80 protein-coding genes, 5 tRNA genes, 1 other RNA gene and 2 pseudogenes are annotated in these 86,726 nt (G+C 49.0%); 53 read left to right on the top strand and 35 right to left on the bottom strand.

The annotated features are described in order from the left end of the window. The 8 genes from MJ769_RS03540 to MJ769_RS03505 all read left to right on the top strand — a co-directional run. A partial coding sequence (locus MJ769_RS03540) for a hypothetical protein (RefSeq protein WP_239234457.1) occupies positions 1-209 on the top strand: 209 nt, incomplete at its 5' end. Between the two features lie 364 nt (positions 210-573). Continuing rightward, positions 574-671: signal recognition particle sRNA small type (gene ffs / locus MJ769_RS03535), an RNA gene on the top strand. A gap of 21 nt (positions 672-692) precedes the next feature. Beyond that, a complete protein-coding gene (locus tag MJ769_RS03530; RefSeq protein WP_239234456.1) occupies positions 693-1,223 on the top strand; it encodes an acyloxyacyl hydrolase in 531 nt (176 codons plus the stop codon). A gap of 13 nt (positions 1,224-1,236) precedes the next feature. After that, complete coding sequence (gene dnaX / locus MJ769_RS03525; RefSeq protein WP_239234455.1) at positions 1,237-2,856, top strand: DNA polymerase III subunit gamma/tau; 1,620 nt, start codon at positions 1,237-1,239, stop codon at positions 2,854-2,856. 18 nt (positions 2,857-2,874) lie between these two features. Further along, on the top strand, positions 2,875-3,201 hold the full coding sequence (locus tag MJ769_RS03520) for a YbaB/EbfC family nucleoid-associated protein (protein WP_239234454.1): 327 nt from the start codon (positions 2,875-2,877) through the stop codon (positions 3,199-3,201). A 25-nt stretch (positions 3,202-3,226) separates the two neighbouring features. After that, complete coding sequence (gene recR, locus MJ769_RS03515) at positions 3,227-3,826, top strand: recombination mediator RecR (RefSeq protein WP_239234453.1); 600 nt, start codon at positions 3,227-3,229, stop codon at positions 3,824-3,826. Beyond that, positions 3,823-4,776 carry a pseudouridine synthase gene (locus MJ769_RS03510; protein ID WP_239234452.1) on the top strand — a complete coding sequence of 318 codons (954 nt, stop codon included), beginning with the start codon at positions 3,823-3,825 and terminating at the stop codon, positions 4,774-4,776. The genes recR and MJ769_RS03510 overlap by 4 nt, the downstream gene beginning before the upstream one ends. 61 nt (positions 4,777-4,837) lie before the next feature. Then, positions 4,838-5,254 carry a protein YgfX gene (locus MJ769_RS03505; RefSeq protein ID WP_239234451.1) on the top strand — a complete coding sequence of 139 codons (417 nt, stop codon included), beginning with the start codon at positions 4,838-4,840 and terminating at the stop codon, positions 5,252-5,254. Between the two features lie 377 nt (positions 5,255-5,631). Here MJ769_RS03505 and MJ769_RS03500 read toward each other — a convergent pair whose 3' ends face one another. Next, positions 5,632-6,306: a tetratricopeptide repeat protein gene (locus MJ769_RS03500; RefSeq protein ID WP_239234450.1), complete on the bottom strand. Its 675-nt coding sequence runs from the start codon at positions 6,304-6,306 to the stop codon at positions 5,632-5,634. Between the two features lie 559 nt (positions 6,307-6,865). On the opposite strand from MJ769_RS03500, the gene MJ769_RS03495 reads away from it, so the two are divergent. Both MJ769_RS03495 and MJ769_RS03490 read left to right on the top strand, forming a co-directional pair. Then, positions 6,866-6,958 (top strand) — tRNA-Ser (locus MJ769_RS03495). A gap of 24 nt (positions 6,959-6,982) precedes the next feature. Beyond that, a tRNA-Arg gene (locus MJ769_RS03490) sits at positions 6,983-7,059 on the top strand. Between the two features lie 180 nt (positions 7,060-7,239). Here the strand turns inward: MJ769_RS03490 and MJ769_RS03485 are convergent. Together MJ769_RS03485 and MJ769_RS03480 are read right to left on the bottom strand one after the other, a co-directional pair. Next, positions 7,240-7,443, bottom strand: coding sequence for a hypothetical protein (locus MJ769_RS03485; RefSeq protein WP_239234449.1), 204 nt, complete (start codon positions 7,441-7,443; stop codon positions 7,240-7,242). A 66-nt stretch (positions 7,444-7,509) separates the two neighbouring features. Continuing rightward, the gene (locus MJ769_RS03480; RefSeq protein ID WP_239234448.1) at positions 7,510-8,184 is read right to left on the bottom strand and encodes a hypothetical protein; all 675 of its coding nucleotides are present in this window, start codon (positions 8,182-8,184) and stop codon (positions 7,510-7,512) included. 361 nt (positions 8,185-8,545) lie between these two features. Here MJ769_RS03480 and MJ769_RS03475 point away from each other — a divergent pair, with 361 nt between their 5' ends. The 10 genes from MJ769_RS03475 (at position 8,546) to MJ769_RS03430 (ending at position 21,000) form a co-directional block, all read left to right on the top strand. Next, a complete protein-coding gene (locus tag MJ769_RS03475) occupies positions 8,546-11,503 on the top strand; it encodes a DUF3293 domain-containing protein (RefSeq protein WP_239234447.1) in 2,958 nt (985 codons plus the stop codon). Positions 11,504-11,573: 70 nt separating this feature from the next. Further along, positions 11,574-11,741 carry a hypothetical protein gene (locus tag MJ769_RS03470; protein ID WP_239234446.1) on the top strand — a complete coding sequence of 56 codons (168 nt, stop codon included), beginning with the start codon at positions 11,574-11,576 and terminating at the stop codon, positions 11,739-11,741. A gap of 308 nt (positions 11,742-12,049) precedes the next feature. Next, the gene (locus tag MJ769_RS03465; RefSeq protein ID WP_256445676.1) at positions 12,050-13,336 is read left to right on the top strand and encodes a restriction endonuclease subunit S; all 1,287 of its coding nucleotides are present in this window, start codon (positions 12,050-12,052) and stop codon (positions 13,334-13,336) included. Continuing rightward, positions 13,333-13,770 carry a GxxExxY protein gene (locus MJ769_RS03460; protein WP_239234445.1) on the top strand — a complete coding sequence of 146 codons (438 nt, stop codon included), beginning with the start codon at positions 13,333-13,335 and terminating at the stop codon, positions 13,768-13,770. The genes MJ769_RS03465 and MJ769_RS03460 overlap by 4 nt, the downstream gene beginning before the upstream one ends. Further along, positions 13,763-16,909 (top strand): type I restriction endonuclease subunit R, encoded by a 3,147-nt coding sequence (locus tag MJ769_RS03455; RefSeq protein WP_239234444.1) that lies wholly within the window; start codon positions 13,763-13,765, stop codon positions 16,907-16,909. The genes MJ769_RS03460 and MJ769_RS03455 overlap by 8 nt, the downstream gene beginning before the upstream one ends. Further along, positions 16,909-17,625: a M48 family metallopeptidase gene (locus tag MJ769_RS03450; RefSeq protein ID WP_256445675.1), complete on the top strand. Its 717-nt coding sequence runs from the start codon at positions 16,909-16,911 to the stop codon at positions 17,623-17,625. Before MJ769_RS03455 ends, MJ769_RS03450 begins: the two co-directional genes overlap by 1 nt. A 188-nt stretch (positions 17,626-17,813) precedes the next feature. Further along, on the top strand, positions 17,814-19,205 hold the full coding sequence (gltX, locus tag MJ769_RS03445) for a glutamate--tRNA ligase (RefSeq protein ID WP_239234442.1): 1,392 nt from the start codon (positions 17,814-17,816) through the stop codon (positions 19,203-19,205). Positions 19,206-19,266: 61 nt separating this feature from the next. Beyond that, a tRNA-Ala gene (locus tag MJ769_RS03440) sits at positions 19,267-19,342 on the top strand. A gap of 23 nt (positions 19,343-19,365) precedes the next feature. Beyond that, positions 19,366-19,441, top strand: a tRNA-Glu gene (locus MJ769_RS03435). A 416-nt stretch (positions 19,442-19,857) separates the two neighbouring features. Further along, the gene (locus tag MJ769_RS03430) at positions 19,858-21,000 is read left to right on the top strand and encodes a S1C family serine protease (RefSeq protein WP_239234441.1); all 1,143 of its coding nucleotides are present in this window, start codon (positions 19,858-19,860) and stop codon (positions 20,998-21,000) included. Between the two features lie 402 nt (positions 21,001-21,402). On the opposite strand, the gene MJ769_RS03425 is transcribed toward MJ769_RS03430, so the two are convergent. After that, positions 21,403-21,696, bottom strand: a complete 294-nt coding sequence (locus MJ769_RS03425) for an HU family DNA-binding protein (RefSeq protein WP_239234440.1) — start codon at positions 21,694-21,696, stop codon at positions 21,403-21,405. A gap of 698 nt (positions 21,697-22,394) precedes the next feature. Between MJ769_RS03425 and MJ769_RS03420 the strand changes: the two genes are divergently transcribed. Together MJ769_RS03420 and MJ769_RS03415 are read left to right on the top strand one after the other, a co-directional pair. Further along, positions 22,395-22,721 carry a hypothetical protein gene (locus MJ769_RS03420; RefSeq protein ID WP_239234439.1) on the top strand — a complete coding sequence of 109 codons (327 nt, stop codon included), beginning with the start codon at positions 22,395-22,397 and terminating at the stop codon, positions 22,719-22,721. Between the two features lie 209 nt (positions 22,722-22,930). Continuing rightward, positions 22,931-23,140, top strand: a complete 210-nt coding sequence (locus tag MJ769_RS03415; RefSeq protein WP_239234438.1) for a serine hydrolase family protein — start codon at positions 22,931-22,933, stop codon at positions 23,138-23,140. 289 nt (positions 23,141-23,429) lie between these two features. On the opposite strand, the gene tilS is transcribed toward MJ769_RS03415, so the two are convergent. The 3 genes from tilS to MJ769_RS03400 all read right to left on the bottom strand — a co-directional run bounded on the left by tilS (position 23,430) and on the right by MJ769_RS03400 (position 26,892). Beyond that, positions 23,430-24,803, bottom strand: coding sequence for a tRNA lysidine(34) synthetase TilS (gene tilS / locus MJ769_RS03410; RefSeq protein WP_239234437.1), 1,374 nt, complete (start codon positions 24,801-24,803; stop codon positions 23,430-23,432). Continuing rightward, positions 24,775-25,740, bottom strand: a complete 966-nt coding sequence (locus MJ769_RS03405; RefSeq protein WP_239234436.1) for an acetyl-CoA carboxylase carboxyltransferase subunit alpha — start codon at positions 25,738-25,740, stop codon at positions 24,775-24,777. The genes tilS and MJ769_RS03405 overlap by 29 nt, the downstream gene beginning before the upstream one ends. Positions 25,741-25,851: 111 nt before the next feature. After that, positions 25,852-26,892, bottom strand: coding sequence for a hypothetical protein (locus MJ769_RS03400; protein ID WP_239234435.1), 1,041 nt, complete (start codon positions 26,890-26,892; stop codon positions 25,852-25,854). Positions 26,893-27,224: 332 nt separating this feature from the next. On the opposite strand from MJ769_RS03400, the gene MJ769_RS03395 reads away from it, so the two are divergent. The 12 genes from MJ769_RS03395 to MJ769_RS03335 all read left to right on the top strand — a co-directional run bounded on the left by MJ769_RS03395 (position 27,225) and on the right by MJ769_RS03335 (position 41,552). Beyond that, entirely contained in the window at positions 27,225-27,467 is a 243-nt protein-coding gene (locus MJ769_RS03395) for an accessory factor UbiK family protein (protein WP_239234434.1), read from the top strand. Next, on the top strand, positions 27,468-28,964 hold the full coding sequence (locus MJ769_RS03390) for a YifB family Mg chelatase-like AAA ATPase (RefSeq protein ID WP_239234433.1): 1,497 nt from the start codon (positions 27,468-27,470) through the stop codon (positions 28,962-28,964). Positions 28,965-29,172: 208 nt separating this feature from the next. Next, positions 29,173-30,141 carry an octaprenyl diphosphate synthase gene (ispB, locus tag MJ769_RS03385; RefSeq protein ID WP_239234432.1) on the top strand — a complete coding sequence of 323 codons (969 nt, stop codon included), beginning with the start codon at positions 29,173-29,175 and terminating at the stop codon, positions 30,139-30,141. A 555-nt stretch (positions 30,142-30,696) separates the two neighbouring features. Then, the gene (locus MJ769_RS03380) at positions 30,697-32,379 is read left to right on the top strand and encodes a GGDEF domain-containing protein (RefSeq protein WP_239234431.1); all 1,683 of its coding nucleotides are present in this window, start codon (positions 30,697-30,699) and stop codon (positions 32,377-32,379) included. Between the two features lie 422 nt (positions 32,380-32,801). Continuing rightward, entirely contained in the window at positions 32,802-35,645 is a 2,844-nt protein-coding gene (locus MJ769_RS14490) for a flagellin N-terminal helical domain-containing protein (protein ID WP_305854680.1), read from the top strand. Between the two features lie 66 nt (positions 35,646-35,711). Next, positions 35,712-36,125, top strand: coding sequence for a flagellar protein FlaG (locus tag MJ769_RS03365; RefSeq protein ID WP_239234430.1), 414 nt, complete (start codon positions 35,712-35,714; stop codon positions 36,123-36,125). 11 nt (positions 36,126-36,136) lie between these two features. Next, on the top strand, positions 36,137-38,128 hold the full coding sequence (gene fliD, locus MJ769_RS03360) for a flagellar filament capping protein FliD (RefSeq protein ID WP_239234429.1): 1,992 nt from the start codon (positions 36,137-36,139) through the stop codon (positions 38,126-38,128). Positions 38,129-38,143: 15 nt separating this feature from the next. After that, a complete protein-coding gene (gene fliS, locus MJ769_RS03355) occupies positions 38,144-38,677 on the top strand; it encodes a flagellar export chaperone FliS (protein WP_320412143.1) in 534 nt (177 codons plus the stop codon). A 203-nt stretch (positions 38,678-38,880) separates the two neighbouring features. Further along, positions 38,881-39,204 carry a flagellar protein FliT gene (locus tag MJ769_RS03350; protein ID WP_239234428.1) on the top strand — a complete coding sequence of 108 codons (324 nt, stop codon included), beginning with the start codon at positions 38,881-38,883 and terminating at the stop codon, positions 39,202-39,204. Positions 39,205-39,274: 70 nt separating this feature from the next. Then, positions 39,275-40,318 carry a flagellar hook-length control protein FliK gene (gene fliK / locus MJ769_RS03345; protein WP_239234427.1) on the top strand — a complete coding sequence of 348 codons (1,044 nt, stop codon included), beginning with the start codon at positions 39,275-39,277 and terminating at the stop codon, positions 40,316-40,318. Next, the gene (locus MJ769_RS03340; RefSeq protein ID WP_239234426.1) at positions 40,302-40,601 is read left to right on the top strand and encodes an EscU/YscU/HrcU family type III secretion system export apparatus switch protein; all 300 of its coding nucleotides are present in this window, start codon (positions 40,302-40,304) and stop codon (positions 40,599-40,601) included. Before fliK ends, MJ769_RS03340 begins: the two co-directional genes overlap by 17 nt. A gap of 189 nt (positions 40,602-40,790) precedes the next feature. Next, positions 40,791-41,552 carry a flagellar brake protein gene (locus tag MJ769_RS03335; RefSeq protein ID WP_239234425.1) on the top strand — a complete coding sequence of 254 codons (762 nt, stop codon included), beginning with the start codon at positions 40,791-40,793 and terminating at the stop codon, positions 41,550-41,552. Between the two features lie 69 nt (positions 41,553-41,621). On the opposite strand, the gene fliE is transcribed toward MJ769_RS03335, so the two are convergent. Further along, positions 41,622-41,942: a flagellar hook-basal body complex protein FliE gene (gene fliE / locus MJ769_RS03330; protein ID WP_239234424.1), complete on the bottom strand. Its 321-nt coding sequence runs from the start codon at positions 41,940-41,942 to the stop codon at positions 41,622-41,624. 390 nt (positions 41,943-42,332) lie between these two features. On the opposite strand from fliE, the gene fliF reads away from it, so the two are divergent. From fliF to fliR, 13 genes are all read left to right on the top strand, one after another. Continuing rightward, a complete protein-coding gene (fliF, locus tag MJ769_RS03325) occupies positions 42,333-43,970 on the top strand; it encodes a flagellar basal-body MS-ring/collar protein FliF (protein WP_239234423.1) in 1,638 nt (545 codons plus the stop codon). Beyond that, positions 43,963-44,961: a flagellar motor switch protein FliG gene (fliG, locus tag MJ769_RS03320; protein ID WP_239234422.1), complete on the top strand. Its 999-nt coding sequence runs from the start codon at positions 43,963-43,965 to the stop codon at positions 44,959-44,961. Before fliF ends, fliG begins: the two co-directional genes overlap by 8 nt. Continuing rightward, a complete protein-coding gene (locus MJ769_RS03315; protein ID WP_239234421.1) occupies positions 44,954-45,580 on the top strand; it encodes a flagellar assembly protein FliH in 627 nt (208 codons plus the stop codon). Before fliG ends, MJ769_RS03315 begins: the two co-directional genes overlap by 8 nt. A 41-nt stretch (positions 45,581-45,621) precedes the next feature. Next, positions 45,622-47,022, top strand: a complete 1,401-nt coding sequence (fliI, locus tag MJ769_RS03310; protein WP_239234460.1) for a flagellar protein export ATPase FliI — start codon at positions 45,622-45,624, stop codon at positions 47,020-47,022. A gap of 12 nt (positions 47,023-47,034) precedes the next feature. Further along, positions 47,035-47,505, top strand: a complete 471-nt coding sequence (fliJ, locus tag MJ769_RS03305; protein WP_239234420.1) for a flagellar export protein FliJ — start codon at positions 47,035-47,037, stop codon at positions 47,503-47,505. Between the two features lie 14 nt (positions 47,506-47,519). After that, on the top strand, positions 47,520-48,542 hold the full coding sequence (locus tag MJ769_RS03300; protein ID WP_239234419.1) for a flagellar hook-length control protein FliK: 1,023 nt from the start codon (positions 47,520-47,522) through the stop codon (positions 48,540-48,542). Positions 48,543-48,753: 211 nt separating this feature from the next. Next, positions 48,754-49,434 carry a flagellar basal body-associated protein FliL gene (gene fliL, locus MJ769_RS03295; RefSeq protein WP_239234418.1) on the top strand — a complete coding sequence of 227 codons (681 nt, stop codon included), beginning with the start codon at positions 48,754-48,756 and terminating at the stop codon, positions 49,432-49,434. Between the two features lie 7 nt (positions 49,435-49,441). Next, positions 49,442-50,443, top strand: a complete 1,002-nt coding sequence (fliM, locus tag MJ769_RS03290; RefSeq protein WP_239234417.1) for a flagellar motor switch protein FliM — start codon at positions 49,442-49,444, stop codon at positions 50,441-50,443. Continuing rightward, positions 50,436-50,891 (top strand): flagellar motor switch protein FliN, encoded by a 456-nt coding sequence (gene fliN / locus MJ769_RS03285; RefSeq protein WP_239234459.1) that lies wholly within the window; start codon positions 50,436-50,438, stop codon positions 50,889-50,891. The genes fliM and fliN overlap by 8 nt, the downstream gene beginning before the upstream one ends. Before the next feature lies 1 nt (position 50,892). Next, positions 50,893-51,381 carry a flagellar biosynthetic protein FliO gene (gene fliO, locus MJ769_RS03280; protein WP_239234416.1) on the top strand — a complete coding sequence of 163 codons (489 nt, stop codon included), beginning with the start codon at positions 50,893-50,895 and terminating at the stop codon, positions 51,379-51,381. Next, positions 51,365-52,264 carry a flagellar type III secretion system pore protein FliP gene (fliP, locus tag MJ769_RS03275; protein ID WP_239234415.1) on the top strand — a complete coding sequence of 300 codons (900 nt, stop codon included), beginning with the start codon at positions 51,365-51,367 and terminating at the stop codon, positions 52,262-52,264. The genes fliO and fliP overlap by 17 nt, the downstream gene beginning before the upstream one ends. An 11-nt stretch (positions 52,265-52,275) precedes the next feature. Continuing rightward, positions 52,276-52,545 carry a flagellar biosynthesis protein FliQ gene (gene fliQ / locus MJ769_RS03270; RefSeq protein WP_239234414.1) on the top strand — a complete coding sequence of 90 codons (270 nt, stop codon included), beginning with the start codon at positions 52,276-52,278 and terminating at the stop codon, positions 52,543-52,545. Between the two features lie 201 nt (positions 52,546-52,746). Then, complete coding sequence (fliR, locus tag MJ769_RS03265) at positions 52,747-53,535, top strand: flagellar biosynthetic protein FliR (RefSeq protein ID WP_239234413.1); 789 nt, start codon at positions 52,747-52,749, stop codon at positions 53,533-53,535. A gap of 515 nt (positions 53,536-54,050) precedes the next feature. On the opposite strand, the pseudogene MJ769_RS03260 reads toward fliR, so the two are convergent. Next, positions 54,051-54,800: pseudogene (locus MJ769_RS03260) on the bottom strand (transposase); the annotation flags it as partial. 392 nt (positions 54,801-55,192) lie between these two features. On the opposite strand from MJ769_RS03260, the gene MJ769_RS03255 reads away from it, so the two are divergent. The 3 genes and pseudogenes from MJ769_RS03255 to MJ769_RS03245 all read left to right on the top strand — a co-directional run bounded on the left by MJ769_RS03255 (position 55,193) and on the right by MJ769_RS03245 (position 59,747). Then, positions 55,193-56,812, top strand: a complete 1,620-nt coding sequence (locus tag MJ769_RS03255; RefSeq protein WP_239234412.1) for a methyl-accepting chemotaxis protein — start codon at positions 55,193-55,195, stop codon at positions 56,810-56,812. 384 nt (positions 56,813-57,196) lie between these two features. Beyond that, the gene (locus MJ769_RS03250; protein WP_239234411.1) at positions 57,197-58,459 is read left to right on the top strand and encodes a porin; all 1,263 of its coding nucleotides are present in this window, start codon (positions 57,197-57,199) and stop codon (positions 58,457-58,459) included. Positions 58,460-58,580: 121 nt separating this feature from the next. Beyond that, positions 58,581-59,747 (top strand): annotated as a pseudogene (locus MJ769_RS03245) (IS3 family transposase). A 140-nt stretch (positions 59,748-59,887) separates the two neighbouring features. Here MJ769_RS03245 and MJ769_RS03240 read toward each other — a convergent pair. The 25 genes from MJ769_RS03240 to MJ769_RS03120 all read right to left on the bottom strand — a co-directional run bounded on the left by MJ769_RS03240 (position 59,888) and on the right by MJ769_RS03120 (position 85,104). After that, complete coding sequence (locus MJ769_RS03240; protein ID WP_239234410.1) at positions 59,888-60,604, bottom strand: DUF2490 domain-containing protein; 717 nt, start codon at positions 60,602-60,604, stop codon at positions 59,888-59,890. Between the two features lie 148 nt (positions 60,605-60,752). Continuing rightward, the gene (locus MJ769_RS03235; RefSeq protein ID WP_239234409.1) at positions 60,753-61,826 is read right to left on the bottom strand and encodes a protein-glutamate methylesterase/protein-glutamine glutaminase; all 1,074 of its coding nucleotides are present in this window, start codon (positions 61,824-61,826) and stop codon (positions 60,753-60,755) included. A gap of 6 nt (positions 61,827-61,832) precedes the next feature. Next, the gene (locus tag MJ769_RS03230) at positions 61,833-62,360 is read right to left on the bottom strand and encodes a chemotaxis protein CheD (RefSeq protein ID WP_239234408.1); all 528 of its coding nucleotides are present in this window, start codon (positions 62,358-62,360) and stop codon (positions 61,833-61,835) included. After that, positions 62,357-63,163: a CheR family methyltransferase gene (locus MJ769_RS03225; RefSeq protein WP_239234407.1), complete on the bottom strand. Its 807-nt coding sequence runs from the start codon at positions 63,161-63,163 to the stop codon at positions 62,357-62,359. Before MJ769_RS03225 ends, MJ769_RS03230 begins: the two co-directional genes overlap by 4 nt. Before the next feature lie 144 nt (positions 63,164-63,307). Continuing rightward, positions 63,308-63,847 carry a chemotaxis protein CheW gene (locus MJ769_RS03220; RefSeq protein ID WP_239234406.1) on the bottom strand — a complete coding sequence of 180 codons (540 nt, stop codon included), beginning with the start codon at positions 63,845-63,847 and terminating at the stop codon, positions 63,308-63,310. A gap of 12 nt (positions 63,848-63,859) precedes the next feature. Next, positions 63,860-65,500 carry a methyl-accepting chemotaxis protein gene (locus tag MJ769_RS03215; RefSeq protein ID WP_239234405.1) on the bottom strand — a complete coding sequence of 547 codons (1,641 nt, stop codon included), beginning with the start codon at positions 65,498-65,500 and terminating at the stop codon, positions 63,860-63,862. A gap of 45 nt (positions 65,501-65,545) precedes the next feature. Next, complete coding sequence (locus tag MJ769_RS03210; protein ID WP_239234404.1) at positions 65,546-67,756, bottom strand: chemotaxis protein CheA; 2,211 nt, start codon at positions 67,754-67,756, stop codon at positions 65,546-65,548. A gap of 2 nt (positions 67,757-67,758) precedes the next feature. Next, on the bottom strand, positions 67,759-68,091 hold the full coding sequence (locus tag MJ769_RS03205) for an STAS domain-containing protein (protein ID WP_239234403.1): 333 nt from the start codon (positions 68,089-68,091) through the stop codon (positions 67,759-67,761). A gap of 33 nt (positions 68,092-68,124) precedes the next feature. Then, positions 68,125-68,493, bottom strand: coding sequence for a response regulator (locus MJ769_RS03200; protein WP_239234402.1), 369 nt, complete (start codon positions 68,491-68,493; stop codon positions 68,125-68,127). A 9-nt stretch (positions 68,494-68,502) separates the two neighbouring features. Continuing rightward, a complete protein-coding gene (locus tag MJ769_RS03195; protein ID WP_239234401.1) occupies positions 68,503-69,741 on the bottom strand; it encodes a methyl-accepting chemotaxis protein in 1,239 nt (412 codons plus the stop codon). A 937-nt stretch (positions 69,742-70,678) separates the two neighbouring features. Then, a complete protein-coding gene (gene flgL / locus MJ769_RS03190) occupies positions 70,679-71,908 on the bottom strand; it encodes a flagellar hook-associated protein FlgL (RefSeq protein ID WP_239234400.1) in 1,230 nt (409 codons plus the stop codon). A gap of 6 nt (positions 71,909-71,914) precedes the next feature. After that, positions 71,915-73,828, bottom strand: a complete 1,914-nt coding sequence (gene flgK / locus MJ769_RS03185; protein WP_239234399.1) for a flagellar hook-associated protein FlgK — start codon at positions 73,826-73,828, stop codon at positions 71,915-71,917. 184 nt (positions 73,829-74,012) lie between these two features. Further along, positions 74,013-74,930 carry a flagellar assembly peptidoglycan hydrolase FlgJ gene (gene flgJ / locus MJ769_RS03180; protein WP_239234398.1) on the bottom strand — a complete coding sequence of 306 codons (918 nt, stop codon included), beginning with the start codon at positions 74,928-74,930 and terminating at the stop codon, positions 74,013-74,015. A gap of 89 nt (positions 74,931-75,019) precedes the next feature. After that, a complete protein-coding gene (locus MJ769_RS03175; protein ID WP_445083057.1) occupies positions 75,020-76,144 on the bottom strand; it encodes a flagellar basal body P-ring protein FlgI in 1,125 nt (374 codons plus the stop codon). 14 nt (positions 76,145-76,158) lie between these two features. Then, positions 76,159-76,833 carry a flagellar basal body L-ring protein FlgH gene (locus tag MJ769_RS03170; protein ID WP_239234397.1) on the bottom strand — a complete coding sequence of 225 codons (675 nt, stop codon included), beginning with the start codon at positions 76,831-76,833 and terminating at the stop codon, positions 76,159-76,161. A gap of 17 nt (positions 76,834-76,850) precedes the next feature. Continuing rightward, the gene (gene flgG, locus MJ769_RS03165; protein ID WP_239234396.1) at positions 76,851-77,633 is read right to left on the bottom strand and encodes a flagellar basal-body rod protein FlgG; all 783 of its coding nucleotides are present in this window, start codon (positions 77,631-77,633) and stop codon (positions 76,851-76,853) included. Positions 77,634-77,683: 50 nt separating this feature from the next. Next, positions 77,684-78,427: a flagellar basal-body rod protein FlgF gene (gene flgF, locus MJ769_RS03160; protein WP_239234395.1), complete on the bottom strand. Its 744-nt coding sequence runs from the start codon at positions 78,425-78,427 to the stop codon at positions 77,684-77,686. Between the two features lie 37 nt (positions 78,428-78,464). Continuing rightward, the gene (flgE, locus tag MJ769_RS03155; protein ID WP_239234394.1) at positions 78,465-79,727 is read right to left on the bottom strand and encodes a flagellar hook protein FlgE; all 1,263 of its coding nucleotides are present in this window, start codon (positions 79,725-79,727) and stop codon (positions 78,465-78,467) included. A gap of 15 nt (positions 79,728-79,742) precedes the next feature. After that, positions 79,743-80,426 (bottom strand): flagellar hook assembly protein FlgD, encoded by a 684-nt coding sequence (locus MJ769_RS03150; protein ID WP_239234393.1) that lies wholly within the window; start codon positions 80,424-80,426, stop codon positions 79,743-79,745. A gap of 14 nt (positions 80,427-80,440) precedes the next feature. Continuing rightward, positions 80,441-80,839, bottom strand: coding sequence for a flagellar basal body rod protein FlgC (gene flgC, locus MJ769_RS03145; RefSeq protein WP_239234392.1), 399 nt, complete (start codon positions 80,837-80,839; stop codon positions 80,441-80,443). A gap of 5 nt (positions 80,840-80,844) precedes the next feature. Continuing rightward, on the bottom strand, positions 80,845-81,249 hold the full coding sequence (gene flgB, locus MJ769_RS03140) for a flagellar basal body rod protein FlgB (protein WP_239234391.1): 405 nt from the start codon (positions 81,247-81,249) through the stop codon (positions 80,845-80,847). A 614-nt stretch (positions 81,250-81,863) separates the two neighbouring features. Next, complete coding sequence (locus MJ769_RS03135; protein ID WP_239234390.1) at positions 81,864-83,114, bottom strand: NAD(P)/FAD-dependent oxidoreductase; 1,251 nt, start codon at positions 83,112-83,114, stop codon at positions 81,864-81,866. Between the two features lie 63 nt (positions 83,115-83,177). After that, positions 83,178-83,897, bottom strand: a complete 720-nt coding sequence (gene dnaQ, locus MJ769_RS03130; protein ID WP_239234389.1) for a DNA polymerase III subunit epsilon — start codon at positions 83,895-83,897, stop codon at positions 83,178-83,180. Beyond that, positions 83,894-84,367, bottom strand: a complete 474-nt coding sequence (rnhA, locus tag MJ769_RS03125) for a ribonuclease HI (RefSeq protein ID WP_239234388.1) — start codon at positions 84,365-84,367, stop codon at positions 83,894-83,896. Before rnhA ends, dnaQ begins: the two co-directional genes overlap by 4 nt. Beyond that, a complete protein-coding gene (locus MJ769_RS03120) occupies positions 84,364-85,104 on the bottom strand; it encodes a class I SAM-dependent methyltransferase (protein ID WP_239234387.1) in 741 nt (246 codons plus the stop codon). The genes rnhA and MJ769_RS03120 overlap by 4 nt, the downstream gene beginning before the upstream one ends. Positions 85,105-85,152: 48 nt before the next feature. Between MJ769_RS03120 and gloB the strand changes: the two genes are divergently transcribed. The 3 genes from gloB to MJ769_RS03105 all read left to right on the top strand — a co-directional run bounded on the left by gloB (position 85,153) and on the right by MJ769_RS03105 (position 86,454). Then, a complete protein-coding gene (gene gloB, locus MJ769_RS03115; protein WP_239234386.1) occupies positions 85,153-85,917 on the top strand; it encodes a hydroxyacylglutathione hydrolase in 765 nt (254 codons plus the stop codon). Between the two features lie 52 nt (positions 85,918-85,969). Beyond that, positions 85,970-86,060, top strand: a tRNA-Ser gene (locus tag MJ769_RS03110). 217 nt (positions 86,061-86,277) lie between these two features. Continuing rightward, on the top strand, positions 86,278-86,454 hold the full coding sequence (locus MJ769_RS03105; protein ID WP_239234385.1) for a hypothetical protein: 177 nt from the start codon (positions 86,278-86,280) through the stop codon (positions 86,452-86,454). A 144-nt stretch (positions 86,455-86,598) separates the two neighbouring features. Here the strand turns inward: MJ769_RS03105 and MJ769_RS14645 are convergent, their stop codons facing one another. Next, positions 86,599-86,721 (bottom strand): IPTL-CTERM sorting domain-containing protein, encoded by a 123-nt coding sequence (locus tag MJ769_RS14645; RefSeq protein WP_445083058.1) that lies wholly within the window; start codon positions 86,719-86,721, stop codon positions 86,599-86,601. Positions 86,722-86,726: the final 5 nt, after the last annotated feature.

Raw genomic sequence — 86,726 nt, 5'->3', positions numbered from 1 at the left:
TCAACCTCAACTCGTGGATCATAGCGCCACTACCGCGAAGCGGTTTAGTCCATGGCTGGTTAACAGACCGCGTTGTCGATGTAAATGACGATACACTCTTAAAGGCACAGGTCACTTCAAGACTTTATCCTAATGGATTCTCGGGCGGTCATTTTATTGATGTCATTTTGCGGCAGACAGTCTGGGCGACTTCATTCGAGCATGGTTAGCGTGGATCAAAGGCTCATTGCAGCAATTAGCTTGCATTGTAAAATGCAGCATATAACTCAGTCGCATTAGCAAATTTCTGCGATATTACGGCCAAAGGCCGATTACTACACTCATAACTCGTTGTAAATTCAGCGCTCGTTCAGGCTCATACTACATTGGCTAAGGCTCAATTTTGCCAGCCGATTCATTTGATAGTATGATCGCGCACTATAAGCAGTTCAATAGCCGTAATATGTATCCTCAGCACAAGACGCATTCAGCATGAAACCAACAAGCGGGCTGTATAAAAACATAGGTTTTTCATAGCGTTAGTGACGCCGTCTTGGTGAGAAGTAGCAGGCTATTGAGTAACTTGAAAGAATTGGCGGGCCTCCCCGCATTGCAAGGTGGTGAACCTGGTCAGATCCGGAAGGAAGCAGCCATAACTATTACTGCAAGTGCCGGGGGCAAGGCTCGCCTCCTTATTCGAAGCTGGAGTGACAATGAAAAAGATCTGTGCACTGATCGGTTTGATATTGTTAAATGGAAATGTGTGGGCCATAGATGGTGTTTCCGCAGAGATTGGAAGTGGCGATAAAACCAATATGGCGCGTGTCGGCGCCCAATGGGATTGGGAAAAGAAGTGGTTTACCGATGGCAACTGGTTGGTGACTGGCTATTGGGAAGCTTCAGCTGGACGTTGGAATGGCCGAAACAATGCGGGCAATGACTACAACATTACTGATGTCGGTTTTACTCCAGTGTTTCGCCTGCAACAAAAAAATCTTTCCGGCATAGCGCCATATCTGGAAGCAGGGATTGGAGTTCATCTAATTTCGGATATTCATATCAATGCCGACCGTAGATTTAGTACTGCTTTTCAATTCGGTGATCATTTCGGTGCAGGCTTGCGTTTCGGTGATCGGCAACAGTTCGATCTGGGCTATCGTTTTCAGCATCTATCTAATGGTTCCATTAAGCAACCGAACCCAGGCATTAATTTTAGCCAAATCCGCCTTGCCTACCATTTTTGAGATAACATAAATTTTGTCAGTAACTTCCGTTCTTGCGCGCAAATGGCGACCTAAGATCTTCGCGCAGTTGGCGGGGCAGGAGCATGTCGTGCAGGCACTAAGCAATGCGCTGACACAAAACCGTTTACATCACGCCTATTTGTTCACTGGCACGCGCGGCGTGGGCAAAACCACAATCGCGCGCATTTTTGCAAAATCCCTGAATTGTGTCAGCGGCATTACCGCCACACCGTGTGGAATTTGTAACGCTTGCATGGAAATCGACAGTGGACGTTTTGTTGATCTTATTGAATTGGATGCGGCGTCTAATACAGGCATTGATAATATGCGCGAAGTACTAGATAACGCGCAATATCTGCCAACTTTGGGACGCTACAAAGTTTATTTGATTGACGAAGTACATATGCTTTCCAAAGCAGCTTTTAACTCGATGTTAAAAACACTGGAAGAGCCACCCGAGCACGTCAAATTTATTCTTGCCACCACTGATCCGCAAAAAATCCCCATCACTGTATTGTCGCGCTGCTTGCAGTTCAATCTGAAACAACTGCCGCCCGCGTTAATTGTTACTCACCTAGAGTATGTGTTGGGGCAAGAGAACATCACGTTTGAAATCGCTGCGCTAGCATTGTTGGCGCGTGCGGCACAAGGCAGTATGCGCGATGCACTAAGCCTGTTAGATCAAGCTATTGCCTACTCCGATTCCAGCATCGATGAGGCGACGGTCCGTAATATGTTAGGCGCAATTGACCAGAGTTATCTATATGACGTGTTGCAAGCTTTGCTGTTGCGGGACGGAGTCAGTTTACTGCGTATTGCTGACGATATGCAGAGTCGCAGCTTGGCCTTTGATGTTGCCTTGCAGGATTTGGCGACTCTGTTGCACCGTGTTGCTCTGGCGCAGACAGTGCCGCAAGCCATCGCGGAAGATGAGCCGGAGCGAGTACGCTTACTGGAACTGGCACAAAGCTTTAGCGCAGAGGAAATTCAGTTGTATTATCAGATTGCCATACACGGGCGTAATGAAATTGATCTTGCGCCCGATGAATATGCTGGTTTCACCATGACGTTGTTGCGCATGTTGGCATTTAGACCAGCTGGCGCTAAGACGCCGTCTGAACAGCGCACGGCTGAAGTAATGGCGCCACCGGTAGCTCAGGCTGCTACGGTACCTGCGCCACAGCCGCAGCAGAAAGTGCAACCTGTTCAGCCTGTTCCACAGCCAGCCAACCCAGTAACAAGCACTTCTTCGACTCTTGATTGGGGTACATTATTGTCGCAACTGAATGTACAAGGTATGGCGCGCGAATTGGCGAAGCATTGCACACTGGAAAATTTTGTTGATGGGCGGTTAACTTTAGTTTTAGCGTCGCAACACAAACATTTGTTGACCAATAAAATGGCCCAGGAAAAATTACAGACTGCCCTTGCCGACTATTTCGTCCAGCCAGTGCGGCTGGTGGTTATGTTAGGTGAGAACACTATGGCCACTCCAGCCGCAGTCGAACAGAAAGTGAAGCAAACACGAAAGCAACAGGCGATTGAGGCCATTACGCAAGACCCATTCGTGCGTGAGACGCAGACACAGTTGGACGCACAGATACTTGAAGAAACCATTAAATCAATACAATAAGCCAAGGAGGATAGATACATGATGAAGGGCGGATTAGCTGGGATGATGAAACAAGCCCAGCAAATGCAACAGAACATGAAAAAGGCGCAGGACGAGCTGGCTACAGTCGAAGTGGAAGGTCAAGCCGGTTCCGGCATGGTGAAAGTAGTTATGACTTGTGCACATGATGTGCGCCGCGTGATGTTGGATAGCAGCCTGTTATCAGACGATAAGGAAATGCTGGAAGATTTGATCGTGGCGGCAATGAATGATGCTATGAAACAAGCGGCAGCAGTATCGCAGCAAAAAATGAGTGGTTTCTCAGCGGGAATGAATTTGCCGCCTGGCATGAGTTTACCGTTCTGAAAACCATTATGTTTATAGTACTGGGATGAACTCGCTTTCCAGTTTGGAAGAAATGATAGCAGCCTTGCGCTGTCTGCCAGGTGTTGGACCGAAATCTGCCCAACGAATGGCATATCACTTGTTGCAACGCGACAAGCCAGGCGCATTGAGGCTATCACGAGCGCTTGGCCATGCTGTGGAAAGCATCCATCATTGTGTCAAGTGTAATAATTTTTCTGAAGAAGAAATTTGCGCCTTATGCCGTTCGCCCAAACGAGACGCTAGCCTGCTGTGCGTGGTGGAAATGCCAGCAGACTTGCTAATGATGGAGCAGGCGCAGTGCTATCGCGGCATGTATTTTGTACTAATGGGGCGGCTTTCTCCATTGGATGGCATCGGCCCACGTGAACTGCACCTTGAGCGGCTAGTAAAGCGGGCACAGGAAAAAACATGTGAAGTGATACTCGCCACAAATTTCACCGTAGAAGGTGATGCCACTGCACACTACATTACGATCTTGCTATGTGCGCAGGGCATCAAAGTGTCGCGCATCGCGCGCGGGCTGCCAGTGGGTGGCGAACTGGAACATGTGGATAGCGGCACACTGGCGCAAGCCGTGCTTGAAAGGCGAGAGGTTACGGGATGAACGAGCAGACAACGCAACAAGAAACACAACAAGGCGAGCGCTTGCAGAAGGTATTGGCTCAAATTGGCTTGGGCTCCCGTCGTACTATGGAAGAATGGATTTCCGCTGGGCGCATAACGGTGAACGGAGAAGTAGCGACGCTGGGTATGCGTGTGACCGAGGACGATGTGGTACGTGCCGATAAGCGCATTGTTCACTTTAAAAAAAATAGCGACAGTCTGCCGCGTGTATTGCTGTATCACAAGCTAGAAGGTGAGATTGTTAGTCGCGATGATCCAAAGAAACGTGCAAACGTGTTCGACAAATTACCTAAGTTGCGTAGCATGAAATGGATTGCCATTGGACGACTCGATTTTAATACCAGTGGACTCTTGATATTTACCACCTCTGGTGATCTGGCTAACCGTCTAATGCACCCACGCTTTGAGGTGGAGCGCGAATACGCTGCGCGCGTGCAGGGCAGCATGACCGATGAGCAAATGCAGCAGATGGTAAAGGAAGGAATCACCTTGGAGGACGGTCCGGTGAAGTTCGAGAGGCTTATCGATGAAGGAGGTGAGGGTTACAACCACTGGTATCGCCTGATGTTGAAGGAAGGACGCAATCGCATTGTGCGTCGTACCTTCGATGCGTTAGGTTTGCCGATTAGCCGTTTAATACGTGTGCGCTTTGGAATTGTTAACCTGCCGCCTCGCTTGAAACGAGGCGAACTGGCTGAGCTTGGTACAGGAGAGGTGAGTCAAATTCTTGACTGGGTGAGCATGGAATCCAAACCTGTCACGGAAAATGTCTCTGAATCGACTGGAAGCAAGGCTGGAAAATTTGATAATGGGATTATGGACACAGGACATAAAAACCGAAAATCAGGCACTGGCATGAGTACCGCTCCTCGTGGCAAGGCAGACGCACGTCGTAGCGTAACACAGTTTAAAAATAGAGTGCGTACCTGAAGAAATAGACGCCGAGTTCCAATTCTTCATTGCATATATTTGGAGTTGACAGGAAGTATCCATGCAACGGCAATTCAATCTTCAACCTTCTGTTTATTTGACGATCGTATTGGTTGCTTCACACAGCACTGCGCTCGCAGTTCTGGCTCCATTGGCTTTACCTATATGGACGAGGACACTACTGGCCTTGCTTGTGATGGCCAGCCTGTTGTATCACTTATGGCATGATGCCTGGTTATTAGCGCGATCCTCTAACAAAACTTTGCTACTGGACGGAGACGTAATCCAGTTGGTTGCGCGCAATGGGGATCAAATCACCGCACAGGTATTGACCGACAGCCTGGTTACTCCTTTTATCACCATACTGAATGTGTTGCCGCAAGGGGCGTACTTTGCGCGGAGCGTAATCATCCTGCCGGACAGCCAGGATACTGATTCTTTCCGGCAGTTACGCGTGTGGCTCAGGTGGGGAAGTTAATTTTTTACCCAAGTATCCAATGGCTTACTTTTACCTAGTCGCCAGTCGAACTAAAAAAATCGTAGTGAAAATTTAGTTGAGCAAGGGTAAGTTTTAACGATTTTGCAGGTAACAGTTTTGTATTGCCCAAAAGAAAGAGGCAAAATATCCACTGCCCAGCTAAATTTGCAGCGTATTTTCTTTAATACCCAACAGGCTGCAAACGCAGTAACTCACCCCAACAGATGGAAGGTTGGTCAGGACTCCCTGACACAAGCTACTACAAGCACCTTCCAGTTTCAGTTCCATTATTTATGGCAAGTCATCAATACGTGCATAACAGGGATGCACCATTTAAGAAATTGCCATAATTAAATAATGAGTTCTTATTCAAGATTTCATTTTTTATGATTCGCTATCCACTCATTTGCTCGTCGCTGCGCTTCTTCAACTGCGGATGGTGTCAAGTACGATTCCGCAACCTCTAGCCCATCTTTTGCATTCTCGTCACCATCTACAGCAGCAATGCTAAACCATTTATATGCCTCAATAAAATCCTGTTGAACATCATTGTCTGGTGTATGTACTTCCCCTAAAAGCAATAATGCCACCTTGAATTGTGCCGCCACATCTCCCTGTTCTGCAGCCTTGCTCATCCAAAATATAGCTTGCAGGTAGTCCCGTGGAACACCATCGCCATTTGAGTACATAAATCCTATCGTATATTGCGCTTCCGCATCTCCTTGCTTTGCAGCCATAAGGAACCAGTTTGCAGCCTTCTGGTAGTCCTGTTCAACACCCTGACCCTGTTCATACATAAATCCCAGATTACTTTGAGCTAATACGTTCCCTTGTTCAGCGGACTTGGTCCACCAAGACACAGCCTGCTGCTCATCTTTAGTGACGCCTTGCCCCCCCTCGTACATGAGTCCTAAATAGAACTGTGCCTCCGCGTGTCCTTGCTCAGCGATTTTTTTGAATAATTCTGCCGCTTTGGTGTAATTCTTGTTAGCGACAAACATCATTCCTTCCTTAAAATCTTCAGCTAAATCTGGGTGTGTTAGCGCTACCATATTACGCCTATCACTATAAATATCTGCATAATTTCTCTCTCTATATAATAGGTTACAAATTTAAAAACAAAAATTTAGCTTTTATTAAGCTGTATTATCCATCCACACGCAGCTGCATGACACTGCCCCCACTCTTGCTAAATTTGCCTATTCTTCTTACCGCGCAATCGCAGACCGTCGCATGCTGTCTTGGGATGCTCTAGTTACTTAATAACTAACGCACCTCTGCTATTATAAAACACAAAGTGTTCGAATTAACCATGTCATCAGCTCAGTGTTAGCGCAAAGTAAAAATGTCCGCTGTTTAAAAAGTCGAAATATCCGCTATCTGTCAAAGAAATTTATGCCTTCATGGTTGTAAGCGCGGAAGTGCTGCACTTACAACCACTCGATAGCATATAGCCTTCACACCGAGACAAGGTACGCTCACCATGCTAAAGCCGCAGCCAAGAGGCTTGGAGGAGCGCCTCCCAATACAGAAGTTCCTACTTAGCACTAACCTTGAACAAGGCTGTAGTTTGACCTTTTGTATGGGTTGGGGTATTCTGCGCGGCCTTTAGGAGAGATGGCCGAGTGGTCGAAGGTACTCCCCTGCTAAGGGAGCGTAGGGTTTATAGCCTTACCGAGGGTTCGAATCCCTCTCTCTCCGCCAGGATATCAATTTTAAAACAGTTTTGCGCCCGTAGCTCAGATGGATAGAGTACTTGGCTACGAACCAAGGGGTCGGGCGTTCGAATCGCTCCGGGCGCACCAGTACTGACAACGGGTTAGATCACAAACGATCTAACCCGTTTTCTTTTATGACTTCTATGGCTACCCCCATGTGTACACCAGAAAATTGCTATGCACTTAATACTGCGTCAGCAAGAACCTTTGCCTCACACCTTCATAATGTCGTTTATTGCAAATCCAGAATAATATTCTGTTCGAATTTCAACCCATACAAAACCTGATTATCTCCACACTCGTGTGCATGGTGACATGCGTTGCGCGCAAATCGCGGTAGTGTCCAGTACGGACGCCCTCCCACCAGGTAGACTTGCTTGCTGGAATGACTGCGGGTATCGGCGGTTCTGCTTTTGGGTTACCGATGATTTGAGTCAGGCGAGGAAAGCCTGTTTCGGGTAGACGGTTCATATGATACCGACCTACTTTGGATAGTAAATTCGCTAGTGCCAAGCACCATTTTTAGGGTGCTTCGGGCTACTTAATGTCGGGGGCTGATTTTTTGGCTTCGATGATGGTGTCGCGCCATGTCAAGGGTTCTAGCACTAAGCCAAATTCATCTCCGATCGACTTTAAAATTTGAATGGCTTCGGGTGTATTTTCAGAAGGGGTATCCTCAGTCGCAGGCATCGTTATCCCGCTCCTATTTAAAATGCGTCCTACACGAATCGCCATTTCAACAGCGGCATCATGTCGCGCATCAGCAAGTTTTTTAGCTCTTTGTAATCGGTTAATAGCAGTTTCGGCTGCTTCAATGTAAGGAACTAACTCCCTAATCTTGTCACGGCTATCCAAGACATCGGCATCAACGCCGAACATGATATCCAAATCATGGGACAGCTTGCTGAGGCAATTGTCCGCTTTGTTGAGCGTGTTCAATAAGTCTTTTCGCTCTGCCTTTAACTCCTCATTTGTAAGTCCTTTTCTAAGCCATAACATCATTGAAATTGCACTTTCCGCTTCTGTAATCAAGTTGTATACCCATGAATCGGCAGGGTGGTCGAAAGCCGGATCAGCCACTGCGGTCATATCAGGATAAAATCCCCTAAGCTGCTTACAAAGCCGTTCGTTTAGCGCCTCCCACTCTACTTCATTAAAATGTTGATTCTTGCACTCTCCTCCAGAATCGCGTCGTCGCTTTGCAGTCGGCATACAGCTCCCCTTTTGTTTACCCTTGAATCAGAAGATCGTATCGACCGGACAAGGGAATCCGGCTATCACTTCGTGTTACCTTGCGAAACAACGCATCATGCGTTTGCAGGCAGCATTTATGCACAATGCACATTGTTGCGTTCGTAGAGAGCAAACCATACATCTTGCAACTACCGCAATCAATCCTTGGCGTACAGTGACAGGCCATGTGCTCGCCCTTCGGGCCGAGTAGAATCAATTCATTAGGATGATGCTGGACTTTACCGCACCTTACTGAATATTCACATTACAATTGCAGCCCGAATTTGCAGCGGTTTCATTTTTGTAGCTTTTCTGCACCACAAACAAAAAATATAAACACATGGCCATCAAGAAATCCGACCTCTATTCTTCCCTCTGGGCTTCTTGCGACGAACTACGCGGCGGCATGGATGCCAGCCAATATAAGGACTACGTCCTGTTCATGCTGTTTATCAAATACGTCTCCGATAAATACGGCGACTACGATGGTTTTGAGCCGCCGGTCAATATTCCGAAGGGTGCCAGCTTCAAGGACATGGTCGCCCTCAAGGGCAAGGACGACATCGGCGACAAAATCAACACCCAGGTCATCCAGCCGCTGATCGACGCCAACCAACGCCTCGCGCGCAGCGATTTCCCCGACTTCAACGACTCGAACAAACTCGGCGACGGCGCGCAGAAGGTCGAGAAGCTCGGCAACCTCATCGCCATCTTCGAGAATCCCGCGCTCGATTTCTCGAAGAACCGCGCAGAGAATGACGATATTCTCGGCGACGCCTACGAATATCTCATGCGGCACTTCGCCAGCCAGAGCGGCAAGAGCAAGGGCCAGTTCTACACCCCGTCCGAAGTCAGCCGCATCATGGCCAAGGTCATCGGCATCACGCCGGCCAACTCCATCGCCGCCACCACCGCCTACGACCCCACTTGTGGTTCCGGCTCGCTGCTGTTAAAGGTCGCTGCCGAGGCGGGCAAGCACATCACCCTTGAAGGGCAGGAGAAGGACGTGACCACCGCCGGTCTCGCCCGCATGAACATGATCCTGCACGACTTCCCGACCGCCAACGTGCTCTCCGGCAACACGCTCTACGATCCCAAGTTTAAAGACGGCGAGCAGCTCCGCACCTACGACTACGTCGTCGCCAATCCACCCTTCTCGGACAAGACCTGGTCTACCGGCCTCACGCTGGGAGAAGGCGGCAGTGGTGACAACCACCAGCGCTTCACCTGGGGCGTGCCGCCGAAGAAACAAGGTGACTATGCCTACCTGCTGCACATCATTCGCTCCTTGAAGAATAACGGCAAAGGCGCCTGCATTCTGCCGCACGGCGTCCTGTTTCGGGGCAATGCGGAAGGCATCATCCGCCAGCAACTTGTCCGCTCCGGCACCCTCAAGGCCATCATCGGCTTGCCGGCCAATCTTTTTTTCGGCACCGGCATCCCGGCCTGCATCCTGGTGCTGGACAAGGAAAACGCCACCGCCCGCAAGGGCATCTTTATGATTGATGCCTCCAAGGGCTTCAAGAAGGATGGCCCGAAAAACCGCCTGCGCGAACAGGACATTCACAAAATTGTGGACACCTACACCCGACAGGATGAAAGCGATCCGCGCTACGCCCGCATGGTGTCGATCGCGGAAATCGCCGACCCCAAGAATGACTACAACCTTAACCTCCCGCGCTACATCGACAGCACCGAACCGGAGGACTTGCAGGACATCGACGGCCACCTGCGCGGCGGCATTCCCGAGCGCGACCTCGATGCACTCGGCGACTACTGGAAGATCATGCCGGGACTGCGCACTTCACTCCTTGCGACGTTCATTCCCACTGAAGTAACACTGCCAGCCGGAATGCACGCCGCCTATGCGGAAACCCATTTCTGCAGTTCTGATTCACTCACCGGATGCCCTGGTGAATTTGCCATTATTACGGCCCATGCCACCACAGGCGAGACGTGGACCGACCGGAAAAACGCGGCGGCGGATGACGAACTGGAAAATCTGTTGCGAAAAAAATGCGAATGGGTCCACCGCATCACCGGTTATTCCCCGGCAACGCTCCACGCCGAGCCGGGCTGGACTGCGGCTCTGTCGTTTGAGGAGGCCTGCGATATCGGCACTCACTTCAGTCAGAATGCTATCTACTTCGTGCGCGGCGGGTCGTTATTCGTGAGTCATTGCGACCAACGTAGGAAGCTCCTCGAGATCGGTCCGTTTCATCCACGGCTGCATGTGTCGGCGTGGATGCCATGCGTCCGACCCGGGTACGCCGCGCTGAAGCTCCCTCTGCCTGAGGTAAAGCCCACCATCTTCGGCCATGCCGAGTTCACCGCGTTTAACTCCAAGGCTCAAAAGCTCTTCATCAAATGGCAAGCGGCCGCTATCCCGTTGCTCAAGGGCTTCGCCAAGGACGCCCATCCCAAGCCGCTCATTGCTTCCATCGCCGAGGACCTGCTCGCCACCTTCAAGACCGCGCCGCTGCTCGACGCCTACGATATCTATCAGCACCTCATGGACTACTGGGCCGAGACCATGCAGGACGATTGCTACCTCATCGCCGATGCCGGGTGGAAGGTGGGCGCGTTGCCCCGCGAAATCCGTCAGGTCAAAAACAAGGAGAAAAAACTCGTCTGGCCCGAGAAGGAAGACTTCAAGAAGGGCAAGCGCCGTTTCAAGTCCGACCTCGTCCCCGCCGCTATTCTCATCGCCCGCTACTTCGCCATTGAGCGCGATGCCATCGCCGCCGCCGAAGCTGAACTCGCCGCTTTGGAGCAGCAGCTTGACGAAAAGCGCGACGAACAAAACGACGAAGGAGAATTGTTCCTCGCGGAAGCGAATGAGGCCAACGAGGGCGAGCCGCCGAAAATCACCGCAAAGAGTTTGAAAGCAGCGCTCAAAAAAATTGGCGATGATCCGGAAGAGGCCGAAGCTCGCCAGGCCCTCGAAGAATACACCGTGTTGCTCGACCAACAGGCCGGAGCCAAGGCCAGTCTCAAAGCCGCGCAGGAAGACCTCGAAGCCAAGCTCGACGCCAAATATCCCACGCTTACCGAGGATGACATCCAGACCCTCGTGGTGGACGACAAATGGCTGGCCACCATCGCCTCTGCCGTGCAGGGCGAGCTGGACCGCGTCTCGCAAACCCTCACCGGCCGCATCCGCCAGCTCGCCGAACGCTATGCCACACCGCTGCCCCGGCTTGTGGATGAGGTGGCGGAGTTGGCCAGACGGGTGGAGGGGCACCTCAAGCGGATGGGCTCACGCGGAGACGCGGAGAACGCGGAGGAAAAGCCATGAAAGAATATTTTCCAACGATTTTTCTCCGCGACTCCGCGTCTCCGCGTGAAACTCTGCTCAGGGGGGTGGTATGGAAGTGAAACCACTTCGACAAGGCTCAGTGCAGGCCGGCTATAAAGAGACCGAGGTGAGTGTCATCCCTGACGCGACGCTCGCCAACCGTGGGGACGGACATCTCAAGAAAATGGAAGCGATGGGCTCACGCGGAGACGCGGAGAACGCGGAGGAAAAACCATGAAGGAATATTTTCCAACGATTCTTCTCCGCGACTCCGCGTCTCCGCGTGAAACTCTGCACAGGGGGGCGGTATGGAAGTGAAACCACTTCTACAAGGCTCAGTGCAGGCCGGCTACAAGCAGACAGAGGTGGGCGTCATCCCGGACGCGACGCTCGCCGCCCGTGGGGACGGACATCTCAAGAAAATGGGAGCGATGGGCTCACGCGGAGACGCGGAGAACGCGGAGGTAAAGCCATGAAGGAATATTTTCCAACGGTTCTTCTCCGCGACTCCGCGTCTCCGCGTGAAACTCTGCACAGGGGGGCGGTATGGAAGTGAAACCCGGCTACAAGCAGACCGAGGTGGGCGTCATTCCGGAGGATTGGGACGTATCTTCCGTTGGGTGCGAGTATGAAATCAAACTCGGCAAGATGCTCGACGCGGAAAAGAATGTGGGCGTTTCTAAGCCTTATCTTGGTAACAGGGCGGTCCAATGGGATCGCATCGACATCCGCGATCTCCCAACCGTCCCAATGTCTCGCACTGACCTTGAAAGGTTTCGTCTGCGAAAGGGCGACTTACTCGTGTGCGAAGGTGGAGAAGTTGGGCGCGCTGCGATTTGGGAATCTCCGCTTCAAGAGTGCTACTACCAAAAAGCGCTGCATCGCCTGCGCCCGCTTCGCGGTTTCAATTCACGACTCATGGCTGCATTCCTCCGACGTTGGTCTGATTGCGGTCTGCTCGTCAACTACGTAACCCAGACGAGCATCGCGCACCTTCCCCGGGAAAAGTTCATGGAAGTGCCGATACCAGTTCCTCCACCACCCGAACAACGCGCCATAGCTACAGCGCTGAGCGATGTGGATGGGCTGCTGGACGGGCTGGACCGGCTCATCGCCAAGAAGCGCGACCTCAAACAGGCCGCCATGCAGCAACTCCTCACCGGCCAAACCCGCCTCCCCGGCTTCCACGGCGAGTGGGAGGTGAAGCGGTTGGGGGATGTGCTAATCCGGTTGGCAAACGGTGCATTGTATCAACCGTCAAATTCAACTGGTTTACCAGTAACTCGGATAGAAACCATCGCAGACGGAACGATTGACATGTCTCGTGTGGGTTACGGGGCACGAACCTCTGAACTCGAAGAATACCGGATGCTGTGTGGAGACATCCTATTCAGTCACATCAACAGCGTGGACCATATCGGCAAGGTCGCGATCTACAGTGGAGAACCACCGCTCTATCACGGGATGAATTTGCTACTCTTAAGGGTCGGCAGTTCACTGAATAGCCAATTCTTGTTCTATTGGCTTGGGTCGCGCAAAGGTCGGAATAAGGCGATGTCGCTTGCCAGACAGGCGGTCAGCCAAGCGAGTATCAACACCAGCGATTTGAAGCGTGTTGAAATTCCGCTTCCACCCCTCCCCGAACAAGCCGCCATCGCCGAAGTGCTGACGGAGATGGACGCGGAGTTGGCGGGGCTGGAGCAGCGGCTGGAAAAGACCCGCGCCCTCAAGCAGGCCATGATGCAGGAACTTCTCACCGGCAGGACACGACTGGTTGCACGCGGAGGCGCGGAGTACGCAGAGGGACGGAGTGCACGGAGGCAGAAGACATGAAGGAACTGGATGACATCACGGAGGCGATTGTGGATGCGGCGCTCAAGATTCATATGGGACTGGGGCCGGGACTGCTGGAGTCGGTCTATGAAGTCGTGCTGGCGAGGACCTTGGAGCGACGCGGCTTTCGGGTCGAGCGACAGAAGGTTATCCGCTTTGAATACGATGGAATGGTTTTCGAGGAAGGTTTCCGCACTGACCTGCTCGTCGAGGGCTGCGTGGTCGTAGAACTCAAGTCTGTGGAGAAGCTCGCTGCCGCCCATAGCAAGCAGGTCCTCACCTATCTCCGACTGATGCATCTTCAGGTTGGCCTGCTCATCAACTTTGGAGCCGCAACACTCAAAGAAGGCCTCCACCGCATTGTCAACAATCTCCCCACCTCCGCGTCTCCGCGCCTCCGCGTGAACCATCCGTCCAAGGATTCCAATGCCTGAACAACCCCGCTCCGAACGCAAAACACAGAACCGCGTCATCGCCCTGTTCACGGACAAGACCCGACCCGATTGCCTTGGCTACGATTACCTCGGCGAGTGGCACAAGCGTGTCAACAACCGCTGCATCGAGGTGGAATTGCTCCGTGCGAACCTGAAGCAGCGCGGCTACTCAGAGGCACACATTTCCGCCGCCCTGCAAAAGCTGATGGCCGCTGCGGACGCCACCGGCATCACCCTCTATCAGGCCAACCTGCGCACCTACCAATTGCTGCGCTACGGCGTGTCGGTGCAAATCGCCGCCGGGAAACCTCATGAAACGGTGCATCTGGTTGATTGGGAGCACCCGAAGAACAACGATTTCGCCCTTGCCGAGGAAGTGACCTTGCGCGGCGGCTATGAACGGCGACCTGACCTTGTCCTCTATCTGAACGGCATCGCTGTTGGTGTCATCGAGCTGAAGCGCAGTTCGGTCGAGATCGGGGATGGCGTGCGCCAGCTCATCACCAATCAGGAGGAGATTTTTAACAAGGGATTCTTCAGCACCGTGCAACTACTCTTCGCCGGCAGCGATTCGCAAGGGTTGCGCTATGGCACGGTCACGACCAAAGAGGAGTTCTTCGTCGAATGGAAGCCCCGGGAGAACGCCAACGGTCAAGCAGTGTGCAAGTCATTTATGGTTCAGGAGGCCGGCGCTCACTACAGCGTCGCGGGCGCATTGCTGGACCGGCCACTGGCAGAGTTGTGCGAGAAGTCTCGCCTGCTCGACCTGATTCGTAACTTCATCATTTTCGACAACGGCATCAAGAAGGTGCCGCGACCGCATCAGTTCGCGGGCGTAAAGGCGGCACAGGAACGCATCCGCAAACGCGAGGGCGGCGTGATCTGGCACACCCAGGGCAGCGGCAAAAGCATTCTCATGGTACTGCTCGCCAAGTGGCTGCTGGAACACGACCCCGAGGCCCGCATTCTCGTCGTCACCGACCGCGACGAACTGGATAAGCAGATTGAGGGCGTGATGAAAAACGCCGGGGTTATCGGTGAGAGCTCGCCTTCACCCCGCATCCAGAACCGGGCGGAGTTTGTCGCCAAGCTCGGCGCCACCGCGCCCCGGCTGCTGTGCGCGCTTATCCACAAGTTCGATCCCGCCGACCTCAAAGGCGAGCCGCCCCCTGTGCATGGCCAGTTCTACGTGTTCGTAGATGAATGTCACCGCACCCAGGGCGGCGACATGAACCGGCAGATGAAGCGCTGGCTGGAGAACGCGATCTTCAGCGGCTTCACCGGTACTCCTCTGCTCAAGAAGGACGCAACCAAGCTGAGAACTCAGGATATTTTCGGCACCTACATCCACACCTACAAGTTCCACGAGGCCGTGGCGGACAAGGTGGTGCTCGATTTGAAATATGAGGCCCGCGATGTGCCACAACGCCTGACCTCACCGCAGGACATCGAAGACTATTTCGCACTGAAAACCAAAGCGCTGAACAATTTTCAGAAAGCCATCATTCGCAAACGCTGGGCCACGATGGAAGAGCTGATGAGCGCCGAGGAGCGCAAGGCACGCATTGCAGCCAGCATCATCCACGATTTCGACACCAAGCCGCGCCTGAATGATGACCGGGGCACCGCCATTCTCGTGGCCGCGAGCATCTACGACGCCTGCCACTATTTCCGCATCTTCCAGAACAAACCCTTCGGCGAGTTTTGCGGCATCATCACTTCGTTCGAGCCGAACCACAACGCCATCTCACGCGAACCGGCCAATAGCGACGAACGCTACAAGTTCGACACCTACACGAAGCACGTCCTCAAGAGCGGCCAAACGACTAAAGTCTACGAGGACGAAGCCAAGCGCCGCTTCATCGAGGAACCCGCCAACATGAAGTTGCTGATTGTGGTGAGCAAGCTACTGACCGGCTTCGACGCGCCGAGCTGCACCTACATTTACCTCGATAAAGAGCTGCACGATCACAACCTCTTCCAGGCCATCTGCCGCACCAACCGGCTCGACGGTGACGACAAGGACTACGGCCACATAGTGGATTTCAAGAGGCTGTTTGATGACGTGCAGGAGGCCATCGCAGTTTATAGCTCCGACGAGCTGGACATTGATCAGGGTAACGGTGGCAGCAACAACGTCGAACTGAAAGACTGGCTCAAAGAAGGAAAGAAACAGCTCGATGCCGCCCGCGAGGCGCTCCGCTACCTGTGCGAGCCGGTGCCGCTAGCGCGTGAGATGGAGCAGTTCCTGCACTATTTCTGCGGTGACGCGGCCAATTCTCAGGCGTTGACGGATACGGAGCCATTGCGCATCACGTTCTACAAGTCTGTGGCCACCTTCGTGCGTGCCTATGCCGACATCGCGCAAGACCTCACCGAGGCGGGTTACTCCGATGCCGAGGCAGCCGCGTTGCAGAAGGAGGTGGAGTTTTACGGCGAAATGCGCAAACAAATCAAAATGCACTCGGGCGAGGAGCTGGACATCAAGCCCTACGAGGCCGACATGCGGCGCCTGTTAAACACTTATATCCAGGCCGATCCGGCGGCGGACGTGGGCAATCTCAATTCGCTCTCGCTCACGGAGCTGATCATCGAGACCGGTATCCATGATGCCATTGCCCGCAAGCTGAATGAAAAAGGCAAACTCTCGAAGAATGCCATCGCCGAGGGCATCATCAACAATGTCCGCAAGACCATCATCCGCGACCAGCTGACCGATCCAAGGTTTTATGCGGAGATGTCGAAGCTGCTGGACGACCTCATCAAACAAAGCCGGGAAGATGCCGCTGCCTATGAGGTATTCCTGAAGAATGCCGAAGAACTCGTGAAACGCATGGCGCGGAAAGACCACGGCCCCGGTGTGCCTGCTGTTCTTCACGACAATCCAGAAGCTATCGTGCTCTTTAACAACCTCGCCAGCATTCCTGCGACGAGCTTTCTTTACCCGGCAGCTGTTGACGCGCAAGCGAAACTCGCGCTCGAACTTGACCGAGCCATGCGCGAGCACGCGCCGGCAGGCTGGAAGGGCGATGACACGAGGGAAAAGCAGGTACTCAATGCCTTGTTTCCCATCATGGCGCGTGACCGTGTAGCGACGCAGGCCATCTTTGAAATTATAAAGAATCAACCCGGCTACTGATGAACGAGACGATACAACTTGGCGAAATTTCAATTCTGGTAACGCGGAAGGCCGTCAAGAACGTCCACCTCTCAGTTCATCCACCGGAAGGCCGGGTGACGCTCGTGGCCCCAAGCGGGACACGTCTGGAGGTCGCCCGTGCCTACGCGATCTCAAAACTGAGCTGGATACGGGCGCAGCAGAAAAAACTGGATAACCAAGCGCGGGAAAGCCCTCGTCAGTTTGTCGAGCGAGAAAGTCACAATCTCTGGGGTCGGCGTTACTTGTTGACTGTGAAATACCACGATGCCAAACCGTTTGTTTTGCTCGACCACAAGCGCATCACGCTGACCGTGCGCCCTGGCTGCGATGCCGAAAAACGCGGCGAGGTGATGCACGAATGGCACAAGTCTCTGCTACATGATGTCGTGCGGCCTCTGATCGCCAAATGGGAGCGGAAGCTAAAGGTGAAAGTAAACGGCTATTTTCTGCAACGGATGAAGACCAAGTGGGGAAGTTGTAATCACAGCGCGGGACATATTCGCCTGAACACTGAACTCGTGAAGAAACCCAAGGATTTATTGGAATATGTGATCGTGCATGAAATGGTTCATCTGATTGAGCCGACTCACAGCGACCGCTTTATCGCAATTCTTGATAAGCATTACCCGTCATGGCGTGAGGCACGCGCTGAACTCAACGAGTTGCCGCTGACGGCGGAGATGTGGAAGGAGTGAGCGCTTGGAAAGTCGTCGAGTAAATATACCCGGTCAACTTTTTCTGCTTAAAATTAAATCAAAATCGGACAGTTTCTTTGCTGCAAGACCGGGCAAATCTATTTATTACGAACATTGTTAGTAGCACGAGCGACAAGGTGACGTAAAATATAAACTCCATTTTGTCTAAAAATTACTGATTAAAAATTATGACCATACGTACTCGTTTCGCGCCTAGCCCCACAGGTTATCTGCATATCGGTGGTGCCCGCACTGCATTGTTCTCTTGGGCTTACGCCCGCAAGCATGGTGGCGCCTTTATCCTGCGGATAGAAGATACTGATGTGGAGCGCTCTACACCTGAGGCGGTGCAAGCCATTCTAGATGGCATGGCCTGGCTTAATCTAAGTTATGACGAAGGCCCGTTCTATCAAATGCAGTCTATGGAACGATATAAAGAGGTGATCCAGCTTATGCTGGTGCAGGGCTTAGCCTATTATTGTTACACCTCGCCAAGTGAGCTGGATGCTATGCGCGAAGCCCAACGTGCAAGCGGTGAAAAGCCACGTTACGATGGTCGCTGGCGTCCGGACACCGGCAAAGTTTTGCCGGAACCACCGGCTGAAACGATGCCAGTGGTACGTTTCAAAAATCCGGCTCAAGGAGTGGTAACGTGGAAAGATTTGGTGAAAGGGCAAATTGAATTTGACAATGAGGAGTTAGACGATCTTGTCATTGCCCGTGCCGATGGAACACCTACCTATAATTTTTGCGTAGTAGTAGATGATTGGGATATGGGCATTACGCACGTGCTACGCGGCGATGACCATGTCAATAATACGCCACGTCAGATCAATATACTCAAAGCATTAGGCGCCAATGTGCCACAGTACGCGCATCTGTCGATGATATTAGGCGATGACGGGCAGAAGCTATCCAAGCGACATGGCGCAGTGAGTGTGATGCAATATGATGAAGATGGTTACTTGCCGGAGGCAGTGATTAATTACTTAGCCAGACTGGGATGGTCACACGGGAATGAGGAGGTCTTTTCGGTGGAGCAGTTTTGCACATGGTTCGATCTTGACCATATCACGCCATCTGCGGCCCAATTTAATACCGAGAAATTAAACTGGCTGAATCAGCATTACATAAAGCAGGCCGATAATGCGCGGCTTGTCGCACTAATACGACCACGCTTGGAAGCACGGGGCGTATTAGTGAGCGCCGAACCTGCATTGGAATCTATCATTGCCCTTTATAAAGAAAGAGTCGTAACTCTCAACGAATTGGCGGATGCAGCTGAAATATTTTATATCGATTTGCACCCCAATCAGGAGTTACTGAGTGCCCAACTGTCTGCTGAAGCGATACCTGCTTTGCAGGAGCTAGCGGAGCGTCTAAAAACTGTAACGTGGGAAGCTGGGGCGATTGGGGCGGTGATCAAGGAAATAATAGGCAAGCATGGCTTGAAAATGCCTAAGTTGGCGATGCCGTTGCGTGTAATGCTCACCGGACAAACCCAGACCCCCTCGGTAGATGCAGTATTAATGTTGTTTTCGCGCGCGGTCGTATTGGCGCGTTTGGCACGACATCTTTAGCACATACCAAGTATTCAGCTTTACAAGGATAGGCTCGATCATTATAATGCGCCCTCATTTTGGGGGTATAGCTCAGCTGGGAGAGCGCTTGCATGGCATGCAAGAGGTCAGCGGTTCGATCCCGCTTATCTCCACCAAAATGGCATCACCAAGCCCTTTAGTCCCCATCGTCTAGAGGCCTAGGACACCGCCCTTTCACGGCGGTAACACGAGTTCGAATCTCGTTGGGGACGCCAAATAAAACAATGGCTTGCAATAAATCAAGCCATTATTCTTCGCACTCTGCCTCGTCAATACTTTCCATTTTTTATTTTCAAACCGACAGTTTTCACCTCATCAGCACTTAATGAATATGCAATTCACAGCGATGTGTGTATTTTTTTATCTAATGAGCGTAAATGTCAACTTATAAGTAAATTTAAGCTACTATTCATAAAAATTATAGATCTTAAGTTGCGGTTTGGAGTGCTGCCCGGACTGCTTGGGAAGTAACCCATGCTGTTCGGACAAAGGGTTACTTACTTCCTCAGAGTTGAGCAAAAGTTTAGCCTTGCGTCATACAAAATGATTGCGCACACGACCAAACGAAAGGCTTTGGTCAGGACTGCAGTTAAAACGACAATGATTTCTATTTGCTGACCGATATTGCCCCATGGACATTGAACCCAGTCGAACAACACCCGATTCGTTTTACCGACGCCTAGTGATCATCGTCATTACGCTGTCGGCGTTGATGCTGCTATGGACGCTATTGCCAGCCATCGAATCACTATGGGTTCCCACTGAAGGTCAGCTCCGCACAGTCACTGCCCGAGGTGATCTGGCCGCCGATGAAAAAAATACGATCGAACTATTCGAAAAAGCCCGCGGATCGGTAGTCTTCATTTCCACCGCTGCTCTGGTACGTGATGCGTGGACACGCAACGTCTTTGCCGTGCCCAAAGGGACAGGCTCCGGCTTTATCTGGGACGAAGCCGGCCATGTAGTTACCAACTATCATGTGATTGAGAATGCCTCTGGTGCCACTGTAAAGTTGGCCGATGGCCGAGACTACAAGGCTGCTTTGATCGGCGCTAGCCCGGCGCATGATATTGCAGTAATGCGCATCGGCGTCGGCTTCAAGCGTCCACCGCCTGTGCCAGTGGGCACCAGCAATGACCTGAAGGTGGGCCAGAAAGTTTTTGCAATCGGTAACCCATTCGGCTTGGACTGGACGCTGACCAACGGCATCATCTCAGCGCTCGATCGTTCATTGGCCGGAAATAGCGGCCCGGCCATTGAACATCTGATCCAGACCGATGCAGCCATAAACCCTGGCAACTCGGGCGGTCCGCTGTTGGACTCGGCGGGTCGGCTCATTGGCATCAATACCGCCATATACAGTCCCAGCGGAGCATCCGCAGGAATCGGCTTTGCCGTTCCAGTGGATACCGTCATGCGCGTGGTGCCACAACTAATTAAGAGCGGTAAGTATATTCGTCCAGCATTGGGTATCGAAACTGATGAACAAATCAACGAGAGATTGAATGCCGTCACTGGCACCAAGGGAGTGGTGGTGCTGCGCGTTCAACCTAGGTCAGCCGCCGAAAAGGCGGGCCTTAAAGACATGACCAAGTCCTCCCAAGGTATGAGTCTTGGCGACATCATCGTGGCAGTCAATGGCAAGGATGTCTATTCAGTACCCAAACTGCTGGCGAGCCTAGATGACCACAAAGTCGGCGATGTGATCCAGCTAACCATAATGCGTCAAGGTAAAAAGCAGAATCTGGCCGTGACTCTGCAACCAGGAAATTAAAGATGACCCGCCTGGAGTGTGATCACTAAAGCGCTATCCATCCATTGGGAAAGCTTAACTAACTCTCCAAAAATACGCCTGCCTCTCACATCTTCCCCAACACTCTTAGCTACTCACCTTTAACCGTTTCGGGACGGGTGAGCTGGATAGTGATGCTATGCTTATCCTTGACGCATCTTCTCATCTTTTTTTATTTTCTTTGCGGCCTTTTTCTCTTTAAGCGTTTTAGCGGGTTCCTTCTTGACTGCCTTTTTACTTTCTTGACCCTTACTCATAGTTTAAGTCCTTGATAATTATTAAATCACAAAGAACAACTCTTCTTCAACTCTTTATTTAAGTAACCTACAGCAGGCTAAAATAGCCTGCATTCCGCAGATATTGGTAACTTAAAAATGTATCTACTTATTTTTTCTTGATTTTTGCACCAGCGACAGCATCTTTCAACTTACTGCCAACTTTGAATTTAACAACATTTTTGGCTGATATCTTTAATTCTTTGCCTGTAGCTGGATTGCGACCTACTCGCGCAGCGCGTGCTTCTACAGCAAACGTACCAAAACCTATTAGCTGAACGTTATCACCTTTTGTTAAAGAAGTTTGAATAGCAGCCGTTAAGCCATTCAACATTTCTTCTATACTGGATTTTGTTTGCTTAGTAGATTTAGCTACCGCATCAATCAATTCTGATTTATTCATGGTATTGACTCTCGTGTGGTTGAAAAGACGGTTAACTGTACCAATTCATAGTCTCAATTACAAGAAATTATCAAAACTACTGATCCTGCAATAACAAATTAATTTGTATAGATTTTGTTGAGTTCATAATTTGAAATGTCATTCGCGCAAAAAATAGAACTTATCTAGAACAGTGCCGACATTTGAACCCAAGCAACTTTCGAGGATTAGTGATTAGTTCCCAAGCGTAGGAAACTGATAAAATCACTGACACTGCCCTTGCAAGTACTGACGCAGCAGCAGTTGGAGTCCATTTTTGTTGCCTACTCGCAAGGACTATTTTGGTCGATATAAACGATAGACATCTTAGATGCATATTCAGGTATTCTATAATCGTTCATAGAATCATTCGATCCCCTCGGCTCTAATAAACTGCTGATCATGTCCGATTATCGCCAAGTGGTAATAATTTTGTAAAGAAAACAATTAAATATATTTATACATTCATAATGTTACCTGATTAGTTACATGCCTCAGCTGCCCGAATGACAGATTCAGGGCATGGGGTTGTAATCGCCGCAGCGCGAACGAGGCGCTTGAGTAGGGTGCCAAGATCGAAGCGGCGGTACTCTCTGGTGCATTGCATGCAGTAATTCAAATTATAGATATTTCGCAATTAAGTTAGAACGCAAGCACAAAATTACATGCAAAGAAACTGGATGACAAAATTGTTTAAGAAACCCCAACTGCGTAAACCAAATGAAACTAAAGTTAAATGTGAATTAATAAGCAAACATCTGTCGAGTACGATTTCTGGGTGTAAAGTTAAGCACAAGCAAAATTTCAAGACTAACGTTGTGGTCTTTTACATGGAGATTTCTGGAGTTGCCAAAGAAATTAAAATAAGCAATCAGTATTTACAGGACTACACACCCATTGAAATTTTTGGCTTCATTAGACAAAAAGAAGTTATAAAAATTATTTCTGCTTATGAAAAAGTTCACATATTGATAAGGGAAGGATATCCCGCAATTAACTATAGATAATCTGAAAATTCAAAGAAGTGGTCTACAGGACAACAGCAAGCTAGTCGTTTACGTGTGTCTGCGCAAAGCCTTCAAAACCTCGCAATATATTCCCTACTTGTCAAATCCCACCTATTTATAAACGCGCTTAACAAATAAATCTGGTTCTTCTGTGTACCATTTTTCAAGGGCTGAATGGGTGTCAAGTGATTCAAAGCACGATGCTGACAATGATGGTTATCAACAGTGTCGAAGTCGTCTCAAGACCTAAACTGAGGCAAAGCGAGTTAGCTCCCCACGCCTCTGGTGCGCCCATTAAAACACTTCACTATGTTATTGGTGAGACTGACCAGGTGGTGACAGACGAGCGTTATACCCATCTCGGCGAACCTGACATCAACACATGCTCGCCTGTGGCGCGTTTATCCTTGCTGGTATAGCGATCCGCGAACTGACTCCCGTTGTCTGTTAGAATCTTTACGAACGGTGTTATGGCCCCACGGGCCGGGGCACTCAAGGTGGCCCGTGAGGCGCTGATTTGATGCGCTGCACGGCGAGTTGACCGTCAATCATCGTTTTACCCACGACGAAATCATGCGTCATATTGAAGAATATCGAAGCGACCATCGCCCGCTTTGATGCACAGTTGATATAGGAATTGATTTACAAATTCAGTTTGTTAATCTAAACATCCTTTATACAAAATGTAGAACATCCCCGCCACAATTATCATTCCAACTCAGTAGCGTATTCATCCCGCATTGGATCTACACACCAAATAACCATTACTCCAGCTTCATCCGGTTGAGCTTGATATGTATTGGCTATTGCTATACCCGGGACACACACTAAGTCAGTATCGCAAAAAAGCAAGGGCAATAAATCGCGTTGCCACGGCAGCATTTCATGCTCCTGCAGTAGATTTTTCAAGTTTCGTAGAGGACGAGCAGCATCTACCCGAATGGTTTCGCCACCACGACGCGAATTAATTCTGGCAATTCCGACTTGAAGTTTTGCCAAACTGATACCCTGCCCAGTTGCATGTTTAAAATGAAGTACACCGTGTGACTGAGGCAATAATATCTCTGCTTCACCATGCCACATAATGGTGAAATCAGCTGGGGGCGGTAAAGCAGGCATAGTGTAAGCATGATCGCGATATCGACGTATTTGCCAGCCACGCCAGTCGATGCACACCTGCGCATCTTGGCGAGCATTGCATAGTTGGCGCAGCATTTCTTGTAACCGTGTACTGTCTGGAATGGGTGCCCCTTGAGCCGCCAGAAAATAACGCAATAGATTCTTTCCCCGTACGATGCCCAACACACGTAATTTAATAATATCCAAACGGTTATTCGCTATTACCCCCTCCGCATCCTGCTGTGCCAATTCGTCAAGTAGTTCCGTTGCCTCGGCAAAATGCTGCGCGCTGCGCATTAAAGTCTTTCGGTAGGCTGGAAAGCGTTGTTCCAACAGTGGCAGTATCCGATGACGTAAAAAATTGCGCGGGTAAGTATCATCAGTGTTACTTTCATCTTCCACCCATTGAAGTGCATGATGTTGAGCGTATTTCAGCAATATGGAACGAGGAACATTAAGCAAAGGGCGCAACAGTGTTGGGACATTCGCGTGATGCTTTATGGCTGGCATGGCACTTGCGCCGCGCACGCCAGCCCCGCGCAGCAATTGCAGCAGCAAAGTTTCTGCCTGGTCATCAAGGTGATGCGCCAAAGCTATAAAATCCACCTGCTGTTGTGCAAGCGCGGCGTGACGAAGTTTGCGCGCCGCTGCCTCAATACCTAGCGAGCGTAGCGGCGCGATATTTACATGCTCTATTTGCAGAGAGACATCATAGAGAGCGCACAAATCAGCACAGAATGCCGCCCAAACGTCCGCTTGAGGACTAATTCCATGATGTACATGTAATGCACTTAAACGCCATGAATAACGGAGGGAAAGTTGTTTTAGCAGGTGCAGCAGGACGACCGAATCAACGCCACCGCTAAGTCCAAGCAGGATGTAGCTGCCCGCAGGAAGCTTGGGGGCGAGCGCGTCAGCAACGCGCTCTGTTAAATCAAAGCTCGACTTCCTTGAATTTGCCATAGCCCATTACGCGATTGAAACGGATTTGCAACAGCTTGTCTATGGAGTGAGATTGCACCTGTTTAAGGGTGCTTTGTAAGCTTTTTTTCAAGGTTAACATCATTGCCTGGTAGTCACGGTGAGCTCCGCCCAGCGGTTCGTTAACGATCTCGTCGATCAACCCCAAAGCCTTTAATCGGGTAGCAGTGATCCCCAGGGTTTCCGCCGCATCGGCCGACTTGCCCGCATTTTTCCAAAGGATAGCAGCACAACCTTCTGGCGAGATGACCGAATATGTAGCGTATTGCAGCATCAATAATGCGTCCCCTACCGCAATGGCTAGTGCGCCACCAGAACCACCTTCTCCAATCACCGTACAAATCAATGGCACGCGCAGTTCTGCCATAACATACAAGCTTTTGCCGATAGCTTCAGACTGACCACGTTCTTCGGCACCAATTCCAGGGTAAGCGCCTGGGGTATCAATAAAAGTCATAATGGGAATGTCGAATTTCTCCGCCAGCCGCATCAACCGCATTGCCTTGCGGTAGCCCTCGGGACGAGGCATGCCAAAGTTGCGATATTGTCGCTCCTTGGTATCACGCCCTTTTTGATGTCCAATCACCATCACACTTTGGCCATTAAAACGCGCCAACCCTCCGACTATAGCCGGATCATCGGCATAGGAACGATCTCCATGCAGCTCCTCAAAATCAGTAAACAAATGTTGAATGTAGTCCAGCGTGTAGGGGCGCTGTGGATGGCGTGATACTTGTGATATTTGCCACGGCGTGAGCTTGGCGTAAATATCTTTGGCTAACGCCTGGCTTTTTATTTGCAGACGGTTAATCTCATAGGAAATATCAAGTGCAGAATCATTCTGTACAAAGCGAAGCTGCTCAATTTTGCCTGCCAGTTCTGCAATGGGCTGCTCAAAATCCAAGAAGACGGCTTTCATATATTTCGTATTTATTTGCGGACTCAAATGATACAGTATCTGACTAGCCAGGCCAAAGAGCCTGGATAAAATTTACTGCACTACCGAAAAAATTCAGTCTAACTATTTATGCTATGCCAGCGCATATTGCGTCAAAGATTTGGACAAGCGCCATGGTTTCCACACCGCACTACGCGTCAACACAAATCGATGTGCAACGCCCGCACTAAGTACAATCAAACTAAGCTGCTTAATGCGCCCGTTTCGCAATGCTTTCCACAATGATGTAAGATAACTTTGCTCCAAGCATTGCACTGAATCACGCCAGCCTTGCAGGTCGCCTTGTTGAAATGAACGGCGCAAACCTTCCCAGACGATTAGTACGTCATCTTCATTATCATCAGCACACAAGGTTAAATCATCCGGCAATATTTCGTAGGAAATGCCTGCCGCCTGAGCGAAAGCCCCAGCCAGAAAACTGTCGCCACAAACCTTCGTATATGGCCGCACCAAATGCTCGACTGCTTGCCCTCCTCCCCACAGCCATATACTGTTTATGGGAAATTCACCACGCGCCTCTCGCGCTTGATTAACAGCGTGTTCGAAAAATAACATTTGGATTTCATTGAAAACCTTATGCCAGCGCAAGGCACTGGGTCCTTTCGGCAAATACGTTTGTACATTCCTGCCTGCCACCTGCGACAAAGGACGCGTTACGATACCTGAACTGCTCTCCATCTGGAGATACCAACGCTGCGGATGAGGCGAAAAAAAACGTAAACCTTCATCAGCAAAATGCGTATTTAAACTGCTGCATAACTGAGCCGCTTCATCAGCATTCAATGGCACATCCGGATGCAAAAACAATTGCGTGCGTTGCAGTTGCAGATGCACTGGGTCAGCACATAACCAATGGCCCGAACCTGGCTGTATCCCGTCCGCCATCAAGGTAATCGGTGCGATGGGTTCTTCGTCCAATTGTCGTGTGACACCAAAAGTCTGGCATAGCCACTCTTCCAGCGTACCTGTTGAACAAATTTCTAAAGGCAACAATGCATGCTTGGCACGCGCTAGCAATTTCTCAAGGACAGGTACAGTCAGACCGGCGCAAGCGTCCTTGGCAATCTCTTGCGGCAAAAATAAATCAAGGATAACGATATCTACATTTCTCATGTTAAATTTGTCCAAAACTATTTATGGCTACGCTGCATTAACCCCGCATTTCCAAAATTCCAATAACGAAATAGGCGTGATTACGAAAAAAAGTAAGTTCAAACCATTTTTATTTTCCTTTTCGGGCTGCTTCCTTGGACTTTTTTGCCCACCACTCGCCTGCTATGGGGGCATCTCTGCCATCAATCGATTTCGAGACAAGCAAATGTGCAACCGGCATTCTTGGCGAAACCTAAGGTAAAGCACTTTGGTAAAACTCCTTTTAGACACATCTATAGCTAAAGAAAAGTTTGCTACACTATATGCCTCATGCATAAGTATGGAGATACACGATGTTCAATGCAAAATTCTTCGATGAAATTTCCGCCAAGGTAAGCAAAGCGGTGGCTAACAGCCCGGCAAAAGATGTTGAGAAGAATGCCCGCGCCTTGCTGGCGCAAGGATTTACCAAGCTGGATCTGGTGACGCGCGAAGAATTCGATGTGCAAACCCAACTGCTATCACACACAATTGAGAAAATGACGGCACTGGAAGCGCGGGTTTCCGCCCTCGAAGCACAAGCAACCCCTGAATAAATGAGCCTCGCGGTTTTATATAGCCGCGCCCTCTCCGGCATGGATGCCGCGCTGGTCACTGTCGAAGTGCATCTCGCCAACGGCCTGCCCAGCTTTACTATTGTCGGCCTGCCGGAAACCGAAGTCAAAGAAAGCAAAGATCGTGTCCGTGCGGCTTTGCTGACTTGCCAGTTTGAATTCCCCAGCCGCCGCATCACGGTTAATCTCGCACCAGCCGACCTACCCAAAGAAAGCGGACGTTTTGATTTACCCATTGCGCTAGGTATTCTCGCTGCATCTGGACAAATCCCCACAAACCGCCTTGTCGAATATGAGTTTGCCGGTGAGCTGGCGCTTACCGGTGAGCTACGGCCGATACGCGGCGCGCTTGCAATGACCTATCACGCAGCATCCAACGGGCGGGCATTTATTCTTCCTGAAATAAATGCCGTCGAAGCGGCGCTGGTAGAAGATGCTGCAGTATATCCTGCACTATCCTTGTTGCAGGTGGCGGCTCATTTATCTGGTCGCACTGCACTCACACGTCAAGTCGCCAGTACACAGCCGGTTATGCCCGACTATCCAGACATGCGCGAAGTGAAGGGTCAAGGACAGGCCAAGCGCGCGCTTGAAATTGCCGCTGCTGGTGGTCATAGCGTGCTGATGAGCGGCCCGCCCGGCACCGGTAAATCAATGCTGGCGGCGCGTTTCCCCGGCATTCTGCCGCAAATGACTGAAGTTGAAGCATTGGAAAGCGCAGCCATGCAATCGTTAGGGGGTATGTTTGATGTAAGTCGGTGGAAAACCAGACCATACCGCTCACCACATCACACTGCATCAGCTGTCGCTATGGTCGGCGGCGGCAGCAATCCACGTCCCGGTGAAATATCTATCGCAATGCACGGCGTACTGTTCCTTGATGAATTGCCGGAATTTGAGCGTCATGTACTGGAAGTGCTGCGTGAGCCACTTGAGAGTGGACGCATCACCATCTCGCGCGCTGCGCGCCGAGCAGATTTTCGCGCGCAATTTCAGTTACTTGCTGCAATGAATCCTTGCCCGTGCGGCTATCTTGGCCATTACAACGGCAAGTGCCGTTGCACACCCGATCAAATTGCACGCTATCGCGGCAAAATTTCTGGCCCACTGTTAGATCGCATAGACATTCAGATCGAAGTTCCCGCAGTGCCACAGGAAACCTTGCTTAAACAGGCTGATGGAGAAACAAATAATGATATTCAAGCACGTGTGAATATAGCGCGGCAACGCGCACTAACCCGACAGAATAAACCGAATGCACAACTCACTGTGGGCGAGATTGACGTTCTCTGTGCGCCCGATGCACAAGGTGCAGCGCTGTTGCAACAAGCGATCAGCCATCTGAATTTATCTGCTCGCGCCTATCACCGCATACTGAAAGTAGCGCGCACTGTTGCCGATCTGGAAGGCAGCGAAAACATCCTGGCTGCTCACATCGCCGAGGCTATACAGTATCGCAGGATGGGCAGACAGGGATAATTGAGAACAATTAATCTATGTCCCAAACCTCGCTTCCGGTCGAATTAATAATTTCAAATGACGTTCGCAATGAGTTTTCCATAGTGCTATTTCGGCACGTGATTCCATGCAAAAATGCTACCGCAAAATCATGTTTGCTTGACACGGCTTCTGTACAATCCATACCATCGTAGTATTTCATGTTCATTACCATCATCGGGAGTTTGTTGTGCCGTTCGAAACCATAAAACAATCTCTTGTCTCAGATATGTCCGTTGTGGACAGGATCATCCGTACCCGTTTGCATTCTGATGTGGCACTAGTCAATCAGATGAGCGAGTACATCATCAACAATGGCGGCAAACGGCTACGCCCGGCATTAGTGGTGTTATCCGCCAATGCATTAGGTTACGCTGGTGAATATCATCACAGCCTGGCGGCGGTAGTGGAGTTCATTCATACCGCCACGTTGCTGCACGACGACGTGGTGGATGAATCAGAGCTACGCCGTGGGCAAGCAACTGCCAGCGCCCTATTTGGTAATGCAGCGAGTGTACTAGTTGGCGATTTTTTATATTCGCGAGCTTTTCAAATGATGGTGGAAGTAAATGACATGCGTGTGATGCAAACATTGGCAGACGCTACCAACACTATTGCAGAAGGTGAAGTATTACAATTGCTAAGTTGTCATGACGCGAGTGTGGATACCACCAGTTATTTGCGCGTGATTTATTGCAAAACAGCCAAGCTATTCGAGGCGTCGATGCGTCTGGGTGCTATTCTGGCACAGGTTGATACCGCCACCGAAGAAGCTGTGGCAAAGTATGGTATGCACTTAGGAACAGCATTCCAATTGGTGGACGACATTCTGGATTATTCTGGTGATGAACAAGCAACTGGCAAAAACTTAGGGGACGACCTATCTGAAGGCAAGCCTACACTGCCGCTTATTTATGCCATGCAGCATGGTGACGCCAGTCAGGCTGCTGTAGTTAAGCTAGCCATCGAGCAAGGCAACATCGAAAGTTTTGCCCAAGTATTACAGGTAATAAAACAAACCGGCGCCCTTAAGTTTACTCGGCAACAAGCACAAAGAGAGTCAGATGCGGCATGCGCGGCATTGTCTATTTTGCCCGACACTACTTACAAACACTCTCTACTGCAATTAGCTTATTTCGCCGCAACACGGCAATTTTGATTAGGCTAATTTTAGGTAAGGGCGCCTCTAAAAATTCAAGTATCTAAGCAAGGCAAGGCATGAGCAAAAATTTTAGCACGGCATATAACTGACATGTAATCGCTAATTTTTTCGAGTAATGCCATATTGTGACGAAACGGGGTTAGCAGGCAAGCTGCAAAGTGGTTGCTCGCAAAATTGCGATCTTTAGAGGCACCTGTAAGTCATCCCGAACATAGCAACCAAATTTTTACTGTTACACATTCCTTAGCATTTCCTCTCCCTAGCAGAAAAATGGCCCCTTGAGTTTTCCCCTAAATTAGACTGCTGCAAGATCATCATGCGAAATTATAAAGCAGCCGGGGTGAATTACAATGGAAAACAGCTTTTAATCATAGCTTAAAGCACCCACTGCATACCCTACAATGTGCTCCATTCTAATGATGACCAACAATGTTTTATGACGCCTTCTGATTTAAATTTAATCTCGCACGATAACGCAAACATTCTCTCAAATTCGACAGAGGGAACAGTGAGAAAGCAAAATTTTCGTTTACTTAGTTTTTAACTAAAATCATGACTAATGACACTACTCCATCCCAAATCGCACGAAAAACCCTGAGCACCTTGGCCGAACGCAAGATTGCTCCTACGCCGGACAATTATGCGCGCCTGTATCAGGAAATTTGCGGAAAGCCAGCGGCCGATAGCGCGGACAAAACTGTGGCATTGGATGCGCAACCTCTTCAGGAATCGATTGACGACAAACTAAAACTAGCGTGGCCGAAGCTGATCAATGACCTGCTCACACAAATGGATGCCTCGCATAAAGGCGTCACTCTCACACGCAAAAAACAAGGCGTGGGAACCGTGCTGAACAAATTCAACAATGATGCTGATGTTCTATTTTCTAAGCTACAGCTGTTAATAGCTTCCTGGGGAGTGGCAGCTACGCCCAGTCCTAATGAGCAAATACCGGCAACTATGGAATCAGCAGCAGAGAAAATTTCTATTTCCCCTGCCTCAGAAAACATTCTGGACACGCCTATTGTCGCTACCATAGACATTAAACTGGTAGAGCAGCTGCGTGAGTTGCTAGCGCAATCTCTTGAATCCACACACTGCGAAAATCCCGATCTGAAGATTGAACTTCTGTCATTGCCGCAACAAGCGCGCACCACCAACGATTATGGCCAAGCCATTAAGCTGAATAAGCAATTACGCAAGTTCTGGGCCAATCTGAAATTAAGCTACAAAGACCATTTCTTCATTCAGGAAGGATTGATGCGCCTGTTTCGCCTAGTGGTGGAAAACGTCGGCGAACTGGTGACCGAAGACAGATGGCTGCATGACCAGATTCTTAGCCTACAGGCAATCATCGAGCACCCAGTCAGCAAACACACTATCGCCACGGCAGAACGCAATTTGCGCAGCACGATCATCAAGCAAAGCTTGCTAAAGCAAAACATGATCGAAGCCAAGATCACACTTAAAAGCCTGATGACCAGCTTCATCGATCGTCTGAGCGAAATGACCGATGACACGGGCGCATATCACACTAAAATTGAAGGTTATAGCCTGAAAATCGGGCAGACAGATAACATCACTGAATTAAGCCGTATCCTGGATGACATAATGCAAGATACGCGCATCATCCAAGCTAGTTCAATGCGCTCTCATGAAGAGCTGATCAGCACACGACAACAGGCGCAAATTGCCGAAGAGCGTGTCAAACAATTAGAGCAAGAACTGGAACATGTAAGTGAATTAGTACGCGAAGACAAACTTACCGGCGCACTCAACCGGCGTGGACTTGATGATGTGCTGGATCGCGAAATTAAACGCGCTGAGCGCCAGAAAACGCCCGTTAGTGTTGCACTACTCGACATTGATAATTTCAAACAACTGAACGACTCCTTGGGTCATCAGGGTGGTGACGAGGCTCTCATTCATTTAACTCAAGTAGTTAAGAATGCTCTGCGTCCGACCGATGAAGTGGCACGTTATGGTGGCGAAGAATTCCTAATTATTTTGATAGATACCAGTTTGGAAGAGGCAATGGCGACCATAACCCGCCTACAGCGTGAGCTTACCAAAAGTTATTTCCTGTATAACAATGCACGACAGCTAATTACCTTTAGTGCAGGGGTCGCATTACATGCTAGCGGCGAAGAACCTGAATCAACAATCGGGCGAGCAGATGGCGCCATGTACAAAGCTAAACGGGCTGGTAAAAATCGTGTATTCGCGGCCGATTAATAAAATCCAGGAACACATCTCCAGGAACACCTCAAAAATTCAATTTTCCAGGAGCCTGTCGGACTTATGATTTCGAAGCGAAAATTTGGGAAATTGAGGAAAAATTCTCACCGTTATGAGGCGAAGTTTGGTTTTTTAGAGGTGTCCGCAAGTGCCAATACAATGGCACTTCTGAATGTGCGACTTTAGAAGTGCCATAAAGTTACCAAGCACACACGGATAAAGTCCATCATCAAACAATACGGCCGCCCACTTACCCTAAAACAACTACACTTCATAAAAAAAATCAAGTGTTCCCTAAAGTTTTTTCCGCTCTTTCCGTTAACTGGTGCAACTAAGGTTGATTAGTCAAGCGCAATCTGAAGACAACCGAAGTAATCGGCAACAATGCCGCAAACGAACCAGTTATAAGGAGAACTATCATGGCTGCAGTAATTAACACCAACGTTGCCTCTCTCAATTCGCAACGTAATCTAACAAGATCACAAAGTGCACTGGAAACATCTTTGCAACGTCTGTCTTCTGGCCTGCGTATCAACAGTGCTAAAGACGATGCTGCGGGTCTGGCAATTTCTGAACGGATGACTTCCCAGATTCGTGGTAGCCAACAAGCCTCGCGTAACGCCAATGATGGCATCTCACTGGCACAAACCGCTGAAGGCGGGCTGTCTGAAGTAACCAACAACTTGCAACGTATCCGTGAATTAAGCATTCAGTCAGCCAATGCCACCAACAGCGCTTCCGACCGCGCCGCGTTACAGGTCGAAGTGACCCAGCTGCTTTCCGAAATTGACCGCGTCGGGCAAAACACCACGTTCAACGGCGTGAAGCTGCTCGACGGCTCGTTTATCGCGCAAAACTTCCAAGTCGGCGCGAACAGCACCTCCAACGACAACATCCAGATTTCATCCATCTCCAGCGCCCGCACCTCACAACTGGGAGGCGTAGCGACGGGGGTTTCTGCATCGGTGACTGGTAACTCATCGCTTGTTGCATTGAGTACCGGTGACTTGACCCTGAATGGTCAACAAGTAGGGGCTTCTGTGGCAGGGCCTTTGCCAGGTCAAAGTACCAACAGTGCGTTTTCGATTGCCCAAGCGATCAATGCCGTGTCCACCAGCTCCGGTGTAACTGCAACCTCTAATGCCGCAACCGTCACCGGTACCGCTGCAACTGCGTTCACCGCAATTGCGGCTAACACTTTCAACATTAACGGCGTCAATGTCGGCACAGTCGTTGCCGGCAGCAGTGCAGCCGGTCAGGGCGCCAATCTGGCCGCCGCGATCAATAACGTGTCCACTCAGACCGGTGTGTCCGCCAAGGCCGATGCCACCTCCGGCGCGGTCACCCTGACCGCAGCCGATGGGCGCGATATCGCCATCGGCCTGAACGGCGCCTCAGTTGACACTACAACAGCTGCGGCAGACAAGGCTACGTTCCTGACCAAGACCGGTTTCGCTTCTAACAATGTCGGGACAAAAGCAACTGCCGGTACAGCAGTGATATCAGTGGCAAACGGCACAACAGCCAGCGCAGCCACCGCCGCCACGTCAGGGGCGCTCACGGGCATTGCGCCATCATCTCCAGCTACTGCTTTGACTATCGCTGCGGGTGACTTAAATGTCGTTACGAGTACTGGCACCATTTCTGTCGGTACCATTTCGCTGGGTGGCGCCAACACTGCAGTAGAAGACGGTAATGCAATTGCACTCGCGCTCAATACCGCGCTGACAGCCGCAGCGGGCGGCGCGGCGGTCAACGGCGTTGCGACGGTAAATGGGACAACAGGAGCCGTCACCCTCACAGCGGGATCGTCTCAAGCTCAGCTCAGCATGAGCGCAACCTCTACGGTCAATCAAGCTACCATGAGCAGCAGAACCGGCTTCACTGTGGCTCAATTGGGAACGATAGGTGAAGTGGCAGTAACAAAGGTAGATGGCTCTGTTACCGCCGCAGCAGGAACAAAAGTTGCGGCTGCGGCTGCGGCTGCCAGCGGAGGTACAGAAAAAGTGATCGCCGCCGGTGCGCTGACGATGGTCAATTCAGCTGGTACGATCACCTTCGGACAGATCACCTTGGCCGCTGCGAACACGGCCAAAGAAAACGGCGACGCAATTGCAGCCGCAATGAATCTTGCGTTTGTCGCTGCAGCGGGCGGGGCCGCCGCCAATGGCTCTGCAGTTGCAGACGGTGCTGGCATCATCACGTTCACGGCAGGTACAAATGGCGTCAACACGCTCGCCATGGGTGGTACGGCAGTTGATTCAGCCACTGCCACGACCGACCGAGCCACGCTGTCTACCCTGACCGGATTCACCACTGCTCAACTAGGAACGAAGGCATCGGCATTGGTGACTTCGATAGCAGGCACTATCGCCACTGCCGGTATCGGCGCTACCCCAGGAGGAACTCTGGTGGGTGGCCTTGACGCTGCTGCCAGCGGCGCAGCCACCACCACTATCGCCGCAGGCACTTTGGTTGCGACGTCTGGTACCACGTCGATCAGCATCGGCGCTATTTCGCTGACTGCCGGCAACACAGCTAAACAAAACGGCGATGCGATTGCATTAGCTATCAATTCCGCGCTGGCTGGTGCTGTTGGTGGCGCTGCTGTCAACGGCACGGCGACAGCAGACGTTAACGGGAAACTCACCATCACGGCAGGAACTGCCGCCGGCGGTTTGAATTTACATATCGGTGGTACAGCTGCGGATGCAACTACTGCTGCAGCCAACAAGGCGTTACTGGTCACTCAAACCGGACTTACCGCAGCTCAACTGGGAACGCAGGCGTCAGCGGGACTGGCTGGGGTAGCAGCCGTTGCCACTAATAACCACGGCTCGATTGATTTGAACAGCATCAGCGAAGCCGGTATCGTGATCGGCGGCGCAGCGGTTGGCAATGCTGGACTTACTGCTGGTACCACTACAGCGTCTGTCTCAACATCAATTTCCGCACTCTCGCAAATCGACATCTCCACCGCTGCCTTGGCGACCGCCGCCTTGGCTACGATTGACGGTGCTTTATCCACGGTGAACACCTCACGCGCGAATCTGGGTGCGATTCAGAATCGTTTCAGCTCAGTGGTTGCCAACCTGTCCTCGTCCATCGAGAACCTGTCGGCTTCCCGTAGCCGTATCCAGGACACCGACTTCGCAATGGAAACTGCCTCTCTAACCCGTAATCAGATCCTGCAACAAGCAGGTACGGCGATGCTGGCACAAGCGAATCAGTTGCCAAACACCGTATTATCACTGTTGAGATAAAAGGTTAAACGATAAGTACCGACCAAAGCAATTTGGCCGGTACTTGTAACAAGAAAGGAGAACAAAATGCTTCCCCAAATTTCTAGTAACCTGGCTCAAGCTTCACCGCTTGCCAAAGTTTCAAACGATAGACTCGCTAGTAATAGCCAGTCTGTTGTCGTTTCCGCCCCTCCCTCTAATAGCGCCGCCCAATCTGTTGGACCACCTGCGCCACCTCAGTTATCAGCAGTGCAGGTTGCCGAGCAACCCGTCTCTCTTGCCCAGTTGAAAAACGTGGTCAACGATGCCAACAAAGCGCTGCAGCAGTCAAACCAGAGCTTGGAGTTTAGTGTAGACGCGGACACTCAAAAATCAATAGTTAAATTGATAGATACAGAAACGGGTGATTTGATTCGCCAGTTTCCCTCTGAACAAATGTTGGATATTGCTAGTGCAATAGGCAAATTTCAGCAGGGCTTATTACTGGAACAAAAGGCCTAAGGAGACAGATCATGGTAACCTCAACCACGTCAGCTAGCTCATCAACCAACCTTGATGTAAATAGCATTGTAAGTCAGTTGATGGTGGTCGAGCGGCAACCACTCGACAGACTCGCTGTTACGGAAGCAAGCTACCAAACCAAGCTTACTGCCTACGGTAGCATAAAAGGGGGCATGGCCAGCTTTCAAACTACCATGCAGGATTTGAGCAGCTCGAGCAAGTTTATCCGTCTTAATGCCACTTCTTCCAATGACACTGTTTTGTCTGCTACCGCCAGTAGTATTGCGTTTGCAGGAACATATTCTTTAGAAGTAAACAGCCTGGCTCAGTCACAGCAACTTGCTGCCACGGGTCAAACCAGTAGCACTGCCGCCATCGGCGATGGCACTGAAACTACGGTTACTTTTGATTTCGGCACCATCAACGGTGGGACGCTGGATCCGGAAACCAAAAAATATACCGGTGTTACCTCGTTTAGCTCAAACGGTAATGGCACCAAAAGTATTACCATAGACAGCAGTAATAATTCGCTACAAGGCATACGCGATACCATAAATGCCGCCAAAATTGGAGTCACAGCGACCATCATCAATGACGGCAGTGGCACACCATTTCGACTTGCACTTTCATCAGACACTAAAGGCGTCAGTAACAATCTGAAAATTTCCGTAAGCGGCGATGCAGAAGTAAGTAATCTGTTAGCGCACGATCCTGCGGCTACACAAAATTTGTCCGAGACGGTTACCGCGACAAATGCTAACTTCAAAGTGAATGGCGTATCAGTCAGCAAGACCTCCAATTCTGTCTTCGATGTAATACAGGGCGTTACACTCAATTTAAAAAACACCACCACAACACCGACAACGTTAACCGTGGCTCCTGACACGACCGCTATAAGTAAAGCGGCCTCCAGCTTTGTGCAAGCTTACAACGACTTTAGCAAAACACTGAGTGATCTTTCTGCTTACAACCCAGCAACCGGAGAAGCGGCCATTTTGCAGGGCGATAGCACCGTGCGTTCCCTGCAATCACAGATGCGAAGCGCGCTCGGATCTCCAGTCGTAGGGGCTTCTGGCGCGCTGTCCACGTTGTCACAAATAGGCATTTCATTCCAAAAAGACGGATCCCTCGGGCTGGACAATGACAAACTAAATAGTGCAATAGCCAGCAATATCAAAGACATTGCCAGTTTATTTGCTTCCGTCGGCAAAGGAACGGATAGTTTAGTTACCTTTAACTCCGCCGCCAGCGGCACCAAGCCTGGTAGCTTTCCAGTGAATATTACCCAAATTGCCACACAAGGCTACACTCTCGGAAATAGTGCCGCCAACACGATTATTACAGGCGCAAATAATGCGCTGGATGTGGTTATTAATGGTGTGAGCGCTTCAATTATCCTGGATAGCGGGACTTTTACTTCTCAAACATTGGCTGCCGAATTACAAGCCAAGATCAATGGTGCAACCGCGTTTAGCACCGCAGGCATTTCAGTTGCGGTTGCGCAAAGCAGTGGTGTGTTCTCGATCACTTCGTCTAGCTATGGCTCAAGCTCAAGCGTTGCTATCGGCGGGATAGGTGCCAGCGACTTGCTTGGCGCGAATCCGACACAACTCGCTGGGGTAAACGTTGCGGGATCCATCGGTGGCGTAAGCAGCACTGGCTCCGGTCAAACATTAATCGGCTCGCAAGGCTTGAGTATCACCGTTAACGGGGGGGCATTAGGCGACCGAGGCCAGTTAAATTTTTCAAATGGCTTTGCATTTACACTCGAAAAATTTGCAAGCTCAATATTGAACAACAACGGCGTGCTTGCCAATCAAACGGATGGCATTAACAATTCCATTAAGGATATAGGTAACCGCCGTGATGCTATGGAAACTCGTTTAGTCAGCACCGAAAGGCGTCTTCGCGCTCAATTTACCGCACTGGATGTTTTGTTGAGCAGCATGAACCAAACCAGCATATTTTTAACGCAACAACTCGCACAACTCGCCAATCTATAATTTAGGAGAATTACCATGATGTCCACTACTGCAATCAATGCCTATAACAAAATTGATATCGAATCAGGTGTGAATGCGGCGGATCCACACAAGCTTATCTTGATGCTATATCAAGGCGCATTACTGGCCACAATATCAGCCAAGAACCAAATTTTGCGCAAGGAAACAGCCGCCAAAGGCGCATCTATCTCTAAGGCTATTACGATTATTGACGGAGGACTGAAAGCCAGCCTCGACATGAAAACTGGTGGTGAACTGGCTCAGAATCTTTTTTCCCTGTATGACTATATGAACCAGCGTCTATTACATGCCAACCTGAAAAATGATACTGGCATTCTGGACGAAGTGAACCAATTATTGACCGATCTTAAAGGTGCGTGGGAAAGTATTCGTTCGGAAGTCTCTACTGCCTTGCCTGCCACCACTACCATCGGCCAACGAAACGTTATTCCTGCTGTTAAGTCACAAGCATTCATCGTCCAGGCAACAACAACTGCGCCACAGTCAGCAATCGGCAGACATGCAATGTCAACTTACGGAAGTGTCTAGCACTGAGCAAATATCTATTAGCCCTTCCCCTCAGGTATTATGGAACAAAGATGATAAAAGCAATGGGAACCAAGCTAAAGCAATCAAAACTCTAGCCAATCTTTTGAAAAAATGTGCTTGATTGCATCTACAATATGCAGGTATATCGAAATGATCGCGACACAGTGCCGCGATCAACAAACCAAAATTGAAGGAAATAAGCCATGAATCCAGCCATCGAAAATTACGAATTTCTTTCATCAATCACCACTCAGATGCGCGTAGCTGCCACACACGGCCATTGGGATCAGTTAGTGGAATTAGAGAAAAAGTGTAGTCGGCATGTAGAAATCATGAAAAATCAAGATATTGGCATCTCGCCTGACGAAAATACGCGATTGCGAAAAGTGCAATTGATCCGACAAATCCTTGCGGACGATGCGGAAATCCGCAATCAGACTGAACCATGGATGGCTCAATTACAGCGCATCATGCATAGCACGGGACAAGAAATCCGTTTGCAGCAGTCCTACTCCAGTGAATATTAACAACTGATAATGCGCGCGGCCATGACCGTGCATCAGAAATGCTGCGTAATAGTGCGATATTCTGCATAACATGCCAATAAACGTTTTGCCTGTCAAACTTCAGAACATACTCAAAGAGTTTGCATTCGCACAAAAAACACTCCCGGCTGCTACAGCTGATGTAACGTCCAAAACTGGTCAGCTTGAGCCGGGACAAAAAATTCAGGGCATTGTGCAAACCCAGGTATCCCCCGGAGTGTTTAATGTGCGTATTGGTGACCAGCTTACCAAAATGCCGCTTCCTGCTTTTATCCGCACTGGCGACACAATAAAGCTGCAAGTCATCGCCACCACCCCCCGCCTGACCTTCAGTATGTCCGCTTCAACTAACCCAGTATCCACAAATGAGCAATTAAGTTCGATTGCGCGACTGCTGTCTTCCCTGTCACAGCAACCACGCGAAAAAAACACTATGCACGCGATGCAAAGCACGCCACTATTGATAACACCGCAGACCATGCAAAGCGGGCAATTGGCCGGATTGTTACAGGCGACTTTGGGTAACAGCGGACTTTTCTACGAATCACACCAGGCTCAATGGCTTCAGGGAGCGCGTAGCACTGAACAGCTTTTGCAAGAACCGCAGAATTCCGCAGGATCCAATCCATCAACAAACAAGGAGCCATCATCCATACTAGGCGGCAATATATCCCCTGCAAGTCGAATGGATACGGCAGCTTCAACGGAAGGGAAAATGCCTATTATTCCTGAACATCTACAATCACTTGTACAGCAACAATTTAATGCCCTTGAAGCACGGCAGGTGCTATGGCAAGGTAACATCTGGCCAAACCAGACCATGCAATGGGAAATTCACGAACAAACCTCACAAACGCCTGCTAATGAAAACCAGCAGCAATGGACCACTCAAATCCATCTTGACCTGCCCAATCTAGGCATGGTTTCCGCCACATTAAGTTTCAATAGCTTAGGCCTGAGCCTAACTCTGAATGCAGATACAACGGCGACACGTACTACCCTAGGCAATGCCAGTTCGCAATTGGTCACCATCATGTCTGATCAGGGAATTCCAATTATCAGTACGCTAGTCACGCAACATGAATCCACCCGATAAACGCCAAATGGCTGTCGCACTGGCTTATAACGGGCACGATTCTGCTCCCAAAGTTGTGGCGCAGGGGCGTGGCTTAATCGCGCAAGCTATAATCAAACGCGCCAAAGAAAATGGCGTGTTTGTTCATGAATCGGAGGATTTGGTAGGATTGCTGATGCAGGTTGAACTGGATCAGCACATTCCACCGCAGCTTTATCTGGCTGTGGCGGAACTACTAGCTTGGCTATACCGCTTGGAGCATGGGGAAATTCCAGCAAATGTAAAATCTGATCAAAAAATGTAACGGTTACACCATCGGCGGATTCACCTGAATCCAACTCTTTATCAAACGCCGCAACTTTACTCTGGTCGTAGCGAAACTTTTCACTTGATAATACCGTTTGAAGCGTATAAAACACCCCTTTAATTTAGGCATAGCCGAAAAAAAGTATCGCTATACTTAAAGTGTGTATAAATTTTGATTAGGTGCTGCATGGCCAAAGAAAAAGAAATTCCGTTAAAAATAGAACTGCTTTCCGATGGTGAGGACAGTGAATTCCGCATACACTCGAATATTGAAATTCAGTCTATCCTGCGCGGCATTGCGCGAACCAGATCACTCGCGGCACTTTACTACGATGATGAAAATGATTTCATCATGACCTCACTGCTCGGCGTTGACGAGCAAAATGTGTGGCTTGATGTAAGCCCCAGAGAAACAGACAATCTGCGTATTCTAGCAAGTAATAAAATAATCTTCGTTAGTTCATACCTTCAGGTAAAAGTGCAGTTCGTAGCACACAGCATCGAGAGCACTTGTTTTAAAAATAAAAAAACTTTTTGTTTGCCGATGCCAAATAGCCTGTTGCACATACAGAGACGCGATTATTTCCGATTGCTAGTCCCCGTGAAAAAACCGCTCACTTGTGTCATTCCAACAAAGCCGGGCACTCCCGTTCTCAAGTGTTGCCCAACCATCATGGATATCGGTGGCGGGGGCGTAGCTCTGGTATGCGAAGAACACGACACCGAATTTCAGCCGGGAAAAGTTTATTCAGTCTGCAATATTCAACTGCCGAATGTTGGCTTGCTGACTGCTACTATACTCGTAAAAAATATTTTTATAATTACCATGCACAATGGTGAAGTCAAGAAACGTGCCGGATGTGAATTCATCCACTTGAATGGCACGATGGCTATCCTGCTGCAACGCTACCTTACCCATCTGCAAAGCGAAAGACTGACGCACGGTTAATACGCACGAACCATCTCCATGCAGCTTAGGGTACTGCTTACATCAATCTCATGCTGTGCTCGACGAGTGTTAGACCTGCATATTCATAATATCGTTATAGGCAGCGATCACCTTGTTACGAACCTGAAGAGTAGCTTGAAAGGCAATGTTCGCCTTTTGCCCATCTATCATCACGTCGCTCAAGCTAACCTTATCATCCCCACGCACAAATGCCTTTTGCATGGATATGGCGTGATTTTGCACTTGAGCCACGCCATCCAGTGAAGATTTCAGCACGCTGGCAAAATCTGTCGTTGTACCCGTAGCGGCTTTCGGTGCAGCCCCACCCTGCGCCAAGATCATCGCAGCACGCATTTCAGTCAGTAAACTATCCACTCCAGAGACTTTCATAATTCACCTCTACTATTTGTAACTTGCACGTTATCACCCGCACTCTCAATTTAAGAGTCAGAAAAGCAGCAGAATATTCTCGCTTTTCACAGTATCGCGTTTGATGCGTCTAGCGATAATGCATAGCATGTGTGTACTAGATTAGTCATGTACTTTTAGATCATGAAACAACAGACATTTTGCATGAGAGCTGCTCACACACCACTACAGTAGTAATGATATGTCGAGGTGAGCTTGTCGAACCGCTAGTCCCAGGCCAATACTGGGCTTCGACGAGCTCAATCCGATCAGAATCATTATTAATTGTTTTAATGGAACGCACTACTGGCACAGCTTAGGATATTTACCTTTTGTTCCAAAATAGAATAAATAAAAATTACGGCGAATAAAATGGCAGAAAACAATCTAACCCCTACATTGATGGAATCGCTAGGCGGGTTCAATAGCAAGCAAAGCATAGGCCTAATGGTCGCTGTTGCGGCCATGGCTGCGCTGATATTCGGCATGTGGGTGTGGGGAAAAACCCCTGATTACCGCGTATTATATGGCAATCTTTCCGATCGCGATGGCGGGGCTATTATCGAAGCGCTGCAACAAATGAACGTACCTTATAAATTCACTGAAGGCGGTGGTGCCTTGCTGGTTCCCGCCGATCAGGTACACGAAGTGCGCTTGCGCATGGCTTCACAGGGCTTACCTAAGGGTAGCTTGGTCGGGTTCGAGTCGATGGAAAATCAGAAATTCGGCACCAGCCAATTTCTCGAGCAGATGAATTACCAACGTGCTTTGGAAGGTGAGTTAGCACGTTCGGTGCAAACGTTGGCTTCGGTGCAAAGCGCGCGCGTGCATCTAGCCATACCGAAACCCACTGTATTTGTGAAAGAAAAGCAGCAACCAGGCGCATCCGTGGTGCTAACACTGTACCCTGGACGCACTTTGGATGGCAGCCAGATAAGCGGCATCGTGCACCTGATTTCCAGCAGTGTGCCGGATATGCCCGCCAAAAATGTTACCGTTGTAGACCAAAGCGGGGCGTTGCTAAGCTCTTCCAAAACTGACAAAGCTGGGCAGATGGATGCAACTCAAATTAGTTACGTGCGGCAAATTGAACAGGACTATATTAAGCGTATTGAAGCCATCATCGCACCATTGATCGGCGCTAACAATGTGCGAGCGCAAGTCACAGCAGACATTGATTTCGCGCAAACCGAGCAGACTGCCGAAAGCTACAAACCCAACCAAGATCCGAAAGATTCTACTTTACGCAGCCAGCAAACCACGGATTCGAAGAATGGTGGTGGCCAAAATGCGTCTGGCGTACCAGGCGCATTATCGAATCAGCCACCAATCCCTGCCACTGCACCTATCGTCGCCCCGGCCAGCTCAGTGGCAGCTGCAACAGCTACTGGTGTGACAAGCTCTCTCAAAGAATCCACCGTCAATTATGAAGTGGATCGCACCATCCGCCACACCAAATTGCCTGTAGGCAGCATTAAGCGCTTATCAGTTGCAGTCGTGCTAAACAATCGCACCGTTACAGATAAAAAAGGGAAGGTAAGCTCTAAACCGCTTAACGACAGTGAAAAAGAGCAAATCACCGCGCTGGTGAAAGACGCCATGGGGTTTAACGTTAGTCGCGGTGACAGCCTGAACGTTCTAAACAGCGCCTTCAGTGTTGAGCAGGAAGTTATCGTTCCAGAAGAACCCTTCTGGAAACAGCCAGAGATGATAGCGTTGGCAAAGGATTTACTGAAGTATCTGCTAATCACAGGCATCGGACTGTATCTGCTATTCGGTGTTATTCGTCCAGCTCTCAGAAATTTTTCCGCCGCGTCTACACCAGCAGTGGCGAGCGAAACTGATATTGCCCCGCAAGCTGCGGCTAAGGAAGATGACGCAGCGAAAGACGAAATACAACAAGTTAATAGCATTCATAAAAATAATATTGAGAACGCAAAAATTATAGCAGGACAAGATCCCAAGATCGTGGCATCAGTCGTTCAGGGATGGGTGAATAATAATGAGTGATGCAGGCGTTATTAAAAGTGCAATTCTGCTCATGACACTCGGCGAGAACGAGGCAGCAGAGGTACTTAAATATCTCGAACCGAGAGAAGTGCAAAAGATTAGTTCCGCTATGATAACGCTCAAAAACACGACGCACGAACAGGTTAGCGAGGTTTTCGAAGAGTTTCACGAGATCGCTGCACAAAAAACTACGATCGGCATGGATGCCAGTGATTATATCCGGACCATGCTGACCAAAGCGCTGGGAGACGACAAGGCAGCCGGCTTACTCGATCGCATCTTGCACAATAGCGACACTAGTGGCATAGAAAGTCTGAAATGGATGGATCCGGCATCGGTCGCCGAGCTGGTCGCCAATGAACACCCGCAAATCATAGCTGCCATCCTTGTGCATCTCGAGCCGGATATGGCTGCCGGTGTCCTGGGTTTGTTGACCGAACGTACGCGCAGCGACGTTATATTGCGCATTGCCACGCTGGATGGGGTGCAGCCCACCGCGCTACGTGAACTTAACGATGTATTAACCAAACTATTGACTGGCAACGCGGTTAACAAGAAGCGCATTAAGGGCGGGGTTAAAACCGCAGCGAAAATCCTCAACTTCATGGGCAGTGTGCAAGAAGGTCTCGTCATTGAAATAGTCCGCAGTCATGACGCCGACTTGGCGCAAAATATTCTTGATCAAATGTTCGTCTTTGAAAACCTGCTGGAAGTGGAAGACCGCAGCATTCAACTCATTCTACGGGAGGTTCAATCCGAATCGCTCATTGTGGCACTTAAAGGTGCGAGCGAAGAATTGCGTGAAAAAATCTTCAAAAATATGTCGCAACGCGCCGGTGACGCGCTGCGCGAAGATTTGAGTGGAAAAGGGCCTGTCAAGGTAAGCGAAGTAGAAGCGGAACAAAAAGAAATCCTGAGAACAGTACAACGTCTTGCAGAGGAAGGGCAGATAACTCTAGGCGGGCCAGGGGGAGAAGAATCCTATGCCTGATACTGTCACCCCCAAGGAACACCTCACCGCCTATCAGCGCTGGGAGCTGCCTGCCTTCGATATAGTGAAGGAAACGGCTCCTCCACCCCCACCCGTGATCGAGCTACCCACTGCGGCCGAGATTGAAAATATCCATATACAGGCGCAAAAAGAAGGCTATCAAGCTGGTTATGCCGAAGGCATGAAACAGGCTGGCATTGAAACGCAGCGTATAGCAAAGATGCTGGAATCACTAAGCAAGGAATTGCAGCAAATGGATCAGCAGATCGCACAGGACTTGCTGAACATGTCATTAGAAATTGCTAAACAAATGCTTCAACAATCACTCAAAATCAAACCTGAGCTGCTCTTAAGTGTAGTGCGCACAGCTATTGGTGAACTGCCATATTTCAATCAAAACGCCCATCTTGTATTGCATAGTGACGATGCAACATTACTGCGCACCAGCATGGGTGAGCAACTGCTCCAAACCGGTTGGAAAGTTTTCGAGGATGACCAAATTGAACGTGGGGGTTGCCGTGTAGAAACGGCACATAGCCAGATTGACGCTACTCTGCCCAAACGCTGGCATCGAATAGTCGCCTCTATAGGTCAAGACAACGCATGGCTGGAATCATGACCTCCCCTATCGTCCCGATCCCCTCAGACATTTTGACTCCCATGGGCGAGCACGCCAAGAATTGGCAAGCCTATTTGCAAGACAACCAGGATTTAATCGCGCAGAGCAAACTTTTGTTAATCAGTGGCCGCTTAACCAAGGTCACCGGACTTGTGATGGAAGCAGTCGGATTGAAGATGGCGGTTGGCAGCACCTGTGTGATCGAATTACCCAACAATCGAGTCGAAGCGGAAGTGGTCGGTTTCTCTGGGGAAAAAATATTTCTCATGCCAGAAAACGATGTTCAGGGCCTTATACCCGGCGCGCGCGTAGTGCCACTAGAACCGATGAGCACACCACTGCTGGGCGGCAAACAGCGTACTTTCCGGCGGCGTGCGACTGATCACACACGCCACTTGCCGGTAGGCGACAAATTACTTGGCCGAGTACTGGATGGGGCGGGTCGCCCATTGGATCAGTTAGGGCCGTTAATGGCAGAAACAACCGCACCCTCGCAAAGCCGTCCCATCAATCCACTGAATCGCGCACCGATCCAAGATGTTCTGGATGTCGGCGTTCGAGCGATTAATAATCTACTCACTGTCGGTCGCGGCCAACGTATGGGACTGTTCGCTGGTAGTGGCGTAGGCAAAAGTGTGTTACTCGGCATGATGGCACGGTACACAAGCGCCGATGTCATCGTAGTGGGATTAATCGGCGAGCGCGGGCGCGAGGTGAAGGAATTTATCACTCACATTCTGGGAACTGAAGGCATGGCGCGTTCTGTTGTGGTCGCTGCTCCTGCCGACACCAGCCCACTGATGCGCCTACAAGGTGCCGCCTATGCAACAACTATAGCCGAATATTTTCGTGGTCAAGGCAAGCATGTATTGCTGATTATGGATTCGCTCACCCGATATGCGATGGCGCAACGTGAAATTGCACTGGCAATTGGTGAACCGCCCGCCACCAAGGGGTATCCGCCGTCGGTATTTGCCAAGCTGCCTCAACTGGTGGAGCGTGCCGGTAATGGATCGGAAGGTGGTGGCTCGATCACCGCATTTTATACTGTACTAACTGAAGGTGACGACCAACAAGACCCCATAGCCGATAGCGCACGTGCTATTTTGGATGGCCATATCGTGTTATCGCGCCGCTTGGCTGAACAAGGTCATTACCCGGCCATAGACATAGAAGCCTCTATTAGCCGCGCTATGAGCAGTCTTGTGACAGAACAGCATTTCACTCTGGTAAACCGTTTTAAACATTTGTATGCACATTACCAACGCAACCACGATTTGATCAGCGTCGGCGCATATGTCAGTGGCAGCGATCCACTATTAGACGAAGGGCTTGCGCTCTATCCCTATATGGAACGCTTCCTCAAGCAAGGCATGTTCGAGCGCGAACCCTACGCTAGTGGCGTCGCCGCATTTAGTCATCTATTTGAGAATCTGCACTGAGGCAACTAAACCATGACCAAGATATTTTCCATGCAGCCGCTAGTACATTTAGCACATCAAAAAAACGATGATGCCACCCGAAAATTCGGCCAGATAATCCAGCAGCAGCAGGCCGCACAAACCAAGCTGCATACCTTGGAACAATATCGCAAAGACTATCAGACACAATTGCAACAATCAGTCAAGAACGGTATCACTCAAATTAGTTTGCGCAACTTCCAGGATTTTATCCGTCGATTGGACGAAGCAGTTGCACAACAACGCGATGTCATTGAGCAAATACGCCTCTCGATGAACGCCGGACGGAACGAACTGGCAAATACGCAGCGAAAAATGAAATCCTTCGATACGTTGGCACAACGTCATCTAGAAAGCGAAAAAAAAGTGGAAGAAAAACTGGAACAGCGGCAACAGGACGAGCACACAGGGCGCCACTCAGCACTCAAGGCCATGGAGGCCATGGCCGCAAAAGACATAATCTAACATCAGGAGTAATCATGCAAAACATAGCCATCCCAGTGACCTCGCCAACTGTGCCGACACTTACGCCCAAAGCAGAGGGCAATAACACAGCACCAACAGAGCCTTTCGGCAACGTGCTGGCGCGCCAGCTAGCCGATAGTGCCCCGCTTGACAAATCCAATGCTCCTGGCACCGGTCTGCCTGTCGCTTTCGCCACGGATGACCTACTCACAACTGATGACAGCAATGAGGAGCCTGTCGAACTGCAAGCACTCACACCGGATGATGTCAGCACGTTACCCAACGATATGTTGGCAGCTTTGTTGCCAAATATCGTTGCCGCACAAATTGAAATCAGACGCACGCAGCCTGCTCAACCAGAAGCTGTATCACTCAATCATGCACAATCAATCACCACGAGCAACGTGCCTTTAAAGTACAACGAATCAGCAACAGCACTGGAAATATTTAATGAAGGTAATAGCAGAAAAAGCATGACATTACTGACCGAGGCACAACTCACACCCGAATTCACCACACAGCTCAACGCGCCACAGCCTAATGCAACGGCGTTGGTTGCACTACAAGCTTCGGTGTCAAATGTCACGAACCTGAATTCACCGATACCAGTTTCCATTAACATACCCGTGACAAATCAGGCATGGGCTGATGAATTTAGCCAGAAGATCGTTTGGGTGACTTCCCAGAACGGACAAAGTGCAGAGCTGCATCTGAATCCGCCACAACTTGGCCCGCTGGATGTATTAATAAAAGTAAACGGTGACCAAGCTACTGCGCTCTTCACTTCATCGCATGCCATTGTTCGCGATGCGATAGAACAAGCAATGCCTAAGCTTCGTGAAATGCTGGCCGATAATGGAATCATGCTGGGCAACGCCACTGTAAGTGACCACCCCCCCAGAGAGCAGCAAACGAAACAGACTGATCAACAACACAAAAGAGAAGGCGGGCAAGCAAAAATAGATCAGACTATTTTCGTCGGCGGTACCCAAGTCAGATATGGGCACCACCAGGGATTAGTGGATACGTTTGCCTGATAGGCCACAAAAATAGGGTAATGAGTCGAGTCCCTCTTCTAGAAAAATAGCGATACCTACGACTTTCCGGCCACCTGTCAAAAGAATAGAGCAGCACGCTATCAAACAAAAGCATTACTAAATACCAAGTTGGGGGGAATTTTCCGCCTTATTCCAGTTATCCCAGTAATTGAATTTATCTGATAATTCAGCTCAGCAATAAGGAGTAGTAATGGCAAAGCCAATAGCAGCAAAAGAAAATCCAAGTGCCGTGCCAGCTGAAGGCAAGACACAACCAAAAAGCAAAAAATTATTGCTCATTATCATAGGTAGTGTCTTGATGCTAGGGATAGCAGGCGGCGCAGGATGGTATTTTACCAAGGGCGACAATCACAATGACAAGAGCGCAAAAAAGGCTGCAAAATTATCCGAAAAACCAATATTTGTTCCACTGGAACCTTTTACGGTTAACTTGCAACGTGAGAACGCGGATCAATTTTTACAAATCGGCATTTCACTGAAAATATTTCAGGCAGAGCTAGAAGAACAAATCAAGCAGAATTTGCCCGAAATTCGTAGCCGTCTGTTGGTACTGCTGTCCGGTAAACACCCTTCAGAATTGACTACGTCCCAAGGCAAAAAAAGACTCGTCAATGAAATAATTGCTGAAACCGAATTTGTGCTTGGCCTGCGCACTTCGCCCGCTCTCCCTAAATCGAATTCGGGTGCAAGTGCAAAACCCGACGCCATATCGAGCGTGAACGCAGAAAGTCTCGTGGAAGCTGTTAGCGAAAAAGAATCACCTGCCGCCTTAAGCGATGCAGGTGATTCACAAGATGCACACGCAAAACCCAAAAGCAAGGAAAATGGCAACATCATAGGCGTTCTATTTACCTCTTTCATCATCCAGTAATGAGGTCATGAGCGATTTTCTTTCCCAGGATGAAGTTGACTCGCTACTCAAAGGAGTAACCGGTGAGCCTGATGAGGTCGCTGCGCCACCCGATCCAGAAGGCACTGTACGCCCATATAACATGGGTACACAGGAACGTATCGTACGTGGGCGCATGCCCACGATGGAAATCCTCAATGAACGCTTTGCGCGTCTATTCAGAATTACTTTATACAACTTGATTAGGCGCACTGCGGAAATTTCAGTGGGACCTATACGCGTACTGAAATTCAGCGAATTTCTCCGTAATCTTCCTGTACCGACCAACATCAACATCGTGCAAGCCAAGCCTTTACGTGGTAATGGGCTGTTTATCTTCGATCCTAACCTGATTTTTTTGATAGTCGACAATATGTTCGGCGGTGATGGGCGTTTTCACACCCGAGTGGAGGGACGCGAATTCACCCAGACCGAGCAGCGCATCATCCAACAACTACTGGCTGCTGTATTCGAGGCATATAACAAAGCTTGGCAAGCTGTATATGCGTTGAAATTTGAGTTTGTGCGTTCGGAAATGAATCCGCAGTTCGCCAATATCGCCACACCGAACGAAGTCGTTGTAGTCACCACTTTTGACATTGAGTTTGGCGGCGTTGGCGGTGCATTTCATGTGTTAATTCCCTATTCCATGATAGAGCCCATCCGAGAGCAGCTCTATAGCACCACACAAGGCGACCATACGGTCGTAGACAAGCGCTGGCAGCGCACGCTATCCAAACAGATGCAGTCCGCAGAAATAGAATTGACTGCCGTTCTCGGTCACGCTCAAATTATTTTTGAACAGGTGCTGGGAATGCGCAACGGCGATTTTATCCCATTAGAAATAGCAGACAGCATCACTGTGCTAGTGGATGAAGTGCCTGTAATGCAATGCAAGTACGGCGTTTTCAACAATCAGTACGCCCTTAAAGTGGAAAAAATAATGAGCATCACAAGTAGCGATTTGGCTAATGGAGACAATGATGGCTGACGACGATACGGACCAAATTAGCGCCGATGACTGGGGTGCAGCCATGGCTGAACAGGCTGTCAGCGAACCCTCCCAAACCGATGACTGGGGTGCAGCCATGGCAGAGCAGGCTACCAGTGAATCACAACCTGCTGCTCAACCGCATACATTCGCGCAATTTGCCAGCACAACTGGCACAACTGCAAAAAATGATCTTGATATGATCATGGACATCCCTGTTCAACTAACGGTTGAGCTTGGTCGTACCAAAATGCCAATCAAAAATCTGCTACAACTGGCGCAAGGGTCGGTAGTAGAACTGACCGGCCAGGCGGGCGAACCCCTTGATGTAATGATCAACGGCTTTCTGATCGCGCAAGGTGAGGTTGTCGTAGTGAATGATAAGATCGGTATCCGCCTCACCGATGTTATCACCCCATCTGAACGTCTGCGCCGCCTCAGCCGCTGATATGAAAATTTTCGGCAACCTGTTTACCATACCAGGATTTATCTGTGCGCGTCTCTGCGTCATCACCTGCCTTTACACACCGCTACTCGCAACAGCACAAAACACACGCCCTGCTTACAACCCTCCCCCTCCTGTAGTAATGTCGAGCGGCAGTATGCTGCAGGTCATTTTCAGTTTACTACTAGTATTGGCAGCGGTAGTACTGGTTGCATGGATATTAAAACGCATCAACCTGCCTCAACATGCTGCAGGCAACCTGATTAAAGTACAAGCTTCGGTGGCGATAGGCCAGCGCGAACGCATCGTACTGGTTGAAATCAACGACACCTGGCTGGTAGTAGGTGTTGCTCCCGGACAGGTGCGCACCCTGCATAGCATGCCGAAAGCCGAGTTCCCTGCATCGTCAGTGAGCATGGATCAACGTGCAAATGGAAAATTTCAGACATGGCTTAAACAAATGACGGAAAAACGTAATGCGGCTCAGGGATAAGAAAATAGCTGATATTCCTTTTTTTGGGGGGCTGGCGGGATGCAATGTAACGCATTTCGGGTGCAGCATTGTGGCTTGCCATACTAACGAGAAACGACGACGCAATGCGCCCGTCAGCGCATTCAAAAATAGGATATTGCTTGTTTGTTCGCTTCTACTGGCAACCTTGCTACTTGGCCTGATCCCCGCAGCATTTGCGGCCGATCCTGGCTTGGCCGCATTTACCAGCAAAGCCACCCCTGGGGGCGGGCAGTCCTACTCGCTTAGCTTGCAAACGCTACTTCTGCTCACATCGTTAAGCTTTTTACCGGCCGTAATGCTGCTGATGACCAGTTTCACCCGCATTATCATCGTATTATCGCTGTTACGATCCGCTCTCGGGACGCCCTCCTCTCCGCCCAATCAGGTATTAATCGGGCTAGCTTTGTTTCTCACTTTCTTTGTTATGTCGCCAGTACTGGATAAAATTTATACTGACGCTTACCTACCATTCAGCGAGGATAAACTTACGCTGGCACAAGCATTTGATACCGGCAGTGTACCTCTCAAGGCATTTATGCTGCGACAAACACGTGAAAAAGACCTCGCCCTTTTCGTTCAAATTTCTAATAGCGAGCCGTTGCAAAGTGCAGATCAGGTACCACTAAAAATCCTGGTGCCAGCCTATGTCATCAGTGAGCTAAAAACCGCCTTCCAGATTGGTTTCGTCATATTTATCCCGTTCCTTATTATCGACATGGTAGTGGCCAGCGTATTAATGTCCTTGGGCATGATGATGGTATCACCAGCTTTGATTTCATTGCCATTCAAGATCATGCTATTCGTGCTGGCAGATGGTTGGAATCTGCTCATCGGGTCGCTAGTACATAGTTTTTACACCTGAGGATAACGACAATGACCCCAGAAACCGTAATGACACTTGGTCGCCAAGCGCTGGAGTTGACCCTGATGGTAGCGGCTCCGATGCTGCTGACGGCGCTATTTATCGGACTTCTAATCAGTATTTTCCAGGCTGCTACCCAAATCAACGAAATGACCCTATCGTTTATTCCAAAACTGATCTGCATGTTCGGTATGTTGATCATTACTGGCCCATGGATGGTGAGCATGATGCTGGATTATTTTCAGAGCCTTTACAGTAGCATTCCTTGGTTGGTGGGGTGATGAGGCTCTATGTAAACATGCACAACCATCTATAAACTTAATAAAACAACAAGAAATAAAGTCAACTAAACCATCTGTTTGTCCTGCGCTTGTCGAAGGACAAACGGATTTAATTCTTCGTCGAAAGGTTGAAAATTGATTACCCTCTCTATGTCACATAGAGCCATTTTAAATTACGACCTAATCCGTTAACCAATCTCAATGATTACCGTCACCAGCGCCCAGCTATCCGCCTGGCTCGCCTTGTTTATCTTTCCGTTTGTGCGCATTCTGGCCATGCTCGCCAGTGCACCGATACTGGGCAATAGGCAAGTTCCGGTACGTATAAAGGTCGGCCTGTCCATACTGTTAACCATCGTTATCGCGCCGACCTTGACTACACAGCCCAATGTCGACCCAGCCTCTGCACTTGGTTTTTTAGTTATTATTCAACAGATTCTTGCTGGGCTGGCAATAGGTTTTACTATGCGTTTGATCTTCACCGCAATAGAAATGGCTGGGGACATTATCGGAATTCAAATGGGCCTTGGTTTTGCCATTTTCTTTGACCCAAAGAACGCTACCTATGTACCAGTAATAGCGCAATTTCTAGGCATCCTTGCCGTGCTCATTTTTCTCAGCATAAATGGACATCTTCTCATGCTGGAAGCGTTAATAGACAGCTTCAGTAGCTTTCCCGTTAATAGCACAACCTCTTCGGCAATTGCATTGCATACTTTAGTCTCATGGGGCGGTAGCATTTTCTCTAACGCCCTACAGCTGAGCATGCCAGTGATCGGCACGCTGTTAATGGCCAACACGGCGCTTGGTATCCTAACCCGAAGCGCGCCACAACTTAACATCTTAGCGGTGGGCTTCCCTATTACTTTAACAGTCGGTTTTGCAGCAGTGCTGCTGTCACTGCCTTACATCGTACCGCTACTAGAAAATATCATCCACGCCAGCCTAAATACTATACAGCACGTCATGCAATTACTTGGCAAATCGTAATAACGAGTCATGTAATTCGTAGTGAATAATAATTCGATAAGTGCATGATTAAAATATATTTCTCTAGCATGCTGCTAAAGACAAACTAAGATATCACATACACACAGTTCATTCGCAATAAAGCCCTTTAGGCGCCTCTCAAAATTCAAGTTTCCGGACAAGACAAGACACGATAAAAATTTAAGTACATCATATACTTGATATGTAAGCGATAACTATTCTAATAGCGCCACATTGTGACGAAAGGACACTTCTATAAATCCCGTTAATTTCCACCCACCGTCATCACATTTCATTTTTAGATGATCTTCCGGTGAGACTTACAATATCTACTGCAGTTTGTTCATTTCCCCCAGCCAATGTCGGCTATTTTTAGTGGTCACCTCCTAATGGCACTAAGTTAAGCCTTTTTAGCTAGGTTCAACCATTGTGCAATCCGTGCCAATACTTGATTAACTTGTTGTTTTATCAATACTGAAGCCCCTTAACTTAGTGCCATTCTGGTCACCCCTCTTTTATGCCATTGCCTTCGCGACAGGCGCACCGATCCTGTCGAAGTCAAACACCTTCAAACGAATCAGCCTCTCAATGCGCTTTAGGTTGTACGCCAAGTTCATCAAACCCACCCCCACCTTGGCGCGAGCTGTACCAATACTGCGCAGGAAGTTTTCCATCGCACCAAAGACATGCTCGACCCGTGCACGAACGCGCGATTTCTCTGTGTTGTTCAGCGCTTGTGCTTCGATCAACGGTTTGTTGCGATAGGCACATTCATGAATCTGGCTCTCGTACTGGCTTCCCTTGAGACTTTGCTCCTGTTCGTCTGAGCGGTAGGCGCTATCTGCCCACACTTCTTTGCCGCCTGTCGCCTCGTCGCGCAGCACCCCATCGAGCACCTGACTGTCATGGTTGCTGGCGGCGGGTCAGGCGGCGGCGCTGAGGAGCCTGGTGTCCTTGTCGATGTTGATGGGGTTCTTGTAGCCATAGTGGCTTTGCCCGCCTTTCTTCGTCAAGCGGGCATTGGGTACGTTGCCTGCCAGTTCAAGACCGAGGAAACGCATCAAAGACAGGCGGTCGCTGACCTGGTATTGCAGGCGCTCGTCTGACAGGTTGTGCAGGCGTTGCAGGATGAGCATCTTAAACATGAGTACACGTCAGGTGGGCTTGCGTCCGGCTGCACTTTTGCGCTCCGTGGGGGCGATTCGGGTGAGAAAGCAACGAAATATCTCCCAGTCAATGACGGCGTTGAGCTGCTCCAGCCGGTCGCCTGCTTCAGTAGAGGCTGGCGTAAAGGGTTTGAAGGTAAAGCAGGCTGTTTTGCATGGGGTGGATATCGTCGAATGGCTGTGCCTATTTTAGGCGAAGTGAACTTTCAGCACTTGAGAAAATTGGGGGGATTTATTGAAGTGCTCTGAATTTTTTAGAGATGCCATAAAGAAATCGATAATGTATCCGAAAATGAAAATGTACTCTGTTTCTGCGGGTAGCTATTCTGCCACCGGAGCGTGGCAGTGGTGCAATATCACTTGATGTGCGAATTAGTCCCACACGACTACCCATTCAATTCCACATTGGAACTAGACTAAATTTAAAAAAACAAATGTATGCCAATGCAGTGTGAATGAATATTGAGTAATAACAATAAATGGGAATGATAATGAATAATATGACTATAAAAGCAAAACTCACCTTACTTCTGGCGGTTGCTATTGCCGCTTTGCTTGCTACCGGTATGGCGGGATGGCTCGGCATTTCAAATGTAACCTCATCCATGAAGGAAATCGGCGAGGTACGGCTACCCTCTATTCTCGGCCTTTACATAGTCAATGAAGGACAGACTGCGATACGTTCTGAAAACAGGAGGGTCGCCTTCTTCGAAAACGACTACTCCTCGCAAGACAAATTTGCCGTCTCTTTAAAAGCGAAAGAGGCCATCTGGCAGCGCATTGACAAAGGGTGGAAGCTTTATGAGCCCTTGCCGCAAACCAAGGAAGAGGAGGTATTGTGGAAGCAGTTTCTCTTGGAATGGGATGCCTTTAAGCTAGCCGATAAACGAATTAATGAAACCATCTCAGCCTTGAATCACAGCAATTCCGAGAAGGAGCAGAAGCAATTGTTTGTCGATTACTACCAGCGCATGGAGGCGGCCAGACCTTTCTTTGCGAAAGCCGAAATTACCTTGGGCAAAATCATTGATCTTAATGTTGATGTCGGCAATGTCGCTACCAAGGATGGTATCGTCGCCGCCGCCATTTCCAACAAGCTCATGCTTGCCATCGCACTGATTTCGCTGATACTGCTAGTACTGCTCGGCATTTTTATTATGCGCAGCACGCTCAAACAGCTTGGCGGTGAACCCAATTATGTGACCGAAGTAGTGCGCAAGATGGCGGACGGCGACATGACCGTGGACATCCAAACCGCTACAGGCGACACAACCAGTATGCTGGCCGCAATCAAGGTCATGTCCGCAAAAATTTCTCAGGTCATCGGTGAGGTAAGAAGCGCAGCAGACGCCCTGTCCAGCGCCTCGGAAGAAGTCAACTCCACGGCACAAAGTTTGAGCCAGGCAGCGAGCGAACAAGCGGCGTCTGTAGAAGAAACCAGCGCATCAGTCGAGCAGATGAGCGCCTCGGTCAACCAGAACACCGAGAACGCTAAAGTGACGGACGGCATGGCTTCACAAGCGGCCAAACAGGCCACCGAAGGCGGCGAAGCGGTGCAACAGACCGTGTCAGCCATGAAGGAAATTGCCAAAAAAATCGGCATCATTGATGACATCGCCTATCAGACAAATTTGCTGGCGCTCAATGCTGCCATCGAAGCCGCACGCGCGGGTGATGCCGGGCGCGGCTTTGCCGTGGTGGCGGCGGAAGTTCGCAAGCTTGCTGAACGCAGCCAGGTGGCGGCGCAGGAAATCGGCGGTGTGGCCGGCAGCAGCGTGGAGCTGGCCGAACGCGCCGGAAAATTGCTGGATGCAATGGTGCCAGCGATCAACAAAACTTCCGACCTGGTGCAGGAAATCGCGGCGTCAAGTGCAGAGCAATCAACTGGTGTAGCGCAAATCAATACGGCGATGGGGCAGATGAGCCAGACCACCCAGCAAAATGCTGCAGGCAGTGAAGAACTGGCGGCCACGGCGGAGGAAATGTCCGCCCAGTCCGAACAACTGCAAAACCTGGTTTCTTTTTTCAAGGTAGATGCAGGAAACAATGCGGCTACCACCGTCAAAAAACCTGTTAAAAAAAGAGTCGGTACCAAAGGCCTCGCAGCATAGGCCAGACAGTGATGCTACTGACGTTCCGCAAGTCGATTTTGTCCGCCTTTAACAAGAGCGTGAAAACGGAAGCGCTCGAAACTAAATAAATAGGCAAGCCGCAGAGTGACTGCTCGCAGAATTGCGATTTTTAAAGGTGCCGTCTATTGAGAATGACGAAATCCAAGCACCTGATTGGTGCGACATCTATTTAAAGGCGTATAAAGTTGGTGCATATAAATCTTAAATGTATAAATAAAATATATCAATATATTGTTTTTATTAATTAAATTATAGTGGCATGGAAGATGCTAATGACTGATTGAGCATTCCTTTATTGCGCGCTTAATCATAGAAAGAAACACCATGTACAGGACTAAATTATTCATTATTACTCTAGGTGCTTTGTTTGTACTTCCCGCAGCAGCTGCCGACGAATCCACTTCTCTATTAAAAGAAAATGGCATCGAAGTCGGCGGCTGGATCAATGCGGGAATAACTTACAACACAAATAACCCAGCTAATCGATTCAATGGCCCTGTCACTTTTGCTGATCGCTCCAACGAATTTCAAGTGAATCAGCTTAATGTATTTATGGAGCGCGCCGTGGCGACTGAAGGTAAAGCGTGGGATTTCGGAGGCCGAATCGATTTCATGTTTGGCACAGACGCCATTTTTGCTCAAGCGTACGGCATCCCGGCACTCGATGTGAATACCGGCCAACCTTTGAAAAGGAACAATTGGGATCTGAATTTATGCTGCTCTTCTAGCCGCTTCTACAAAATGGCATTACCACAAACTTATATAGAAACCTTTATTCCCGTCGGAAATGGCCTGAATCTCAAAATTGGTCATTTTTATTCACCAACCGGTTATGAAACAGTTGCAGCCCCCAACAACTTCTTTTATACACGCTCTTATACCTTTAGCAATGGCGAGCCATTTACCCACACCGGCTTGGTGGGTAACTACACAGTCAACAAGAATTGGGCATTTATGGGCGGTGCAATCACCGGTAGCGCAACTGGCGGTTGGGATGGTGGTTTGGATAAAGAGTTGAGTAATTGGGGCGGTTTAGCCGGAACTACCTGGACCAGTGATGACAAGCGAAGCTCAGTCAATCTCTCCGGCTCCTATAGCAGAACTTCCACACGAAGCAATGAGCCTTGGGGTTTCTACAGTCTTGTACTTCAACATAAAATCACTTCAAAAACACTCTTGGTTTTACACCATACAGGGGGAGGCGCGGGAGGGGTTTTGGTGCCTGACGGCACAAAAAATGTGTCATGGCATGGCGTCGACATGCAGTTACATCATGATCTCAGGGAGGATTTATCGGTGGGCGTTCGTAGTGAATGGTTCCGCGATAAAGATGGCTTCCGTGTCTGCTCTCCAGTCCGGGTCGCTCAAGCAACCAATGGCGTACACATCAGCTATGCGGCCGACTTCCTGGCTACATGTCAGCCTGCTGATTATTACGATGTCACCATAGGCATGAACTGGAAACCTGCGAAACAGCTAAAAATTGAGTCAAAAGCCATGCAAAATTTAAATATTCGCCCAAATATACGCTACGACAGAGTGGAAGGCATTGGACAGGCATACAGGCCTTTTGACAATAAAAAGGATCAATTGTTAATTTCAGTCGATGCGACACTCCCGTTCTGACACAGTAACTTTTAGATAGGTGGGAGCAAGTTACAGCTCAAGGTCAATCAACTACAGTGTGCGAGGTAAGCTGAGAGAAATGGACACCAACGTTTTGTTAAACTTGAAACGGAGGTGTGAGATGAAGCAAAGAATACCCAACACAATTTACAGCAAAGAATTTCGTGAACAGGCGGTCAAGCAAGTCACAGAAGAAGGGTTAAGCCCGAAGGAAGCGGCGCGGCGTTTGTCGATGCCTGTTCCACATTGAAGTATTGGTTAAAGGCCGTGCAAATTGGGCGATGTCGGCAAGACACAACGGCCGTTAACCGAGATTGAACTGGGCCTAACCAAGACCCAACGTGAACTGGCGGAAATCAAAATGGAGCGCGACCTGTTAAAAAAAGCGGCAGCGTACTTTGCCAGGGAAGTGCGGTGAAGTACGCGATGATGAAGGAATGTCAGGGGGATGACCCGGTGCCGTTTATGTGCCATATCTACGAAGTTTCGCCGAGCGGTTATACCGCTTGGCTTGGGCGTTCACCATCAAAACGGGTACAGAAGGAGGGACGACTGGAAGTGGAAATCCGAGCTGCCCACCAGCACACCCGCTAGACCTATGGTCTAGAGCGACTCAAGGAAGATTTGGCTGAAAATGGCGTCAATACCAGTGTTCACAGCATCAAATGCATTCGTAGGAAATTGGGGGTACGCTGCAAACAAAAACGCAAGTTCAAGGCGACGACGAACCCGGATCACGTCATGCCGGTTGCGCCAAATTTGCTGGAGCAGACATTCAAGGCGACCGCCCCCAATCAGATCTCGGTGACCGACATCACCTACATCCCGACGGATGAGGGTTGGCTCTATCTGGCAGGCCACAAAGATTTGTTCAGTGGCGATCTGGTGGGCTACGTCATGAGCGAGCGCATGACCAAAACTTGGTCAGCCAATCGTTGTTTCGCGGTATAGCGACAAAACGCCCACCGCGCGGACTGATACACCACTCGGATCGGGGTAGCCAGTATTGCGCTCATAAGTACAGAAAATTGCTCGATCAGTTTGGCATGGTGCCATCGATGTCGCGCCGGGGAAACTGCTACGACAACGCCCCCATGGAAAGCTTCTGGGGATTACTCAAAATGAATTAGTGCACCACCGGCGCTTCAAGACCTGCGCCGAGGCCATTCAGGCCATCACCGAATACATCGAAATATTTTACCGGCGGCAGCGCAAACAGGCACGTTTAGGATATCTGTCTCCTGTCGCATTTGAGCATCAATTCTATGAACACAGGTTGGCGGCATAAACCCGTTGGTGTCCATTATTGACAACCGACCTCACTTATCAAACTGTCTGAATTTGTGAGGCCACCTCTCAATGTTAAAATCGCTGATATAACGCATCTTCCAGATAGCTTCTGGCGAGGACATCCGAATGAAATTGTATTTAATTATTGAAATAAAAGTTAATCGATAAAATATGGTCGTTTCGATTTATTGAGGTAAGTGGCCTATTAATATACTGGTTCATATAACCGATTTCGGTTTTAATTTTGCTGCTTAAATTGTAGCCTACCCCTATAAAAGCTCTATTTTGATCGAAACCTTTACGAGGCCCCCAGTCGACGTTGTTGAGATTTAAGAAATACTCATCGCTTGCCACTATGCTGTAGGATGGAGCTGCAATCAGCGGCACCGATATTTTAAACATTTGACGAAAACGCAGTGCGGTATCATCACCTAAACGAGGCACTAAACGTTCTTCCAGACGACTCCGACTGCTGGCAGTTCCAAACGAAAGCTTATCGTTCCATAATAATTGTTGCCAAACTCTTCGTTCGTTGAATGTAATTTTTGAAAATGGTGCTGCAGTGGGAACAAAAGCATAACCTACCCAGGCACTCGTTGTATTGTTCAGCGCATAACCTATCCCGGAACGAATGATCGCTTGAGAAAAGCGCGACGTGTCATCGCCAAAACGCCCTTGAATTTCTGCCCAGTATTTAAAATTAGTTAATGCTGGATGAAAAGACGCTAGACTACCAGTCGCTGTTGCAGTGCCCCAAGTTTGGGTATCGTTTATATCTTTTGCAGCATTAACTGGGCCCGAGACAAATAAACTTGATATTGTTAATGCCAAAAGCGTATTAATTTTAGTTAACATTTCATTCTCTTCCTCATAAAATACTGGGCAAACACTCTGAACTGATCTCGACTTAACCCATCAGCATAATTTTCAATCTGTTTAAGATGGCGACTCAGGTCAGGCAATACAAAGACCGTATCATCGTGTATCTTCCATCAGCCTATAGTTACGTGGATTTTCCCAAAATAGCCCAGTGCATTTCATGCAAAGGCACCACCTTTTTTGCGGCGCCCATCTTAATGGCTTCCTTGGGCATACCGAACACAACACACGTTGCTTCATCCTGCGCTACCGTGGGAGCACCAGCGTCCAGCATTTCTTTCAGTCCTCGTGCACCATCGTCACCCATACCAGTCATAATGATGCCGGTGGCATTTTTTCCCGCAAACTTGGCTACCGAGCGAAACAGAACATCCACTGACGGACGATGGCGGTTAACCAAAGGGCCATCCACCACTTCAACATGGTAATACGCGCCGCTGCGCTTAAGTAACATATGCTTGCCACCGGGAGCAATCAGGGCGAGACCTGGAATAACGCGATCGTTATTTTTTGCCTCTCTCACTTCAATTTGGCAAAGACCGTTAAGGCGTGAAGCAAATAAGGCAGTAAATTTTTCCGGCATATGTTGCACGATAACTATGCCGGGGCACACTCGCGGCAGTGCTGTCAGCACGGCTTCCAGAGCCTGTGTACCACCGGTCGAGGTACCGATGGCAACAATACGCTCAGTGGTCTGCGCCATAGAATGAGCTGTGCTTGCTGAAAGTATGGCATCGGCATTAAGTTTCTCCGCCACTTGTGGTAACGGGGCGGCAACTCTGACCTGACGCCTGACATTGGCCTGTGCAGCCGCCCTCACCGCACCCACTAGATCGTTGGATGATTCCTGCAAAAAACTTTTCAACCCGACTTTGGGTTTGGTAATAATTTCAACTGCTCCGGCCGCAAGCGCCTGCATAGTAGTTTCCGCGCCCTTTTCCGTAAGCGTAGAACAAATTACCACTGGCGTGGGGTGTTCGGCCATAATCTTCTTTAGGAAGGTAATGCCGTCCATGCGCGGCATCTCCACGTCCAACACGATCACATCCGGCCATTCGCGAGTAAGCTTTTCCATAGCAAAAATTGGATCGGATGCTGCACCAATGACATGAATGTCCGGTTCCTGATCCAATACCGCTTGCAACACCTGTCTCACTACCGCCGAGTCGTCAACCAGTAACACCTTTATTTTTTTCATTTTATTTTACTCCTGGCTTTGATATTCCAACGCCTTGCTCACATGCTTAACCCAGACATGACCGCTCCAGATATCAAAGATCACATTTCTGTGACCGGTTTTACCCACATCGTGCGCAATAACTTTAAAGCCGTGCAGATCGGTGAGTATTTTTGCCATTTGCACATTTTTTTTCCCGACCTCCCCGCTATTCTCTTTTTTAACGATATTAGGAAACATGTTACCGCCTCCAAATATCTTGACTTCATAATCATCAATAATCGTTTTACTGCGCTTTACTTCACGCAAAAACATCAATATCGCCTCGTCTGCATACTTGCCGTTCAGCCTGTCCGGCTCTATACGCCGCCCACCCGGCAGCATGTAGTGACACATGCCACCGATTAGGCGCTTGGGGTGCCACACAGTAATGGCGATGCACGACCCCAGCACAGTGCGGATGCTGGTCTCCGCATCGCCGAAATGGAAATCGCCCGGCTGCAAAAATATATCAAGGACAAAGTCGGGTTTTTTCTTGGCTTGCGGTATTTTCATGGCTTGCGGTATATAGACGGCGTAACTAATTTCAGCCCATCGGTGATCCCGTTAAGGCTTTCAGAATGACTGACAATGAAATAACCATCTTGCTTCAGCAACGGCAACATGCGTGCGACAACCTGACGTTTTGTATCTGTATCAAAATAGATCATGACATTACGCAGAAAAATAACGTCAAATTCCCCCAACTTCGGCAGTGCTGTATTCAGATTAATCTGCATGAATTGCATGCGACTGCGCAGGCTGCGCTCAATCATGAAAGTGCCGTCTTGAGAGCCGGTACCCTTTAGACAATGCTTCGAGAGCAGAGACTGCGGAATATTGTGCGCCCGTTCCATGTCATAGTGGCCAGAGCGGGCTTTTTCAAGAACTCGAACACTGATGTCGGACGCGACGATTTCCCAGGGCGTGCTAGACAAGCCATCGGCAAGTGTCATCGCAAGACTATAAGGTTCCTCGCCGGTCGAGCTGGCTGCGCTCCACAAACGAAATGTTTTTCCTGCTTGTACCTTGGGCAAAACCTGCCCGCGCAGAAAATCGAAATGTTTGGGCTCGCGAAAAAAATAGGTCTCGTTGGTGGTAAGCAGATCTAATGCAACCTGCAATTCTGCTGCTTGTGTACTTTGAGTAATCAGCCGGAAATAATCACCATAGCTGGTCAAATCATGATGCTTCAGCCGCTTCGACAGACGGCCAGCAACCAACGCTTTCTTTGCATCAGAAAGATTAATTCCGGCGGTACGATGTAGCCATGTACGAAACTGATTAAACTCATCATCTCTTAGAGTTTGGGTATTCATTAGCTTTTTTGTTCTACCGTTAATTGTGAATGGTTGATCTGCCAAGGATGTGTGCTACTGCCGTAGCAGAGAACATCAGGTTGGATTTCTGGTTAGTTACACCTGTATTTTCCCATCCGTCGTCCACCGTGAGTGTTATCCCTCTTACACTAGCTCTGCCTGAGTGATCTCCGAACTACTTATCCCTGAAAGCTTGGCCATTTCATCCACCGACAACACGCGGTCAGCATTTAGAATAATGACGAACTTGCCATTCACTTTACCCATACCGTTGATAAAGTCAGCCCGGATCCTGGCACCAAAGCTCGGTGCCGGTTCAATTTCAGCTGCCGGTATTTCCAGAACTTCTGATACCGAATCCACTACTACTCCAACATCCTGTTTTTCTTCATCCGCTTCAACTTCAATTATGACGATACAGCTACGCCGCGTAACTTCGGATGTCGTGCGACCAAAGCGCGCCGACATGTCCACTACCGGCACAACTGCGCCCCGTAAATTAATCACCCCGCGGATAAAATCCGGCATCATCGGTACGGTCGTAAGGTTACCGTACTCAATGATCTCTTTAATGCCCAAGATACTGATGGCAAACATTTCACCGCCAATCAGGAAGGTTAGATATTGCCCCTCTTCCTGCTGCGAAACGGCTGCATGAATTTCTTTTTTAACTAGTGCGCCCATGGCTGTCTCCTATTAAAATCTGGCAAATTCAGCTTCATTTGGGATGCCAGCGAGGGCGTGCATGCCAGTCTTTACCTTAGCTGAACGTGTAGTTTTGTTATTGTCCGCCGCCACCCTGTTCACCGCTGCCTTGCGTTGACTGCCGCTGGCATTCGTTCCAATTTTAAAGAATTCCATCGTCTGTTGTAGTTGCTCCGCCTGTCCGCTCATTTCTTCAGCGGTAGCTGCCAGTTCTTCTGATGCAGATGCATTCTGCTGGGTGATCTGGCTCAATTGACTCATAGCGGTATTGATTTGACCCACACCTGAAGACTGTTCTTCCGATGCAGCACTGATCTCTTGTACCAGGTCAGAAGTCTTGTTGATGGAAGGCACCATTTCATCCAACAACTTGCCCGCCTTCTCCGCCATATGCACGCTACTGGACGCCAGTTCGCCGATTTCCTGCGCCGCCACCTGGCTGCGTTCTGCCAGTTTGCGTACTTCTGCTGCCACCACTGCAAAACCCTTGCCATGCTCACCCGCACGTGCGGCTTCGATAGCGGCATTGAGTGCCAACAAATTAGTTTGATAGGCAATGTCATCAATAATGCTGATTTTTTTGGCGATGTCTTTCATGGCAGACACGGTCTGCTGCACCGACTCGCCCCCTTCGGTCGCTTCCTTGGCAGCTTTGCTGGCCATACCATCGGTGACTTTTGCATTTTCGGTATTTTGATTGATGGAAGCACTCATCTGCTCGACCGAGGCACTGGTTTCTTCCACACTGGCGGCCTGTTCGCTAGTAGCCTGGCTTATGGATTGAGCAGTCGCACTTACTTCTTCAGAAGCACTGGAAAGACCGTCTGACGCGCCACGCACTTCGGTAACAACTTGTGACAATTTACCCACCATGTTTTGCATGGCTGCAAGTAATAGACCCGTCTCATCTTTAGATGTCACCTCTATATTTGCAGTCAGATCACCTTCGGCCAAGCGGTTTGATACATTTACGGCTATATTAAGTGGCCCGGTTATGCTGCGTGTAACCCAGAAAGCGATGCCTACGGCCAATGCAAAGGCGATGGCCGCTAACACCAGCATCATGCTGCGTGCAGTGTTGTAGCTTTCGCCGGCTTCCTTGACGGACGTCTGCACTAACTCTTTTTGAAAGTCGCTCAATGCATCCAACTTTAATTGGTATGCCGCCAAAACAGGACGCAGCTCGTTACTCAAATATGCTCGCGATTCGTCTTTTTTACCTTCATTTATCATCCCAATCAGATACTTGTAGCCATCTACATATTTGACTCTGGCATCATTAAGACCCTGTAACAACTCCTTTCCACGTGGCAAAGTAAGCACTTTTTGCAGTTTTTCAACATTTTCTAGTATATTTGTCCGCGCTTTAGTGATTGATTCCTCTTGTTTCTGGCGGTCATCACGATTATCTGTGAGAATCATGTTTCTTAATGAGATGGCGATAGCGGTGGTTCCACTCTTGATTTCCCCAACCAATGCTAACTTCATATACCTATCATTCACCACCAGATTCAGAGTCTCATTCTGTTGCGACAGCCGGGTGATAGCTAAGGCCGCAGTAATCAGCAGTAAAATCACCACCAGACCGAAACCCAATCCCAAACGCATACCTATTTTCATATTCTTAAACATGATTTATATCCTTAGTTATTATTTATTAATTAAATTTGTGGGTTACTACATTACTGAATGAGACAATTGCCTGGTTGAAACCTTTTGTGATTCCTGATTGACCGCCTGGTGAACCAACGATGGCACATCCAATATCAGCGCCACTTCGCCGCTACCGAGTATGGTCGAGCCACTGATGCCGCGCAGGGTACTGAAAATTTTGCCCAGTGGTTTGATCACGGTCTGAAATTCACCCATTAATTCATCTACCACCAGCCCTGCTTTTTGTCCTGCGCAGCTCACTACAACCACGTTCTCACGCCGCGAGCCACCAATACTCTCCACTTCAAAATGATCACGCAGCTTCACAAAGGGCAATACCTCGCCGCGCAGATTAAGATAGCTGCGCTCACGCGTCTCCTGGCGATCTTTTTCAGAAAGTTCAATACATTCCTGCACCATGTCCAGCGGCACTATGTAGCTGGACTTTCCTACCCCTACCAAAAAGCCGTCGATAATCGCGAGGGTAAGTGGCAAGCGAATACTGACTGTAGTGCCCTGGCCTACCGCACTATCCAAACTTACGGTGCCGCGCAGTGCAGTGATGTTACGTTTAACCACATCCATCCCTACGCCTCGACCTGAAAGATTGGTTATCGCTTCTGCAGTAGAGAAACCTGCCTCAAAAATCATGTTGTAGATTTCACTATCAGGTGGCGTTACATTAGGGGCAATCAAGCCGCGTTCTCTGGCCTTTTGCAAAATTCGGTCACGATTAAGGCCGCCTCCATCATCAACAATTTCAATCACGATGCTTCCCGAATCGTGGTAGGCGTTAAGCCGCAACGTACCTTTAGCGGGCTTACCCACGGCCTGACGGATTGAAGCAGACTCGATACCGTGATCCATTGCATTACGCACCAGATGCATAAGTGGATCTCCAATCTTTTCTACAACGGTCTTGTCCAGCTCGGTCTCTGCACCGGTAATTACCAGTTCAATGTCTTTGCCAAGCTCGCGGCCAACATCACGCACCACGCGCTGAAAACGGCTGAAGGTTTCACCGATGGGCACCATACGCAGACGCAATGCGCCATCGCGTATTTCCTCCACTAGCCCAGACATCACTGAAGTTGCTTCTTGGAGTCCGTTATCGCTAACACGTTGGGCAAGCAAACTTACACCCGCTCCGGCTATCACCAACTCCCCTACCATATTGATCAATTCGTCCAGCTTGTCGGCATGCACGCGGATGTAACGGTTTTCCTTGCTTTTACTATCTTTGGACTGAGTTTGCTTATCCAGTGCGGCTTGCACGACTTCATGTTCGACCGAGCGTTGATCTACCAAAATTTCACCCAGCGGCGTTGTAGAACCGTCCGAACGGGTGCTGGTTTGCTGTTCGCTTAGCCCATCTTCCAGTTCCTGTTGGGTGAGCGCCCCTGTGGACACCAGGATTTCGCCCAAGCGCGTTTCATTTTCTGGAAATGAACGAATTAAGTCGATGTATTCCGTCAGCTTGCTATGCGGCGGCAGAATATGAATAAGGCTGCCTTCCCGCGCGAATTCAAACACTCCCGCGATAGTCGCCTTGTCCGCATCCGACTTAAAGTCAATTTCAAAACCGAGATAGCACGATTCTGCGTCCATTTTATCTGCAGGCGGCAGAGCATCGAACATGGTAGTAATGGAAACAATTTCTCCAAGAGTAGACAAATAACGGAGAAAAGAAAGTGGATCCATCCCGTCTCTCATTACGTTCTCGCCGAAACGCAATGAGATGTGCCAATTGTCTGTCTCTACAAAACCACCCCCGCTGGATTGAAATGAAGCTTCAGTTTCCACTTGAACTACATTATTTGACTTTGAGCTATCCTGATTAGCTTGATAATCTTGCAGCCGGATACGCAAACCACTTTCCCGAGCAATGGCTTCGGCATCCAATTGCCCACCTTGAGCGGCAACTACGTCAACCAGGTGTAACATGTGATCGCCGCTTTCGAGTAATACCGCGATCAGATTGGCCTCAATAACAACGTCTCCATCGCGTACTCTGTCCAGCACATCTTCTACAATATGCGTGAAACTGACGATGGGATCTAATCCGAACAAACCCGCTGATCCCTTAATAGTATGCGCGGCTCGAAATATAGCGCCAATTGTGTCGGCATCACTCGGATCCGCTTCAAGCCGCAGCAACGAATCCTCCATATCTTGCAGTAGTTCTCGTGCTTCGGCGATGTAAGTTTGCAGTGCTTGATCAAGATCTAAACTCATTTTTATTGTCCCTTTTTCTCATTGCAAGAAAGCACTACCGGATCGCCGAAATAAGGCGCCAAGTTACACATATCCAGCACATCCAGCACAGCACGACTGTGCCCGGTTAACCGCAGACTGGTACCGTGCCTTTCAGAATCGCGCTTAGCCAGGATAAGAATTTGCAGGCCAGCACTATCCATTTCACTGACTTCTGACAAATCAATTTCTCGGTCGCACGGTTGAGCAATATGGTTCATTAGTTCATCCTTCATGTCGGCGGCAGTGTAAATAGTCATGTCACCCTCAATATGCAGTAGCGACTGTCCATTGTTATTTCTTGAGCTAATAGGCATGGTATTTCCTTATGTAGTTCTGATTGCCACGTTCTAAGGCAATATCAATTTAGACACGGCAGCAAGCATTTGCGCCGGCTGAAACGGTTTAACCACCCAAGCCTTGGCGCCAGCGGCCTGACCTTCCTGTTTTTTGCCTTCCTGGGACTCGGTGGTAAGCATGATGATCGGCGTGAACTTGTAATTGGCTAGCTTTTTTACCTCTTTGACGAAGGTAATCCCATCCATGTTGGGCATATTCACATCGCTGATAATGAGGTGAATTTTTTGCCCATTCAGTTTTGTCAGGGCATCTTTACCGTCACATCCCTCAATCACGTCGTAGCCTGCACCTTTCAATGCAATGCTGACGACCTGCCTTACGCTGGCGGAATCATCAACTATCAATATTGCCTTACCCATAACTTCCTCCTAAAAAAATGTGATTTCCTGTTTCGTGGCTTTCGTGGCCGCGCCGGATTGGTTCCCGCGATGGGTGTGTACTTGTTCCTGAGTGGCATAAAGCGCTTCCATCTCAGCCAACCATGTTTTAACATTGAGGGGCTTAACAGGAATAGATGCCGCCTTGTCCTGCTTATATTGCTGCAAGTGCTGATGCAGTTTTTCCATGTTGTTGCGCACATGAGCCAGTATCTGGCTGACGCGATCCTGGAATTGCAGTGAAATCAGCACATCAGATAATTCATCGCGAATACCTGCACTTTCCTGTTGCAACTGCTCGGCAGAGTCTGACAAATTCGTAGTGACGTTGGAAAAGCTTTGCAGAACTTGTTGAATAATAGATTCAGAATTTGCAACTGACTTGGAGTCATGTTCGGAAGAGCTTTCAGCGATCTTGAATACGCTGGCGATGGCGTTGCTGATAATATCCACCGTACCCGACATTTTTTTACCAGTTTCACTTGAAAGACTAGATAGTTTACGTACCTCATCTGCCACTACAGCAAACCCACGACCAGCTTCACCGGCACGCGCAGCTTCGATCGCAGCATTTAAAGCAAGCAAGTTTGTTTGAGCGGCAATCTCTGCTACCTTTACGGCCATCGCTCTCAGTTCGCCAGTGTAATCATTGAGGCTTCTAACCTGATTCAGCATATCGTTGCGGCTATGCTGCGCATCCCTAATGGAATCAATCACGCTGGTCAGTGATGACTCACTTTGTGTCATTACCGTCAATGCTCCACCCTCGGTATTGCCTGCCAAGTTACCGGCGGCACTTTGCGAAGCATTGACCGATGCCTCCAGTTTTGCGTTTATACCGACAAAACGATTTACCAATTCTGTGATAGCTGTTTCAGTCTGATTACGAGTAGTTTCGACTTGCCTAGACCAGATAGGCACCACCTCAGCACATATATCTTCCAAGCCACCTACACCAGCATTCGCAAGTTCGACTTCAAATTTTGCTTTCACATTGACCATCTCATTGGCTACGGCTTGCCTAAGCAAGGTTCGATGACGGCGAGCGCCCCACTCTCCAAGAGCTGCTGATACTCCAACCAGCACTACAGCAGACACAATGCCAGCCAAGCCAACTCCACTCACAATAAGCAACATAGAAGCACCGGCAAAACCGGTACCCAAAGCAATTCCCCAACAAAATGTTGCAGTAGCTTTATCTGCTGCCGAATTAATTTTTCGTGCTGTCATTATTTTTCCCTCAACTTTCTATTCAGCTTTTATTAAAATGAAATCGTCAAACAGTTAACGGCCATTATTTAATAATCTTAAATAATTAATCGTCTCGATTTGATTCGTGATGAGTAACCATTCTATAAATAGAGAATTAACGAGAAAGGAATAATCAGTTAAAAATCAATTCAATTTCGACAGACAAAACGAACGAAATTTTTATAAGTCCGTTTTCCTGATTTTGTCGAAGGATGGATAGGTTTAAAAAGAAAAAAAATGTTCGGGTATACATTTCAACTGTGCAGATGGTAGCTGTTACATCGGCCACACTGACAATCTTGAAGACGCGTCGACCAGTAAGAGGCCCGGGAATGCGAGGGTTATACCGAAACGTACCTACTGATGGAGCTAGATTGATCGCAAGGATGTGTCACGCAGGAAAACGCTTTAGGGTGCCTCTAAAAATTCAAATTCCTAAGCAAGACAAGGCACAAGTAAAAAAATTTTAGCGCAGCATATATTTGATATATAAGCGATAATATTTTTTGAGTAACACCATATTGTGACGCAACAGGGTCTGCAGGCAAGCTGCGAAGCGGCTGCTCGCAAAATTGGATTTGTAGAGATGTACTTATTAATCGAAATGTGAATCAAAGGCTAGAGCTGCAAAAAGAAAGAAATCACGATGCAAGGCAGCTGGGGGAGTTTTTTATTTGGCGAAAATAAAATCCGTTCATCCTTTGAAAGGCTCAGGACGAACGGATATGCCGCTTCTGCGGGAGTTTCAAGTTGATTCCCACTCTATTTCACATAGAGCCGCTACGGTTTATTTGTAATTTTTTTAATGGAATTATCTACTAGTGTTAACTTGAAAATCGTCGTTAACATTTAACGACATTTTTCAAAAATTTAATGCATCTAAAATTAACAATGCAGGAACATGAGCACAAAATTTTTACATAAAGTCAAAAAGGGATAATCCAGACACCGCTAGAAAAGATTTCTGCGCTGCTTCAAGGGTGATTTTTTGCTGGGTTAGATCGCTGATCGCCTTGTTCAAATCCACATCCTGCAATTGCGATAACGTCTGTTTGAACTGCAGCCCCATATCGGCCCCTGTACTTTGCAGCGCATCCAGCTCGCGCAGGCGAGACCCCAACGAGGCACGTACCGTCAACACACTATCGATACCACGATCCAGACTGTTTATCGCATGATTGTTACTATTGGTAAATGCCGCTGCTGCAACCGCCCCTCCCAGTGGATTAGGTGTTCTCAGAGCAGTTATCAAACCAGAGATGGTCTCGAATATACTTTCGTTGGTGCTGGGCGTTACAGTGAAAACATCCCCGTTCGCTGGTGTGCCTGAGACATCAAACTGCAAGCCATCAAAACTGATTGCCTGTTCGCTGACGTAAGGAGTACCGGCTGCTATTGGCACCGGCACCGATGCTCCCGGCGTAGTATTTGTCACGCCATAAGTTGTCACACCGGCAGCCACAGTGAATGTCACCTCATAATTATTTCCTGTAAGTAATGCCGGATCAACAATCGCTCCTTGGTTGACGATGCCACCCCCAGTATTTGTGTTTGCCGACTGGGTAAGAAACGTTCCATTGCCATTCTTGACGCGCATAAAAATGTCTGCGCCGGAATCGTTAGCCGCCAATTGTTTGGAACTATCGACCTGAATCAGGCGCTGACCACCATCTGTCTGATAATTGATGACACCAACACTATTCTTGGAAAAAGGTTGTGTTCTGCCCTGAAAACCAGAAAAGAGAAAGTTACCTACTCCATCTGTGCTGTTTGCCAACGAAAGTAACTCGTCCAGACGCCCACTCAAATCCGTTGCAAGGGTTTGCTTATCAGAGCTAGTCAACCCTCCGTTACCTGCATTAACCGCTACTGTTCTGACGTCTTGCAGCAAATTAGTTACGCTTTGTAAAACGGTCTCAGACAACGAGGCGGAATGCTGCACAGTATTCCGGTTAATCGCAAATTGTGAATTGGTAGCATCTGCTTGCGATAGTATCAGCACCCGCGCTGCAGCTATCGGATCATCTGCTGGCGTGAGGATGCGTCGCTGAGTGGCGATCTGCTGTTGGGTGTGCAACTGCTGCGACTGCAGCTGATTAAGCAATCTTACGTTGGCATTGTAAATACTGCTAGTGCTAATACGCATGGCTTGTTACCCCCCTAAACTTAACAAAGTATCAAACAAGGTATTGGCAACTTGAATCACCCTACCTGCAGCTTGATAGGCACGCTGATAACGCAACAGGTTGGCCGCTTCCTCATCCAGATTCACTCCAGAGATCGATTGTTGCGTTTGAATAATCTGATTAACCATGCTGGTTTGCGCCAGGCTGGTCAATTCCAGTGCGCGAGTTTTATTACCAACTTGACTGACCAGTTGCGCATAAGCACTCTGATAAGAGGCAGTTCCGCCCGCCACTGTGTTTTGGGTTTGCAAATTTGCCAATAGCAGTGCATTACGATTGTCAGCTGTAGCGTTGATATTGCTGGTCACAGCAAAAGTATCCCCAGCAGCTGGGGCACCGGAAATCTGCAAGGTAAAGCCATTGTAGGTGATAGGAGCACCCTCGGTATAGGCCACGCCAGCTGCCGGGGAGCCTGGAATACCAGTGCCTGTTACAGTAAATGTAGTCGGTGGGTTATCGAAAACAATGCTGACTGGTTGCTGTAAATTGACATCAACAGGTAAAACGGCATTGACCGTGCCCGCACTAATACGGCCCGAGCCAATATTTGCCAATGATGCATTTGTCCGAATTGGCGCTGCTGCTGCAATTTTGGAGGTGTCACTAATAGCAACAGCAATGTCACGTGCTCCATTTACAGTCGGACGTATCATGTAGCGATCGCCTGCCACTGCTCCCGCAGTGGTGGCGATCGTAAGTCCATCCACCGTTTGTGGCAAAGTAGCCAAGGACGTAACCGTATTATCTGAAAGGCGCGTCAGCGTATAGGCAGTCCCCCCGTCAAACCGTAACGAATAATCGCTGTCGGTCAACGCTGAAGAACTGGTAATGCTGGCGCTAATGGTAGCGGTACCTGAATTATCGGCATTGGTATTAACTAAAGGCACAGCCTGAGTAAAGAAATTGCCGCCCAGAGCGCCATTTAGATCCTGCCCGAGCTGGTGTTGTTGATTAAACGTATCTGCCAATACCAAGGCCACCCGACCCAAGGTATTTTGTGCAACATCCAGTGATTCGCTGCGGAAGGCTAAAAGCCCTCCCAAATTGCCACCCTGAAAACTATTTTGCTGCGCACGAATAACGGTTGCACCTGAGCTAAACGCCACCTCGGTCCTGGAGGGGTCACTGAGCGACTGAACGGCCTTCAAAGCAATGGGCTGTTCTCCCACCACCAATGATTGCCCCGATCCGATAAAAACGTTGAGAGTGCCATCGTTTTGCTTAACTACGTTTACCTTGATTTCTTGATTCAACAGCGAGACGAGCTGATCACGTTGGTCCAGCAAATCGTTTGGTGTCTGTCCATTGAATGCCGCTTGTGCCAGCACGATACTCTTGTTCATTGACGCAATCTGCTGCGCATAGCTATTAATGCTTGATACGCTGGTGCTAATCTGGCCATTGATGCTATTACTAATGTCGCTCATGCGCTGATCTAACGACTGAAATCGCGACGTCAAAAACTGTGCGCTCCCCAGCATGGCTTCCCGTGCGGCTTGCGACTCGGGCGAACTGCTAACATTGTTTACCGCGCTGAACAGATCCTGCAATGCAGGTGACAGACCAGCATCGGAATCGGCCAGCATATTGTTGATCTGGCCGATCTGCTGGGAATAGGTTTCCAATTGACTGGCCTGCGCCTGCCCTTGCAAAACCTGGGTAGACAGAAATTCGTTATATATTCGTTTGACAGTACTGACCTCTACACCCTGGCCTATAAACCCAGCACCAGTCTCCTGAGATAAACGTGCGTTCTGTACTATCACCTGTCGATTAAAACCGGGCGTATTTGCATTGGCAATATTGTGTTCAACTGTCGACAACCCAATTTGGGCTGCATTCAATGCGCTAACCCCACTGCCGAAAATTCCGATTCCCATAAATTCCCCGCCACACTTTACGTGTTTAAACTGATCGTATGTACTTAGCCCAAAATGAAAGGGGATAATCAATCACAATCTTCTCCTTGTTTGCGTGAACACAAGTGATCCATCTAACCCGAAAGTTCATGACGTTATGCAAGTTATCGACGCACTGAAAAATTTCTTGAATTTAGCAACGCCATTAGCTTATCGTATTAATCCTATTCATGACTTTTACCAATTTATCTGCATATTGAGGATCAGTCGCATAACCCGCTCGCTGTAATGCATGGGCTACCTGATGGCTCCCCTGCCCTGACTTTAGCGCTTCAGCGTAGCGCGAATTATCTCGTAACAGATGAGCATAATCGCTGAATGCTTCGCTATAAGATGAATAAGCGCGGAATTTTTCTACCTGCTTGCTTGCTATTCCATTGTGGAACTCAGTAGTTACCACGTTCGCTACCTTTCCGTTCCAGTTACCACCAGCCTTGATCCCAAACAAGTTAAAGCTGGTACTGCCATCCGATTGTCGTATCTCCCGCCTGCCCCAGCCACTTTCCAGCGCAGCCTGTCCCAACACCAGATGTGTCGGCACTCCAGTTTCCTGGCTCGCTTGCACGGCATGAGGTGTCATGCGTCGCACAAAATCTTGCTGAGGCGTGGTAGGTTGGGAGGGGGTATTTTTTATCCCATTCGCAACGCTGTCACCATACGGCGTTTGCATCACACTAGCTGAGCGCACTGGTACTGGCTCAGCCAATACAGGCTCTGCTCGTGCCTGAGCAACATCAGAGCTGGCTGGCCGGCTCAACTGCTTGATCATAATATCAGCCAAGCCTACTCCTCGACTGGACATGTTCTGCACCAGTTGCTGATCCATCATTCCGGTAAACATTTTGGTCTGTTCGTTATCAAACATGCCATCTTGCGGTGTAGCCTCCCGCATGGATTTCAGCATCATATTCATAAATACTGTTTCAAACTGTTGCGCAACCAATTTTAGTGCCTGCTCTGGCGACTGTTTGGCCTGCAGTCGTAACTTATCCAAGCTTTGCGCACTCATCGCCAAGCTACCGGTTGCATCGGTCTTGCCAGAAATGTCGATTGGGTTAATCATTATCGGTATCTCAATGAATTAAAATATCCAAACTAGATAGTCAGTTGAAGCAACACAAGAGGATGTTGTAATATTTAGTGAAATACTCATTAAATGATCTCGAGTTCAGCACGCAACGCCCCGGCAGACTTCATTGCCTGCAAGATAGCCAGTAGATCTTGCGGGGTTGCACCTATCGAATTCAGCGCCTTCACCACTTCGCCCAACGATACGCCTTTATTCAACATAACTAACCCACCCTTATCGGACTGAATGTCGATCGTCGTATTGGCTGTCTGCACCGTTTTGCCCTTGGATAAGGGATTTGGTTGACTCACCTTGATATCGGAATTAATCACCACCGTCAGATTGCCGTGTGAGATCGCGAAATTTTCCAACGTCACCATCTGATTCATAGCGACCGTGCCGGTACGTGCATTTACGATCACACGCGCCCCCTCCCGCCCGGGGTCAACTTGCAAATTTTCGACCTGCGAAACGAAAGCCACACGCGCGCTGCCTATTGGCGCGCGCACCTGAATAGTGCGACCATCCAATGCAGCAGCAATTTCCGTAGCCGGCGAGAGTTCCGAATTGATAACAGCAACAAGACGCGATGCAGTAGTGAAATCCATCTCTTTTAATTCAAGATTAATGAAATCGCCCTGCCCCAATACGGTCGGCACGGCTCGTTCTACGGTTGCCCCACCGGGAATGCGCCCGACACTCAAATGATTGACCTGCACCTTGGCATTGCCGACTGCAGCTCCCACACCACCAACCAGCAAATTACCCTGCGACATAGCGTACACCTGGCCGTTTGCACCTTTAAGTGGCGTCATTAAAAGTGTTCCTCCACGCAGGCTTTTTGCATTGCCCATAGAAGAAACTGTAACGTCTATGGTTTGTCCGGGACGCGCAAATGGCGGCAGCATTGCCGTCACCATTACCGCTGCCACATTTTTCAATTGCAGGGTAATTTCGGGCGGCAGACTGACCCCCATTTGCGTCAACATACTAATCACGCTTTGAACAGTGAATGGCGTTTGGGTAGTCATATCACCGCTGCCATCTAGGCCAACAACCAAGCCGTAACCAAGCAACTGGTTTTCCCGTACACCCTGAATACTGGCGAGATCCTTGATACGTTCAGCGTATGAGTAAGAAGACACAGTAACTAGCAATATCAGCAATATTATTCTAGTAATTTGCATAATGAGTTGGGATATAGCCATCACACAAATCCTTTTCAGAACGGCAATACAGACATGAAGACACGCCCTAGCATGCTCGAGATTACCGACATATCAATATGATTGGCACCCTTGTATTCAATGTGCGCATCTGCCACTTGGGTAGATAGCACGGTATTGCTGCCAGTAATGGTATACGGATTGACTATGCCGGAAAAACGGATGAACTCACGAGCTTGATTAATTCCTACCTGTTTCTCACCGCTGACTAATAAATTGCCATTTGTTAAAGCTTCAATCACGGTCACTGTGACCGTGCCGGTAAAGGTGTTGTTACCCGTAGTATCATTTTTGTTCGCTAAACTGCCATTTGTGGTACCAGCAATACCTATACCAGTCATCTTCAATTTATCGCCCGGAATTTGCGTAATGATCGGCGATTGCACAGCAATACTTCCATTGTGTTCCGCGCCAGTACTCGATTTACCAGCTGCAGAGGTCGTTTCAGAAATAATTATGGTGAGGATATCACCCACGTTACGCGCGCGTTTGCCTTCATACAGTGGCCGCTCATTCTGCCCAGCCTGAAAGATGGAACCGTTATTAGTCTCAGTTTTTTTATCGGGCGCACGTGCAGTCATCGGCTGATGAATGTTGGTCGAAGGAGTATGTGCACAACCCGCAAGAACCAACATCACTCCACATATAATCCAGCTAGACAAGTTCCACATCGCGCATCTCACTCCACTTACATCTGCGATAATTTTTGTAACATCTGATCCGAAACCGTGATTGCCTTAGAGTTGATTTCATAAGCACGCTGCGTCTGTATCATGTTAACCAGTTCTTCAACTACGTTCACATTCGAGGTTTCCACATAGCCCTGAGTCAAAAGTCCAGCACCATTGGTACCCGGTACATTGGTGTTGGGCGTTCCAGACGATGCAGTTTCTACAAACAGATTTTCGCCCTGGCTTTGCAGACCCACCGGATTAATGAAAACAGCCAATTGCATACTACCGATCTGCACCGGTGCCGCAACCCCGGCCTGTGTCACCGACACTGTACCGTCACGGGCAATAGTGACGCTGGTAGCATTGTTAGGAATAGTTAAAGCAGGCTGCACTGCAAAACCACTTGAAGTCACTAGTTGCCCCTGGTTGTCAGTCTGGAATGATCCACTTCGTGTGTAAGCTGTCGTTCCATCCGGCATCAATACCTGAAAAAAACCCGCTCCCTGTATCGCCACGTCAAACTGGTTGCTGGTTTGCTGCACGTTACCCTGGGTTTGAATGCGCTCAGAAGCAGTCGGACGCACGCCAGTACCGATCTGCAAACCGGAAGGTATCTGAGTTTGTTGCGAAGATTGCGCGCCAGGCTGACGTATAGTCTGATACAACAAATCTTCGAACACCGCACGCGAACGTTTGAATCCGACAGTGCTAACGTTCGCAAGATTGTTAGCGATTACATCCATCTGAACTTGCTGCGCTTCCAGTCCCGTTTTAGAAATCCATAAGGAACGTATCATGGTCACTATCCTTTAAAAAATTTATAGGCGCGCGATTAATCACGCCGAAATCAAGCATTCATATTCAGCAATTGGCTGGCCTGCTTGGCGTTGCTGTCAGCGCTCTGCAACATTTTCATCTGCATATCGAATTGCCGCGCCAGCGAAATCATGCTAACCATTGCATCAACAGTATTCACATTGCTGCTTTCCAGGCTACCGGACGCTACTTTCACTCCTACATCAGCCGCGACAGGCTTACCGTCCAGAGTGCGAAACAAGCTATCGTCACCGCGCACCATCTGAGCTTCCGGCGGGTTCACGAGCTTGATCCGCCCAATCACCGCAACCTGGTTAGGCAACTGTCCACTAGTTACGGTGGATATGGTGCCATCCGTGGCTATGGTAACCTCGGTATTTGGCGGAATAGTAATAAAACCAGTATCACCGGCCACGTTCAAACCGTTACGAGTCTGCAGAATACCTTCGGGTGAAACTTTTAAACTGCCATTACGGGTATACGCCTCACTGCCATTTTCCAGTTGAACGGCAATCCAGCCGTTACCTTGTACCGCCAAGTCCAGATTGCGACCGGTTGGCTGCATTGCGCCTTGCGAAAAGTCGGTACCAGCCGTGGAATCCACCACGAAAGTACGCGTTGGCAAACCTTCGCCAACCAGTGGTACTGCACGAAAAGCATTAACGGCAGCACGATAGCCTGGGGTATTAACATTGGATAAGTTTTGCCCCACCGTCGCTTGCTGCTGCATCGTGTGCGCGGCCCCGCTCATAGCGGTATAAATAAGCCTGTCCATCGTCTTCTCCTCAGTTAACCAGCCATCAGGAAACTAATTAGCGCAGGTTAGTAATCGTTTGCAGCACTGAGTCCTGTGCCTTGATGGTTTGTGCGTTAGCCTGATATACACGCTGCGCCACAATCATATTCACTAACTCTGCAGTTAAATCCACGTTGGATTCTTCCACTGCGCTAGACTGGAGCACGCCCAAACTTGAGCTGCCAGGTGTACCTACCAGTGGTGCACCAGAGCTTGCGGAAGCACTCCACTCATTGCCGCCCAATGGCTGCAAGCCCTGCGGATTAGTAAAGTTAGCAAGCAAAACCTGGCCCAATGCCTTGGATTGACCGTTGGTGTAGCGACCAAAAATAGTACCGTCTGCACTGGTACTAAAACCGCTCAACTGACCTGATGTAAAACCATTTTGAGTCAGCTGATTCACTGCAAATGTCGCACCAAATTGCGTAGAAGAAATATAATTTAATACCAAAGGTTGAGGTGTAGTCGAACCTGTCGAAAACACGATGCCGCCACCAGGCACCGTTACATCACCCGTTGCTGGTGTAATTAAAGCACCGGTTGAGTTAAAGGTTAAGGTAGGAGATGTCCCTAACAGGGTATTCGTTGCCGTCGCAGCTGCTCCATCCAGACCGAGGTCATCTACGGTCATATGGATATCCCAAGTATTCACAGTCGCATTTTTCACAAAATACTGAGTTGCAATATGGCTATTACCCAAACTGTCAAATACCGTTAATGCGGTAGAACTATTGTAAGAGGTTGAGTCAGTCGGGCTAAAAATAGGCGTGGTAGGCACTAACTGTCGAGAATCCAGATTTACACCAACTGAAGATGTGGAAGTAGATTGGGGAACAAGAGATTGCGTAGAAATTTGCAAGGGTGCCGAACTGCCCTGCGTGATAGCTCCCGTCAACGGATTAGCTGATAAACCGGTTAACTTATGGCTCTGCGCGTTCACTATAAAACCGTTTCGATCCAATTGAAATTGGCCATTTCGGCTGTAAGTTATCGCGCCATTGTTATCCATTTGATAAAAGCCCTGGCCGTTAATCGCAATATCCAAGGGGTTGTTGGTTACACTGACATTCCCTTGCCCAAATTGCTGAGCCACTGTTGAAACTCTAGTGCCAATCCCTGCTGCCGAATCTGAGCCACCCAAGATACTGGCATACACATCCGCAAACTGGGCTTGCGATTGCTTAAAACCAACGGTACTCGCGTTAGCTACGTTATTGCCGATTACGTCCAGACTCTTGGCCGCAGCATTTAATCCGCTTAATCCTTGTTGAAATCCCATGTCACTCTCCTTGCGTTAGATAATTTGCTTTACTGCAGACATCGCAACGCTACCTGCTGTACCCACGTCCAAAGTAGCGCCATTTACGCCTGGAGTTACAGCATTAACCATGCCAAAGGTCAGTGCATTAGCGTCAACTTTATTACCGTCCAGTATTGCTTCTACCGAAAATTTGTAGGTTCCATTTACGGCAGGTGTACCTGCATCTGTCTGGCCATCCCATGCCAGTGCTGTCACACCAGCCTTCTGAGGGCCCATTTGCAATGTACTAATAAGATTACCTGCAACATCCTGTATCAGCACCTTTACACTATCAGCAGGCTGAGTCAGCTCTATCCCAGCAATTGCCTTGCCATCGTTCAAAGTAATTGAAGAACCTGAAATCAAAACCCCGTGTCCTATCATGCTAGTGGCTGATAATGACTGTCCAAGGGACATGCTGTCACTTAAGGCCTGCAAGGTGGCATTAAGCTTATCAATGCCGGTTACTGTGCTAAGTTGCGCCAGCTGCGATGTCACCTGCGCGTTATCCATGGGATTCAACGGATCCTGATTCCTCATTTGAGTAACCAACAGCTTCAAAAATCTATCCTCCGTATCAGCGGCGGTAGTTTTAGTATTCGACGCAGAATTACTATTGGCATTAAGCGAAGAAATAAGTGCGGCAGCAGGGTTGGTATCTTGAATTGCGCTAATCATGGTTTATCCTTTCGTTACTGACCTATAGACAGTGTATTGAGCAACAAACTCTTGGAGGTATTCATCACTTCCACATTATTTTGGTAGGAACGCGAGGACGAAATCATGTTCACCATCTCTTCAACCACATTAACATTGGGCATGGTGACATAGCCTTTTTCGTCGGCCATGGGATGTTTGGGGTCGTAACGCACTTGCATTGGTGCAGCACTTTCAACCACCCCCGACACCTTTACACCGGCACCACCCTCCATCGGCGTGGCACTGAACATCACTTCCTTGGCACGATAGGGTTGACCATTTGCACTCGTTGCACTGTCGGCGTTGGCCAGATTGCTTGCCACTACGTTCAGACGCTGCGACTGCGCTGCCATCGCCGAACCTGAAATGTTAAAGATATTAAATAAAGACATAAAAATTATCCTTGTAACGCGGTTAATACACTTTTTATTTGAGCGTCCACAAATTTCACGCTGGCTTGATAGCGCAAGGCATTGTCAGCAAACTGCGCACGCTCGACATCCATGTCTACCGTGTTACCGTCTGCGCTAGGCTGCACCACATTGCGATACATTACTGGCGCACCCATTACGTTTTTACCTGTGCCACCGCTCAAGTGTTGAGGCGCGGTACCTGCCAACTGCAACTTCGCCGTGTTACCTGAAATTGCTCCTTGCAACGCCTTGGCGAAATTAATATCTTTTGCCTTGTAGTTGGGTGTATCGGCATTAGCGATATTGGAAGCAATGAGCTCCTGACGCACCGAGCGTAGATCCAGCACGGTTCGATTAAACTGGAATGCATCGTCAATTTTACTGACCATGTTATTTACCTCCTTCAAAGTGTTTCTACTTCTTCCACGAAGCACATACTAAACACCAATGCGCTATGACTATTGAACGAATAAGCATGGGAAAGCACCTTAATTTTCACGTTATAAATACAAAATTAAAACTGAGGAAGGATTTAAGATGAGAGTAATAAAACAGATCACAATAGTCTTTCAATCTATTGATTTACAATGAATAACAATAAATTAAGTTACCTCACGGCATACATGAACGCCCACTTTTTGCCAAGCTTTCAATCAATGATTGTGTGAAGGTAAAGATTACTGCCATACATCCGAACTTTTGGTGAAGCTTTCGCTTCTGTCTTGATGGAGTTCGCTGATCGGTGATTTCGAGATGTGGATCAAGCCAACGCTTGGCAAGCTCGTGGTTGCCAGCAAGGAATCACCAATCTAAGATGAGGTCGAAACAAAGGGTACCCCCTGACGCCACATCCGATACCAGTGCTGGCATTCTGGAAGTCTTCCCCTGTTTCACCATTAATTAGGGTATCGGCTCCTCAACTTACCTTGATCTGTACCCTAAAGAGAGCCTTTGTCAGAAGAATTGACATCAGAAAGTGGATGCAGAATTTTGTGCAGAAAATTCAACAGTATTGCCCGGCAGCATATCCAGATGACCACGCCCACTGAAAATTGTAGCCACCCAGCTGACCTGTTACATCAACTACTTCACCGATAAAATACAGGCCATTCACGTCATTGGCTTCCATGGTTTTAGACGATAAGGCATGGGTGTCAACACCACCGCAGGTAACTTCAGCCTTGGTATAGCCCAATGTGCCACTAGGTGTTATTTGCCAATTATGCAGTTTGGAGGCAAGTGCTGCGATCTCCTTGTCCGAATATTGGTTAATGGGTTTATTACCGGAAAAATTAGCACTGGCCAGCTGGGCGCACCATATTTCAATAAACCGCTTGGGCAAATATTGCGCAAAAAAGTTGCTGAGCAACATGCGGCTGTCTCGTTGCTGCGCGAACAATTTCAGCGTGTCGTGATCCGGCAGCAAATTTATGTGCAGCGGCTGGCCCTGCTCCCAATAAGATGAAATTTGCAAGATGGCGGGGCCACTGAGGCCGCGATGGGTAAAAAGGAGATTTTCGCGAAAAACTTGTTCACCAAAGCTTACCTCAGCATCCACAGAAATTCCGGCGAGATCAACATAAGGCGCCCAATCATCCGGATGAAAACTCAATGGAACCAACCCCGGCTTTAGTTTGGTCACGGGGATTTCGAATTGCTGCGCGAGTTGGTAACCGAACGGTGTTGCGCCAATCTTGGGAATAGACAGGCCACCGCTGGCAATCACCAAGGACTGCGCGAGAAAAGTGCCATGATTGGTATTGCAACTAAATCGTTCGGCTGATGGGCCGCTATTGCTTTTGACTTTTAGCCCTTCTCCTGTTTGCGGAAAAATGGGGGGTAGGCGCTCAATCTTATGCACTTCGCAAGACATAAGCCAGCTTACTCCCGCTGCATCGCACTCGTTTTTTAGCAGCGCAATAATGACTGCCGATCCTTCGTCACAAAACAGTTGCCCAAGTTTTTTTTCGTTATATCCGATGCCATGCTGGTTAAGCCATGTGATGAAATGCTGGGGGGTGTAGCGCGCCAATGCGGAGCGACAAAAATGCGGATTGCCAGATAAATAGTTTTCCGGCTTGGCGTACAAATTGGTGAAGTTGCAGCGGCCACCACCTGAGATGCGGATTTTCTCCGCCAGTTTCTTAGAATGATCAAGCAGCTGCACCGAACGGCCACGGCGTGCAGCCTCAATGGCGCACATCATGCCAGCCGCGCCGGCACCGATGATCAACACATCCACATTGACACTCATCGCAACAGACAACTAGCCGCTTTCAACAGCCTGTCAGCTTGGCCATGCTTCTAATATGAGGACTCACGGCTGCACCTCCAAAAGTTCCAACTGTTTCCATATACATGCGCCCTTGCTGGCTTTATCGATATCGGCCAACTGCTGCGCGTGCTGCGCCAGCTCTTCATCATTAGCAGACAGCACACGCAGCTCTAAACGTGACAAATCTGAAGAAACCATGGTTGGCTCATCTTCCTGTTCATTGCCTTCTTCATCCAGTAAACTTTTCTGTCCGCGCGTCATAGACAGATAAACTTCTGCCAACAGCTCGGTATCCAATAGCGCGCCATGCAAGGTGCGGTGAGAGTTGTCTATCTGGTAACGGTCACACAATGCGTTCAGATTATTTTTCTTGCCAGGATGCAACTCCTTGGCCAGCTTTAGTGTGTCAATGACGCTTGCACAATAGGTATTCAACACAGGCAGTCCGGATAGTTCCAGCTCAACATTAAGGAACCCGACATCGAACGGCGCATTGTGAATGATGAGTTCTGCGCCACGGATAAACTCAAGCAACGCTGGTGCAATCTCAGCAAATTTTGGTTCGTCCTGTAGACGCTCCAGCGTCAGGCCATGCACTTCGGCCGCGCCGGCATCAATCTCGCGTTCTGGGTTGAGATAGCGGTGAAAACGTCGATCAGAAACTTTGCGGTTGCATAATTCGATAGCCGCCAGCTCAATGATGCGGTGCCCTTTCTTGGGGTCCAGGCCGGTGGTTTCAGTATCCAGCACGATTTGTCTCATTTCATGCCTTCATTCAATAATTGCTCAATACCGCGATTGGCTAATTCATCGGCACGCTCGTTCCCATCATGCCCGGCATGTCCTTTTATCCACATCCACTGAACATGATGCTTGCTTGCCAGCTTATCCAGAGTACGCCACAAGTCCTCATTCTTGACCGGTTTTTTGTCGGCAGTCTTCCAGCCACGCTGCTTCCAGTTATGCACCCAGACACTAATGCCCTGTTGCACATACTTTGAGTCGGTATGCAGGATTACCCGGCACGGTCGTTTCAATGCTTCCAGCGCGCGGATAGCGGCCAGCAACTCCATGCGATTATTGGTGGTATGCGCTTCGCCACCACATAACTCGCGCTCCTTACCCATAATTTTTAACAGCGCGCCCCAGCCGCCCACGCCGGGATTCCCCTTGCAAGCCCCATCTGTATAAATTTCTACACTATCTTCACTCACTGCCACAAGTTCGCTCATTCAGGTTCCGTTTTAGTACACTGTGATACTTCTCTATTCAGCTTAGGCGCTGCAGGTAAAAGTTTGCCAACCAGTCCTCGGTTCCATTTTGGCATGATCAGGTTCATCCCCGGTACATGCTTAATCGCCTGCAAAAAATATACCCCGCCCCAAACAGCCCACCAGCGGTCGCCCGCTGGCTCCATAAAATTAAAACGGTTAAGAAAATTTGGATTCGTAAGCGGAGGTGCATAACAAGCAAAACGCCCCGTTACCACTACAAATCCCAGCAATGCCAGCCAATCCTTCAATCGCGACAAAGCTATAAAATCTCCGCACCAGGGGAAATTCGTCTGCGAACCCAACACACGCCTAGCTCCCCACAGACTACGCGGATTGAAGCCACTGATAATGACATTTCCCTCAGGCCTTAACACACGCTCAACCTCACGTAAAATTTGATGTGGGTAAGCATTGAATTCAAGAACATGTGGCATTAGCACCAAATCCACGCTACTGCATTCGAATGGTAATTCATCCATATCCAGCCGCACTTGCACCCTGGCCTCGTTCCCCACCGCGGCGCGTAGCGGCATACGACTGGCACGCAGAAAATCATGTTCGGCCAACCCGAGTTGCAGCGCATTAAACCCGAAAATGTCAGTTACACTGTGATCAAACAATACCTGCTCGCACTCCAGCAAGTATTTCCCCGGAGGCGTGGCGAACCAATCATTCAGCGTATTTTTGGTTGACATGCAATACTCTCTTAATTGAGTATTGCTAAATAAAAAACGGACATATCCATGTTAAATATTATTCCCATCCCTGCGTTCAATGACAATTACATTTGGATGCTGCACGACAAACAATATGCTGCGGTAGTTGATCCGGGTGATGCCGCACCTGTACTGGCTTATCTCAACCTGCACAAACTCAAACTGACCGCCATCTTGTGCACTCACCACCACAACGATCACGTTGGCGGCGTAAAAAAACTGACTGAATTATACAACGTGCCTGTGTATGGGCCACAGCTTGAAAATATTCCCTGCGCCAATCATAAGCTTGGCGGAGGTGATGTAATTGAAATTCCGGAGTTAGAAATAAAGATGAGCGTTATTGATATCCCTGGTCATACCCTCGGACACATCGCTTATTTTGGCGCCAACAGCGTATTTTGCGGCGACACCCTGTTCGGTTGCGGCTGTGGCAGGTTATTTGAAGGAACGGCTGCGCAACTATTCCATTCCCTGCAACAGCTGGCAAATTTACCAGACGAAACAAAAGTATATTGTGGACATGAATATACCGAGGCCAACATCCGCTTTGCGTTAGTTTGCGAACCCGACAATGCGAGTCTCAAACAACGTCAAGCAGATGTGCAGGCGTTACGCGCTGCCGGACGTCCAACGTTACCTTCGACTATTGCCCTGGAAAAAGCCACCAATCCTTTTCTACGCTGTGCTGAGCCAACAGTCATCGCCACCACATTGCGCATGGCGCAAATTAAAGAAAGCGACGACATCAGTATCTTTACGGCCCTTCGCACCTTAAAAAATAACTTTTGAAATTGTTTTCGATTGCGACAAAACCCTTTCTGGTTTATTCTGCGCGACCTTCGGAGAGGTGGATGAGCGGTTTAAGTCGCACGCCTGGAAAGCGTGTTTAGGATAATATCTTAACGCGGGTTCGAATCCCGCCCTCTCCGCCAATGATGTAAGTTAAGCCAGTGAATATGCTGGATTTTTTATTTTATTGCCGCAAATATTCTTCCTGCTGTTTATCAGGCTACATTGCTTGATGTACAAATAACTAGAGGATATATACCAGTTCCCGGTTTTCAAGATTTAATGCTTCCATGTTTGCAAATTTGCGGTGCCAGTCCGGCGGCTTGAAGGGCGCCACGCGCGCGCCGCTTCGGCGAGTATATGACAAAAGGCCGTGAGCAGCCGTGCGGCCTCGATCTGAAGGCGATTGTCTCCTTGAAACTAGATCTTGTGATTGCTTGGGTTAGCGGCAACCGGCAGACAGCCGACGCCAACTTTCGCAATCGTTTGGTGAGTTTGCGTGCGAAAAATAATAGAAGATTTAAAACCACTTTTTAAAATATTCCGTGCTTTTCAAACATAGTCAATCTGGAAGCATGTGTTGAAAAACATTAGAACCCACCGTCAGTCGGCCTGCCAGACGTGATAACGCCCACCGAAGTGGGCGTGTTGCAGTGAATGTTGCTACAAAGATTGCCGCTATTACCGGGGCTTGCGTCTCAGCACTACCAGAGCCTGTAGCGCGAGCAGACTAACCAGCAGCAATAGACCCCATTCAGACAGGGTGGGAATGCTAGTCGGTATGCCCGCTACGGGTGTAACCACCGCCG

This window comes from Candidatus Nitrotoga sp. BS, assembly GCF_927797785.1.
In the GTDB taxonomy this organism is placed as follows: domain Bacteria; phylum Pseudomonadota; class Gammaproteobacteria; order Burkholderiales; family Gallionellaceae; genus Nitrotoga.
The sequence above is the reverse complement of the archived record's forward strand: the minus strand, read 5'-3'. Positions and strand labels throughout refer to the sequence as shown.

Coding starts and splice junctions, on each gene's coding strand:
- MJ769_RS03350 (WP_239234428.1), top strand. CDS start 38,881: ATGAATCCAGCCATCGAAAATTACGAATTTCTTTCATCAATCACCACT.
- MJ769_RS03225 (WP_239234407.1), bottom strand. CDS start 63,163: ATGAATACCCAAACTCTAAGAGATGATGAGTTTAATCAGTTTCGTACA.
- MJ769_RS03255 (WP_239234412.1), top strand. CDS start 55,193: ATGAATAATATGACTATAAAAGCAAAACTCACCTTACTTCTGGCGGTT.
- MJ769_RS03465 (WP_256445676.1), top strand. CDS start 12,050: ATGGAAGTGAAACCCGGCTACAAGCAGACCGAGGTGGGCGTCATTCCG.
- fliK (WP_239234427.1), top strand. CDS start 39,275: ATGCCAATAAACGTTTTGCCTGTCAAACTTCAGAACATACTCAAAGAG.
- MJ769_RS03120 (WP_239234387.1), bottom strand. CDS start 85,104: ATGTCAACCAAAAATACGCTGAATGATTGGTTCGCCACGCCTCCGGGG.
- fliM (WP_239234417.1), top strand. CDS start 49,442: ATGAGCGATTTTCTTTCCCAGGATGAAGTTGACTCGCTACTCAAAGGA.
- gltX (WP_239234442.1), top strand. CDS start 17,814: ATGACCATACGTACTCGTTTCGCGCCTAGCCCCACAGGTTATCTGCAT.
- fliF (WP_239234423.1), top strand. CDS start 42,333: ATGGCAGAAAACAATCTAACCCCTACATTGATGGAATCGCTAGGCGGG.
- MJ769_RS03300 (WP_239234419.1), top strand. CDS start 47,520: ATGCAAAACATAGCCATCCCAGTGACCTCGCCAACTGTGCCGACACTT.
- MJ769_RS03455 (WP_239234444.1), top strand. CDS start 13,763: ATGCCTGAACAACCCCGCTCCGAACGCAAAACACAGAACCGCGTCATC.
- MJ769_RS03105 (WP_239234385.1), top strand. CDS start 86,278: ATGACAAAAGGCCGTGAGCAGCCGTGCGGCCTCGATCTGAAGGCGATT.
- fliL (WP_239234418.1), top strand. CDS start 48,754: ATGGCAAAGCCAATAGCAGCAAAAGAAAATCCAAGTGCCGTGCCAGCT.
- flgE (WP_239234394.1), bottom strand. CDS start 79,727: ATGGGATTTCAACAAGGATTAAGCGGATTAAATGCTGCGGCCAAGAGT.
- tilS (WP_239234437.1), bottom strand. CDS start 24,803: ATGGCAAATTCAAGGAAGTCGAGCTTTGATTTAACAGAGCGCGTTGCT.
- MJ769_RS03480 (WP_239234448.1), bottom strand. CDS start 8,184: ATGCCGACTGCAAAGCGACGACGCGATTCTGGAGGAGAGTGCAAGAAT.
- flgK (WP_239234399.1), bottom strand. CDS start 73,828: ATGGGAATCGGAATTTTCGGCAGTGGGGTTAGCGCATTGAATGCAGCC.
- flgJ (WP_239234398.1), bottom strand. CDS start 74,930: ATGATTAACCCAATCGACATTTCTGGCAAGACCGATGCAACCGGTAGC.
- MJ769_RS03510 (WP_239234452.1), top strand. CDS start 3,823: ATGAACGAGCAGACAACGCAACAAGAAACACAACAAGGCGAGCGCTTG.
- MJ769_RS03150 (WP_239234393.1), bottom strand. CDS start 80,426: ATGATTAGCGCAATTCAAGATACCAACCCTGCTGCCGCACTTATTTCT.
- fliP (WP_239234415.1), top strand. CDS start 51,365: ATGCGGCTCAGGGATAAGAAAATAGCTGATATTCCTTTTTTTGGGGGG.
- flgF (WP_239234395.1), bottom strand. CDS start 78,427: ATGGACAGGCTTATTTATACCGCTATGAGCGGGGCCGCGCACACGATG.
- MJ769_RS03530 (WP_239234456.1), top strand. CDS start 693: ATGAAAAAGATCTGTGCACTGATCGGTTTGATATTGTTAAATGGAAAT.
- MJ769_RS03200 (WP_239234402.1), bottom strand. CDS start 68,493: ATGGGTAAGGCAATATTGATAGTTGATGATTCCGCCAGCGTAAGGCAG.
- MJ769_RS03520 (WP_239234454.1), top strand. CDS start 2,875: ATGATGAAGGGCGGATTAGCTGGGATGATGAAACAAGCCCAGCAAATG.
- flgL (WP_239234400.1), bottom strand. CDS start 71,908: ATGCGTATTAGCACTAGCAGTATTTACAATGCCAACGTAAGATTGCTT.
- MJ769_RS03430 (WP_239234441.1), top strand. CDS start 19,858: ATGGACATTGAACCCAGTCGAACAACACCCGATTCGTTTTACCGACGC.
- flgG (WP_239234396.1), bottom strand. CDS start 77,633: ATGATACGTTCCTTATGGATTTCTAAAACGGGACTGGAAGCGCAGCAA.
- MJ769_RS03390 (WP_239234433.1), top strand. CDS start 27,468: ATGAGCCTCGCGGTTTTATATAGCCGCGCCCTCTCCGGCATGGATGCC.
- MJ769_RS03415 (WP_239234438.1), top strand. CDS start 22,931: ATGATGGTTATCAACAGTGTCGAAGTCGTCTCAAGACCTAAACTGAGG.
- MJ769_RS03170 (WP_239234397.1), bottom strand. CDS start 76,833: ATGTGGAACTTGTCTAGCTGGATTATATGTGGAGTGATGTTGGTTCTT.
- MJ769_RS03425 (WP_239234440.1), bottom strand. CDS start 21,696: ATGAATAAATCAGAATTGATTGATGCGGTAGCTAAATCTACTAAGCAA.
- MJ769_RS03400 (WP_239234435.1), bottom strand. CDS start 26,892: ATGAGAAATGTAGATATCGTTATCCTTGATTTATTTTTGCCGCAAGAG.
- gloB (WP_239234386.1), top strand. CDS start 85,153: ATGTTAAATATTATTCCCATCCCTGCGTTCAATGACAATTACATTTGG.
- rnhA (WP_239234388.1), bottom strand. CDS start 84,367: ATGAGCGAACTTGTGGCAGTGAGTGAAGATAGTGTAGAAATTTATACA.
- MJ769_RS03195 (WP_239234401.1), bottom strand. CDS start 69,741: ATGACAGCACGAAAAATTAATTCGGCAGCAGATAAAGCTACTGCAACA.
- MJ769_RS03380 (WP_239234431.1), top strand. CDS start 30,697: ATGACTAATGACACTACTCCATCCCAAATCGCACGAAAAACCCTGAGC.
- MJ769_RS03500 (WP_239234450.1), bottom strand. CDS start 6,306: ATGGTAGCGCTAACACACCCAGATTTAGCTGAAGATTTTAAGGAAGGA.
- MJ769_RS03460 (WP_239234445.1), top strand. CDS start 13,333: ATGAAGGAACTGGATGACATCACGGAGGCGATTGTGGATGCGGCGCTC.
- fliD (WP_239234429.1), top strand. CDS start 36,137: ATGGTAACCTCAACCACGTCAGCTAGCTCATCAACCAACCTTGATGTA.
- MJ769_RS14490 (WP_305854680.1), top strand. CDS start 32,802: ATGGCTGCAGTAATTAACACCAACGTTGCCTCTCTCAATTCGCAACGT.
- dnaQ (WP_239234389.1), bottom strand. CDS start 83,897: ATGAGACAAATCGTGCTGGATACTGAAACCACCGGCCTGGACCCCAAG.
- MJ769_RS03220 (WP_239234406.1), bottom strand. CDS start 63,847: ATGGGCGCACTAGTTAAAAAAGAAATTCATGCAGCCGTTTCGCAGCAG.
- MJ769_RS03420 (WP_239234439.1), top strand. CDS start 22,395: ATGACAAAATTGTTTAAGAAACCCCAACTGCGTAAACCAAATGAAACT.
- fliI (WP_239234460.1), top strand. CDS start 45,622: ATGGGCGAGCACGCCAAGAATTGGCAAGCCTATTTGCAAGACAACCAG.
- fliQ (WP_239234414.1), top strand. CDS start 52,276: ATGACCCCAGAAACCGTAATGACACTTGGTCGCCAAGCGCTGGAGTTG.
- MJ769_RS03230 (WP_239234408.1), bottom strand. CDS start 62,360: ATGAAAATACCGCAAGCCAAGAAAAAACCCGACTTTGTCCTTGATATA.
- MJ769_RS03210 (WP_239234404.1), bottom strand. CDS start 67,756: ATGAGTTTAGATCTTGATCAAGCACTGCAAACTTACATCGCCGAAGCA.
- MJ769_RS03505 (WP_239234451.1), top strand. CDS start 4,838: ATGCAACGGCAATTCAATCTTCAACCTTCTGTTTATTTGACGATCGTA.
- MJ769_RS03205 (WP_239234403.1), bottom strand. CDS start 68,091: ATGCCTATTAGCTCAAGAAATAACAATGGACAGTCGCTACTGCATATT.
- MJ769_RS03470 (WP_239234446.1), top strand. CDS start 11,574: ATGGAAGTGAAACCACTTCGACAAGGCTCAGTGCAGGCCGGCTATAAA.
- MJ769_RS03475 (WP_239234447.1), top strand. CDS start 8,546: ATGGCCATCAAGAAATCCGACCTCTATTCTTCCCTCTGGGCTTCTTGC.
- fliN (WP_239234459.1), top strand. CDS start 50,436: ATGGCTGACGACGATACGGACCAAATTAGCGCCGATGACTGGGGTGCA.
- MJ769_RS03315 (WP_239234421.1), top strand. CDS start 44,954: ATGCCTGATACTGTCACCCCCAAGGAACACCTCACCGCCTATCAGCGC.
- MJ769_RS03485 (WP_239234449.1), bottom strand. CDS start 7,443: ATGAACCGTCTACCCGAAACAGGCTTTCCTCGCCTGACTCAAATCATC.
- fliE (WP_239234424.1), bottom strand. CDS start 41,942: ATGAAAGTCTCTGGAGTGGATAGTTTACTGACTGAAATGCGTGCTGCG.
- fliG (WP_239234422.1), top strand. CDS start 43,963: ATGAGTGATGCAGGCGTTATTAAAAGTGCAATTCTGCTCATGACACTC.
- flgB (WP_239234391.1), bottom strand. CDS start 81,249: ATGGTCAGTAAAATTGACGATGCATTCCAGTTTAATCGAACCGTGCTG.
- MJ769_RS03135 (WP_239234390.1), bottom strand. CDS start 83,114: ATGAGTGTCAATGTGGATGTGTTGATCATCGGTGCCGGCGCGGCTGGC.
- fliJ (WP_239234420.1), top strand. CDS start 47,035: ATGACCAAGATATTTTCCATGCAGCCGCTAGTACATTTAGCACATCAA.
- recR (WP_239234453.1), top strand. CDS start 3,227: ATGAACTCGCTTTCCAGTTTGGAAGAAATGATAGCAGCCTTGCGCTGT.
- MJ769_RS03175 (WP_445083057.1), bottom strand. CDS start 76,144: ATGGCTATATCCCAACTCATTATGCAAATTACTAGAATAATATTGCTG.
- MJ769_RS03405 (WP_239234436.1), bottom strand. CDS start 25,740: ATGAAAGCCGTCTTCTTGGATTTTGAGCAGCCCATTGCAGAACTGGCA.
- MJ769_RS03335 (WP_239234425.1), top strand. CDS start 40,791: ATGGCCAAAGAAAAAGAAATTCCGTTAAAAATAGAACTGCTTTCCGAT.
- MJ769_RS03365 (WP_239234430.1), top strand. CDS start 35,712: ATGCTTCCCCAAATTTCTAGTAACCTGGCTCAAGCTTCACCGCTTGCC.
- fliO (WP_239234416.1), top strand. CDS start 50,893: ATGAAAATTTTCGGCAACCTGTTTACCATACCAGGATTTATCTGTGCG.
- MJ769_RS03340 (WP_239234426.1), top strand. CDS start 40,302: ATGAATCCACCCGATAAACGCCAAATGGCTGTCGCACTGGCTTATAAC.
- MJ769_RS03215 (WP_239234405.1), bottom strand. CDS start 65,500: ATGTTTAAGAATATGAAAATAGGTATGCGTTTGGGATTGGGTTTCGGT.
- MJ769_RS03395 (WP_239234434.1), top strand. CDS start 27,225: ATGTTCAATGCAAAATTCTTCGATGAAATTTCCGCCAAGGTAAGCAAA.
- MJ769_RS03235 (WP_239234409.1), bottom strand. CDS start 61,826: ATGAAAAAAATAAAGGTGTTACTGGTTGACGACTCGGCGGTAGTGAGA.
- MJ769_RS03450 (WP_256445675.1), top strand. CDS start 16,909: ATGAACGAGACGATACAACTTGGCGAAATTTCAATTCTGGTAACGCGG.
- fliR (WP_239234413.1), top strand. CDS start 52,747: ATGATTACCGTCACCAGCGCCCAGCTATCCGCCTGGCTCGCCTTGTTT.
- fliS (WP_320412143.1), top strand. CDS start 38,144: ATGATGTCCACTACTGCAATCAATGCCTATAACAAAATTGATATCGAA.
- MJ769_RS03240 (WP_239234410.1), bottom strand. CDS start 60,604: ATGTTAACTAAAATTAATACGCTTTTGGCATTAACAATATCAAGTTTA.
- flgC (WP_239234392.1), bottom strand. CDS start 80,839: ATGTCTTTATTTAATATCTTTAACATTTCAGGTTCGGCGATGGCAGCG.